The sequence below is a fragment of the Paraburkholderia susongensis genome (genome assembly GCF_900177725.1).
Lineage (GTDB): Bacteria > Pseudomonadota > Gammaproteobacteria > Burkholderiales > Burkholderiaceae > Paraburkholderia > Paraburkholderia susongensis.
The window spans coordinates 1-110,868 of sequence record NZ_FXAT01000010.1 but is presented as its reverse complement, the minus strand read 5'-3'; the positions used below and the strand labels follow the sequence as shown (position 1 = coordinate 110,868).

At 64.1% G+C, this 110,868-nt stretch carries 108 protein-coding genes and 3 pseudogenes (1 of these 111 only partly in view); 61 read left to right on the top strand and 50 right to left on the bottom strand.

The window, feature by feature from the left end; genetic code table 11:
• The 4 genes from B9Z01_RS25425 to B9Z01_RS25410 form a co-directional block, all read left to right on the top strand.
• A protein-coding gene (locus B9Z01_RS25425; RefSeq protein ID WP_085488176.1) for a carbohydrate ABC transporter permease crosses the window boundary here: on the top strand, positions 1 to 411 show its end. It extends 507 nt beyond the left edge of the window; only the last 411 of its 918 coding nucleotides appear in the window; the start codon falls outside the window, past its left edge; it ends in the stop codon at positions 409 to 411.
• 3 nt (positions 412 to 414) lie between these two features.
• Complete coding sequence (locus B9Z01_RS25420; protein WP_085488174.1) at positions 415 to 1,590, top strand: ABC transporter ATP-binding protein; 1,176 nt, start codon at positions 415 to 417, stop codon at positions 1,588 to 1,590.
• A 45-nt stretch (positions 1,591 to 1,635) separates the two neighbouring features.
• Entirely contained in the window at positions 1,636 to 2,676 is a 1,041-nt protein-coding gene (locus B9Z01_RS25415; RefSeq protein WP_085488172.1) for a LacI family DNA-binding transcriptional regulator, read from the top strand.
• Positions 2,677 to 3,173: 497 nt separating this feature from the next.
• Complete coding sequence (locus B9Z01_RS25410; RefSeq protein WP_085488170.1) at positions 3,174 to 4,886, top strand: SulP family inorganic anion transporter; 1,713 nt, start codon at positions 3,174 to 3,176, stop codon at positions 4,884 to 4,886.
• A gap of 70 nt (positions 4,887 to 4,956) precedes the next feature.
• Here the strand turns inward: B9Z01_RS25410 and B9Z01_RS25405 are convergent, their stop codons facing one another.
• Positions 4,957 to 5,928, bottom strand: a complete 972-nt coding sequence (locus B9Z01_RS25405; RefSeq protein WP_085488168.1) for a LysR family transcriptional regulator — start codon at positions 5,926 to 5,928, stop codon at positions 4,957 to 4,959.
• A gap of 84 nt (positions 5,929 to 6,012) precedes the next feature.
• Here B9Z01_RS25405 and B9Z01_RS25400 point away from each other — a divergent pair, with 84 nt between their 5' ends.
• The 3 genes from B9Z01_RS25400 to B9Z01_RS25390 all read left to right on the top strand — a co-directional run bounded on the left by B9Z01_RS25400 (position 6,013) and on the right by B9Z01_RS25390 (position 8,247).
• Positions 6,013 to 6,864, top strand: a complete 852-nt coding sequence (locus B9Z01_RS25400) for a class I SAM-dependent methyltransferase (RefSeq protein ID WP_085488166.1) — start codon at positions 6,013 to 6,015, stop codon at positions 6,862 to 6,864.
• Between the two features lie 95 nt (positions 6,865 to 6,959).
• Positions 6,960 to 7,700, top strand: a complete 741-nt coding sequence (locus tag B9Z01_RS25395; RefSeq protein WP_244196157.1) for an MFS transporter — start codon at positions 6,960 to 6,962, stop codon at positions 7,698 to 7,700.
• 43 nt (positions 7,701 to 7,743) lie between these two features.
• On the top strand, positions 7,744 to 8,247 hold the full coding sequence (locus B9Z01_RS25390; protein ID WP_085488162.1) for a hypothetical protein: 504 nt from the start codon (positions 7,744 to 7,746) through the stop codon (positions 8,245 to 8,247).
• A 21-nt stretch (positions 8,248 to 8,268) separates the two neighbouring features.
• Here the strand turns inward: B9Z01_RS25390 and B9Z01_RS25385 are convergent, their stop codons facing one another.
• From B9Z01_RS25385 to B9Z01_RS25375, 3 genes are all read right to left on the bottom strand, one after another.
• Complete coding sequence (locus B9Z01_RS25385) at positions 8,269 to 8,631, bottom strand: hypothetical protein (RefSeq protein ID WP_085488160.1); 363 nt, start codon at positions 8,629 to 8,631, stop codon at positions 8,269 to 8,271.
• Positions 8,632 to 8,726: 95 nt separating this feature from the next.
• Complete coding sequence (locus B9Z01_RS25380) at positions 8,727 to 9,377, bottom strand: LysE family translocator (protein ID WP_085488158.1); 651 nt, start codon at positions 9,375 to 9,377, stop codon at positions 8,727 to 8,729.
• Positions 9,378 to 9,541: 164 nt separating this feature from the next.
• The gene (locus B9Z01_RS25375; protein ID WP_085488156.1) at positions 9,542 to 10,423 is read right to left on the bottom strand and encodes a LysR family transcriptional regulator; all 882 of its coding nucleotides are present in this window, start codon (positions 10,421 to 10,423) and stop codon (positions 9,542 to 9,544) included.
• Positions 10,424 to 10,615: 192 nt separating this feature from the next.
• Between B9Z01_RS25375 and B9Z01_RS25370 the strand changes: the two genes are divergently transcribed.
• The 11 genes from B9Z01_RS25370 to B9Z01_RS25325 all read left to right on the top strand — a co-directional run bounded on the left by B9Z01_RS25370 (position 10,616) and on the right by B9Z01_RS25325 (position 22,997).
• The gene (locus tag B9Z01_RS25370) at positions 10,616 to 11,050 is read left to right on the top strand and encodes a VOC family protein (RefSeq protein WP_085488154.1); all 435 of its coding nucleotides are present in this window, start codon (positions 10,616 to 10,618) and stop codon (positions 11,048 to 11,050) included.
• Between the two features lie 415 nt (positions 11,051 to 11,465).
• Positions 11,466 to 11,912, top strand: a complete 447-nt coding sequence (locus B9Z01_RS25365) for a hypothetical protein (protein WP_143809059.1) — start codon at positions 11,466 to 11,468, stop codon at positions 11,910 to 11,912.
• Positions 11,909 to 12,295, top strand: a complete 387-nt coding sequence (locus tag B9Z01_RS25360) for a hypothetical protein (RefSeq protein WP_085488150.1) — start codon at positions 11,909 to 11,911, stop codon at positions 12,293 to 12,295. Before B9Z01_RS25365 ends, B9Z01_RS25360 begins: the two co-directional genes overlap by 4 nt.
• A 44-nt stretch (positions 12,296 to 12,339) precedes the next feature.
• Positions 12,340 to 13,086, top strand: a complete 747-nt coding sequence (locus B9Z01_RS25355; protein ID WP_085488148.1) for a M35 family metalloendopeptidase — start codon at positions 12,340 to 12,342, stop codon at positions 13,084 to 13,086.
• Positions 13,083 to 13,523: a hypothetical protein gene (locus B9Z01_RS35105; protein WP_143809058.1), complete on the top strand. Its 441-nt coding sequence runs from the start codon at positions 13,083 to 13,085 to the stop codon at positions 13,521 to 13,523. Before B9Z01_RS25355 ends, B9Z01_RS35105 begins: the two co-directional genes overlap by 4 nt.
• A 44-nt stretch (positions 13,524 to 13,567) precedes the next feature.
• On the top strand, positions 13,568 to 14,029 hold the full coding sequence (locus tag B9Z01_RS25350) for a hypothetical protein (RefSeq protein ID WP_085488146.1): 462 nt from the start codon (positions 13,568 to 13,570) through the stop codon (positions 14,027 to 14,029).
• A 447-nt stretch (positions 14,030 to 14,476) separates the two neighbouring features.
• On the top strand, positions 14,477 to 17,734 hold the full coding sequence (locus tag B9Z01_RS25345) for an efflux RND transporter permease subunit (protein WP_085488144.1): 3,258 nt from the start codon (positions 14,477 to 14,479) through the stop codon (positions 17,732 to 17,734).
• A gap of 23 nt (positions 17,735 to 17,757) precedes the next feature.
• Complete coding sequence (locus tag B9Z01_RS25340) at positions 17,758 to 18,981, top strand: efflux RND transporter periplasmic adaptor subunit (RefSeq protein ID WP_085488142.1); 1,224 nt, start codon at positions 17,758 to 17,760, stop codon at positions 18,979 to 18,981.
• 83 nt (positions 18,982 to 19,064) lie between these two features.
• On the top strand, positions 19,065 to 20,636 hold the full coding sequence (locus B9Z01_RS25335) for an efflux transporter outer membrane subunit (RefSeq protein WP_143809067.1): 1,572 nt from the start codon (positions 19,065 to 19,067) through the stop codon (positions 20,634 to 20,636).
• A gap of 193 nt (positions 20,637 to 20,829) precedes the next feature.
• Positions 20,830 to 21,516 carry a heavy metal response regulator transcription factor gene (locus tag B9Z01_RS25330; RefSeq protein WP_042328199.1) on the top strand — a complete coding sequence of 229 codons (687 nt, stop codon included), beginning with the start codon at positions 20,830 to 20,832 and terminating at the stop codon, positions 21,514 to 21,516.
• Positions 21,513 to 22,997 carry a heavy metal sensor histidine kinase gene (locus tag B9Z01_RS25325; protein WP_085488138.1) on the top strand — a complete coding sequence of 495 codons (1,485 nt, stop codon included), beginning with the start codon at positions 21,513 to 21,515 and terminating at the stop codon, positions 22,995 to 22,997. The genes B9Z01_RS25330 and B9Z01_RS25325 overlap by 4 nt, the downstream gene beginning before the upstream one ends.
• Here B9Z01_RS25325 and dinB read toward each other — a convergent pair.
• The gene (gene dinB, locus B9Z01_RS25320; RefSeq protein ID WP_085488136.1) at positions 22,964 to 24,130 is read right to left on the bottom strand and encodes a DNA polymerase IV; all 1,167 of its coding nucleotides are present in this window, start codon (positions 24,128 to 24,130) and stop codon (positions 22,964 to 22,966) included. The genes B9Z01_RS25325 and dinB overlap by 34 nt on opposite strands.
• A gap of 89 nt (positions 24,131 to 24,219) precedes the next feature.
• Positions 24,220 to 25,089 (bottom strand): LysR substrate-binding domain-containing protein, encoded by an 870-nt coding sequence (locus B9Z01_RS25315; RefSeq protein WP_085488134.1) that lies wholly within the window; start codon positions 25,087 to 25,089, stop codon positions 24,220 to 24,222.
• Positions 25,090 to 25,277: 188 nt separating this feature from the next.
• On the opposite strand from B9Z01_RS25315, the gene B9Z01_RS25310 reads away from it, so the two are divergent.
• The 7 genes from B9Z01_RS25310 to metC all read left to right on the top strand — a co-directional run bounded on the left by B9Z01_RS25310 (position 25,278) and on the right by metC (position 32,090).
• A complete protein-coding gene (locus B9Z01_RS25310; protein WP_085488132.1) occupies positions 25,278 to 26,105 on the top strand; it encodes a transporter substrate-binding domain-containing protein in 828 nt (275 codons plus the stop codon).
• Between the two features lie 99 nt (positions 26,106 to 26,204).
• Positions 26,205 to 26,897, top strand: a complete 693-nt coding sequence (locus B9Z01_RS25305; RefSeq protein WP_085488130.1) for an amino acid ABC transporter permease — start codon at positions 26,205 to 26,207, stop codon at positions 26,895 to 26,897.
• Between the two features lie 3 nt (positions 26,898 to 26,900).
• Positions 26,901 to 27,593 (top strand): amino acid ABC transporter permease, encoded by a 693-nt coding sequence (locus B9Z01_RS25300; RefSeq protein ID WP_085488128.1) that lies wholly within the window; start codon positions 26,901 to 26,903, stop codon positions 27,591 to 27,593.
• A gap of 27 nt (positions 27,594 to 27,620) precedes the next feature.
• Positions 27,621 to 28,382 (top strand): amino acid ABC transporter ATP-binding protein, encoded by a 762-nt coding sequence (locus tag B9Z01_RS25295; RefSeq protein ID WP_143809066.1) that lies wholly within the window; start codon positions 27,621 to 27,623, stop codon positions 28,380 to 28,382.
• Between the two features lie 68 nt (positions 28,383 to 28,450).
• The gene (locus tag B9Z01_RS25290) at positions 28,451 to 29,047 is read left to right on the top strand and encodes a cysteine dioxygenase family protein (RefSeq protein WP_085488124.1); all 597 of its coding nucleotides are present in this window, start codon (positions 28,451 to 28,453) and stop codon (positions 29,045 to 29,047) included.
• A 145-nt stretch (positions 29,048 to 29,192) separates the two neighbouring features.
• Positions 29,193 to 30,809, top strand: a complete 1,617-nt coding sequence (locus B9Z01_RS25285) for a rhodanese-like domain-containing protein (RefSeq protein ID WP_085488122.1) — start codon at positions 29,193 to 29,195, stop codon at positions 30,807 to 30,809.
• A gap of 84 nt (positions 30,810 to 30,893) precedes the next feature.
• Positions 30,894 to 32,090 carry a cystathionine beta-lyase gene (metC, locus tag B9Z01_RS25280; RefSeq protein ID WP_085488120.1) on the top strand — a complete coding sequence of 399 codons (1,197 nt, stop codon included), beginning with the start codon at positions 30,894 to 30,896 and terminating at the stop codon, positions 32,088 to 32,090.
• Between the two features lie 135 nt (positions 32,091 to 32,225).
• Here the strand turns inward: metC and B9Z01_RS25275 are convergent, their stop codons facing one another.
• The 3 genes from B9Z01_RS25275 to B9Z01_RS25265 all read right to left on the bottom strand — a co-directional run bounded on the left by B9Z01_RS25275 (position 32,226) and on the right by B9Z01_RS25265 (position 34,144).
• The gene (locus B9Z01_RS25275; protein WP_085488118.1) at positions 32,226 to 32,804 is read right to left on the bottom strand and encodes a YceI family protein; all 579 of its coding nucleotides are present in this window, start codon (positions 32,802 to 32,804) and stop codon (positions 32,226 to 32,228) included.
• Positions 32,805 to 32,878: 74 nt separating this feature from the next.
• Complete coding sequence (locus tag B9Z01_RS25270) at positions 32,879 to 33,454, bottom strand: YceI family protein (protein ID WP_085488116.1); 576 nt, start codon at positions 33,452 to 33,454, stop codon at positions 32,879 to 32,881.
• 87 nt (positions 33,455 to 33,541) lie between these two features.
• Positions 33,542 to 34,144 carry a cytochrome b gene (locus tag B9Z01_RS25265; RefSeq protein ID WP_085488114.1) on the bottom strand — a complete coding sequence of 201 codons (603 nt, stop codon included), beginning with the start codon at positions 34,142 to 34,144 and terminating at the stop codon, positions 33,542 to 33,544.
• A gap of 297 nt (positions 34,145 to 34,441) precedes the next feature.
• Between B9Z01_RS25265 and B9Z01_RS25260 the strand changes: the two genes are divergently transcribed.
• The gene (locus B9Z01_RS25260; RefSeq protein WP_085488112.1) at positions 34,442 to 35,692 is read left to right on the top strand and encodes an arsenic transporter; all 1,251 of its coding nucleotides are present in this window, start codon (positions 34,442 to 34,444) and stop codon (positions 35,690 to 35,692) included.
• 119 nt (positions 35,693 to 35,811) lie between these two features.
• Here the strand turns inward: B9Z01_RS25260 and B9Z01_RS25255 are convergent, their stop codons facing one another.
• From B9Z01_RS25255 to B9Z01_RS25225, 7 genes are all read right to left on the bottom strand, one after another.
• Positions 35,812 to 36,066, bottom strand: a complete 255-nt coding sequence (locus B9Z01_RS25255; protein WP_085488110.1) for a hypothetical protein — start codon at positions 36,064 to 36,066, stop codon at positions 35,812 to 35,814.
• A 245-nt stretch (positions 36,067 to 36,311) separates the two neighbouring features.
• Positions 36,312 to 36,578: a hypothetical protein gene (locus tag B9Z01_RS25250; RefSeq protein ID WP_085488408.1), complete on the bottom strand. Its 267-nt coding sequence runs from the start codon at positions 36,576 to 36,578 to the stop codon at positions 36,312 to 36,314.
• A 153-nt stretch (positions 36,579 to 36,731) separates the two neighbouring features.
• Positions 36,732 to 37,073, bottom strand: coding sequence for a DUF1634 domain-containing protein (locus B9Z01_RS25245; RefSeq protein ID WP_085488108.1), 342 nt, complete (start codon positions 37,071 to 37,073; stop codon positions 36,732 to 36,734).
• Positions 37,070 to 37,990, bottom strand: coding sequence for a sulfite exporter TauE/SafE family protein (locus B9Z01_RS25240; RefSeq protein ID WP_085488106.1), 921 nt, complete (start codon positions 37,988 to 37,990; stop codon positions 37,070 to 37,072). Before B9Z01_RS25240 ends, B9Z01_RS25245 begins: the two co-directional genes overlap by 4 nt.
• 6 nt (positions 37,991 to 37,996) lie before the next feature.
• A complete protein-coding gene (locus tag B9Z01_RS25235) occupies positions 37,997 to 38,743 on the bottom strand; it encodes a GntR family transcriptional regulator (RefSeq protein ID WP_143809057.1) in 747 nt (248 codons plus the stop codon).
• 143 nt (positions 38,744 to 38,886) lie between these two features.
• Positions 38,887 to 40,209 carry an MFS transporter gene (locus B9Z01_RS25230; RefSeq protein ID WP_085488102.1) on the bottom strand — a complete coding sequence of 441 codons (1,323 nt, stop codon included), beginning with the start codon at positions 40,207 to 40,209 and terminating at the stop codon, positions 38,887 to 38,889.
• Between the two features lie 36 nt (positions 40,210 to 40,245).
• Complete coding sequence (locus tag B9Z01_RS25225) at positions 40,246 to 41,400, bottom strand: M20 aminoacylase family protein (RefSeq protein WP_244196156.1); 1,155 nt, start codon at positions 41,398 to 41,400, stop codon at positions 40,246 to 40,248.
• 309 nt (positions 41,401 to 41,709) lie between these two features.
• Between B9Z01_RS25225 and B9Z01_RS25220 the strand changes: the two genes are divergently transcribed.
• On the top strand, positions 41,710 to 42,324 hold the full coding sequence (locus B9Z01_RS25220) for a MarR family winged helix-turn-helix transcriptional regulator (RefSeq protein WP_244196155.1): 615 nt from the start codon (positions 41,710 to 41,712) through the stop codon (positions 42,322 to 42,324).
• A 56-nt stretch (positions 42,325 to 42,380) separates the two neighbouring features.
• On the opposite strand, the gene B9Z01_RS25215 is transcribed toward B9Z01_RS25220, so the two are convergent.
• Positions 42,381 to 44,321 carry a sigma-54-dependent Fis family transcriptional regulator gene (locus tag B9Z01_RS25215; protein ID WP_420814721.1) on the bottom strand — a complete coding sequence of 647 codons (1,941 nt, stop codon included), beginning with the start codon at positions 44,319 to 44,321 and terminating at the stop codon, positions 42,381 to 42,383.
• A gap of 391 nt (positions 44,322 to 44,712) precedes the next feature.
• Here B9Z01_RS25215 and B9Z01_RS25210 point away from each other — a divergent pair, with 391 nt between their 5' ends.
• The 8 genes from B9Z01_RS25210 to B9Z01_RS25175 all read left to right on the top strand — a co-directional run bounded on the left by B9Z01_RS25210 (position 44,713) and on the right by B9Z01_RS25175 (position 52,589).
• Positions 44,713 to 44,988, top strand: a complete 276-nt coding sequence (locus B9Z01_RS25210; protein ID WP_085488100.1) for a phenol hydroxylase subunit — start codon at positions 44,713 to 44,715, stop codon at positions 44,986 to 44,988.
• 83 nt (positions 44,989 to 45,071) lie between these two features.
• Positions 45,072 to 46,118, top strand: a complete 1,047-nt coding sequence (locus B9Z01_RS25205; protein WP_085488098.1) for an aromatic/alkene monooxygenase hydroxylase subunit beta — start codon at positions 45,072 to 45,074, stop codon at positions 46,116 to 46,118.
• A complete protein-coding gene (locus tag B9Z01_RS25200) occupies positions 46,111 to 46,383 on the top strand; it encodes an MmoB/DmpM family protein (protein ID WP_085488096.1) in 273 nt (90 codons plus the stop codon). Before B9Z01_RS25205 ends, B9Z01_RS25200 begins: the two co-directional genes overlap by 8 nt.
• A gap of 21 nt (positions 46,384 to 46,404) precedes the next feature.
• Entirely contained in the window at positions 46,405 to 48,024 is a 1,620-nt protein-coding gene (locus B9Z01_RS25195) for an aromatic/alkene/methane monooxygenase hydroxylase/oxygenase subunit alpha (RefSeq protein WP_085488094.1), read from the top strand.
• A 79-nt stretch (positions 48,025 to 48,103) separates the two neighbouring features.
• A complete protein-coding gene (locus tag B9Z01_RS25190; RefSeq protein ID WP_085488092.1) occupies positions 48,104 to 48,466 on the top strand; it encodes a phenol hydroxylase subunit P4 in 363 nt (120 codons plus the stop codon).
• 37 nt (positions 48,467 to 48,503) lie between these two features.
• The gene (locus tag B9Z01_RS25185; protein WP_085488090.1) at positions 48,504 to 49,568 is read left to right on the top strand and encodes an NADH:ubiquinone reductase (Na(+)-transporting) subunit F; all 1,065 of its coding nucleotides are present in this window, start codon (positions 48,504 to 48,506) and stop codon (positions 49,566 to 49,568) included.
• 155 nt (positions 49,569 to 49,723) lie between these two features.
• The gene (locus B9Z01_RS25180) at positions 49,724 to 51,490 is read left to right on the top strand and encodes an arylsulfatase (protein WP_244196154.1); all 1,767 of its coding nucleotides are present in this window, start codon (positions 49,724 to 49,726) and stop codon (positions 51,488 to 51,490) included.
• Positions 51,468 to 52,589, top strand: a complete 1,122-nt coding sequence (locus B9Z01_RS25175) for a formylglycine-generating enzyme family protein (RefSeq protein WP_244196153.1) — start codon at positions 51,468 to 51,470, stop codon at positions 52,587 to 52,589. Before B9Z01_RS25180 ends, B9Z01_RS25175 begins: the two co-directional genes overlap by 23 nt.
• Before the next feature lie 97 nt (positions 52,590 to 52,686).
• Here the strand turns inward: B9Z01_RS25175 and B9Z01_RS36945 are convergent.
• The 4 genes and pseudogenes from B9Z01_RS36945 to bcsD form a co-directional block, all read right to left on the bottom strand.
• Positions 52,687 to 52,740 (bottom strand): annotated as a pseudogene (locus tag B9Z01_RS36945) (hypothetical protein); the annotation flags it as partial.
• Positions 52,741 to 52,747: 7 nt separating this feature from the next.
• Positions 52,748 to 53,032, bottom strand: a pseudogene (locus tag B9Z01_RS36390) (hypothetical protein); the annotation flags it as partial.
• Positions 53,033 to 53,071: 39 nt separating this feature from the next.
• Positions 53,072 to 54,262, bottom strand: coding sequence for a cellulose synthase complex periplasmic endoglucanase BcsZ (gene bcsZ / locus B9Z01_RS25165; RefSeq protein WP_085488396.1), 1,191 nt, complete (start codon positions 54,260 to 54,262; stop codon positions 53,072 to 53,074).
• A 222-nt stretch (positions 54,263 to 54,484) separates the two neighbouring features.
• Positions 54,485 to 54,718 (bottom strand): cellulose biosynthesis protein BcsD, encoded by a 234-nt coding sequence (gene bcsD / locus B9Z01_RS25160; RefSeq protein WP_244196152.1) that lies wholly within the window; start codon positions 54,716 to 54,718, stop codon positions 54,485 to 54,487.
• A gap of 738 nt (positions 54,719 to 55,456) precedes the next feature.
• Between bcsD and B9Z01_RS25155 the strand changes: the two genes are divergently transcribed.
• Entirely contained in the window at positions 55,457 to 56,602 is a 1,146-nt protein-coding gene (locus B9Z01_RS25155; protein WP_085488088.1) for a GGDEF domain-containing protein, read from the top strand.
• A 43-nt stretch (positions 56,603 to 56,645) separates the two neighbouring features.
• Here the strand turns inward: B9Z01_RS25155 and hpaI are convergent, their stop codons facing one another.
• The 7 genes from hpaI to B9Z01_RS25120 all read right to left on the bottom strand — a co-directional run bounded on the left by hpaI (position 56,646) and on the right by B9Z01_RS25120 (position 62,719).
• Positions 56,646 to 57,449: a 4-hydroxy-2-oxoheptanedioate aldolase gene (gene hpaI / locus B9Z01_RS25150; RefSeq protein WP_085488086.1), complete on the bottom strand. Its 804-nt coding sequence runs from the start codon at positions 57,447 to 57,449 to the stop codon at positions 56,646 to 56,648.
• 10 nt (positions 57,450 to 57,459) lie between these two features.
• Positions 57,460 to 58,263 carry a 2-oxo-hept-4-ene-1,7-dioate hydratase gene (hpaH, locus tag B9Z01_RS25145; protein WP_085488084.1) on the bottom strand — a complete coding sequence of 268 codons (804 nt, stop codon included), beginning with the start codon at positions 58,261 to 58,263 and terminating at the stop codon, positions 57,460 to 57,462.
• Positions 58,264 to 58,326: 63 nt separating this feature from the next.
• On the bottom strand, positions 58,327 to 58,725 hold the full coding sequence (locus B9Z01_RS25140; RefSeq protein ID WP_085488082.1) for a 5-carboxymethyl-2-hydroxymuconate Delta-isomerase: 399 nt from the start codon (positions 58,723 to 58,725) through the stop codon (positions 58,327 to 58,329).
• Between the two features lie 19 nt (positions 58,726 to 58,744).
• On the bottom strand, positions 58,745 to 59,608 hold the full coding sequence (gene hpaD, locus B9Z01_RS25135) for a 3,4-dihydroxyphenylacetate 2,3-dioxygenase (RefSeq protein WP_085488080.1): 864 nt from the start codon (positions 59,606 to 59,608) through the stop codon (positions 58,745 to 58,747).
• Between the two features lie 48 nt (positions 59,609 to 59,656).
• A complete protein-coding gene (hpaE, locus tag B9Z01_RS25130) occupies positions 59,657 to 61,114 on the bottom strand; it encodes a 5-carboxymethyl-2-hydroxymuconate semialdehyde dehydrogenase (RefSeq protein ID WP_085488078.1) in 1,458 nt (485 codons plus the stop codon).
• A 76-nt stretch (positions 61,115 to 61,190) separates the two neighbouring features.
• Positions 61,191 to 61,949, bottom strand: coding sequence for a fumarylacetoacetate hydrolase family protein (locus B9Z01_RS25125; protein ID WP_085488076.1), 759 nt, complete (start codon positions 61,947 to 61,949; stop codon positions 61,191 to 61,193).
• Entirely contained in the window at positions 61,946 to 62,719 is a 774-nt protein-coding gene (locus B9Z01_RS25120) for a fumarylacetoacetate hydrolase family protein (protein ID WP_085488074.1), read from the bottom strand. Before B9Z01_RS25120 ends, B9Z01_RS25125 begins: the two co-directional genes overlap by 4 nt.
• A 187-nt stretch (positions 62,720 to 62,906) precedes the next feature.
• Between B9Z01_RS25120 and hpaR the strand changes: the two genes are divergently transcribed.
• A complete protein-coding gene (gene hpaR / locus B9Z01_RS25115) occupies positions 62,907 to 63,314 on the top strand; it encodes a homoprotocatechuate degradation operon regulator HpaR (RefSeq protein WP_085488072.1) in 408 nt (135 codons plus the stop codon).
• A gap of 61 nt (positions 63,315 to 63,375) precedes the next feature.
• Here the strand turns inward: hpaR and B9Z01_RS25110 are convergent, their stop codons facing one another.
• The 3 genes from B9Z01_RS25110 to B9Z01_RS25100 form a co-directional block, all read right to left on the bottom strand.
• Complete coding sequence (locus B9Z01_RS25110; RefSeq protein ID WP_085488070.1) at positions 63,376 to 64,536, bottom strand: DSD1 family PLP-dependent enzyme; 1,161 nt, start codon at positions 64,534 to 64,536, stop codon at positions 63,376 to 63,378.
• A gap of 29 nt (positions 64,537 to 64,565) precedes the next feature.
• Positions 64,566 to 65,228 (bottom strand): HAD-IA family hydrolase, encoded by a 663-nt coding sequence (locus B9Z01_RS25105; RefSeq protein ID WP_085488068.1) that lies wholly within the window; start codon positions 65,226 to 65,228, stop codon positions 64,566 to 64,568.
• A 99-nt stretch (positions 65,229 to 65,327) separates the two neighbouring features.
• Positions 65,328 to 66,233, bottom strand: a complete 906-nt coding sequence (locus B9Z01_RS25100) for a LysR substrate-binding domain-containing protein (RefSeq protein ID WP_085488066.1) — start codon at positions 66,231 to 66,233, stop codon at positions 65,328 to 65,330.
• Between the two features lie 147 nt (positions 66,234 to 66,380).
• On the opposite strand from B9Z01_RS25100, the gene B9Z01_RS25095 reads away from it, so the two are divergent.
• A complete protein-coding gene (locus tag B9Z01_RS25095) occupies positions 66,381 to 67,472 on the top strand; it encodes a hypothetical protein (protein WP_085488064.1) in 1,092 nt (363 codons plus the stop codon).
• 19 nt (positions 67,473 to 67,491) lie between these two features.
• Here the strand turns inward: B9Z01_RS25095 and aroQ are convergent, their stop codons facing one another.
• Genes aroQ through B9Z01_RS25080 form a run of 3 tightly spaced genes read right to left on the bottom strand, consistent with a single transcriptional unit; the run spans position 67,492 to position 70,519 of the window.
• Positions 67,492 to 67,947 carry a type II 3-dehydroquinate dehydratase gene (gene aroQ / locus B9Z01_RS25090; RefSeq protein WP_085488062.1) on the bottom strand — a complete coding sequence of 152 codons (456 nt, stop codon included), beginning with the start codon at positions 67,945 to 67,947 and terminating at the stop codon, positions 67,492 to 67,494.
• Positions 67,948 to 67,996: 49 nt separating this feature from the next.
• Complete coding sequence (locus B9Z01_RS25085; protein WP_085488060.1) at positions 67,997 to 69,064, bottom strand: Gfo/Idh/MocA family protein; 1,068 nt, start codon at positions 69,062 to 69,064, stop codon at positions 67,997 to 67,999.
• A 51-nt stretch (positions 69,065 to 69,115) separates the two neighbouring features.
• On the bottom strand, positions 69,116 to 70,519 hold the full coding sequence (locus B9Z01_RS25080) for an MFS transporter (RefSeq protein ID WP_085488058.1): 1,404 nt from the start codon (positions 70,517 to 70,519) through the stop codon (positions 69,116 to 69,118).
• Positions 70,520 to 70,715: 196 nt separating this feature from the next.
• On the opposite strand from B9Z01_RS25080, the gene B9Z01_RS25075 reads away from it, so the two are divergent.
• On the top strand, positions 70,716 to 71,672 hold the full coding sequence (locus B9Z01_RS25075; protein WP_085488056.1) for a LysR family transcriptional regulator: 957 nt from the start codon (positions 70,716 to 70,718) through the stop codon (positions 71,670 to 71,672).
• A gap of 19 nt (positions 71,673 to 71,691) precedes the next feature.
• Here B9Z01_RS25075 and B9Z01_RS25070 read toward each other — a convergent pair whose 3' ends face one another.
• The 4 genes from B9Z01_RS25070 to B9Z01_RS25055 all read right to left on the bottom strand — a co-directional run bounded on the left by B9Z01_RS25070 (position 71,692) and on the right by B9Z01_RS25055 (position 74,998).
• Entirely contained in the window at positions 71,692 to 73,038 is a 1,347-nt protein-coding gene (locus B9Z01_RS25070; RefSeq protein WP_085488054.1) for an MFS transporter, read from the bottom strand.
• Between the two features lie 117 nt (positions 73,039 to 73,155).
• Entirely contained in the window at positions 73,156 to 73,719 is a 564-nt protein-coding gene (locus B9Z01_RS25065) for an isochorismatase family protein (RefSeq protein ID WP_085488052.1), read from the bottom strand.
• A 56-nt stretch (positions 73,720 to 73,775) separates the two neighbouring features.
• Positions 73,776 to 74,228, bottom strand: coding sequence for a MarR family winged helix-turn-helix transcriptional regulator (locus B9Z01_RS25060; protein ID WP_085488050.1), 453 nt, complete (start codon positions 74,226 to 74,228; stop codon positions 73,776 to 73,778).
• A 122-nt stretch (positions 74,229 to 74,350) separates the two neighbouring features.
• Complete coding sequence (locus B9Z01_RS25055) at positions 74,351 to 74,998, bottom strand: VTT domain-containing protein (protein WP_085488049.1); 648 nt, start codon at positions 74,996 to 74,998, stop codon at positions 74,351 to 74,353.
• A gap of 131 nt (positions 74,999 to 75,129) precedes the next feature.
• On the opposite strand from B9Z01_RS25055, the gene B9Z01_RS25050 reads away from it, so the two are divergent.
• On the top strand, positions 75,130 to 75,687 hold the full coding sequence (locus B9Z01_RS25050; protein WP_085488047.1) for a GNAT family N-acetyltransferase: 558 nt from the start codon (positions 75,130 to 75,132) through the stop codon (positions 75,685 to 75,687).
• A gap of 176 nt (positions 75,688 to 75,863) precedes the next feature.
• Here the strand turns inward: B9Z01_RS25050 and B9Z01_RS25045 are convergent, their stop codons facing one another.
• Together B9Z01_RS25045 and B9Z01_RS25040 are read right to left on the bottom strand one after the other, a co-directional pair.
• A complete protein-coding gene (locus B9Z01_RS25045; protein WP_085488045.1) occupies positions 75,864 to 76,925 on the bottom strand; it encodes an alkene reductase in 1,062 nt (353 codons plus the stop codon).
• 84 nt (positions 76,926 to 77,009) lie between these two features.
• Positions 77,010 to 77,312: an ArsR/SmtB family transcription factor gene (locus tag B9Z01_RS25040; protein WP_085488043.1), complete on the bottom strand. Its 303-nt coding sequence runs from the start codon at positions 77,310 to 77,312 to the stop codon at positions 77,010 to 77,012.
• A gap of 274 nt (positions 77,313 to 77,586) precedes the next feature.
• On the opposite strand from B9Z01_RS25040, the gene B9Z01_RS25035 reads away from it, so the two are divergent.
• Positions 77,587 to 78,735, top strand: a complete 1,149-nt coding sequence (locus B9Z01_RS25035) for a hybrid sensor histidine kinase/response regulator (RefSeq protein ID WP_085488041.1) — start codon at positions 77,587 to 77,589, stop codon at positions 78,733 to 78,735.
• A gap of 99 nt (positions 78,736 to 78,834) precedes the next feature.
• Here the strand turns inward: B9Z01_RS25035 and B9Z01_RS25030 are convergent, their stop codons facing one another.
• The 3 genes from B9Z01_RS25030 to B9Z01_RS25020 form a co-directional block, all read right to left on the bottom strand.
• The gene (locus B9Z01_RS25030) at positions 78,835 to 81,444 is read right to left on the bottom strand and encodes an ATP-binding response regulator (protein ID WP_085488039.1); all 2,610 of its coding nucleotides are present in this window, start codon (positions 81,442 to 81,444) and stop codon (positions 78,835 to 78,837) included.
• A gap of 16 nt (positions 81,445 to 81,460) precedes the next feature.
• A complete protein-coding gene (locus tag B9Z01_RS25025; protein WP_208626188.1) occupies positions 81,461 to 82,696 on the bottom strand; it encodes a hypothetical protein in 1,236 nt (411 codons plus the stop codon).
• Positions 82,697 to 83,009: 313 nt separating this feature from the next.
• Complete coding sequence (locus B9Z01_RS25020) at positions 83,010 to 84,251, bottom strand: phospholipase A (RefSeq protein WP_085488035.1); 1,242 nt, start codon at positions 84,249 to 84,251, stop codon at positions 83,010 to 83,012.
• Between the two features lie 105 nt (positions 84,252 to 84,356).
• Here B9Z01_RS25020 and B9Z01_RS35095 point away from each other — a divergent pair, with 105 nt between their 5' ends.
• Positions 84,357 to 84,761: a hypothetical protein gene (locus B9Z01_RS35095; RefSeq protein WP_143809055.1), complete on the top strand. Its 405-nt coding sequence runs from the start codon at positions 84,357 to 84,359 to the stop codon at positions 84,759 to 84,761.
• A 238-nt stretch (positions 84,762 to 84,999) separates the two neighbouring features.
• On the opposite strand, the gene B9Z01_RS25015 is transcribed toward B9Z01_RS35095, so the two are convergent.
• On the bottom strand, positions 85,000 to 87,003 hold the full coding sequence (locus B9Z01_RS25015; RefSeq protein WP_085488033.1) for a bifunctional DedA family/phosphatase PAP2 family protein: 2,004 nt from the start codon (positions 87,001 to 87,003) through the stop codon (positions 85,000 to 85,002).
• Between the two features lie 213 nt (positions 87,004 to 87,216).
• On the opposite strand from B9Z01_RS25015, the gene B9Z01_RS25010 reads away from it, so the two are divergent.
• Positions 87,217 to 87,588: a hypothetical protein gene (locus B9Z01_RS25010; RefSeq protein ID WP_085488031.1), complete on the top strand. Its 372-nt coding sequence runs from the start codon at positions 87,217 to 87,219 to the stop codon at positions 87,586 to 87,588.
• Positions 87,589 to 87,671: 83 nt separating this feature from the next.
• Positions 87,672 to 88,157 carry an OsmC family protein gene (locus tag B9Z01_RS25005; RefSeq protein WP_085488394.1) on the top strand — a complete coding sequence of 162 codons (486 nt, stop codon included), beginning with the start codon at positions 87,672 to 87,674 and terminating at the stop codon, positions 88,155 to 88,157.
• Between the two features lie 141 nt (positions 88,158 to 88,298).
• Here B9Z01_RS25005 and B9Z01_RS25000 read toward each other — a convergent pair whose 3' ends face one another.
• Both B9Z01_RS25000 and B9Z01_RS24995 read right to left on the bottom strand, forming a co-directional pair.
• Positions 88,299 to 88,532: a hypothetical protein gene (locus tag B9Z01_RS25000; protein ID WP_085488029.1), complete on the bottom strand. Its 234-nt coding sequence runs from the start codon at positions 88,530 to 88,532 to the stop codon at positions 88,299 to 88,301.
• 107 nt (positions 88,533 to 88,639) lie between these two features.
• Positions 88,640 to 89,110 carry an Lrp/AsnC family transcriptional regulator gene (locus B9Z01_RS24995; RefSeq protein WP_085488027.1) on the bottom strand — a complete coding sequence of 157 codons (471 nt, stop codon included), beginning with the start codon at positions 89,108 to 89,110 and terminating at the stop codon, positions 88,640 to 88,642.
• A gap of 155 nt (positions 89,111 to 89,265) precedes the next feature.
• On the opposite strand from B9Z01_RS24995, the gene B9Z01_RS24990 reads away from it, so the two are divergent.
• Positions 89,266 to 89,925 carry a LysE family translocator gene (locus B9Z01_RS24990; RefSeq protein ID WP_085488025.1) on the top strand — a complete coding sequence of 220 codons (660 nt, stop codon included), beginning with the start codon at positions 89,266 to 89,268 and terminating at the stop codon, positions 89,923 to 89,925.
• A gap of 145 nt (positions 89,926 to 90,070) precedes the next feature.
• Here B9Z01_RS24990 and B9Z01_RS24985 read toward each other — a convergent pair whose 3' ends face one another.
• Entirely contained in the window at positions 90,071 to 90,580 is a 510-nt protein-coding gene (locus B9Z01_RS24985) for a DUF1993 domain-containing protein (RefSeq protein WP_085488023.1), read from the bottom strand.
• A gap of 327 nt (positions 90,581 to 90,907) precedes the next feature.
• Here B9Z01_RS24985 and B9Z01_RS24980 point away from each other — a divergent pair, with 327 nt between their 5' ends.
• The 6 genes from B9Z01_RS24980 (at position 90,908) to B9Z01_RS24960 (ending at position 96,573) form a co-directional block, all read left to right on the top strand.
• On the top strand, positions 90,908 to 92,467 hold the full coding sequence (locus B9Z01_RS24980; protein ID WP_085488392.1) for a S53 family peptidase: 1,560 nt from the start codon (positions 90,908 to 90,910) through the stop codon (positions 92,465 to 92,467).
• A 142-nt stretch (positions 92,468 to 92,609) separates the two neighbouring features.
• Positions 92,610 to 94,280: a S10 family peptidase gene (locus tag B9Z01_RS24975; RefSeq protein ID WP_085488021.1), complete on the top strand. Its 1,671-nt coding sequence runs from the start codon at positions 92,610 to 92,612 to the stop codon at positions 94,278 to 94,280.
• A gap of 373 nt (positions 94,281 to 94,653) precedes the next feature.
• Positions 94,654 to 95,325 (top strand): hypothetical protein, encoded by a 672-nt coding sequence (locus tag B9Z01_RS24970; RefSeq protein WP_085488019.1) that lies wholly within the window; start codon positions 94,654 to 94,656, stop codon positions 95,323 to 95,325.
• A gap of 156 nt (positions 95,326 to 95,481) precedes the next feature.
• Entirely contained in the window at positions 95,482 to 95,832 is a 351-nt protein-coding gene (locus B9Z01_RS24965) for a hypothetical protein (protein ID WP_085488017.1), read from the top strand.
• 313 nt (positions 95,833 to 96,145) lie between these two features.
• Positions 96,146 to 96,301: a hypothetical protein gene (locus B9Z01_RS35685; RefSeq protein WP_167387568.1), complete on the top strand. Its 156-nt coding sequence runs from the start codon at positions 96,146 to 96,148 to the stop codon at positions 96,299 to 96,301.
• A gap of 5 nt (positions 96,302 to 96,306) precedes the next feature.
• Entirely contained in the window at positions 96,307 to 96,573 is a 267-nt protein-coding gene (locus B9Z01_RS24960; protein ID WP_085488015.1) for a hypothetical protein, read from the top strand.
• Between the two features lie 97 nt (positions 96,574 to 96,670).
• Here B9Z01_RS24960 and nadE read toward each other — a convergent pair whose 3' ends face one another.
• Positions 96,671 to 97,525, bottom strand: coding sequence for an ammonia-dependent NAD(+) synthetase (nadE, locus tag B9Z01_RS24955; protein ID WP_085488013.1), 855 nt, complete (start codon positions 97,523 to 97,525; stop codon positions 96,671 to 96,673).
• 523 nt (positions 97,526 to 98,048) lie between these two features.
• Here nadE and B9Z01_RS24950 point away from each other — a divergent pair.
• On the top strand, positions 98,049 to 98,966 hold the full coding sequence (locus B9Z01_RS24950; RefSeq protein ID WP_085488390.1) for a L,D-transpeptidase: 918 nt from the start codon (positions 98,049 to 98,051) through the stop codon (positions 98,964 to 98,966).
• Between the two features lie 40 nt (positions 98,967 to 99,006).
• Here B9Z01_RS24950 and B9Z01_RS24945 read toward each other — a convergent pair whose 3' ends face one another.
• A complete protein-coding gene (locus B9Z01_RS24945; protein WP_085488388.1) occupies positions 99,007 to 99,876 on the bottom strand; it encodes a DMT family transporter in 870 nt (289 codons plus the stop codon).
• A 110-nt stretch (positions 99,877 to 99,986) separates the two neighbouring features.
• Positions 99,987 to 101,546, bottom strand: a complete 1,560-nt coding sequence (locus tag B9Z01_RS24940; protein WP_085488011.1) for an ABC1 kinase family protein — start codon at positions 101,544 to 101,546, stop codon at positions 99,987 to 99,989.
• Between the two features lie 219 nt (positions 101,547 to 101,765).
• Here B9Z01_RS24940 and B9Z01_RS24935 point away from each other — a divergent pair, with 219 nt between their 5' ends.
• From B9Z01_RS24935 to B9Z01_RS24890, 9 genes and pseudogenes are all read left to right on the top strand, one after another.
• Complete coding sequence (locus B9Z01_RS24935) at positions 101,766 to 102,521, top strand: DeoR/GlpR family DNA-binding transcription regulator (RefSeq protein WP_085488009.1); 756 nt, start codon at positions 101,766 to 101,768, stop codon at positions 102,519 to 102,521.
• A gap of 668 nt (positions 102,522 to 103,189) precedes the next feature.
• Positions 103,190 to 104,278: a 2-aminoethylphosphonate ABC transporter substrate-binding protein gene (phnS, locus tag B9Z01_RS24925; RefSeq protein WP_085488005.1), complete on the top strand. Its 1,089-nt coding sequence runs from the start codon at positions 103,190 to 103,192 to the stop codon at positions 104,276 to 104,278.
• A 214-nt stretch (positions 104,279 to 104,492) separates the two neighbouring features.
• Entirely contained in the window at positions 104,493 to 105,593 is a 1,101-nt protein-coding gene (gene phnT / locus B9Z01_RS24920) for a 2-aminoethylphosphonate ABC transport system ATP-binding subunit PhnT (protein WP_085488386.1), read from the top strand.
• Positions 105,571 to 106,524, top strand: coding sequence for a 2-aminoethylphosphonate ABC transporter permease subunit (locus B9Z01_RS24915; protein WP_085488003.1), 954 nt, complete (start codon positions 105,571 to 105,573; stop codon positions 106,522 to 106,524). The genes phnT and B9Z01_RS24915 overlap by 23 nt, the downstream gene beginning before the upstream one ends.
• A complete protein-coding gene (gene phnV, locus B9Z01_RS24910) occupies positions 106,514 to 107,377 on the top strand; it encodes a 2-aminoethylphosphonate ABC transport system, membrane component PhnV (RefSeq protein WP_085488001.1) in 864 nt (287 codons plus the stop codon). The genes B9Z01_RS24915 and phnV overlap by 11 nt, the downstream gene beginning before the upstream one ends.
• A gap of 98 nt (positions 107,378 to 107,475) precedes the next feature.
• The gene (locus tag B9Z01_RS24905) at positions 107,476 to 108,228 is read left to right on the top strand and encodes a phosphonate utilization associated transcriptional regulator (protein ID WP_085488384.1); all 753 of its coding nucleotides are present in this window, start codon (positions 107,476 to 107,478) and stop codon (positions 108,226 to 108,228) included.
• A gap of 70 nt (positions 108,229 to 108,298) precedes the next feature.
• Positions 108,299 to 109,573, top strand: a complete 1,275-nt coding sequence (phnA, locus tag B9Z01_RS24900; RefSeq protein ID WP_085487999.1) for a phosphonoacetate hydrolase — start codon at positions 108,299 to 108,301, stop codon at positions 109,571 to 109,573.
• 41 nt (positions 109,574 to 109,614) lie between these two features.
• Positions 109,615 to 109,770 (top strand): annotated as a pseudogene (locus B9Z01_RS24895) (phosphonoacetaldehyde dehydrogenase); the annotation flags it as partial.
• A gap of 4 nt (positions 109,771 to 109,774) precedes the next feature.
• Positions 109,775 to 110,335 (top strand): phosphonate degradation HD-domain oxygenase, encoded by a 561-nt coding sequence (locus B9Z01_RS24890; RefSeq protein WP_085487997.1) that lies wholly within the window; start codon positions 109,775 to 109,777, stop codon positions 110,333 to 110,335.
• The last annotated feature ends 533 nt before the right edge of the window (positions 110,336 to 110,868 follow it).

Genomic DNA, 110,868 nt, shown 5'->3' with positions numbered 1-110,868 from the left:
GTCGTGATTCATACGATCTTCGGCATGCCGGTGATGACGCTGCTGTTCCGCAACTACTACGCGTCGATTCCGCAGGAGCTGTTCAAGGCCGCGCGCATCGACGGCGGCAGCTTCTGGCGCATCTTCTTTCAGCTGATGCTGCCGATGTCGACGCCGATCATCGTCGTCGCGCTCATCATGCAGGTCACGAACATCTGGAACGACTTCATTCTGGGCCTCGTGTTCGCCGGCACGAAGAACCTGCCGATGACGGTGCAGCTGAACAACATCATCAACACGACGACCGGCGAGCGGCTTTACAACGTCAACATGGCGGCGACCATTCTGACGTCGATGGTGCCGCTCGCGGTCTACTTCATTTCAGGCCGCTGGTTCGTGCGCGGCATTGCGTCGGGCGCCGTCAAGGGGTAGGGCATGGCAAACGTGGCTAATACGATGAATGTCGCCGATGCGGCCGGCGCGCCCGGTGCAACGGCGGGTGAAAGAGCAGGCGCGGATGCGGCGGCGCTCGCGCAGCCGGCCAACGTCGCGATCCGCAATCTGACGATCCGCCTCGGCTCGAACACGGTGATCGAAAACCTCGATCTCGACGTGCTCGCGGGCGAGTTCGTCGTGCTGCTCGGGCCGTCGGGCTGCGGCAAGTCCACGCTGCTGCACAGCATCGCGGGGCTGATCGACGTGAGCGACGGCAGCATCGAGATCGCCGGCGAGGACATGACGTGGGCCGACCCGAAGGATCGCCGCATCGCGCTCGTGTTCCAGTCATACGCGCTGTATCCGACGATGAGCGTCGAGCGCAACCTGTCGTTCGCGCTGCGCATCAACGGCACGCCGAAGGCGGAAATCGCGCGCCGCGTCGCGCGCGCCTCCGAGATGCTGCAACTCGGGCCGCTGCTCAAACGCAAGCCGGCGCAACTGTCGGGCGGACAGCGGCAACGCGTCGCCATCGGCCGCGCGATCGTGCGTGAAGCCGACGTGTTCCTGTTCGACGAACCGCTGTCGAATCTCGACGCGAAGCTGCGCACCGAATTGCGCCGCGAGCTGAAGCAGCTGCATCAGCGGCTCGGCGCGACGATGATCTACGTGACGCACGACCAGGTCGAAGCGATGACGCTCGCGACCCGCATGGCGGTGATGCGCGGCGGCGTGATCCAGCAGTTCGGCACGCCCGCCGAGGTCTACGCGCGCCCGAACAACCTGTTCGTCGCGACGTTCCTCGGCTCGCCCGCGATGAATCTGCTCAAGGGCACGCTCGAGCTACGCGACGGCGCGGTTCAGTTTTGCACCGCTCACTGGCGGCTCGACGTATCGTCGTACGCATTCAGCGAAGCGCCGGTGCAAGGGCAGACGTGCGTGCTCGGCGTGCGCGCCGAAGACGTGCACGTCGCCGAAGCAGGGAGCGAGCGCGCAAAAGTTTCGCTGGTGGAGCCGATGGGCAACCACCGCGTGATCTGGCTCGACTATCATGGCGAGCAGATCGCGTCGATCGACCAGACCAAAGCGCCGCTCGCGGAAGGCGACACCGTGGCGTTTTCGCTCGACGCCGCGCATGTCTCGCTGTTCGACGAAGCGGGCGGCGCGCGCCTGTAACGCCGCACAGCGAACGCGCAAGGCGGCTCGTCGAAACAAGGCTTGATGGAGAACCGCGTGGCTACACTCAAGGACGTCGCGGAACTGGCCGGCGTGGGCATGTCGACCGCCTCACGAGCCATTTCCGGTAAAGGACCGATTTCAGCCGATGCCGCCGCTCGCGTGAAAGCGGCGATCGAGGCGCTGAACTTCCGCCCGTCGTCGATCGGCCGGGCGATGGCGACGCAGCAGCTCGGCATCATCGGCATCTTCGTGCCGACTTTTTTCGGCTCCTACTACGGCACGATTCTGAAGCAGACCGACACCGAGCTGCGCGCGGTGCACCGCCATGTGGTGGTCGCGACCGGCTGCGGAGAAGTGTCGCCGCGCGAGCAGGCGATCGAGGCGGTGCGCTTTCTGATCGGCCGCGATTGCGACGGCGTGGTCGTCATCAGCCACGATCTGCATGACGAAGACCTGATCATGCTGCATCGGATGCACCCGAAGATGGTGTTTCTCAACCGCGCGTTCGAGCAGTTGCCGGAAGCGTCGTTCTCCGCGGACCATTGGCGCGGCGGCGAACTGGCCGCGCGCACGCTGCTCGATCATGGGCATCGCGAGATCGCGGTGATTTCCGGACCGTCCACCGCGTCGGACAACGTGATACGGATCGACGGCTTTTTCGCCGAACTCGCGCGCGCCGGCATTGCGCGCGACGACGTCACGCTGATCGAATCGGACTTCTCACCCGAAGGCGGCTATGCGGCCGCGCAGAAGCTGCTCGATTCGAAGCGGCGCGTGACGGGCCTCTTTTGCGCGAACGACACGATGGCGGTGAGCGTGCTCGCGCGTTTTCATCAGGCGGGCATTTCGGTGCCGAACGACATTTCGGTGATCGGCTACGACGACGATTACTCGGCAGCGTATGCGGCGCCGGGGCTCACGTCGGTCCATATTCCGATCGCGGAGCTGACGCAGAACGCGGTGCGCTGGCTCGTCAATCAGTGCTACCAGACCACGTGGGAGATTTTCCGCGAGTTTCCGGTGAGCGTGACGATGCGCGAGTCGGTGGGGCCGGCGCCGGAGGCGAAGAAGAAGCCGCGGTGACGGGCGCACGCCGGAAGCGTTGGTTTTTACGCATCGTTTTCCGCGTTTTTCTGTTTTCCCCAAGCGTCGTCACCGCCTTTCGTTAAGATTTATGTAATCTTTTGCAATGGTGCTTTGCGGTTTTCCCTCATTCAATTCGCGTACAAATCCCTTAAACTTTTCCGTAATAATCTGTTACGGGGTGCGTGTCATGTTGGCTGTCTTTCTGATCGCCTGTCCTATCTGCATCGCTGCGCTGTTTGGTTTTGCGAGTCATGTGGATCCGCAGACAGGACACTTCAAACGTTAAATCCTCAAGTCTGTTTTCTTCGCGGCGGCGCCGGGAAGAGTTTCGTTTGTAGTTAGCTTCCAGTTAGCAAGTCGTTTGTTTTCTTTCGATCTGCTTTCCTGTTTTCCGTTTTTCCGGTAGTCCATCTGAACATCAGTCAAGTCTTGCCTTTGCGTGCCGACTCACGGCACGATGCGCGATAACCTTTTGTTAGAGGGCTGCATCGCGTATGCGAGATTTTCTGGTGAAGATGACGGCACGCTTCAGCGTGCTAAAAGGCGTTCTTCCTTTGAGCCCGGCCGCGGCAGCGCGCGATGCGCTGGCCGGCGTGCAGCTTGCGTCGATGGACATTCCGCAGGTGCTCGGCTACGCGCGCATTGCCGGCATGCCCGCCGTCACCGGGCTTTACACCGTTTTCCTGCCGCTCGTCGCGTTTGCGTTTTTCGGCGCATCGCGGCATCTGGTCGTTGCCGCCGACTCCGCCACCGCCACGATTTTCGCGAGCCGGCTCTCGACGATGGCGCCCGCCTCGAGCGCCGAATACGCCGCGCTCGCCGCGATGGTCGCGCTGCTCACCGCCGCGCTGCTGCTCATCGCGCGCATCTTCAAGCTCGGCTTTCTCGCCGATTTCCTGTCGCGCACCGTGCTGGTCGGCTTTCTCGCGGGCGTCGGCGTGCAGGTCGGCATCGCCATGCTCGGCGACATGCTCGGCTTGTCCGGGCACGCCGCGCGCAGCGTCGATCAACTGCTGCTCGTGGTGCGCGACGCCGCACAGATCCATCTGCCGACGCTCGCGATTTCGGCGCTCGTGGTGGTCGCGATTCTCGTCAGCAAGCGCTTCTGGCCGCGCCTGCCGGTGCCGTTGATCGCGGTCGTGGCGGGCATTGCCGCGAGCGACGCATTCGATTTCACCGCGCATGGCATCTCGATCCTCGGGCCGGTGGCGGGCGGACTGCCGCCGCTGCGCATTCCGTCGGTGACGTGGCAGCAGATGCTCGACCTGGTGCCGGTCGCCGCGTCCTGTTTCGTGATGATCGTCGCGCAAAGCGCCGCCGCGAGCCGCGTGTTCGCCGAGCGTTATCACGAAACGGTCGACATCAACGCCGACCTGCTCGGCATCGCGGCCGCCAATGCAGCGGCCGCGTTCTCGGGAGCGTTCGTCGTCAACGGCAGCCCGACGCAGACCGCGATGGCCGATCGCGCCGGCACGCGCAGCCAGCTTGCGCAGCTCGCTTTCGCGGCGGTCGTGGTGGTGGTGCTGCTGTTTTTCAGCCGCTACCTGCAGTACCTGCCGCACTGTATTCTCGCGAGCATCGTGTTTACGATCGCGGTCGGGCTCGTCAATTTGCAGTCGCTGTTTGCGATTCGCCGCGAAAGTCCCGGCGAATTCGCGCTCGCGGTGTTCACGGCGGCGGCGGTCGTGCTGATCGGCGTCGAGCACGGCATTCTGGTGGCGGTCGCGCTGTCGCTGCTGCGGCACGTGAGGCACAGCTATCGTCCGCACACGATGATGCTCGCGCCCAACGGCGACGGGCTATGGGTGCCGGTGCCGGCGGTGCCCGGCATGGAGACCTCGCCGGGCTTGATCGTCTATCGCTTCGGCGCCGATCTGTTCTACGCCAACGATCACTTTTTCTCCGACGACACGCGCAACCTGATTGAGCACGCGCCGAACCCGGTGCACTGGTTCGTCGTCGACGCGAGCGCGATCACTGATCTGGACTATTCGGCGGCGCGCTCGGTGGGCGAGCTGTGCGCGTCGCTCAAGCGCAGCGGCATCGAGGTGATCTTCGCGCGCGTGAACCGCTATCTGCGCTCGGACATGGATCGGCACGGGATTACGCCGATCGTCGAGGAGCGCTGCATTTTCGGCACGCTGCACGAGGCGCTGATTATGGCGGGCGTCGACAAACCGCATGAGCAGGTGAAGGGCGCGCCGTAGGGGGCCGTGAGAGGCGTGTCGTGGCGGGTGGGGGCGAGCATGGTCCCATGCATGGCATTCGCGCAGGCCATCAGCCTTTTTTCCGCGCCCCGGCACGCTTTGCATCAACTTGTATCGGAACCTTGCCATCGCCTGTCGTGCGGCTCTTCACATGATCGATGAACGCGCGCAGCTTCGGCATGATCTGCCGGCGGCCCGGATAGCAGAGAAAGACTCCCGGCATCACCGGCGCGTACGCCTCCAGCACGTGGATCAGTTTTCCCGCTTTCAACCCGTCGGCGGCCAGCGGCTCAGGCAGCTGGGCCAGGCCCAGGCCTTCTATCGCCGCGCCGAGCATGGTGGGAAAGTCACTGGCGATGAGCGGGCCGGATACGGCAATCTCGATCGCCTGGCCGTTGTCGTTGAACGACCATAGCGCGAGCGCGCCGTTGGAGCGCCGCCATCGCAAGCATGCGTGCTGGCGCAGATCGCCAGGGCGCTCAGGCCGGCTGTGCTCCGCGAGGTAGACAGGACTGCCAACGACAGCGAGACGAAACGGTGGCGTCATCGGCACCGCGACCATATCGGCGTCGACGAACTGGCCCAGCCGGATGCCCGCGTCGAATCCTTCCGCGGCAAGATCGACCAGCTCCTTGCTTGCGGCAATCTCCACCTCGACCTCGGGATAAGCCTTGCAGAAGGACGCAATCAGCGGCTCCAGCAGGAGCGGGACGATCGCGCGCGGCACTGCGAGACGCAGCAATCCGGCGGGCCGCTGTCCGAGTCCGCGCGCCACCTCGCCGGCGGCGACGAGCTCCTCGAAGGCAGGCTTTGCGCGCGAAAGAAACCGCTCGCCGGCTTCTGTCAGGCCAACGCTACGCGTGGTGCGCGTGAACAGCGCTGCGCCGATGCGCTCTTCGAGTACGCGCACGGCCTGGCTAATGGCGGACGGCGTCACCCCGAGCTCCGCCGCCGCCCTGCGAAAACTGCGATACCTGGCAACGCTCAGGAACGCTTCCACGCCATCGAGTGCGCCCTGCCTGACTGTGAAGTTCTGCTTCATAGCCCGTCAACATTGTGATGAATAGTCGCTCACGCAAAACGATGGTACACCTGGTACCTGTCACTCAGGAGTAGGAGTTTTGCAATGACTGATGCACTTGATGGCGCGCGCGAACACTATCGTGCGACTGGCCTGACTGAGCGGTTGAAGGTCGCGCTCACGGTCTTTGGGCCGGAGGATCAGCCGCTCACACCGCGGCAACTGGCCGCCCTTGACCACTTTCACACACGCGGGCTTGCCGCCACCGCCGATCTTGCTCACCTGGCCGGAATCACTGCCGACATGTCGGTGCTGGACGTGGGTTCGGGCGTTGGCGGGCCGGCCCGCTTTCTGGCTGCAACCCGGGGCTGCCGGGTGACCGGTATCGACCTCAGCGAGCCATTCGTGGAGGCCGCACGCTATCTCACCCAGCGCACAGGGCAGGGCGAACGGGTGTCGTTCCACTCCGGCAGCGCACTGGATCTTCCCTTCGACAGCAACTGTTTCGACGCCGTATTGCTGCAGCACGTGGCGATGAACATTGCCGAGCGCACACGGCTATACGAGGAGATCCGTCGCGTACTGAAACCAGGCGGCAGGTTCGCGATCTTCGACGTCGTCGCAAACGGCAGCGAACCGTACTACCCCGTTCCATGGTCGCGAACACCGGCAACGAGCTTTCTCCTCACGGCCGATGCAACGCGCACGGCGATCGAACAAGCGGGTTTCCACACGTTGGCATGGCAAAACGACACCGAGGCTGCAAAGGCCTGGTTCACCGAACTGCGTGCGTCAGGGCTGCCGCCGTCACCCAATCTCGGCGTGGTGATGGGGCCGGATTTTGCGGAGCTTGCCGCCAACCTGGGGCGAAATCTCCTTGAAGGCCGGCTCGAGATTCTCACCGCTGTGTTCGAGGCCGCGCCCATGACGACACCCGCTCATGAGGGGAACCGCTGATGAACGCCCCGCCGATTTTCGCTGGGATCGTCGCACCGCGCCCAGCCTGGCGCATCGTGCTATGGCTCGCTCCGCTTACGGCCCTGTGGATTGCGTTGATCTACTGGCAGCCGATTATCCCGGACAGTGGCGCTCAAACCACGGCACACCAGTTGATCGCCCATGCGTTCATCGCGGTCGGCTTGTGGCTCGGCCTCGAAAGCACGGACCTGACGCCGAACCAGCGCCGCACGACCTGGCTTGCGGTCATCATCCCGCACACGCTTTGGTTCGCGATCGTCTGGAGCGCAGCGATCCATGGCGTCTTTCGCCTGGGCGCCTCACCTTCACCGGTGCCCTGGTTGCCCATGGCGATCTTCCTGCCGGTCATCATTGGCGCGCCGCTGCTGCTGTTCTCGAAGCGGGTGGGCAAGGTGCTCGACGCGATTCCGGCGGCCTGGCTCGTCGCGCTTCAGTTTTACCGGGTGTTCGGCGGTTGGGCTCTCGCTGCCTGGCTGCACGGCCTGCTGCCGGGCCTCGCGGCGCTGCCGGCGGGAACTGGCGATGTGCTGACCGGCCTGTTCGCCCTGCCGACGGCAATCGCTCTCGCAAGCGGCGCGGCTCAAGGGCGCAAGGCGGCGATCGCCTGGAACATCCTGGGCCTCGCCGATTTCGCCGTCGCGATTACGTTGGGGCTGATCACCTCGCCCGGCCGGTTCCAGTTGATCGTTCCGAATGTAGCGGGCATTAACGCCGGCGCTTATCCGTATGTGCTGACCCCGGCTTTCGTGGTGCCAGGCTCGATCCTGCTGCACGCGCTGTCGCTGCGCCAGTTGATCCGCCGGCGCGCCGGCTGATTTTTTTCATCTACATGCCCGGCAACACCAGACAGGAGGCGGCATGACAACGCAATTTCTCTTCCAGTTGCATCTCGTCCTGGGCTACGTTGCCTGGCTGCTTTGCTGCGGCGTCTACGTCTGGCCCAAGCTCAAGTCGATGGACCCGTTCGAAGCGCAACGCGCGATCGCCACCTTGCACAGCTTTCGATTCTTCGGGCTGGTCTTTATCCTGCCCGGCGTCGTCAGTCCCCAACTGCCTGCCAGCTTCGCCGTATTCGCCGCCTATGGCGACTTCGCAACGGGAGTGCTGGCGATGCTGGCGCTACTCACTGCACGAGTACGCCCGCTCTTTTGGCTGTTCGTCGTAGCCTTCAATGTGATGGGAGCGACCGACCTCATTCTCGACTACTACCACGCCATCCAGGTCGGTCTTCCTGCACACGCGGGAGAACTGGGCGCCGCGTACGCGATCCCGATCATCTATGTGCCTCTGCTGGCGATTACGCATGTTGCCGCTTTCTATCTGCTACTGCGCCCTCAGCCCAGGAGGGTTCCGAGCTATTGATGCTTGCGCAAACCACGGCGCTCAATCATCCGCGAAAAAATGGCCGATGAAAAAGCACACGCCTGCGAGCACGATGCCGAGCACCGCGACCGTATAAGCGAGCGCAACGCCGTGCCACAAGCTGTCGAACCATTGATGAAGCTGCGCCATCAACACCGCCGCGTTGCCGCCGATTCGTTGCAGCTCGATCTGGTAGCGCGGGTCGACCGCGCTGTACATCGCGACGGCGCTATCGGGCGATGGCGCGCTCGCATAGATGAGCGCCGCTGCAATCAGCCCGGCGAGCAGGATCGCGGCTCCGGTGAAATAGAGCCGCTTTCGCAGTGGCGAGCGTGATGCCGCCTGGCCTGCCTCGTTGCCGTTGTTCGTGTTGTTGCCGTTCATCGTGTCTGTCAGCGCGCCTTGCGATGGGCCATCCGTATTGCCAGGACGCCAGTATCGCAGAGCAGCGGCGCAACAGCGGTGCGCGTCGAAGCGGGCTAGCTTTTCGACGTCAGCAGTTTGAGCCCCGCAATGCCGAACATGATCGCGAGCGAGCCGTCGAGCCAGCGCCGGATCGCCACGTAGATGCGCCGTGCGGACGCCGTGGAAAACAGCACCGCGTAGCTGCTGAACACCGTCGCGCCAATCGCCATGCAGCCGAGCACCACCGGCAGCACGTGCGCCGCGCCGTGCACCGGCGACATCGCGAGCGAGACGATCGACAGCCAGACGAGCACCGCTTTCGGATTCGTGAGATGCAGCAGCAGCCCGCGCAGATAAAGCCGCCCGAGCGGCTCGCCGGTCCGTGCCGCACTCGCGGCCGGCTTGCCGGCGCCGAGCGCCGAGCGCGCGGACTTGAAGCCGAGCCACAGCAGATACAGACCGCCGGCGATCCTGATCGCGACGAGGCATTGCGAGTAGCTCGCGAGCACCGCCGACAAACCGAGCGACGCGAGCAGCGCCCACGAGAACGAACCCGACACGACGCCGAGTGCGAACACGAGCGCGGCGCGGCGGCCTGAGCTCATCGCGAGGGACATGATCGCGAGATTGCTCGGCCCGGGGCTCGCGGTGCCGACGAAATAGGCGCTGTAGGCGATCAGGACATCGGCGGTGAGAAAAGGACTGGTGAAAGGGCTGGCGATCATGGCGGGCAGGGCGTGAAGGCGGCAGGACGCGCTCGATGACGCGTGAGTAGCGATTCTGCTCGCCGCTACGTGAAACGCACAGATACAGTTGCCCGTTTGTGTGGCAGGACAATCCGTGTGCGTTTCATGTCGCCTTGGCGCATCCAGCGCCACTCACGCGCCACTCACGCGCCCACGCCCGCCGCCTCTGCAATGCACTCAGCCAGCGCGTCCGCAACCGCCTGCCTGCTATGCCGCGGCCGCTGCACGAGGCCGATCTCGCGCTGGAACGTCGCGTCGCCGAGTTCGAGCGCGGTCACGCTCGCGGGCCATTTGCCGAGCCCGGCCGTATCGGGAATCAGCGCGACGCCCATGCCGCGCGCGACCAGTTGCACGATCGCCTGCAACTCGTCGAGTTCGATCGCGTCATGCACGGCGAGGCGCGCGCGCCGCAGAAAACGCTCGACGAGCCGGCCGCCGAACGACGTGCGGTCGTAGCGGATGAACGGCTCGCTCCTGAGCAGCTCGCGCCACGAGCGCCCGCTGCGTGCGAGTTTTTTCGGCGCGAGCAGTACGAACGGCTCGGCGGCGAGCGTGCGCCATTCGAGTTCCGACGGCAGTGCGAACGGCGGCTTGATGATGACGGCCAGATCGAGTTCACCGGAATCCACCTGGCCGAGCAGGCCTAGCGACACGCCGGGCACCACGCGAATCCGCCAGCCCGGGCGGTCGTCGCGAAAGCGCGCGAGCGCGTCGGCGAGCAGCGACACCTGCGCGGACGCAATCGCGCCGACCCGCAGCATGCCGCTTTCGGCCGCGCCCGCGCCGCGTTCGGAGAGCCGCGCGTAGAGCGTCATGATTTCCTCGGCGAGCGCGAGTGTGTCGCGGCCGGCCTCGTTGAGCGTCGCGGAACGCCCGGTGCGGTCGAAGAGTTGGAAGCCCAGTTCCTCTTCGAGCCGCTGCATCTGCGCGCTCACGGCCGATTGCGTGAGCCCGATGCGCGCGCCCGCGCCGGAAAACGTGCCGTACTGGTTGACGGCAATGAGGGTCTTCAGTTCGTTCAGCATGATCGATTGATCGATTTTCGTGTTGGTCAGGTCAAATATATATCGTTTTCCAGCATTTTTATTCATGGTTAAACTTGGCTTCACGTGAATGGCCCAGGCAGGTGCTTCGGTTTGGTTTTCAACCGCCATGCCGCGCAGTCCATCACATGAGCTTCACATCAACCCCACTTCAAGCGAGCGAGTCTTTTCACCATGAGCGTTGCCGAAACCGTTTTGCCGCCGTTCCATCTGGCGTTTCCTGTTCATAGCCTTGCCGCCGCGCGCGAGTTTTACGGCGAACTGCTCGGCTGTCCGGAAGGGCGCAGTTCGGAGGAATGGGTCGATTTCAATTTCTACGGTCATCAGATCGTCGCGCATTTGGCGCCGGACGAGATTGGTCACCGTCACACGAGCAAGGTCGACGGCGACGCGGTGCCGGTGCGCCACTTCGGCGCGGTGCTGTCGATGGAGCAATGGCAGGCCGCCGCGGACAAACTGCAGAAGGCCGGCATCGCATTCATCATCGAGCCGCATGTGCGCTTCAAGGGCGAGGTCGGCGAGCAGGCGACGATGTTCTTCCTCGACCCGTCGGGCAATGCGCTCGAGTTCAAGGCGTTCGCCAACATGTCGTCGCTGTTCGCAAAATGAGCGCTAAATAGGCGCTGGATAAGCACCAGATAAGCGTAAGCGGGCATCGGGCGCGTTGATCTCAACGCGCGGATCGCTGCAAATGAGAAGGCTGCTCAATCGTGGAGATTGAGCAGCCTTTTTTCTTGGGCTGTGTCGGATGATTTCTGTTGGAGTCGGCATTCTGATGGAGTTGTCGATTGCTCATCGTTGCTATCAGGAAATGCATCAGGGATAGGAATACTCCGATTTTCTGTCAAGGTTTGTAAAAACTACGTTTTCTCAATTTTATTTGGTTTACCTAATTAAATTTCAATGATCTGCTAGTGAACCTGTCAGTTGGGTCGAGGAAGCCGTTTGTCAGGTCTGAGGCTCCGCAGTCACTTGTCCTGGAGTCGCGAGCCCGGCGTAGTTTCCGTTCTTTCGGGGATTCAGAATGGCGCATCAGAAACATAAAGGCACGCTGCCTGCACTCGCAACGTTTGGCGCATGCAAGGAGAACGATGGTCGCGCCACACGCGCAACATGCGGATTGTCCATCTGCGGTCTGACCGTGGCGCGCGTGGGCGATGTCGTTATCTATAGCGGCGGAAGCGAAGCGGCGATTATCGACGACGCGGGCATGCCAGAGGACCGCGCGGGCAGCACGGTCATTCCACAGGGTCCTGATTCCGTCACCTGGTCCAATCCACCGCCAATCTTCTACGCCGAGCGCGGCATGAAGATGACTTCCATGTCACCACAGACGGCGATTCTGACGGGGCATATGCCTTCTAGTGAATTGATCCGCAGTACAACCAGCAGCCAAGGACACACCGTACGTTACGCAACCGGCGACGCGCAACCGCTTCGTGTGTATGCCGACCGCAGGAGGCGCATATGACGGGCAAGGAAGATTGTCTGCTTTGTCGTGTGACCTATTCGATATTCGAGCGCTTTCCGGACGTGCCCTCCGGAATGGTGATGAACGTCGAAACCGGCAATTTCTTTCCACTTGCTACGCTTCGCTCGTATTCATCGGGACGCGAGATGGTCGAAGCCTTGGGCGTTGCATGGGCGTGTGAGTGTCGCGAACGCTCCCCGAATCGTTTCGATGAACAGTTCACGCTAAACGACCACGCGGGCAAGCGACTGGCGGGGGTGCGCTATCGCGTGCGGGTCGGTTCGAGCGTCCTCGCGAATGGCGTAACTGACTCTCAGGGGCGCACGCAGCGTATTTCGACGGACGATCCAAAGCGGCTTTCTATCGACGCTGCCGCGTCATAGGGGACGTAGAGCAGATAAGACTTTTCACTACATGGAAAAAAGAGATGATAAATGAGTTTTCTAACAAAAATAACTACGGCTTCAAGACTAATGAAAATGAAGAATGGTTCGAGGTTCATTCGGGAGCGGTTACAAACACAAACCCCGGATCAATGGTCCATGTGACAATTGATACCACTCCAATCTGCGAAAATATGACAGATGCAGAATTCAGGACGATGATACGGCGCCTGCTACCGTGGTGCGTGTCATATTTGGATCGCCGTATCGATGAAATAACCAGATTTGATGCTATTGCGAGAAAAAGGATGGAATTCTGGTTTGGCAGAAGCGATGAGGGAACACACCAGCATTTAATGAATGGATTCCAAAAAGTACGTGGTGTTGTAAGTGGATTGGCGGCTGGAAATTTTATAAGATCGATGTCTGGACTGGATAAGTCACTTGGGTGTATGCCTCACCTGAAGAATCTTGACCAGGAGGCGGCACACGTATGTGCGCCGAACACTGCTATGCGATACATCGGCATTGGCAAACTGTTCTGTAACGGGCTTCACGATCAAAATAGATATGGCGATTCCAGGGTATCCGCGATCATTCACGAATGTACACATTTTGCAGATACGTTTGCTAGTAGCGATCCGATGTATTCAATTTCTACGCCGTTAGCCATGTGGGGTAGAAATAATTCGGACCTGGCGTTAAATAACGCAGATAGTCTGGCTGGTTATGTTGTTTATGCAGAGCCGAGATTCGAAACTAACGACAAATCTGATAATACTTATCCATGAAAGTAAGTTACCTAGCCTTGGCAGGTGCGTTGACCCTGCTATCCTGTAATTGTTTCGCAAAATGTGCAGGTTCGGTCAATTTGCCTGGTCAGCAATTATTTCTTGTCTTTGGAAAAAATTCTCACGTGCTTGAAGATGGGCAACTGAAAAAATTGAATGATTGGGCAAAATCTTTGAACATTCAATATCCAGTTCAAACCTGGCTGCAGGTAAGCGCTGAGGCGCAGCCCGACGAAGACAGGCCGGATGATCTGGCAATGGCTCGTGCGGTGGATGTAGTTAAGACCGCTTTGGATGATGGATTGGTGAAGGCCCCAATCGAAATTAAAACGAACGTCGGCAGCTTCGGAAACCCATCCAGCTATGGAGAGACGAGCAGGACGGTGACGCTACAGCTTACGCCGGGTTGCAAGAATAATTGTTGTGAGAGAAATTAATTGGCTTCCTGTTTCGACGGTTTTTTGAAAAATCAGGACGGAACATGACATTGAATCTCTTTACGCGCTCTATCCTCGCACTCGGCACACTCGCGGCCGTTGGCTTGCTGTCTATCGGCGCACAAGCATGCAATACGTCTCAGAACCTTCCTGGTCAAAATATCGACCTGTATTTTGAAAAAAACTCGACTCAGATATCGACGGATCAGGTTTTAAAGTTGGCAAATTGGGCTATAGACATGCGCCTTGAGTATCCTGTTCAAGAGGTGCTGTCCATCGGTGGATTGGCCGAGGCAAGCGAAAAAGAGCCTAAGAAATTGGCGATGCAACGCGCTGATACAGCAAGGGCAATGTTGATGCAGTTTGGTCTTACTCGGGTTCCATACGACGTTCGCGCCGGAATCTACAAGCCCCTTGAGCATTTGGTCGAGCCGCCCGAAAAGGTCAGACGCGTCGAGATTGAACTATCCCCCGGCTGTCCTGACAATTGCTGTGACGGAAAGTAATTCGAAGACTCCCGGCACGAAAATAGAAAAGAGCGGCTTACCAGTAAGGCTGTCCTGATGTCGGTGCAACGTCGACGCGCCAACACTAGCATTGGCCCCTTGAACATGATCGCGTGACACCTGCCAACCTTACAGATCCCCCATTTGCACAAGCAAAACTGAAAGCATATTTCACAATATTTCGAACGACAGCCGCGCCGCGACCCCGCAACCGCTCCCTTAACTGCGCCTAACTCTATTCAACAAACGTTTGCTTACCAGCGAACTCGCGACAAACATACGACAAATGCGCGGCAAACCCACGGCCGCATAAAACCGCCCATTCGCTTACATCTACCTTCCTGACCGCTTCGCCATTTTGGTGCCATGCAGGTGTTGGTCCTATCGATCTAGCATAAGCGGAGATTTCGCCCTCCCTCCCACCCGCATTCTCTTTGGCCCGTTTCAATGTGGATCGTCAACGTAGCGCTTAAGCGGCCATACACGTTCATCGTGATGGCGATTCTGATCGTGCTGGCGACGCCATTCGTGCTGTTCACGACACCCGTCGATGTGCTGCCGGAAATCAACATTCCGGTCGTCAGCATCATCTGGACGTACACGGGTCTGTCGGCCGAGGACATGGCCAACCGGATGGCGTCGACCAACGAACGCAGTCTGACCACGACCGTCAACGACATCGAGCACATCGAATCGCAATCGCTGCAAGGCATCGCGATCCTCAAGGTGTTCCTGCAACCGAACGCGAGCATCCAGACCGCGATCGCGCAGATCGTGGCCGTCGAACAGGCGCAGTTGAAGCAGATGCCGCCCGGTGCGACGCCGCCGCTCGTCATCAGCTATTCGGCGTCGAGCATTCCGGTGATCCAACTCGGCCTGTCGAGCCCGAAGCTCTCCGAGCAGGCGCTCAACGACACCGCGCTGAACTTCCTGCGCCCGCAACTCGTGACGATTCCGGGTGCCGCCGTGCCGTACCCGTACGGCGGCAAGTCGCGCCTGATTTCAGTCGACCTCGACACGCGCGCGCTGCTTGCGAAGGGCCTAACGCCCTCGGACGTGGTGAACGCGTTCAACGCGCAGAACCTGATCCTGCCGACCGGCACGGCGAAGATCGGGCCGAAAGAATACACGATCAACATGAACGGCTCGCCGGCGACCGTGGAGGGGCTCAACGACATTCCGGTGCGCACGCTCAACGGCGCGACGACCTATCTGCGTGAAGTCGCGCACGTGCGCGACGGTTATTCGCCGCAGACCAACATCGTGCGGCAGAACGGCCATCGCGGCGTGCTGATCTCGGTGCTGAAGAACGGCAACGCATCGACGCTGTCGATCGTCGACACGCTCAAGGACATCCTGCCGGCCGCGCGTGCGGCGCTGCCGCCCGACCTGCAGATCACCACGCTATTCGATCAATCGGTGTTCGTGAAGGCGGCCGTGCAGGGCGTGGTGCGCGAGGCGCTCGTTGCCGCCGCGCTGACCGCTGCGATGATCCTGCTGTTTCTCGGCAACTGGCGCAGCACCTGCATCATCGCGATCTCGATTCCGCTGTCGATTCTCTCTTCGCTGATCGTGCTGCACGCGCTCGGGCAGACCATCAACATCATGACGCTCGGCGGGCTCGCGCTCGCGGTCGGGATTCTCGTCGACGATGCGACGGTGACGATCGAGAACATCGAGCGGCATCTGCACATGGGCACCAATCTGCACGATGCGATTCTCGACGGCGCGGGCGAGATCGCGGTTCCGGCGCTCGTCTCGACGCTGTGTATCTGTATCGTGTTCGTGCCGATGTTCTTCCTGACCGGCGTTGCGCGCTATCTGTTCGTGCCGCTCGCGGAAGCGGTGGTGTTCGCGATGCTCGCGTCGTACATCCTCTCGCGCACGCTCGTGCCGACGCTCGCGATGCTGCTGATGGGCCATGCGCACAAACCGAAGACGGGCGCGAAGCCGAATCTGTTCATGCGGCTGTATCACCGCTTCGACGCGGGCTTCGAGCGCATGCGCTCGGCCTATATCGTGATTCTGAGCAGCCTGCTCGTGCGCCGCAAGCTGTTCGGCAGCCTGTTCCTCGGTTTCTGCGTGCTGTCGATGGGGCTTTTCTTCGTGCTTGGCGAAGACTTCTTCCCGAGCGTCGATGCGGGCGACATCCGCCTGCACATGCGTGCGCCGACCGGCACGCGTATCGAGGAAACCGCGCGCCTTGCCGACGAAGTCGAAAAGGTGATTCGCGACGTCGTGCCGCCGAAGGACCTCGGCACGATTCTCGACAACCTCGGCCTGCCGTATAGCGGCATCAACCTCTCGTACAGCAACTCGGGCACGATGGGCACGCTCGACGGCGAGATCCAGATCGCGCTCAACGAAGGCCACAAGCCGTCACAGTTTTATATGGACAAGCTGCGCACGATCCTGCCGCAGCGTTTCCCGGGCGTCGAGTTCTTCTTCCAGCCTGCCGACATCGTCACGCAGATTCTGAACTTCGGTCTGCCCGCCGCCGTGGACGTGCAGATTTCCGGCGCGGACCAGCAAGGCAACTTCGACATCGCGCGCAAGCTGCTCAAACAGGTGCGGATGATTCCGGGCACCGTCGACACACATATCCAGCAGAAGCTCGACGAACCCGCGATCAATCTGCAGATGGACCGCACGCGCCTGCAGCAACTGAATCTGAGCGCGAGCAACGTCGCGCAGAACGTGCTCATTTCCCTGTCGGGCAGTTCGCAGACGTCGCCCGGCTTCTGGTTCAACAACGTCAACGGCGTCGAGTACAACGTCGCGGTGCAGACGCCGCAGTACCAGGTGTCGTCGATCGACGAACTGCTGCGCACGCCAGTGTCGAGCTCGGCCAACGGGCCGACCCAACTGCTCGGCAACCTCGTGCGCGTGTCGCCGCACGAGCAGTTCGCGGAAGTCACGCACTACAACATCCGGCCCGTGATCGATCTGTATGTGAGCGTCGAGAAGCGCGACCTCGGCAGCGTCGCGAATCAGGTCGACAAGCTCGTCGACCAGGTGCGCGCGTCGCTGCCGCGCGGCAGTCAGATCACCGTGCGCGGCCAGGTGCAGACGATGCGCAGCTCGTTCTTCGGGCTGGGGCTCGGCGTGGCGATGGCGATCGTGCTCGTGTATCTGCTGATCGTCGTGAACTTCCAGTCGTGGATCGATCCGCTCATCATCGTGAGCGCGCTGCCGGCGGCGCTCGCCGGCATCGTGTGGATGCTGTTCCTCACGGGCACGCATCTGAGCGTGCCGGCGCTGACCGGTGCGATCATGACGATGGGCGTCGCCACGGCGAACAGTATTCTGATGGTCGCGTTCGCGCGCCAGCGGCTCATGGCCGGCGCGCCGCCGCTCACGGCCGCGCTCGAAGCGGGCGCGAGCCGGATCCGTCCGGTGCTGATGACCGCGTTCGCGATGATCATCGGCATGATTCCGATGGCGCTCGGTCTCGGCGAGGGCGCCGAGCAGAACGCGCCGCTTGGCCGCGCGGTGATCGGCGGCCTCCTGTTCGCGACGATCTCCACGCTGTTTTTCGTGCCGCTCGTGTTCGCGGGCATTCATAACCGTCTCGCGCACCGTCGCAGGAAGGACGATGATTCGGACCAGACGGGCCGTCACGACGGCGATGACGGCGATGACGGCGGCGGCAACAACGGTGGCAGCCCCGCGCCCAGGCACAGCGGCGCTGCCACGCCCGCGTAAAAGTTAAACGATGGTTGACTGAGATGACCGAAAAAACTCATGCATCGCTAGCGATCCCCTCGCGGGAGACTGAAGGGGGGCACATGCTGCCCCCGCGCCGCCGCGAATGGAAGCGCGCGAAGATCGCGGTTTGCATCGTGCTCGTGCTGCTCGCGATCGGCGCGCTGCGCACGGTGATTGCGAACATGCTGCAAAGCCGCGAGGTCGAGGCAATGACGCAGCAGAATGCGACGCAGTACGTGAACGTCGTCACGCCCAGGCAGACCGATAACAGCGGCAGCACGCTGCTGCCGGGCACTTTGCGCGGCTACGTCGAGTCGCCGATCTACGCGCGCTCGACAGGCTATCTGCTGCACTGGTACGCGGATATCGGCGCGCACGTGAAGCAGGGCCAGCTACTCGCCGAACTCGACACGCCGGAAATCGACCAGGAACTCGCGCAGGCTCTGGCGCAGCGTCAGCAGACCAGTTCGAGCCTCGGCCTCGCGAAAAGCTCACTGGAGCGCTGGCAGCAATTGCGGCAACGCGATGCAGTCTCGCAGCAGGAGCTCGACGAACGGCAAAGCGCCTACACGCAGGATGTCGCGAATCTCGCCGCCGCGGACGCCAACGTCAAGCGTCTGCAGCAGCTCGAATCGTTCAAGCGGATCGTCGCGCCGTTCACGGGCGTGGTCACGCAGCGCAACGTCGATGTCGGCGATCTGATCGACGCGGGCAGCGGCACGAGCCGCGCACTGTTCGCGCTCGCGCAGTCGGACCCGCTGCGCGTCTACGTGCAGTTGCCGCAGGCTTACGCGCAGAACGTCGCGCTCGGGCAGAAGGTGGTGGTCACGCAGGCCGAGCTGCCGGGGCAGCAGTTCGACGGCACGATCACGCACATTTCCGGCGCGATCGACGTGCCCACGCGTTCGTTGCAGATCGAAGTGACGCTGCCCAATCCCGACGACAAGCTGCGGCCCGGCGCCTATGTGCAGGTCGCGGTGCCCGCGGCCGCGCATGCGCGGCTCACGGTGCCGGGCAATGCGCTGCTGTTTCGCGCGGAAGGTCCGCGCCTCGCGGTCGTCGATGCGAAGGGCAAGGTGAGTCTGCACAAGGTCGTGATCGCGCAGGACCTCGGGCAGTCGCTCGAAATCGAGAGCGGTATCGGGCCGGCCGACCACATCATCATCAACCCGAGCGATTCGATCGCCGACGGCGATCACGTGCAGGTCCAGCCGTCGCCGAAAAGCGGCAAGGGGGCATCGTGAAGCTCGCGGGTCCATGCCGGGCGCTCCCGACGCTCCCGACGCTTAGGGCACTTACGGCGCTCACGACATTCACGGGCGCGGCGCTGCTCGCCGCCTGCACGGTCGGCCCGGACTATAAGCGTCCGCAGGCCGAGGTCCCGCCCGACTGGCATACCGATTCGTTCTGGCGCGTCGCCGCGCCGTCGCATGCGCCGATCGCGCCTGACTGGTGGACGGGCTTCGCCGATCCGCTGCTCGCAGGGCTCGAAACCCAGGCGCTCGCGCAGAACCAGACGCTCGTCGCGGCGAGCGCGCATTACGAGCAGGCAAGGGCGACGCTCGCGAACGTGAGCGCGCAGCGCGTGCCTGAAGTCGATCTGGGCGTAACGGGCTCGCGCTTCCGGGTGTCGAACGACCGGCCGCTCACGAACTACGCGACGCCGACCATGTCGACGGTGCAGAACAATATTCAGCTTGGACCGACGATCAACTACGACACCGATCTGTTCGGCCGCATCCGCCGCGAGGTCGAAGGCGCGAAGGCCTCGGCGGAACAGTCCGCCGACGATCTCGCGAACGCGCGCCTCGTGCTCACGACCGATCTCGCCACCGACTATTTCTCGCTGCGCGAACTCGACGACGAGATCGACGTGCTGAACCAGTCGGTGAAGCTGCAACAGAAGGCGCTCGACTACGTGAGTTCCGAGCACGATCTCGGCGCGGTGTCGGGGCTCGACGTGCTGCAGCAGAAGTCGCAGCTCGATTCGACGCGCGTGCAGGCGCAACTGCTGCTCAATCAGCGCGCGCAGTTCGAGCACGCGATCGCGGCGCTGGTCGGCGTGCCCGCTCCGCAGTTCGCGATCGAACCGAAGGTGCTCGACATCAAGGCGCCGCCGATCCCGCTCGGCGTGCCGAGCGACGTGCTGCAACGCCGGCCCGACATCGCGTCGGCGGAGCGCGCCATGGCCGCGGCCAACGCGCAGATCGGCGTAGCCAAGGCCGCGTTCTTCCCGAGCTTGACGCTCATGCCCGGCATCGGCTGGGAAAGCACCGAGTTCGCCAATCTGCTGAGCGCGCCGACGCTGATGTGGACGCTCGGCGCGACGGTCGGCCAGGTGCTGTTCGACGGCGGCCGGCGCGCGGCCGACGTCAAGTTCGCGAGCGAGGGCTACAAGGCGACCGAGGCGACCTACCGGCAGACCGTGTTGACCGCATTCCAGCAGGTGCAGGACGGCATCACCGGGCTGTCGGTGCTCGACGGCGCGGCGAAGCAGTCGCAAGAGGCGGTCGAAGATGCGCAGCGGCTGCTGTCGCTTGCGAACGACCGCTATTCGGGCGGCCTCGTCGCGTATCTGAACGTGATTACCGCGCAGCAGTCGCTGCTCACGAGCGAGCGCACGGACGTACAGATTCACGGCCAGCAGTTGACGTTGTCGGTCGCGCTCGTGAAGGCGCTTGGCGGCGGCTGGGACGCGGGTGGGGAAGTAGAGGGGCAAGCAGGCGGCGCTGGTGCTGGAAATGGCGGTGGAAATGGGGGTGGAAAAAGCGGCGGAAATAGCGGTGCGGATGGCAGCGTAGCCGCCAATGCACCAGCCGCGAACGCGACGAACGTCGCCAATGTAGCGAGCGTGCCGGCAGGCGCGCAGCAGAAGGGGGCGCCGGCTCCCGCGCGCTGAACCGCGCCGGCCGCGCCGGCCGGCGTCACGGAAGCGGCAGCGTGGGGAATCGGGGGCGTTTCGTATAATGCAGAGTCAAGCAACTACGTTGCGTGGGACTGGAGTCAGTGCTTTGCATGGGACCGAAGTAGGTGCTAAAGCGCCAACTCTCCTCGACAGCTAAAGCACTGACTCAGGTCGACAGGGGATGGGCATGAAATTGCTGATTGTTGAAGACGAGCACAAGGTCGTGGACTACCTGCGCTCCGGTTTGACAGAGCAGGGTTGGGTCGTGGATGTCGCGCTCGACGGCGAGGAAGGCATGCATCTGGCGACCGAATTCGATTACGACGTGATCGTCCTCGACGTGATGCTGCCCAAGCGCGACGGCTTCAGCGTGCTCAAGGCGCTGCGCATGCGCAAGTCGACGCCGGTCATCATGCTGACCGCGCGCGATCACGTCAACGACCGCGTGCGCGGCCTGCGCGAGGGCGCCGACGACTATCTGACCAAGCCGTTCTCGTTCCTCGAACTCGTCGAGCGCCTGCATGCGCTCGCGCGCCGCACGCGTTCGCAGGAATCCACGCTGATTTCAGTCGGCGACCTGTTCGTCGATCTGATCGGGCGGCGCGCGACGCGCGACGGCGTGCGCCTCGACCTCACCGCGAAAGAATTCCAGTTGCTCAGCGTGCTCGCGCGCCGCCAGGGCGACATTCTCTCCAAGACCGCGATTACCGAACTCGTGTGGGACGTCAATTTCGACAGCCACACCAATGTCGTCGAAACCGCGATCAAACGCCTGCGCGCGAAGCTCGACGGCCCGTTCCCGTCGAAACTGCTGCATACGGTGCGCGGCATGGGCTACGTGCTCGAAGTGCGCGAAGAGGCAGAGTCATCATGAACCGTTCGATTGCCCGGCGACTCGCGTCGATGTTCGCGCTGGTCGCGCTGTTCGTGTTTACGCTCGTGGGCAGCGGGCTCTTTCTCGTGCTGCGCACGCAGCTCGAACATCATCTGCGCGAGTCGCTCGACGATCGCACGCAGATCGCGCGCATCATCGTCTATCACGCGGTGACGCCCGAAAAGTGGCGCATGGCCCGCGAAAAACTCACCGACATGACGCCGCACGACAGCAGCACCGTGTACTCGGTGACGAGCACGGACCCGAACTTCCATTTCGGCACACCGGTGCAGGGCACGGTCGTGAAGAGCTGGCCCGGCGGCTACGCGCGCATCACGCCGGCGGGCGGCGGCCCCGACATGCTGACCTCCACGGTGACCTTGCAGGCCAATGCCGCGCGGCCGCCCGTGCAGTTGCAGGTGGCGTCGAGCTATTCGCCGAACCTGCGCACGATGCGCGTGTTCGGCTCGGCGCTCGCGGCGCTTTCCGCGCTCGGCAGTCTCGCGGTGCTGCTGCTCAGCTATTCGGTCACGCGGCTCGGGCTCGCGCCGCTCACGCGCCTGACGCGCGACGCGTCGGCGGTCAGTCCGAACAATCGCTCGCAGCGCCTGAATACCGCCTCGCTGCCGCTCGAACTCAACGATCTCGCGAACTCGTTCAACGGCGCGCTCGAACGGCTCGACGGCGCGTATGGCCGCCTCGAGTCGTTCAACGCGGACGTCGCGCACGAATTGCGCACGCCGGTGACGATCCTGATCGGCCAGACCGAGGTGGCGCTCACGCGCAACCGTTCGGTCGACGACCTGCGCCACACGCTGCAATCGAATCTCGAAGAATTCGAGCGCATGCGCGCGATCATCAACGACATGCTGTTTCTCGCGCGCGCCGATCAGGGTGAACGCGCAACGGGGCTCGTCGAGGTGTCGCTCGCGGCGGAAGTCGCGCATACGCTGGAGTTTCTCGAGATTCCGCTCGAAGAGGCGCGCGTGCATGCGCGGCTGCACGGCGATGCGCTCGCGCGCGTGAACCGCTCGCTCTTCGGCCGCGCCTGCACGAACCTGCTCATGAACGCGATCCAGCACTGCGAGCCGGGTGCGTCGATTCGCGTGACGATCGAACGCGACGGCGATCAACTGCGCGTCGCGGTGGCGAATCCGGGCGAGCCGATCGCGCCGGACATTCTCAGGCACCTGTTCGACCGCTTCTATCGCGCGGAAGTCTCGCGCACGAACAGCCGCGAAAACCACGGGCTCGGGCTCGCGATCGTCAAGGCGACGGCGGAGATGCATCGCGGCACCGTGTCCGCACACAGCGCGAACGGCATCAATACGTTTGCGTTTTCGGTGGCCGCGACGGCAAGTGCGATGGCGGATGATTCGCCGGCGGCGCGCTCCAATGCGAATGCCGTAACAGGTGCGGCAGGTGCGGAGGCCGAGGCGCCGGCCGGCTATTCGTCGCTTGCAAAGGGCAAGTCGGCCTGAACCGGCAGGCGCGGCTTGAGCGCCGCCTCGCTCGCCGGCGTCAATGCGCTGATACGCACGCCCAGCAACCGCAGCTTGCGATTCAACTCCACACGGCGCAAACACTCGGTTGCCGCGCGCCGGATTTCGGCCGCGTCGGCGGTCGGTTCTTCGAGCGTCAGATCGCGCGTGACGGTGCGGAAATCGTCGTAACGCAGCTTGATGCCGACGGTGCGGCCCACATAACCCTTGCGCACGAGATCTTCGGCGACGCGCACACACAGCCCCGTAAACGCGCTCGATAGCGCTGGTCGGTCATGACGCGGATGCAGATCGCGCTCGAACGTCGTCTCGCGGCTAATCGACTTCGGTTCCGAGTCGACCACCACGGGCCGCTCGTCATGACCCTGCGCGACCCGCATGAGCCACGCCGAATAGCTGCGCCCGAAGTTGTCCTGCAACAGCCCCGCGTCCGCGGCGGCCAGATCGCCGACCGTCGCGATGCCGAGCCCGGTCAGCTTTTGCGCGGCCTTCGGGCCGATGCCGTTGACCTTGCGCACCGGCAGCGGCCACACGCGCAGCGGCACGTCGGCCGGCGTGAGGATCGTGAGGCCGTCGGGCTTGTCGAGTTCGGAGCCGATCTTCGCGAGCAGCTTGTTCGGCGCGACGCAGATCGAGCACGTGAGGCCGGTTGCCTGATTGACGGCCTGCTTGATGCGGCTCGCAATGTCGCGCGGCTCGCCCGGCAGGTCGGTCAGATCGATATAGATTTCGTCGATGCCGCGATCCTCGATACGCTCCGTGAACGTCCTGACCGCCGCCTTGAAGATGCGCGAGTAGTGGCGGTACGAATCGAAATCGGTCGGCAGCAGGATGGCTTCGGGCGCGAGCGCGGCGGCCTTCATCATGCCCATCGCCGAGAACACGCCGAGCGCGCGCGCTTCGTAAGTGGACGTGGTCACGACGCCGCGGCCCACGTAGTCGCCCAGCCTGGCGAAGCGCTTGCTGCCGTCTTCGAGCGTTTGCGGCGCGCCGTTGCGCCCGCCGCCGATCACGACCGCGTGGCCGCGCAGCTCCGGATAGCGCAGCAGTTCGACGGAGGCGTAGAACGCGTCCATGTCGAGGTGCGCGATGTGGCGGAGCGGAGTGTTCATGAGGGGAAAAGGGTGTAACGGGGTGTGGGGGTGTTGGGGGTGTGGCAGCGGTGGTTTGCCATATCATGACGCGCTAGCCCGGGTTCTGGCTACACGAACGCAGGCCCGAACCGCGTCGCAATCCGCTCCGTCGATTCGAACAATTCCCGCAGTACGAGGCTCGTGCAAGTCGGCTGCACGTACAGGTAAAACGCGACCTCCGGCAGGCGCGGTAACCCGTCGCCTTCGGTCAGCACGCGCATGTTCGCATCGAGCAGTTCCGTGGTCCGCGCTGTCACGCCCAGCCCCGCGCTGATGGCGGCCTTGATGCCCGTCAGCGTTCGGGAAATGAAGCTCGTGCACCAGGGAATGCCGTGCGCGTCGAGTTCGGCGATCGAGAGCTTGCGAAAGAGGCTCAGCTCGTCGGCCATGACGAGCGGCACCGGCTCCCCCGGATTGAACGTGAAATCTTCAGCGCAGATCCATACCATCGGCGACGTGCGTAGCTTCACGCCCGGAAAGGCTTCGTTATAACGCGTCGAGATCACGAGATCGAGTTTGCCGTCGCGCAATGCGTCCATCAGGAAAGGGCTGCGTCCAACGTTGATTTCCATCTGCAGCCCGGTCGAGAGCTTCGACAAACGCCGCAGCATGTTCGGCAGGATCGAATCCGCCACGTCGTGCGGCGACCCGATGCGAACTTTCTCGCCCACGCCTCGCGAATGCGCGAGTTGCACCGCCTGGTCGTTGAGCGCGAGGATCTTGTGCGCGTAGGCGAGCAGCCGCGAGCCATCTGTCGTCATCGTCTTCTGCCGGCCGCGCTTTTCGAACAGCACGCAGCCCACTTCCTGTTCGAGCCGCTGCATCTGCTGCGTGATCGCGGACTGGGTACGGCCGACCTGTTCGGCCGCCGAGGCGAACGTTTCGCGCTGGGCAATGGCGACGAACGTGCGCAGCAGATCGATATCGAGGTTTCGCATTCCCGGCGTCCGATAGTTCAGTGGCGCTAATGTTTATCAGCAAAAAATTAAATTGTTACTCAAGATTTTGACCGATAAGCTTGTTATCACTCAAGCAGAATTTATGTAACCGGAAGCATGCGAGCGCGCTGGCGCACGGGCGGCGCCTGTCATCGCAGAGACTTCCCTTCTGGAGGAGACCCCGCTTTATGTGGCAACGAAAACTCGCCGTCCTGGCAATCACTATTCTCGCCGGCGTCGGCAGCGTGCATGCGGATGAGCTTGCCGACATCAAGGCCCGCGGCACGCTCGTGTGCGGCACGCAGAATGCCAGCGAACCGTATGCCTTTCCGGATCCCGCCACGCGTCAGATCGTCGGCTTCGACGTCGACGTCTGCCATGCTCTTGCGCAAGGGCTTGGCGTGAAGCTCGAGCATCGAACACTGTCGACCGATGCGCGTATTCCCGAGCTGAAGACTCATCGCGTCGACGTGCTCGCCGCCGCCATGGCCTGGTTGCCCGCCCGCGCCGCGCAGGTCGACTATAGCGACCAGTACTATGTGGCACCCATCCGCGTACTCGTGCGCGCTGACTCCCCGATCCAGAACCTCGACCAGCTCAGCGGCAAAAAGATCGCCGCGTCGGAAGGTTCGAGTTCTGCGGCCGTGTCCGTCACGCGTCTGCCGAACTCGAACCTGTTGACGTTCCACGATATTCCGTCGGCCTTCCTTGCGCTCCAGCAGGGCAAGGTGGAGGGACTGGTCGCCGGCCAGAACATCCTCGCGCGCTTTGCAAACGAAGCCGCGCAAAAGAAGGGCGGCCCCCAGTACCGGATGCTGGCCGCGCCGGTATACGAAGAGCGCTGGGGCGTGGTGATGAACAAGAACGAGCCGGCGTTGATGAGCGCCGTCAACAAGATCCTGCACGAATATGACAAGTCGAACGGGCTGCAGCAGAGCTTCGACAAATGGCTCGGTGTAAATTCGCCGTACAAGTTCACGCGCGACTACAGGGTCGAGCCCATCAGGACGCAGTAAGCGCACGCGCTTCGCACGGAAATCGCCGGGACGGCGCCGGCATTGTGATGCGTGCCGCCCCGGTGATGCTCTTCACCGCCTCTGACGATCTTTCCCAGCATGTTCGACTTCTCTTTTCTGCTCGATGACGGCTATTTGCCCCTGCTGTACCACGGCGTGCTCACCACGCTGCAGCTTTTCGTCGTATCGGGCCTGTTTGCAATCGTCGTGGCCGTCGCGCTCGCCACGCTGCGAGCGATGCCGGTCAAGGCGTGCAAGGCCTTCGTGATTGCCTTCGTCGAATATCACCGTAACGTGCCGATGCTCGTGCAGCTCCTCGTGTGGTATTTCGGCGTGCCGCAACTGCTGCCCGCGCCGCTCTTTCACTGGGTCAACGCCGGGAACACGGAGTTTTTCTTCGCCACGATAGCGCTGGCGCTCAACTACGGCGCTTTCATGTCGGAAGACCTGCGCTCCGGCCTGCGCACGATTCCATACACCCAGCACGAAGCGGCATGCTCGATCGGTCTCACGTACCTGCAGGCCTTCCGCTACGTGGTCCTGCCGCAAGGCATGCGGGTGGCGCTGCCGGGGCTGCTGAACCAGGCGCTGCGCCTCTTCAAGGACAGCTCGCTCGCCATGGCGATCGGCGTGCACGAACTGCTGTACAACACGCGCCAGATCGACAACCTGACGTTTCGCACCTTCGACATATTTCTCGTCGCGACCGTCCTCTATCTGATCGGCACGCTCACGCTCATGGCGCTGTCGGATCACTTCGCGAAGCGCCGCACGACCGCGCTCGGGGTTTGAGCCATGTTCGACATCCTGCACAACTATCTCGCGCTTTTTCTCGTCGGCAACTGGCCGCACGGGCCGCTCGGCGGCGTGGCGATCACGCTCGTCATCTCGGCGCTGGGACTCGTGGTGTCGTTCCCGATTGCGGTCGCGATCGGTCTCGCCCTCGTCTCGCCGTTGCGCGGGTTGCGGCGCGCCGCGACGGTCTGGACGCGTCTGATCCGCGGCATTCCGCTGCTGATGCTGATTTTCTGGGCCTATTTCGCGATACCGCTGCTGATCGGCGCGGAAGTGTCGGCGCTCACGACGGCCGTGTGCGCGATCATCGTCTATGAAAGCGCGTTCCTCGCGCAGATCGTGCGCGCCGGGCTCGAAGGACTGCCGCGCGGCCAGATGGAAGCCGCGCGCTCGAATGGCCTCTCCTGGCTGCAGAGCATGCGCTACGTGCAACTGCCTCAAGCGCTCGCCAATATGCTGCCGTCGATCGTCAACCAGTTCGTGTCGATCATCAAGGCCACCTCGCTTGCCTACGTGATCGGCGTGCCCGAGCTCACGTATTCGGCGGCGCAGGTCAACACGATCACGCTGACGAGCCCGCTGCAGACCTTCCTCGTACTCGCGGCCTTCTACTTCGTTCTGTGCTTCGCCATCTCGCGCTTCGCGGGGCGGCTGGAGCACCGCATCGCCCGCCAGCGCGCGGGCCTCGCCTAATTTCGCAGGAGCAACGCGACCATGACCATGCTCGCCTTTGAGAATGTGCACAAGCACTACGGTCAGCACCATGTGCTCAAGGGAATCGACGCCGTGATCGAACGTGGCGAAGTCGTCGTCGTATGCGGGCCGTCCGGCTCCGGCAAGTCGACTCTGATACGCACCGTCACGCGGCTCGAAGCCATCGGGCAGGGGCGTATCCTGTTCGAGGGCCGCGACATCCATGCGCACGACATCAAGCTCAACCAGCTGCGCGCGCGCATCGGCTTCGTGTTCCAGAGCTTCAACCTGTTCCAGAACCTGTCGGTCCGGCAAAACCTGATTCTCGGCCCGACGAAGGTGCTCGGCATGTCTCGCGACGAAGCCGTGGCACAGGCCGAAACACTGCTGGCCAAGGTCGGGCTCGCGCACAAGATCGACGCCATGCCCGCGAATCTGTCGGGCGGCCAGCAGCAGCGCGTGGCGATTGCGCGCGCGCTCGCGATGAAGCCGCCATTGATGCTGTTCGACGAGCCCACGAGCGCCCTCGACCCGGAAATGGTGCAGGAGGTACTGCAGGTGATGCGAAGCCTCGCCGGCGAAGGCCTGACGATGATGATCGTCACTCACGAAATGGGCTTCGCGCGCGAGGTGTCGAGCCGCGTCTGGTTCATGGACCAGGGCCAGTTGCTCGAAGACGCGCCGCCCGCCCGGTTCTTCAGTCATCCTGAGCACGAGCGGGCGCAACGCTTTCTGCATGACGTGCATCGCCCGTTGCCGCGCGAGCTCGTCTCGCAAGGCGCTGCCTGATTCGCGCGCGAGGCGCGCATCGCATCTACATCATTCCCCCACGATTTCGAACCGGAGACCCGTTCATCATGTCCACGCCATCCCTGTCCGCACAACGTGAAGCCGCCGTGGCCGAAGCGATTGCCGCAATGAAGACCGAGATCGCGCCCGCGGGCGAGACCCGCCCGGCGCTAGCCGCCGTGCTCGAGCAGGTCAAATCGCTCGCCGCGCGCCGTGAACTTTGGCAGGAAGCCGATTTTCCGCCGCCCGCCGACGGCGAGCTGCAGGCGCGCTACCTGATTCACGAGGATGCCGACCAGACCTACGCGCTGTATCTGAACGTCATGCGCCCCGGCAAAAAGATCACGCCGCACAACCATACGACGTGGGCCTGCATCGCGGCGGTCGACGGCGTCGAACACAACTACCTCTATCGCCGCACCGACGACGGCCGGACGCCCGGTGTGGGCTCGGTCGAGGTTACGCAGACCGTCGTGGTCGAACCCGGTCACGGCATCGCGCTCGCCTCGGACGACATTCACGCCGTCGAGATCAAGGGCGAAACGCCGATCCGCCATCTGCACATGTACGGGCGCGCGCTCGAGACGCTGACCGAGCGCATCACGTTCGACGTGCAAAACGGCACGTATCAGGTGATGGGCATCGGCGTGAAGACGCGCCGCTAACGCTCCACTTCTCCGAACCCTGCACGGCGCCTTCGCGGCGCCATGTCTCGTACAGGTCCGCGCCTGCCGCGCAGGACCGGGGCGCCGCATTGCTCCCGCAAGCGGTGTGGGTCCGTTCAACCCTACGTAACGGCAACGCTACGACATGACCTCATTGCTTCCTTCGCTCATCGACTCCTCCACGCTCAAAGGCTGGCTGCGTGACGGCACCGAGATCGCGCTTCTCGACGTGCGCGAGCACGGCCAGTACGGCGAAGCGCATCTCTTCCACGGTGTGCCGCTTCCTTATAGCCGGCTCGAACTCGAAATCGGCCGGCTCGTGCCGCGCCGCGCCGCGCGCATCGTGCTCTACGACACCGATGCGACCATTGCGCTCGATGCGGCCGCGCGCCTCGCCGAACTCGGCTATACGGACCTGCACGTGTTGAAGGACGGCGCCGAGGGTTGGCGGCGCTCCGGCCATACGCTGTTCGCGGGCGTCAACGTGCCGTCGAAGACGTTCGGCGAACTGGTCGAACATGCGTATCACACGCCGCACATCACCGCGCTCGAACTCGCCGCGAAGCGCGAGCGCGGCGAGCCGGTCGTGATCCTCGACGGCCGCACGCTCGGTGAATACCACAAGATGACGATCCCATCGTCGATCTGCTGCCCCAACGGCGAGCTCGGTTATCGCATTCGCGAGCTCGTGCCCGACGCAAACACACCGATCGTCATCAACTGTGCGGGCCGCACGCGCAGCATCATCGGTGCGCAGACGCTGATCAACCTCGGTATCGCCAACCCGGTGATGGCGCTCGCCAACGGTACGCAAGGCTGGTTTCTCGAAGACCTGCCGCTCGAGCACGACAGCAAGCGCTGCTATCCGGACGCGGTGGCAGAGGACGCGCTCGAGCCCATGGTCGCCGCTAGCCGGAGGTTGGCCGAACGCTTCGCGGTGCCCGAAGTCGAAGCCGCCACGTTCGCGCAGTGGGCCGCCGATACGACGCGCACGCTGTATCTGTGCGATGTGCGCACGCCCGAGGAATTCGCCGCCGGGTCGTTGCCGGGTGCGCAGCACACGCCGGGCGGACAGCTGATACAGGCCACGGATCAGTACATCGGCGTGCGTCATGCGCGCATCGTGCTGTTCGACAGCGAAGGCGTGCGCGCGCCGATCGTCGCGAGCTGGCTGCGGCAGCTAGGGCATGACGCGTACGTGCTGCCCAACGCATTCGCAAGCGGGGTATCGCTGCCAGCGCCGCCTGCGGCGGTGGGGACGACGCTCATGGAAATCGACGCGCCAGCGCTTGCCGACGCACTGGCGCAGGGACATCTGCAAGTGATCGACCTGCGCCCCAGCCAGAGTTACCGCAAGGCGCATGTACCGGGGTCGCAGTGGGCGATCCGCCCGCGTTTGCGTGATCTGCCCGATCCGCCGGCGGGCCGGGACATCGTGCTCGTCGCGGACGAGCGCGGCGTGGCCGAGCTGTTCGTCGCGGACTGGCGGCGACACCGGCCTCACGACGCGCGCCGCTTCATGCTGCTCGCGGGAGGCTTCAGCGCGTGGACGTCGATCGGACAAGCCGTGAGCAGCACGCCCGGCATGCCGCCCGACGAGGCCTGTATCGACTACCTGTTCTTCGTGCATGATCGTCACGACGGCAATAAGGCGGCGGCGCGCCAGTATCTCGCGTGGGAAACCGGCCTGCTCGCCCAGCTCGACGCCGACGAACGCAACACTTTTCGTCTGGGCGCCGCCGCCGCAGCAGCAGCGAAGTGAACCCCTCGTGTGCGGGCGGCGCCCGCACACGAGGCAAACAAGAACCCGCCGACACCCGGCACCCGCTTCCAGGCACACAACCTCATGCCCCGCGATTCGCACTCCCCGCGCCTTGCCACCCGCCTTGTGAAAGGCGGTACGTCCACGGTCGTCAACGGTGGCCGCGCGGTCAACCCGCCAGTCGTACGCGCCTCGACGGCGCTGTTCGAGAGCATGGCCGACCTCAACGACGCGCGCCGCCGACGCAGCAGCGAGCGCTTGTTCACGTATGGCGCGCGCGGCAATCCGACCGGCTTCGCGCTGGAAGATGTCGTGTCGGGGCTCGAAGGCGGCTATCGCACGCGACTTTTCCCCACCGGCCTCGCCGCGATGACGATGGTGTTTCTCGCCTACCTGCGCCCCGGCGACCATGCGCTGATTTCCGACTGCGTTTATCAGCCGCTGCGCCATTTCGTCGATACATTCCTCGAGCCGTGGGGCGTGCACGTCACGTATTTTCGCGCGGATGGTTCGGATGCGGCGAGTTGCATGACGGCGCGCACCCGGCTGGTGTATGTCGAATGCCCTGGGTCGCTGCTCTATGAGCTCTGCGATCTGCCCGCGCTCGCCGAGCTGGCGCACAGCCACGGCGCGCTGCTGGCCGCGGACAATACGTGGGGGTCGGGCGTGCAGTATCAGCCGCTGAAGCTGGGTGCCGACATTTCCATTATGGCCGCGACCAAATACCTGAGCGGTCATTCGGATGTGATGATGGGCACCGTCACGACGACCGAGACCGCCTGGCAGCCTCTCGCGACGATGAGCGACGCGCAGGGTGTCGCGGTCAGCCCCGACGATGCATACCTCGTGCTGCGCGGCACGCGTACGCTGGGCGCGCGGCTCGCGCTGCACGAAAAGCATGCGCTCGAGGTGGCGCACTGGCTCGCGGCGCAACCTGCCGTCGCGCGCGTCTTTTGTCCCGCGCTGCCGGAGCATCCGGGTCACGCCCTATGGCAGCGCGACTGCGCCGGTACGAACGGACTGATCTCGTTCGAACTGGAAGACGTATCGCCCGAGGCGGCCGCACGCTTCGTCGACGGGTTGTCGCTGTTCGGCATCGGGGCGTCATGGGGCGGCTTCGAAAGTCTTGCGACGGTCGTGAACGTGGCAAGCGCCAGGACTCGCGAAGACTGGCGCGGCGCCGGGCCGATCGTGCGTCTGCACGTGGGCCTCGAAGATCCGCGGGACCTTATCGATGATCTCGCGCACGGCCTCGGTGCGATCAATGAGCGTGGCGACTGAACTCTAACGGCTCAAGCAGTCCTGTTCATCGCGGGACGCTTTCTTATCCTCTCATCCTCTCTTTCGTGACGCGACAGAACCGATAGAAGACGGTTGCGGTGCGCACCGGGCGCCGCAACCGTGTCATGCGGCAGCTTACTGCTTGATACCTTCAGCCTGAATATGCAGCGTGGTCTTCATGTTGAAGCCATATGCCTTGCCGTAGTCGATGCCGAAGTCGTCGCGGTTGAACGTCGCGGTCGATTCCGTGCCGCACACTTCGCGCTTGAGCATCGGGTGCTGCATGCACTTGAACGATTCGATCTTCAGATTGACCGGCTTCGTGATGCCGTGCATCGTCAGCGTGCCGATCACCTCGACCGGCTTGTCGCCTTCGAAGCGGATCTGCGTGCCCTTGTAGGTCGCGGTCGGGAATTTCGCGGTGTCGAAGAACTTGTCGGTCACGAGTTCGGCATCGAGCTTGTCGTTGCCGATATCGACGGAGTTCAGGTCGATCGTCACGTCGACCGTACCGGTTTTTGCCGCGCGATCGAGCACCACGGTGCCGCTGCTCTTCTTGAACTTGCCGCGCCAGATCGACAGGCCGCCGAAGTGGTCGGTCTCGAAGCTCGGGGACGTGTGGGTCGGATCGAGCATGTAGGTATCAGCGGCCATCGCGTTGAACGACAGCGCAGCGGCGAGCGCGCCCGCGGCGAGCAGGAAGGATTTCTTCAAGGTGGACTCCAGGTTTCAGAAAGTGTGCGGTACTGCGTGTTGCAGTACGGTGCGGTGCAGAGCTTCGTTCTGCGTTATTTTTTCGCGGCGACCAGATGGAATTTGATGACGACTTCGTCGGCGACCACCGACGTGTCTTTCCATTCGCCGGTGCCGACGTCGAACTGCGTGCGCTTGATCGGCAGCGAGCCGTCGAAGGTTTGCGTTGCGCCCTGGCTCGCGATCACGACCGGCACCACGACAGTTTGCGACTTGCCCTTGATCGTGAGCTTGCCCGTCACCTTGTACTGGTTGCCGCCGGCCGGCGCGATCGCGCTCGACACGAAGGTCGCGGCGGGATACGCGGCGCTGTCGAACCATTCCTTGCCTTGCGCCTGCTTGTTGTAGTCGTCGGCGCCGAGGTCGTAGCTCGCGGTGTCGATCGACACGCTTGCGCTGCCCGCGGCCGGCTTCGCGGGATCGAAGTTCAGTTGCGCCGAGAACTTCCTGAACTTGCCGTCGACGGGCACGTTCATCTGTTTCGTCGTGGCGACGACGCTGCTTCTGGCGAGGTCGACGTCGGCGTGCGCGAGGCTCGCGCCGAACAGGGAAAGGGCGGCGAAACCGGCGAGCGCCGCGCGCTGGGCGGATTGATAAATGGTTGTTTTCATGGTGGTACGCATCCTATCTGAGTCGCGCGCGTTGATTGCACACCGCGAGGAATTAGATTGCCAACAGGTCGTAATCAATCGGCGGTCTTAAAGCGCGTTAAAGCCGTCGCTTCGTGATGTGCGGGTCTTCGCTTGGGTCTTGAGAAACGGAATCATCCGCGCAAGCAGTCCATCGCGATCGACGAACTGATGCTTGAGCGCCGCGAGCACGTGCATGACCACGAGCGCGAGCAGCGTGTAATTGAGCAGCACGTGGACCGTGCGCAGCGTGGCCTTCAGCGCCTGGTCGGGGCCGATGATCGTCGGCAGCGGCACGATGCCGAGATACACGACCTGAATGCCGGAGGCCGAGCTGTAGAAGTAGCCGGAAAGCGGAATCGCGAGCATCAGCAGGTACAGCACGCCGTGCACGAGATGCGCCGCGGCCTTCTGCCATGCGGGCGTCGCGTCGTCGAGCGCGGGCGCGCGATGCGTGGCGCGCCACAGCACGCGGATCACCGCGAGCGCGAAGACGGTCACGCCAATCCATTTGTGCCACGAGAAGTACTTGAGTTTCGTGGGCGTGAAGCCGGGGATATCGGTCATGATCCAGCCGATATAGAAGCCGCAGACGATCAGTGCCGCGATCAGCCAGTGCAGCGTGATGGCCGCGCCGTGGTAGCGCGGGGAAACGGAAGGTTGGGTTGGCATCGTGTTGTATCCGTGGCAGGCGAGGAGCCGAGCATGAATGCGGATAGTAGGGATGGCAACGAAAACTGAATAGGCGGGCGCACGGGAACAGATTGTTGTGGCCGTGACGCTAATGGGATTGAAAGGCTTTCACGCCGCATGAGGCGCTGTGGTAATTTGTGACCCCGAATAGGCGCGTCGCGCCTGCCTGCGCAGAACTCGCGCAACCCGCTTGTGCAAACCGCTTGTACAACCCGCTTGTACAAACCTTATGCAATTCTCACTCGACCCGCATAACCCATTATCCAGGCTTACGCTGTGAATTCCGTCTTCCTTTCCTGGGGTATTGCCGCTGTCGCCACCGCCGGCGTCATCACGCGGCCGTTCAAATGGCCCGAAGCCGTGTGGGCCGTCGCCGGCGCGCTGCTGCTTGTGGCGCTCGGCCTCCTGCCGGTGCATCTCGCGATCGAGGCGATCGGCAAGGGCACCGACGTCTATCTGTTCCTGTTCGGCATGATGCTGCTGTCCGAAGTCGGGCGCCGCGAAGGTCTGTTCGACTGGGTCGCGGTGCTCGCGGTCAATCATGCGCGCAGCTCGCCGCGCAAGCTGTTCGTGCTCGTGTATCTCGTCGGCGTCGTGATTACCGCCTTCCTTTCCAACGACGCGACCGCGGTCGTGCTCACGCCCGCCGTGTTCGCCGCCGCGAAGAAAGCGAAGACGCCGCCGCTGCCGCTGCTGTTCGTCTGCGCGTTCGTCGCCAACGCCGCGAGCTTCGTGCTGCCGATCTCGAATCCGGCCAACATCGTGCTGTACGGCAATCACACGCCGCCGCTCGGGCCGTGGATGCTGCGTTTCACGCTGCCGTCGCTGCTGTCGATCGCCGCGACCTTCGTGATGTTGCGCTGGACCCAGCGCGACGCGCTCGCTGGCGTCTGCGAGGCGAATCTCGAAGCGGTGGAGCTGTCGGCGAGCGGGCGCGTTGCGCTCGCGGGCATCGCCGTGACGGCCGGCGCGCTGCTGACGGTCTCCGCCTACGACATCCAGCTCGGCATGCCTACCGCGATACTCGGCACGCTGACCGCGCTCGTCGTGCTCATCAAGGAGCGCAAATCGCCGCTGCCGATGATCCGCGAAATCTCGTGGAACGTGCTGCCGCTCGTCGCCGCGCTGTTCGTGCTCGTCGAAATGCTCGATCACACGGGCGTCATCACGACGCTCGCCACCGAACTGCGGCGCGCGACCGGGCACAACGAAATGGCGGCGGCGGGCTGGGCCGGCGCGATCATCGCGTTCGGCAGCAACCTGATGAACAACCTGCCGGCCGGGCTCATCGCGAGTTCGACGGTGATGCAGGCGCACAGCCCCGAGCGCGTGATCGACGCGCTGCTGATCGGTGTCGACCTTGGGCCGAACCTGTCGATTACCGGCTCGCTCGCGACGATCCTCTGGCTCAACGCGATTCGCCGCGAGGGCGAAGACGTGAGCTTCATGAAGTTCCTCAAGGTCGGCGTGCTCGTGATGGTGCCGGCGCTCGTGCTGGCGCTCGGCGCGCGGATTCTGACGGGCTGAGCGGCCTTACGGTCTTACGGTCAGCAGGTGAGACGCTGAAGCAAGCGATCGTCGCGCCGCGCGACGTCCTCGCTATCCTGGCCAGTTTTTGAGCGCTTTCGACGCCGTCCACGCCGGCATCATGAACTCGTGCTCTCGATGGAGTGTAACGACGCGGTGTCCTGATCTTGATCCTGATCCTGCGCCGCACCAACCGAGCGCAGCGTCGATTCGAGTTGTGCGACGCGTTCGCGTTGCACGGGCACCATCGATAAACGGTTCAGCGCATGCAGCCGCCGATGCCAGTACGACAGGGGAAAACGGTCGCGCGTAGAGATCAGTCCGAAGACGACTTCGAGGTGGGCGATTTCTTTGTCGATGTCCTGGTAACTCATCTGAAGGTTCCGGGAGAAGTGGGGGTTAGCCCGCGCGAACCTCAATGACGAAGCAAACTTCGTTCCAGATTGCAGATGTGTGGCTCGCGCCAGTTACTACGGTGGAATGGGCCGCCGGGAAGCGGCACGCGTGCGTCGGGAGCGATGGTAAGAAGCGGTAAGCCGTGCAAGCTTTACAGGTGGTGCAGGTGTGGATGGGCGACGATGACGGGCGATTGCTTACACGCGGTTCAGACTCGTGGCACTCATTCGCGATCGAGCCATGCATCGAGCCCGACGCGGAACGCGACACCCGCGATCACCGGCGCGGTCATCATCAGGATGATGCCGAAGTTCGGCACTTCGTCTCCGTACATCACCGCGCCATATAGCACGAAGGTCGACACGATCACGAACACCACGACCCCGATCGCGACCATCAGGAGGTTGCGCATGGTCAGGGACAACGTCTTGCGCTTTTCCTTGCCGTGCGTGTTGCTGGCGCCGGGGGCTTCGTCGTGTTGGGCAGGCATGATGTTTCTCGTGGCAAAAAATTGCGGCATGTAAGGAGCGGCGAGCGCTCCGGTAGAGGCATGCCTGGAATCATACCCGCACACACCAGCCACACGCAGTTTGCGGGGCGGATCATCCGCCCGAATCGAGCTGCACGAATCAAGCCGCACGAGTCAGGCCGCGCCGACTAGCAGCCCGGCGGCCACGATGGCGAGTACGAGCGCCGCAATCGCGCTGAACCGGTAGTCGCGCCGATGCAGGAACACCCCTAACATCAATATAAGCCGCATTACGGGCAACAGTATGAAAAGCGCAATTCCGGCGCTCACGATGGGCATGCCGGCGAGCGTCGCAGGGCCGCCGCTTGCGCCACCGCTTCCGGTTCGCACGGCGGGCAGCACGAGCGCGAGGCCGAGGCCGGCCGCAATCGTGCCCGAGGCGATCCACGTGCCGTAGTGCAGCAGATTCGCGAGCCAGTGCTCGAAGCGCATGCCCACGCGCGCCGCGCGGTTCATGCCGAGGCTCCGAACAGGTGGATGCCGAATGCTTCGAGCAGCATCTGCACGGCGAGCAGTGCGAGCACCGCGACGAACAGCACGCGCAGCCTTTCGTTCGAGACGCGCATGAGCAGGCGCGCGCCGAGCGCCGCGCCCGCCACCGAGCCGAGCGCCACCGGGCCCGCAATCGCGGTGACGATCTCGCCGCGCAGGAAGTAAGCGCCGGCGCTTGCCGTTGCGGTCACGCCGATCATGAAGTTCGATGTCGCCGACGAAACTTTGATCGGCAGGCGCAGCGCGGTATCCATGGCGGGAATCTTGAGCACGCCGCTGCCGATGCCGAGCAGCGCCGAAATCAGGCCGGCACCGTACATGAGCGAGAGACCGAGCGGGATGCGCTGCACGCGGTATGCGATGTCGCGTCCGCTCACGCGGTCGGGATAGCTCGAATCGAGTTGCAGCGAGGCGCCCCATGAACGAGGGCGGCTCGGGCCGGCGCCAGCCGTCGCAAGCGCGCCGGCAGTGGTGGCGGCGTTGACGGTGATGGCCGGATCGGCGCGCCGCGCGAGCATTTGCTGCGCCGACAGGATCAGGATCACGCCGAAGATGAAATAGAGCGCCGTGACGGGTACGAGTCCGCTCAGCAGCACGCCGGACAGCGCGCCGAGCGTCGTCGCGGTTTCGAGCACGACCGCGAGCCGCACGTTGGTGAAGCGCCCGCGCAGGAAGGGCGCGGCGCCGCCGCACGAACACGCGATGACCGATACGATGCTCGCTCCGATCGCCACGTGGATGTCAAGGTGTCCGAACATCGTGAGGATCGGCACGATGAAAATACCGCTCGCCATGCCGAGCATGCCGCCCAGCGCGCTCGCGCCGAGCGAGACCGCGAAGAGCCACAGCGTGTAATGCAGATCGAAGGCCGCGCCGCTCATGGCTGCTCACCGGCGCGGCGCTTTGCGTCGCGCGAGACGTGTGACGAATTGGATCTGGTCGCCACGGTAGTAGAGCTTTTCGTAATCGACGGCACGGTTGCCCTCGGCATATGAAGTGCGCTCGATCAGGAAAATCGGGCTCTGCACCGCGACCTCGAGCGCGCGTGCGACGGCCTTGCTCGCCGCCGCTGCTTCGAGCCGGTATTCCGCCTCGATGAGCGGCAAGCCGTACTTCTCTTCGAGCAGCGCGAAGATCGGCTCCGCTTCCAGATCGTTTTCGATGATCTTTTCGCCGATATCTCTCGGCAGCCAGGTTTCGTCGAACGAAAGCGGCACGCCATTGGCAATGCGCACGCGCTGGATGTGCACGACCTGCGTGCCAGGCTTGAGCGCAAGCCGCGCGGCCACGGTTTCGCTCGCCTTTTCGAGGCGCTTCGCGACGAGCCGCGCGCTCGCTTTGCGGCCGTGGGCACGCATGTCTTCGACGAAGCCGCTCAATTCCGTGAGTGGCTGGCTGAGGCGCGGCTGCGTGACGAACGTGCCTTTGCCGCGGCGAATTTCGATCAACCCGCGTGCAATCAGGTTCTGCACCGTTTTTTGCAGCGTGGTGCGGCTGATGTTGAAGTTCGCGAGCAGGCTCGCCTCGTTGGGCAACTGCGAGCCGGGCGGATACGTGCCGTCGACGATGCGCGCAGCAAGCGCTTCTTCGACTTGCGCGTAAAGGGGGAGCGAGCTGGGGCGGTCGGTAGCCATGATGGACATCATGACGTCATGATGTCGTGATGTCAAGTTCGCCTGAATCTGCTCCTGCTCCTGGGGCTGAGCCTGGCCCTGAACCTGTTCCGCGTTCACGACCTCGCGTGACCTCGCGCGAGGCCGCACCGCCGAGAGCCAGATTACGTCGGCTGATCGAACCGCAATCCGGCCGGCTTCGCTCGCGCGGCCACCGGCAAGGCCAGCACACCCACGAGGCCGATCACCACGCTCGCCTGCACGTAATAGACCGGTGCGAGATTGCTGCCCGTCGCGTGCACGAGCCACGTATTCACGAACGGCGCGAGGCCGCCGAAAATCAGCACCGCGAGGTTGTACGTGACCGCGGCGCCTGTAGAGCGAACACTCACGGGGAAGACCTCGGTCAGCACGATCGGCGTCGGCCCCCAGAAAAAGCTCATGAAGCACGACACGCCGATCTGCACGGCCAGCAGCGAACCGAACGACGGCGCGTTCACGAACTGCCTGAACAGCACGTACGAGGCGATCCCGTACGCGACGATCGCCGGCAGCAGCACGGCCTTGCGGCCATAGCGGTCCGACAGATAGCCCGCGAGCGGACAGCACACGAGGATGATCGCGGTGCTGACGAGGGTGCTGAGGTTCACGTCGGCGGCGGACAGGCCCAATTGCTTCTTCGCGAAGATCGGCAGGAAGAACACGAACACGTAGGCCGATACCGTGCCGACCACCGTGATGCCGATGCTGCCGAGCACCGCGCGCGGATATTCACGGAACACGGTGCGCAGCGGCGTATTGACGGCCTTGACCTTGCCGTGCCGCACTTCGCTCGCATACGCGAGGAATTCCGGCGATTCGTCGACCTGCGAGCGGATCAGCCAGCCGACCGGTCCGATCAGAATGCCGAGCAGAAACGGCAGACGCCAGCCCCACGATTCGAGATCGTGCGGCGCGAGATTGACGGTCAGCAGCCAGGCGACGAGCGCGCCGATCGAAAACGCGAGCGCCTGCGAACACATCTGGAAGCTGCCGAAGAAGCCGCGGCGATTGGCCGGCGCGAATTCCACCAGCATCGTCGTCGCGCCGCTGAATTCGCCGCCGACCGAGAAGCCCTGGATCAGCCGCGCGAGCACCATCAGGATCGGCGCTGCAATGCCGATCGCGGCGTACGTCGGCAACAGGCCGATCATGCCGGTGCCGACCGACATCAGCACGATCGTGAGCGAGAGCGCCTTCTTGCGGCCCACGCGGTCGCCGTACAGGCCGAGCAGCACGCCGCCGAGCGGACGCACCGCGAAGCCGACGCCGAACGTCGCGAGCGTGAGCAGCATCGACGCGAAGTCGTTGCCGCTCGGGAAAAACAGCTTCGCGATCATCACGGCGAACAGGCCATAGATGGCAAAGTCGAACCATTCGAACGCATTGCCCAGCACGGAGGCAATCACTACTTTTCGCATCATCGCCGGCGTCGGCTTACCGTTCATTGCTGCTCCCTTTTGATCGATTGCCCGGATTGCGCGTCAGCCGAGCCGCTGCCGCACGATTTCGATAAACACCGCCGCGCCGGTGGGCGCGGTGTCGTCGTCGAAATCGAACTCGGGGTGATGGCACGTGAGGCCATCGTGGCCGAGGAAAAAGTACGAGCCGGGACGTTGTTGCAGCATGAACGCGAAGTCTTCCGATGCCATCAGCGGCGCGACGTCGACGATCACGTTGCCCGCGCCGAGCACCTGCTCGGCGGCGCGCCGCACGGTCTCGGTTTCGGCGGGCGTATTGAGCGTGGGCGGCGAGGTTTGCAGATGCTCGAAGCTCACTTCGCAGCCGTACATCGTGGCCGCGCCTTCGCAGATCGCGCGCAGACGCGCGAGCGCGGTTTCCTGCGCGGCCACCGACAGCGTGCGCACGGTGCCTTCGAGCACGGCCGTCTCGGCAATCACGTTGATCGCGGTGCCCGCGAGGAACTTGCAGACGCTGACGACGGCGGTGTCGAGCGGATCGATGTTGCGGCTCACGATGCTCTGGATGGACTGCACGAGGCTCGCGCCGATCAGCAACGGATCGATCGACTTGTGCGGCATGGCCGCGTGGCTGCCGACGCCCTTGATGTTGATCCGGAACAGGTCGCAGGCCGACAGGATTGCGCCGGTGCGCACGCCGATCTTGCCGGCGGGCAACTGGTTGTTGTTGTGCAGTGCGTAGATTTCGTCGCAGTGGAAGCGCTCGAAGAGACCGTCGCCGATCATGGCCGAGCCGCCGCGCAGCGTTTCCTCTGCTGGCTGGAAGATCAGATGAACGGTGCCGCGAAAGTCGCGATGCGCGGCCAGGTGCTGCGCGACGCCGAGCAGGATGGCGGTGTGGCCGTCGTGGCCGCAGCCGTGGAAAACGTTCTCATGCGTCGAGCGGTGCTCCGGCGTGCCTTTTTCGTTCATCGGCAGCGCGTCCATGTCGGCGCGCAAACCGATCGACGGACCTTCGCCGCGCGTGCCGCGAATCGTACCGACCACGCCGGTGCCGCCGATGCCGGTTTGCACGTCGATTGCCCAGCCGGCCAGCAGCTTCGCGACCAGCCCGGCGGTGCGATGCTCGTGGAAGCCCAGCTCGGGATGTCGATGGATATCCCTGCGCCATGCCCGCATCTGTTCGCCGAGTGCGTTCAATTCAATGTCAGTCTGCATACCGCCAACCCCCGCGTTGTTTGATGAGTGCGTGGTCCGCCTGCGTCATGACGAGGCAGCCGCTCCGGAGCCAAGAATAATTCATTAGTTGATATTTTCAACTAATGCTTTTCCCTGATAATCGGTGGCGGAGGGTGGTCTGGGCTATTATCGTCGTTGGCCGGCAGGCGGGGCGCCGGCAGCATGAATTTTGGAGCAGGCGCGGGGCGCAGGCATGGGGCGAAAGCACATGGCGAGAAAGCGCACCGGCTCAGCGAGCTTCATATTGAGCAAAGCCTTCAGACAGGACGCGAAAAGATGCGAGCAGGTATGCGGGCAGCGAGACAGCGGGTCGACGCGAAGGACCAGGTGAAAGAACCGGCGAAAGAACCGGTGAAAGACCCGGCGAAGGGCCAGATGAAGGACCGCGCGAAGAATGCCAGCGATACGGCGGACGGCAGGCTGAGCGACGCCGCGCAGGACGCGGCCGCCGCGACGCGTGGCGTATCGTACTTTCTGACCTTCAAGCTCGATCTGATCAAGAGCGAAATGATCAGCCGGGCCAACGCGGCGTACCGGCCCGTGGTCGGGCTCGACGTGCGTTCGTTGCGTGTTCTGCGGATCATCTGCGACACGCCGGGGATCACCGCGACCACGCTGAAGGAGCTGACGCTGATCGAGAAGACACTGCTGTCGAAGCTCGTCGCGGACCTGATCGAGCGCAAGCTCGTGCGGCGCTCGATCCATCCCGACGACGCGCGCCACTTTCAGCTCTGGTCCACGGCGGCCGGCAAGCGCATCCGCACCGCCAGCGATGAACTGGGGCAAGTGCTGGAAACGGAGATGCTGTCGATACTCTCTGCGGACGAGCGCGAGGAGTTGAACCGTATCGTCGACAAGCTCGTCGACGTGTTTCGCCGTTCGGGCAAGAGCAGGGGAGATTGACCGGCGTTCGGGTCAGCGTCAAAGGCGGGTGCTCGAATTCATCCCCGCTTGCCGTTCTACACCCGCAGCCCCCGGCTCTTCAGGCGATAAACGAGCTGCGGACGCGTAATGCCGAGCGTGCGCGCGGCCGCCGACAGATTGCCCTGCGCGCGCTGCACCGCACTCTTTAGCAGCGCGGTTTCGATATCGTCGAGCGAGGTCGGGTCGATCTCGCCGCTCATGCCCATCAGCAGATTGTTCACCTTCCTGACGACGCGCTCGGCCTCGCCGTCGGCGCCTGCTTTCTGATCGAGCAGCGAGCCCGACGGCGTCAACGAGCCGTTGGTGCCGAGGCCGAACATCTGTGCGTCGATCGTTTCGCCGCTCGTGAACAGATGGCCGATGTCGATCGCACCGCCGTCGGGCGCGAGAATCACACCGCGCTCGACGAGGTTCTCCATCTCGCGGATATTACCGGGCCAGCCGTAATTGAGCAGCGCGTCGAGCGCGCGGCCGGTGAAGCCGGTCACGTCGCGCGCATGGCGTTCGCGATACTTGTGCAGCATGTGATTGAGCAGCACCGGCAAGTCCTCGCGCCGCTCGCGCAGCGACGGCACGCGAATCGGAAACACGTTCAGGCGGAAATACAGGTCTTCCCTGAAGCGGCCCGCGCGAATTTCGTCTTTCAGATCGAGATTCGTCGCCGCGATCACGCGCACGTTGACGCGGCGCGTCTGCGTATCGCCAACCCGTTCGATTTCGCCTTCCTGTAGCGCGCGCAGCAGCTTGCCCTGCGCGGTCAGGCTCAGAATGCCGATCTCGTCGAGAAACAGCGTGCCGCCATCGGCGCGCTCGAAGCGGCCTGGCCGGCTCTGCGTCGCATCGGTGAAGCCGCCGCGCTCGACGCCGAAGAGCTCCGACTCGACGAGCGCCTCTGGAATCGCCGCGCAGTTGACCGCGACGAACGGACCGTTGCCGCATGCGCTGATCCGGTGCAGCGTGCGTGCGCACACTTCCTTGCCGACGCCGCTTTCGCCGAGAAAGAGCACGGTCGCGCGCGTGTTCGCGACGCGCCGGATCATGTGGCAGACCGCGTTGAAGCCGGGCGATGCGCCGACCATGTTGTCGTCGCCGAAAGCGGTGGGCGTGGGTGTGGGCGCGTCGCCGAATACGGGCATGCCGGCGCCGTCCTTCATGTTGGGCCTGACGTCACGCTTTGCCGTGCCTGCCGCTTCGTTCATCGCTTCATTTGCTGCTTCATTTGACGCTGCATTCGTCACCTGACGCTCCACGCCACGCTTCACATCACGTTTGGCGACCTCAGCCGACAACCCCTGCGTAAACGACTGAGCCTGCATGAAGCGCAGATCGTCCGCGGCTTCATCGCCCCATTCCTCGACCGGCTTGCCGACGATTCTGCATTGCGATTGTCCCAGCGCGCGGCATTCGACCTCGCGGTAGACGATCGGCCGGCCCATGAATACGCTCGTATAGCCGGACGCATAACCGATCTGCGTCCAGCAGACCGGCTCAGCACCGATCCCATAGATGCGGATGTGTTCTTCATCTTCCGCACAGTTCTTCCAGATGAATTCGCCGTAGTACTGACCTTTTTCGACATCGAGTTCGAGCCGCACCGGCTCGACCACCGTCATGCCTTCTAGCATGTGCAACTGCGGGCCGACCGCGAACATCTCGGTGATCGAACTGTCGGGGCGCACCTTGCGCGCGAGTTCCGCGTCGCGCGCGCCCGAGTTGTAGCCCATGCGCGTGAGCAGGCCGCGCGCGGCGTCGATGCCGAGACTGTCGATCAGCTCGCGCCGCATCGCGCCGACCGAGCCGGTATGCACGAGCAGCATGCGCTGATCGCCGAGCCAGATGCGCCCGTCGCCGGGCGAGAAGTGCAGCCTCGACATGAGGTCCGCGATGTCCGGATAGCGCAGGCTGTCCACGCAGTCGCCCTTCGGCGAAACCATCGACATGCGTGGGTTCTGTGCGGGCTTGATTCGGGTGACCATCGGAATTCGTCTCCAACCACTCTCTGAGTTTGTGCCGGCCGTCAGTATGCAATGCCGCGCGCGCTGCTGCATGACGAATCGCGCGCGGACAAACATCGGGTGTTCCCTGATACCGATTTGATCGGCTGCCTATCGCGTGAAGCACGCCGGTTTCGATCATTTGATCCAGCGCAAAGCCGCGCGCACCTCACGCCGCTCCCGTGCCGCTCTTGTCCCGAGAATTTTTTCTTCACGTTTGTCCGTTGATTAACAAGGGATTGTGCGCTTTTCGCGGCGCACCGCGCGGCCTTTCGATCTTCATTGGCATGGCAGTTGCATAAATAGGCGCGCTGCCACGTATTTCAACGAAAGCATGCAGTGAAGCACAACGCACCAACACCAGGAGACCGTGATGCACCCGCATCCACCCCAAGCCGAACCGGCCTTGCCAGTTTTCGACGTGACGCGGCGCTATGTCCGCCTCAGGGAACGCCGCGACGACGGTTTCGTCGAGTTCGATTTTTCGATCGGCGATCCTGGCCTCGCCGTTGAACTCGTGATGAGCGAGCGGGACTACGAGTCCTTTTGCGCGACCCATCACGTGCTTCATCTGAGCGATGACGAAGGCGAGGCGCTCGACCTCGAACAGCTCAAGTGGCGCTACGGCCAGCCGGGCCTCGCTGAATGATTCGTGCTGGTTCGTACACAGCGCGCGAATGACCATCGAAGGCCCCGCGAGTTGCCCCAGACAGGAAACGAAGGAGAGACTCAATGCAGATCGACATCAAAACATCTTCGGTTCAGCAGATCCGCCAGACCTTCTCGCATGTCGCGAGAAGGCTCGGTGCGGATAAGCCGGCTTCGCGTTATCAGGAAGCGACGCTGGAATTGCAGCCCGAAAACAACTTTCACTACCGGCCGTTGTGGGAACCCGGTTTCGCGCTGTACGACAAGGGCCGCACCGCGATCGTGATGGACGACTGGTACGCGTTCAAGGATCCGCGCCAGTACTACTACGGCACGTACACGATCGCACGTGCAAGGCAGCAGGATGCGATGGAAAAGAACATCGAGTTCATCACCCGGCGGCGTCTCCTCAGCGATCTGCCCGACGACGCGAAAGCGCGCATCGCTGCCTTGATGGTGCCGCTGCGGCACGTCGAATGGGCCGCCAATACGAACAACTGCTACGTGACCGGCTACGGCTGGGGCACCGCGATCACCCAGGCGACGATGTTTCACGCGATGGACCGGCTCGGCATCGCCCAGTACCTGTCGCGTATCGGCCTGCTGCTCGACGGCAACTCGGGCACGTCGCTGCTCGAAGGCAAGGAGCATTGGCTCAACGATCCGAAGTGGCAGGGGCTGCGCCGCGTGGCCGAGGACATGATGGTCGTCAAGGACTGGTTCGAGACCTATGTCGCGCAGAACGTCGTGTTCGACGGTTTGCTGTATCCGCTCGTGTATCGCCATATCGATCAGCGTCTGTCGCGCGAATACGGCGCGGCGCTCGGCATGTTGAACGAATTCGCCAGCACGTGGTTCGACGAAACGAGCCGCTGGGTCGATGCGACGCTGAAGACCGCGGCGTCGGAGTCGGCGGAGAACGCCGTGTTGCTCGGCCAGTGGAGCGCGAAATGGCGCGCGCGCGTGCTCGATGCATTGCAGCCGCTCGCGCTCGAAGCGCTCGGCGCCGACGAAGCCGACGCCGTCTTGCGCGACATCTCGCAGGCGTTCGACGCGCGCATGCAGAAGCAGGGCGTGCCGCTCGCGGCGGAGCAGGGAGAACAGACAACTCAGGAGACCCAACATGGCTGATTCCGTTTTCATCGCGTTTCAGACCAACGACGATTCGCGCCCGATCATCGAGGCGATTGAGGCGGACAACCCGCATGCGGTGGTCAGCGCGTTTCCGGCGATGGTCAAGATCGATGCGGTTGGCCGGCTGGTTATCCGGCGCGAGTCGATCGAGGAGCGCATCGGCCGCGAGTTCGATCTGCGCGAGCTGCAACTCAATCTGATCTCGCTCGGCGGCAACATCGACGAGACCGACGACGAATTCATTCTGGAATGGAAAGCCTGAGCGGCACGGAGGAGACGCACCATGAGCACCACGAACGCAACGCCGAAAAAACTGAGCATCAAGGAAAACTACGCGATGCTCACGCGCGGCCTCGGCTGGGAGACGACCTATCAGCCGATGGACGAAGTCTTTCCGTACGACCGCTTCGAAGGCATCAAGGTTCATGACTGGGACCGATGGGAAGACCCGTTCCGTCTGACGATGGATGCCTACTGGAAATACCAGGGCGAAAAGGAGCGCAAGCTGTACGCGATCATCGACGCGTTCCAGCAGAACAACGGTCAGTTCAACGTGACCGACCCGCGCTACATCAATGCGCTGAAGCTGTTTCTGACCGGCGTGAGTCCGCTCGAATATGCGGCGCATCGCGGCTTCGCGCTTGCCGGGCGCAATTTCCGCGGCGCCGGCGCGCGCATCGCGTGCCAGATGCAGGCGATCGACGAATTGCGCCACGCGCAGACGCAGGTCCACACGATCAGCCACTACAACAAGTTCTTCAACGGTTTCCACGACTTCAAGCACATGCACGACCGGGTCTGGTATCTGTCCGTGCCGAAGTCGTATTTCGAAGACGCGATGAGCGCGGGCCCGTTCGAGTTCGTGACGGCAATCTCGTTCTCGTTCGAATACGTGCTGACCAATCTGCTGTTCATGCCGTTCATGTCGGGCGCCGCGTTCAATGGTGACATGGCGACGGTCACATTCGGTTTTTCCGCGCAGTCGGACGAATCGCGGCATATGACGCTCGGCCTCGAAGTCGTGAAGTTCCTGCTCGAACAGGATCCGGTCAATGTGCCGATCATTCAGAAGTGGATCGACAAATGGTTCTGGCGCGGCTACCGGCTGCTCACGCTCGTCGCGATGATGATGGACTACATGCTGCCCAAGCGCATCATGTCGTGGCAGGAAGCCTGGGAAACCTACTTCGAGAAGAACGGCGGCGCGCTCTTTCACGATCTCGAACGCTACGGCATCCGCATGCCGAAGTATCACGAGGTCGCGGCAAAAGAGAAGGACCGCATTTCGCACGAGGCGTGGGGCATCTTCTACAACTACACGCACGCAGCGGCCATGCACACGTGGATTCCGTCCGACGACGAAATGGCGTGGCTCGCCGAAAAATATCCGGCCACGTTCGACAAGCTCTACCGGCCGCGCTTCGAGTACTGGCGCGAGCAGCAACAGCAGGGCAAGCGCTTCTACAACAACACGCTGCCGATGCTGTGCCAGATCTGCCAGATTCCGATGGCCTTTACCGAACCCGACGATCCGACCAAAACCTGTTACCGCGAAAGCGACTATCTCGGCAACAAGTATCACTTCTGCTCCGACGGCTGCAAGGACATCTTCGACAACGAGCCGGAGAAATACGTGCAGGCGTGGTTGCCCGTGCATCAGATCTATCAGGGCAACTGCTTCGAGCAGGACGCCGACCCGAGTGCCGCGGATTTCAATCCGCTCGCCGAAGTGCTGCGCTATTACCACATCAACGTCGGCGAAGACGGCCACGATTTCGAGGATTCGCCCGACAGAAAGAACTGGCTGCGCTGGACCGGCAAGCCGAGTCATGGCGGCGAGGGAACCACGGAAAGCGCGGCGCAAACCAGCGCGCCGGGCGCACCCGCCGCGCAGGCCGCATGACGTTCGGCGTCAGGCGCTGCATGCCCTAGTTAAGTCGCACTCACCTATAAGCCGGCTGAATCGGAAGGAGACACACACCATGTCAGTTATCGCGCTCAATGAAGGCTACAAGGGCGAAGTGAAAGACCGCGAAGAGAACTTTCACGGCAACCGGCTGCTGTTTATCGGCTGGGAAGATCATTTGATGTTCTGCGCGCCGCATTGCATTGCGGTGCCGCGCTCGATGACGTTTGCAACGCTCGCGAGCGAAGTCATTCCGGGCATTTATTCGGCACACCCGGACTGGGAGAAGGTGAACGTCGGCGAGATCGAATGGTTTCGTTCGAACGAGCGTTTTACGCCCGTATTCGATCGCACGCTGGAAGAAAACGGCCTGCTCCATAAGGCGGTGATCCGTTTTCGCACACCGGGTTTGACCGGCATTCGCGGCTCGTGCAGCTAGGCCGTTTGCTCACGTGATGATGAAAGGAGGGGCTGACATGAGTTATCAGCTAACCATCGAGCCGATCGGCCACACCATCGACATCGGCGAAGATCAGACCATTCTCGACGCGTGCCTGCGCGCCGGTGTGTGGCTGCCGCATGCGTGCTGCCACGGTCTGTGCGCGACGTGCAAGGTGCAGGTTGTCGATGGCGAGATCGAGCACGGTAATGCGTCGCCGTTCGCATTGATGGATTTCGAGCGCGACGAACGCAAGTGCCTCGCGTGCTGCGCAACCGTGCAGTCGGATCTGACGATCGAGGCCGATATCGACGAGGACGCCGATGCGCGGCATTTTCCGGTGCGGGACTTCACGGGTCGCGTGACGGAGAGCGTCGATCTGACGCCGACGATCAAGGGCATCTTTGTCGAACTGGACGGCGAGGGCATCGAGTTTCAGGCGGGGCAATACGTCAACGTCCAGATTCCCGGCGAAGAAGTGCCGCGCGCGTTTTCGCTCGCCGGCAAGCCGCGCTCGTCGACGCTGATCGAGCTCAACGTCAGACGTGTGCCGGGCGGCAAGGGCACCGGTTATCTGCACGAGGCGCTGAAGCCCGGCGACGAGCTGCGTTTCAGCGGGCCGTTCGGCCGCTTCTTCGTGCGCGCGTCGGACCCGCAGCCGGTGATCCTGATTGCGGGCGGCTCGGGACTGTCGAGCCCGCGCTCGATGCTGCTCGATCTGCTCGACGAGGGCGACACGCGGCCGATCACGCTCGTGTACGGCGCGCGCGATCGCGCGGAGCTTTACTACCACGAGGAATTTCTCGATCTCGCGAAGCGGCATGCGAATTTCACCTACGTGCCCGCGCTGTCGAACGAAGCCGCCGATAGCGCGTGGGACGGCTTTCGCGGCTTCGTTCACGATGCCGCGAAAACGCACTTCACGAACGACTTTCGCGGCCACAAGGCGTATCTGTGCGGACCGCCCGTGATGATCGAAGCGTCGATCAGAGCCTTGATGCAGGGGCAACTGTTCGAGCGCGACATCTATACGGAGAAGTTTCTCAGCAATGCGGACGGCGCGGAAGCGCTCGCGAAAAGCCCGCTATTCAGGTCGATCTGACAGAAGATGGCGGCGTGGCCGACGCTCGAACCGAAGCATACCCGTACGGTATGAAAGTAGTCGGAATGAGTGTTGGACCATGCCGCAAATGGGCCTCTAGAATTTGTGCAGCATCGCAGACAGAACAACAAACCAGATTAAAACAGGAGACAAGAATGAAGACGCTACTCGCAGCGTGCACGATGGCCTGCGCGGTCACCATGACGGGGTCCGCTCTGGGCGCGGCCAATAAAACAGATGCGACGACAACAGGCACTGCGCGGAACACAGCCGCCGCAAATCAGAGCAAACGTCCGAACATATTGCTGATCGTCGCCGACGATCTCGGCTATTCCGACATCGGCGCATTCGGTGGCGAAATTCATACGCCGAATCTCGATAAACTCGCGTACGAAGGCGTGCGTATGACCGACTTCTACGCGTCGCCTTTCTGCTCACCGACGCGCGCAATGCTGATGTCGGGCGTCGATAATCACCGCGTCGGGCTCGGCGGCATGGCCGAACTGCTGACGCCGAAGCAACGCAACGCCGCGGGCTACGAAGGCTATCTGACGCATAGCGTCGTGACCTTTCCGCAATTGCTGCACGATGCCGGCTATCACACGTACATGGTCGGCAAATGGCACCTCGGGCTGACCGAGGAATACGGCCCCGCGTCGCGCGGCTTCGAGCAGTCGTTCGCGATGGTGCAGGGCGGCGCGAGCCATTTCGGCCAGGTCGGCATCATCACGAACGATCCGGACAAGACGCCGAAATCGATGTATCGCGAGAACGGCAAGCTCGTCGATCTGCCGCCCGATTTCTACTCGACGATTGCCTATACCGACAAGATGCTGTCGTATATCGACAGCCACAAGGACGACGGCAAACCGTTTTTCGCGTACGTCGCTTACACGGCGCCGCACTGGCCGCTGCAGGCGCCGGACGAGTACATCAGGAAGTACGAAGGCACCTACGACGCCGGCTATGACGCGATTCGCGCGCAGCGTCTCGCGCGCATGAAGGCGATGGGCCTCGTGCCGAAGGACATGGAGCCCTACACCGGCGACGACGTGTGGCCGAAATGGAGCAGTCTCTCGCCAGTGCAGAAACAGATCGAAGCGAAGCGTATGGCCGTCTATGCGGCGATGGTCGACGTGATGGATGCGCAGATCGGCCGCCTCGTCGATCATCTGAAGGAGACCGGGCAATACGACAACACGCTGATCTTCTTCATGTCGGACAACGGCGCGGACGGCAACAGCATTCTCGACGAAGCGGCGAACCGCGAGTGGATCAAGCGTCACGCCGACAACAGCATCGCGAACACAGGCCGCGCGGGCTCGTTCGTCGAATACGGGCCGGGCTGGGCACAGGTCAGCATGACGCCGATGCGGCTTTACAAGGCGTTCGCATATGAAGGCGGGATTGCGGTGCCGAACATCATCGTCTTGCCGCACGGCGCGCACGACGGGCAGATCAGCAAGGTGCCCGCGCATGTGACCGATGTCGCGCCGACGATCCTGCAACTCGCGGGCGTGCCGCAGCCGAGCGGCGAATACGGCGGACGTCCGGTGTTCCGCATGCAGGGCACGTCGATGCTGGATTTCCTGACCGGTCAGCGCAAGACGGTGCATCGGGGCGAGTTTACCGAGGGCTGGGAATTGAACGGCCGCCGCGCGATGCGCAAGGGCGACTGGAAAATCTCCTATGCGAACAAGCCGTGGGGTACCGGCAAGTGGCAGCTCTTTCATGTGAGCGTCGATCGTTCCGAACTGCATGACGTGGCCGCGCGTTATCCGGCGAAGCTCAAGGAGCTGATGGCCGACTACGAGAAGTATCAGAGCGAGAACGGCGTGCAGGATATTCCCGGACTCGCGGAACGCCCCGGCTATAGCAACGCGACACACTACTACGACGATGAACTCGAAACCAACCGTTGAGCGTTGGCGCGGGCGCGCGCTGCTGGCCGTGCTGATGTCGGCGGCGTCGCTGCCGGCGCTGGCGCCGGCAGCAGCGGCGAACAACGCAGCGGCTACGGGAACGCACACCGCAATGAGCACCGCAGCGCCTTCCGGCCAACGCCTATGCGCCGCATACAGCGGCGTCCCGGCTGGCTTCGGTCCTGCGCGAAACGGCGTGCCGAATCGCGCGGGGATGATCCGCATTCCCGCGGGCCGCTTCCAGATGGGCTCGAACGACGGCTATCCGGAAGAGCGCAACGTGCGCACGGTCAGGCTCGACAGCTTCCTGATCGATGAGCACGAAGTGACCAACGAGGAGTTCGCGCGCTTCGTCAAGGCCACCGGCTATGTGACCGACGCCGAACGCGCGCGCGACCCCGCGCAATTTCCGGGCGTGCCGAAGGCGCAACTGGTGCCGGGCTCGGTCGTGTTCGTGTGGCCGAAGGGCACGGAACAGTTCGACGATGCCTATCGCTGGTGGAAGTTTCAGCCGGGTGCGAACTGGCGTCATCCGTTCGGGCCCGGCAGTTCGATCGCCGGCAAGGACAATCATCCGGTCGTGCAGGTCACGTACGACGATGCGAAGGCGTACGCGAAGTGGCTCGGCCGCGATTTGCCGACCGAAGCCGAGTACGAATACGCGGCGCGCGGCGGACTCGACGGCGACACCTATCCGTGGGGCAACACGCCGACCGTGCAGGGCCGCTATATGGCGAACACGTGGCAGGGCGATTTTCCGGCGAAGAATCTCGTGCGCGACGGCTACAAGGGCACCGCGCCAGTCGGGTGCTTTGCGCCGAACGCGTACGGCATGTTCGATCCGGTCGGCAACGTCTGGCAATGGACCAAGGACGCGTACGAGGATCGTCATCCGAAGGACGAAGCGGCCAACCCGCTCGTCGTCACGGTGTCACAGCCGGTCGACACGCTCGGGCGGCCGGCGCGCGTCATCAAGGGCGGGTCGTTCCTGTGCGCGCCGAACTTTTGCGTGCGCTACCGGCCGTCTTCGCGGCAGCCGCAGGACCCGACGCTCGGCACGGTCCACATCGGCTTTCGAACCGTGTTGCGTGCGTCGTGAAACAGCGCACGGCGCGACGGTCGATGCCCGTCTGCTTGTTGAAGCTGTAGCGCACGTAGACGGCCGCGAGCCACTCGCGATATTCATAAGCATTCCCGAGCGAAGCGGCGGCTCCGAAGACGAGTTGCGGCGCAAGCTGATACTCGCCCACCGCACCGATCGTCGCCGGCGGTTTGCAGATACGACTCGTATAGCGCCACGTCGGACGGCCGCGCGTCGAGCCACAGCAGCGCCTGGCGCCAGCTCTCTTTCGCGGTCGCGCCGACCGCGCTATCGCCCGCGAGCTTCTGCAAGCGCGCGATGCCGTCTCGGCGCGTGACGTCGCGATAGGTCAGATGCTGCGCGTAGGCGAGCGCGTAGCGCGGGTCGTTGGGATTGTCGCGCGCGAGCTGTTCGAGGCCGCGGCGCGCTTCGTCCCAGCCTTGCGGCGTCGCCGACAGCGCCGGCGGCGAGCGCGACGCGCAATGACAAGGCGAGCGCGGTCAGTCGCATGCCGTCCTCCAGGCGGGCACGAGACGGCCGGCTTCATCGAAGCGATAGCGGCCGTCGATACCCCCCGTGCCGAACAGACCCAGCACACGATCGTAGTAAACCGGCTCGTGGCCGGGCACGCTCACATCGAGCGCGGCGAGCCGCGTGCGCGCGAGGCCGAGGCCGTGCTCGTCGCCGAGCGCCTCGAAGTACGGCGCGAGCGCGCCCCAGTAGCTGAGCGGGCCTTCGCCGCTCGACGCGCCGGTGGCCGACGACACCTTCTCGGGCGGAACGCCGTTCTGCTCGACCTTCGCGCGCATGCCGCCGAGCACGGCGAGCCACGGCTTCGCAAGCGGATCGGCGGGCGAGGCGAGACCGGCCCACAGATAGACGCGGATCGCGTCGTAGCTGCCGACGTCGCCGTTTTTCGGGTCGACGGCGAACTGGCCGTTCTGCCAGGCCGCCCAGTCGGGCGCGAAGCCCTGCGGCGAGACGGCCTTGATGAACTGATACGCGTTCCCGGCGAGCTTGCTCCACGGGCCGTCCGGCACGTCGTGCGCGAGCGCGCGCAGCACCGGCAGCGGCAGATAGCTCGGGTTCAGGCGTGTGACGTCGCCGTTTTTGAAGCCTTGCGGTCCCGGCAGCAGCATCGGTCCGAGACCGGACAGGTTCACGACCTCGTCGCGCGCGATGCGTGCTGCAAGCGCCTCGCCGAGCCGCGTGTAGTCCGTGTCATGCCACAGGCGGCCGGCTTGCAGCAGATCGTAGGCGATCCACAGGTCGGAGTCCGACGCGGCATTCGGATCGAGCACGCCGTACGAGCCGTCCGGCTTCTTGCCCCATTGCCAGGCCGGCAGCCGCACGTTCTGCGCGTCGAACTGGTTGCCCGCGAGATTGGCGCGGGTCCATGCGAGCAGTTTGTCGAAGCTCGCGCGGTCGTTCGCGACGAGCGCGAAGAACATCGCGTACGACTGTCCTTCCGAGGTGGTCTGCTGGGCTGGCGTCGAGTAGTCGATCACGCGGCCGTCGGCCTGCATGAAACGTTCGATGAAGCTGCGATAGGCGCTCCAGTCGCCGCACGCGCCGGCCGTGCCGCCGGTCTGCTCGGCTTGCGCGCTGCTTGCGAAACCCGCGCAGACGGCCGACGCCACGACGCCGAGCGTCAGCGCGACCCAGGCTTTCCGTTTGATCCGAACCCGCATATGCGTCATATCAGTCACATCAGTCCTTCAGGCGGCGCGCGGCGATCGCGCGCAGCGTCCGGTAGCACAGGCCCGCGATGATGAGCGCGGCGAGCACGCCGCCCAGCATCAGCAGGAACGGATGCGAGGAAAGCGCCCAGCGCGGATACTCCTGCGGCGACAGATGGCCGACGAAGTACGCCGTGCACCCACCGCGCCAGCGATCCGCACGTGCGTTCGCATTCAGGCGGGATGCCGCCCCAGGCGAAACTCGAGCGCGCTGTCCCCGCCGAATGTGTTCGTCTGCGCGACCGACAAGCCCTGCGCGCCCAACGTGCTTAACCACGTCTGATAGACGCCTTCGAGAAACGCCGGCGTCCAGGCGAGCACGGAGTCGCCGAACGCCTGGAGCGGCGCGCAGTAGTGCACAATGCGCAGCGACTCCGCCTCGAACTCGCTCGCGAGCGCGCTCAGCATGCCGCGCCACTACGGCGAGATTTGGCGTTGCAGCAGGTAGCCGAGAATTGGGACCATGGTTTCCGGAAGTGGCGGTTGCTCACTCCGCATAAGCGGGAACAACGGCTGGTCAGATTTGAAAGATATTTCGAAAATATGCGAGTTGCGCGCGTATTACGTCATTTCTACCGTATTGTCTAGTCTATCCGGCACACTTGGTACGAAGTCTACTTAAGACACCCGCTTTTAGCCACTTTCCATTCATCAGCTTATACGTTGATTGACGTACATTGGAGACAGAGTAATCAGGTAATTCCTGACTTCATCGCCGTATTGAAACGTTTTCCGTGAGGGGCTGCACGAGGCTTCATCCGCCATAGGTGCAGGAAGCGGTAATTTCGCCGCGCTTCGAGTTTTCGCGTTTCGTGTTAAATGCAACGCCTGCCTGCAACGTCTGGCGGCGTAGGCAAAGGCCGCGCGACAATCGCGATCTCGGGCGATGCGGAATCCGGCGAAGCGTACGGGTTGTGCATGGGACTGCGCATGGCGGAAATTTTTTCCACAGGGTCGCCATGCGCGAAGGGAGACATGGGGAGCGCAGTCCGGAAGCCGGCATTCGCGGGCAAACGGCCGCGAAGATGTTTCGCGTATTAATCGCTTGTACGAATCGCCAAAAACGATCGGCGTTAGCCGATCCAAAGAGACCAGCGCAAAGCATGTCAATTGCCTTGCGACGCCGTTCGATTCAAACAGATTGCAATGCTCAATCCACTCACTCTTCTGCTGGTCACGGTTCTGTCGGGCGTCATGGCGATGGCCGTGCTCGGCTCGTTATGGCGCGCGGCGATCCCGGGCGTCGGCTACTGGATTGCGGCGAACGCGGTTGCGATCGCCGGGCTGCTCGCGTTCGCGCTGCAGGGGCACGCTCCGCGCTTGCTGACTTTCGTCGCGGCCAACGAGATGCTGGCGATCGCGCTGCTTCTCGTGCTCGAAGGCTCGCTGCGTTTCCTCGGCCGAAACAGGCGGCCGTGGTCCGCCTATGCCGGCCTCGTCGTGGTGCTCGCCGGCATCTGCTACTGGACCTTCGTCGTACCGGACTTCGGCGCGCGCGTGACGCTCGTGTCCGTGTATCACGCGGCTCTCTATGGGGCGCTGTTCGTGCTGATGGTGCGTGGGCGTCCGCCGCACCGGCCGCGCTACAGCTATTACTTCCTCGCGGCCACGGCGCTGCTGTTATGTGCCGGGCACACGTCGCGCGGCATCATGTACGGCTTTGGCCTCATCGCGCAGAAGAATCTGATGGAGGTCTTGCCGCCCAACATCCTTTTTCTCGTGCTCGGTATTCTCGCGCAGCCGTTCCTGTCGATCGGCGTCGTGATGCTCGCCCACGATCGCCTCGCGGAGCGGCTCGAACGGCTTGCCAACGTCGACGACCTGACCGGCGCGCTGTCGCGCCGCGCGTTCCTCGATATCGGCACCGCGCTGCTGAACGCGTCGTTGCGCAACGGCTTGCCGGCGGCGATCGCGATCGTCGACATCGATTCTTTCAAGGCCGTCAACGACACTCACGGCCACGCCGCCGGCGACCAGGTGCTCAGTCATTTCGCGGCGTTCGTCGCGCGCGAGCTGCGGGTCGGCGACGTGTTCGGGCGGCTCGGCGGCGAGGAGTTCGGCGTGCTATGTCCGGCCACCACGGCCGCCGAGGCGGTCGTCCTGCTCGACCGGCTGCGCACGCGGCTCGCGGCGAGCGCGCCGGCCGAACTACCGCGCGGACTGGGCTACACGTTCAGCGTCGGCGTGGATCAGCACCGGCGCGGCGAATCGCTCGAGCAACTGATGGGACGCGCCGACCGCGCGCTGTACGCGGCCAAGGCGGCAGGCCGTAATCGCGTGATGGCTGCGTAGCGGGGTGTTCGCTTACGCATTCGTTTTTCCGTTCTTTTTCCGTTCAATACCCGCCTTTGACCGGCGCCGCCATCGTCGCGGTGTTCTTGTACGACGCGGCGAGGTCCGCCGCCGCGCGGCTCAGCAGCCCCGTATCCGTGCCGACCGCGACGAAGCTCGCGCCGGCCGCGAGATACTCGGCGGCGAGCGCCGGATCGGGCGCGAGCACGCCCGCCGCCTTGCCCGCGCTGCGCACGGTGTCGATGCCGTTGCGAATCGCCTCGCGCACGCTTGCGTCGCCGGGCTTGCCGAGCAGGCCCATCGACGCGCTCAGATCCGACGGCCCGAAAAACACACCGTCGACGCCATCCACGCGCGCGATTTCCGCGAGATTGCCGAGGCTCTGCACGGTTTCAGCCTGCACGATCACGCACAGTTCTTCCGCTGCCGTGTTCAGATAGTCGGGTACGCGATTCCAGCGCGACGCGCGCGCGAGCGCACTGCCCACGCCGCGAATACCCTGCGGCGGATAGCGCGTGGCCGCGACCGCCTCGAGCGCCTGGGCGGCCGTGTCGATCATCGGCAGCAGCAGCGTTTGCGCGCCGATGTCGAGCAGTTGCTTGATGAGCGCGGCATCGCTGCGCACCGGCCGCACGACCGGATGCGACGGATACGCGGCCACCGCCTGCAATTGCGATAACGTGCTGCGCACGTCGTTTGGCGCGTGCTCGTTGTCGATCAGCAGCCAGTCGAAACCGGCCGTGGCGAGCAGTTCGGTCACGTACGCGTCGGCGAGCGCGGCCCACAGGCCGAACTGCGGCTTGCCTTCGGCCAGCGCGCGTTTGAAGGGATTTTTCGGCAGAGACATGTCGATGCACTCAGATGAAATTCAAACCAATGCCGCCGAGCGGACCATAGTCGACGTGGAAGGTGTCGCCGGCGCGAGCCGGAATCGGGCTCGTGAACGAGCCGCTCAGGATCACGTCGTTCGCGTTCAATGATTCGTCATACGGAGCAATCTTGTTCGCGAGCCACGCGACGCCCGTGGCCGGATGGTTGAGCACCGCTGCCGCAAGCCCGCTTTCCTCGACCGCGCCGTTTTTATAAAGCAGCGCGCCGACCCAGCGCAGATCGACGTCGAGCGGACGCACGGGCCGGCCGCCGAGCACGACGCCCGCGTTCGCGGCGAAGTCGGAGATCGTGTCGTAGACCTTGCGCGGTGCGCGCGTCTCACGGTCGAACTGTTCGATGCGCGCATCGATGATTTCGATCGCGGGCGTGACGTAGGCCGTTGCATCGAGCACGTCGAACAGCGTGACGCCCGGGCCTTTCAGCGGCTTGCTGAGCACGAACGCGAGTTCCACTTCGACGCGCGGCGCGATGAAGCGGTCCGCGTGAATGTCCTGACCGTTTTCGATGAACATGCTGTCGAGCAGCGGCGCGTAATCGGGCTCGTCGATCTGCGACGAGCGCTGCATCGCGCGTGAGGTCAGCCCGATCTTTCTGCCCTTGATAACGTGGCCTTCGGCAAGCTTGAGCTTGACCCACTCGCGTTGGATCGCATAACCGTCCTGCACGGTCATCTGCGGATATTGCGCGGAAAAATGGCGCAGTTGCGTGCGGGTTTTCTCCGCGTGATCGAGTTGCGCCGCGAGATCGCGGATGGTCTGTTCGTCTAGCATGGTGAGATGTGAGCCTTTGCGTTTTGGCCCCGGTGTTTTAGCCCCGGGTTCTAGCCCCGAGTCTTAGCCCTTCAGCCGCGCGTGCAGATTGTTGTGCTTCCAGGTGCCGGTTTCGCTGAACTCGTTGATTTCGAGCGACAACGCGAGCCCTTGCCGTTCGAACTCCGCGGCGAAGTACTGCTTGATCTGCGCGAAGAGCGCGTCGCCGCTGGCCCTCCTGGCCGCCTCCGAGCGGCCCGCGGCGATCTTCAGATTCGCGTGAAGGAAGGCGGCGTCGGGCCGTCCATCGGCGATGCAGTACTGCTCGCAGCGCAGCGCGCGCACGCGAATGCCGCCGAGCGGAAAGATTCGCTCGCCGTTCTCGCGCTGCGCGTCGAGGCACTGCGCGAGCTCCTTGCACAACTGGCCGATGCGTTGCCCGTCGGCGAGATTGGCGCTGTATTCGAGTGTCAGGTGGGGCATGGCTGTTCCTTCGCGAATGTCAGACGAGCAGCGGCGTGACCGGGAAGATCGCATTGATCTGCCCCGTGCCCGAGCTGCCGAAATACGGCGTGATGACTTCGACCTTGCCGTCGTAGCGATCCCAGCCGAGCGCGCCGAGCAGCATCGCGGTGTCGTGCATGCCGCCTTCGCCCCAGCATTTTTCATTGTAGAGCGGCAGCATCTCGCAGAACGTTGTCCAGTCGCCGGCTTCCCACAGGCGCACGACGTTGCGGTCCGCCTGTTCGAGGAACGGACTCCACACCTTGTCCATGAACTGGTCGGCGGTACCGTTGTCCGCGAAGTGGTGGCTGAGCGAGCCGCTCGCGAGAATCGCAACCGTGCCGTCGTAACGTTCCTCGATCGCCTTGCGCACCGCGAGGCCGAAACGCGCGCTCGTTTCGAGTTCGTGCCACATGCACCAGCCCGACACCGACACGGTCTTGAAATGCTGGTCGCCGTTCATGTAGCGCATCGGCACGAGCGTGCCGTATTCGAGTTCGAGCGTGGTCTCGCTGTGCGCGCGGCTTTTCACGCCCATCTCGTTCGCGACCTGTGCGATCAGATGACCGAGCCCGACATTGCCCGGGTACTCGTACGGCATGTTCTTGATGAAATGCGGCAACTCGTTGCTCGTGTACACGCCTTCGAAGTGCGGCGCGCAATTGACGTGGTATTCGCTATTCACGAGCCAGTGCACGTCGAACACGACGATCGTATCGACGCCGAGTTCGCGGCAGCGCCGGCCGATTTCATGGTGGCCGTCGATCGCGGCCTGACGGCAGCCCTTGTGAGGCCCGTCGAGTTCGGACAGATACAACGACGGCACGTGAGTCACTTTTGCTGCCAACGCGAGTTTGCCCATCGCGGTCTCCCCATGCAAGAGGGTTTGTTTTGCTGAGTGGCTGCTGCTTCAGACGCCCCAGCGCGGAATGTGATGCGAGCCGAGCGACACGCAGACGTTCTTCGGTTCGAGGAACACTTCGTAGCTCCACGTGCCGCCTTCGCGGCCCACACCCGATGCCTTCGTGCCGCCGAACGGCTGGCGCAGATCGCGCACGTTCTGGCTGTTGACGAAGCACATGCCGGCTTCGACCGCGGCGGCCACGCGCAGCGCGCGGCCCGTGTTCTCGGTCCAGATATAGCTCGACAGGCCGTAGGAAATATCGTTGGCGAGGCGGATCGCTTCGGCTTCGTCGTCGAACGGAATCAGGCACGCAACCGGCCCGAAGATTTCTTCCTGCGCAATGCGCATGCGGTTGTCGACGTCGACGAACACGGTCGGCATCACGAAGTTGCCGTGGCGCAACGCGCCGGGCAGTTCGGGCGTGTCGAGCCCGCCGCAGGCGAGCGTCGCGCCTTCTTTCGGGCCGAGTTCGATATAGCTGCGCACTTTCGCGAGATGCCCCTGGCTGATCATCGGGCCGACGATCGTGTTGTCGGCAAGCGGATCGCCGACCGTCAGACGTTTCGCCCGCTCGATGAAACGCTCAGCAAAACGCGCGTAAATGGAGCGCTGCACGAAAATGCGCGAGCCCGCCGTGCAACGCTCGCCGTTGTTCGAGAAGATCATGAACACGGCGGCGTCAAGCGCGCGTTCGAAGTCGGCGTCGTCGAAGATCACGAATGGCGACTTGCCGCCGAGCTCCATCGAAAACTTCTTCAGGCCCGCGGTTTGCACGATGCGGTTGCCCGTGGCGGTCGAGCCCGTGAACGACACCGCATGCACGTCGCGATGCGCGACGAGCGGCTCGCCCGTTTCCTTGCCGAAGCCGTGCACGACGTTCAGCACGCCCTTCGGAATGCCCGCTTCGAGCGCGAGCCTGCCGAGCATCGAGGCGGTGAGCGGCGACAGTTCGCTCATCTTCAGCACGGCCGTGTTGCCGAACGCGAGGCAGGGCGCGACTTTCCACGTTGCCGTCATGAACGGCACGTTCCACGGCGAGATCAGCGCGCACACGCCGACCGGATGAAACAGCGTGTAGTTCAGATGCGAATCGGTCGGATAGGTGTGGCCGTCGACGCGTGTGCACATCTCGGCGAAATAGCTGAAGTTGTCGGCCGCGCGCGGCACGAGTTGCTTGCGCGTTTGCGAGATCGTCTGGCCGGTGTCCTTCGTTTCGGTTTCCGAAATTTCCGGCACGTGTTTCGTAATCAGCTCGCCGAGCTTGCGGATCAGCTTCGCGCGCTCGGCCGCAGGCTTGGCGGCCCATGCGGGGAAGGCGGCTTTGGCTGCGCTCACGGCGTCGTCGACTTCTTTCGCGCCGCCGCGCGCCACTTCGGCGAGCACATCCTGCGTAGCGGGATTGACGGTTTCGAAATACCCGCTCGAGGCGCATGCCTCGCCGTTGATCAGATGGTCGATCTTCATGGTCTTGTCCTTTCCGTTTGCGCTGTCGCGCTTTTTGCCACTCTGGCTGCCGTTTCCGTTGCCGTTTCGTTGCCGATCACGCGCGGCCGAAGTCCGCGTCGGATGCGATCGTGTTGACGAGACGGCCGAGGCCATCGATTTCGCAGACGACTTCGTCGCCCGCGTTGACGTTGACGATGCCTTCGGGCGTGCCGGTCAGGATCACGTCGCCGGGCGCGAGCGTCATGAAGCCGCTCAGATATTCGATCAGCGCGGGGATGCCGGTGACGAGGTCGCGCGTATTGCCGCACTGCTGCCGCGTGCCGTTGACGAACGTGCGCAATTCGAGTTGCGTGACGTCGGCGATGTCCGCCGCGTCGACGAACCACGGGCCGAGCACCGTGCCGCCGTCGCGATTCTTCACGCGCAGATTCGGGCGATAGTAGTTTTCGAGGTAATCGCGAATCGCGTAGTCGTTCGCGATCATGTAGCCGGCCACGTGCTGCATCGCGTTTTCATGCTTGACGTTCTGCGCGGTTCGTCCGATCACGACCGCGAGTTCGCACTCGTAGTGCATGAACGTGACGTCGGCGGGGCGGCGCGTGACACCGCGATGGCCGAGCACCGTGCCCGGTCCCTTCAGAAACACGAGCGGCTCTTCCTGCTTGTTGAACTGCAATTCCTTCGCGTGTTCGGCGTAGTTGAGACCGAGCGCGAAGATCGTGCCGACTTCGATCGGCGCTAGCCAGACCACTTCGTCCTCGCGGCGCACCCGGCCGTCCGCGAGGCGCACGCCGTCGGTGTGCGGATACGCTTCGTGAATCGCTCCCGCATAGGCAACACGGCCGCGCATCATGACTGTTCTCCATTGTGTTGATTCGCGCCGACGAACGACACGACGAGCGACGGCAGATTGCCGATCGACAGCGTGGCCGTGTCGCCAATATGCGCGACTGGCGAGCCGTGACGCACACCGAGTGTGAGAATGTCGCCCGCGTTGAGCGTCATGAAGTCGGTGATGTCCGCGAGCAATTGCGCGACGTTGCGCACCGACGACGCGGTGTTCGCGGTGAACGGCTTCGCATCGTTCAACGATACGGCAATCTCGAGCGCGTCCGGCGAAGCAACGTGGCGCGCGGCGACGAGCGCCGGTCCGACTACGCAGAAGCCGTCGCGAGCGCGCAGGCGCACGTTGGGGCGGTACACGTTCGTGTGCGGCACGCTCAGATCGCCGACCAGCGTATATCCGGCGATATAGTCAGCCGCGTGCCCGACGCTCACGCGCGTCGCGGTGCGGCCGATCACGATGCCGAGCGACGCGCCCACTTCGACGCCGAGCGCATCGTCCGGCACGACGATCCGGGCGCGATGCCCGGCGAACGTATTGCGCGGCTTCAGATACAGCACCGGCGCTTGCGGTGGCGCCTTGTACGGCGCGGCATGCACCGCGTCGCCCAGCGAGTCCAGCGCGGCGCGGTCGTTCAGCAGCGTGCCGTAGACAGCGCCATTGACCGGCGCGCGGCACGCGACACCGCGCGCAAGCAGCGTGGCCACGGCGCGCGCGTCCATCTCGCGAGGCAGCGCGTCGCCTTCGGGATGCAGCAGGTGATCGGAAAGGGCAAACATGAATGAGCAGCCTCGTGGAGGGAATCCAGCGAAAACACTAATATGTTAGTAGTATCGCGCTTGATATTATTGAGAGTCAATGGGCTGTTGGTTGATCCCGGGTTTTCCCTTAAGCTTCGACAGCCGCTATTAATTACTTGCCAACATGTCCGCTGCGTCCATCCGAGTTTTACACCGCAATCTGCCCATGCTGTTGTTGCGCGCCCGCGAGAAAATGATGGAGCGCTTTCGTCCGCTGATTACGGCGCATGGACTGACCGAACAGCAATGGCGGGTGATCCGCGCGCTCAATGAGCACGGTCCGATGGAGCCGCGCCACATTTCCGATATCTGCACGATCTCGAGCCCGAGCATGGCCGGCGTGCTCGCGCGCATGGAGAGCATGGAGCTCGTGACCAAGGAGCGTTTCGCGGAAGATCAGCGCCGTGTGCTCGTGTCGCTGACGGACACGAGCGTCGAACTGGTGCGCGTGATTTCGAAGGACCTCGAGGCGCACTATCGCGAACTCGAGCGCAAGGTGGGGCCGGAGATCGTCGAGCGTGTGTATCACGCGGTCGACGATCTATTGGCTGGACTGTCGGAAGAGGATGAGTGAACGGGGTTGGGAGGGATAGGGGCCTGCCGGGTCGTAGGCCCGCGCGTCATGAGCCGTCAATTCACCAGCCGTAAAAACGTTTCCACTCCGCGCTGCTGCCGTCCGGCGCCACCGCGTGATACTCGGGAAACTGCGCGCCGGTCGCGCACGCGTGATTCGGCAGGATGCGCAGCTTCATGCCGATCGGAAAGCGCTGCGTGATGTCGTCGGCGGATGTGCCGGCAGTGGTGTTGGCCTTGACGTTGGCCTGCGCTGCCGAAAGAATGCCGTGCTCCTGATTCGCGCCGCTCACGACATAGTCGGCAAGCAAGGTGCCGTTCAGCAGACACGGCTGACCATAGCCGAAATCGTGCGATTGCCGCGACGTGCCGCGATCGCGGCTCAACGCCATCCAGCCCGCGTCGAGAATCGCCCAGCCTTTGTCTTCCTGATGGCCGATCACGGTCGCGAGCACGCTGAGCGCGATGTCGTCGAGCGTGCACACGCCGACGTTGTGCATGACCAGATCGAACAGCACGTAGACGCCGGCTCGCACTTCCGTCACGCCTTCGAGTTGCTGCGCGGCGAGAGCGGTCGGCGTGGAGCCGACGCTCACCACGGGGCACGCAATGCCCGCTTCGCGCAGCCGCTGCGCCGCGCGCACGCAGCCCGCGCGTTCCTGTTCCGCGAGTGCGGCGAGCGCCTCCGCTGTGTTCAGCTCGTAGCTCGAACCCGCGTGCGTCATCACGCCGCCGACCTTGACGCCGTTTTCATGCAGAATCCGCCCGACTTCGAGCAGCGTGTCCTGCTCGGGCTGGATGCCCGAGCGGTGCCCGTCCGTATCGACCTCGATCCAGACTTCGAAGGTTTCGCCGTGCTGGTCGCCGAATGCGGCGATCGCCGCCGCGGCGTTCGGGTTGTCCACCACGAGCTTCAGATCGCAGCCCTGGCGGCGCAGCGCGAGCGCGCGCGGCAGCTTCGACGGGACCATGCTGACCGCGTAGAGAATATCGCCGATGCCGGCCGCGAAGAACGCCTCGGCTTCCTTGAGCGTCGACACCGTGATGCCGCGCGCACCCGCGGCGAGTTGCGCGCGCACGACGTCGATGCATTTGGTGGTCTTCACATGCGGGCGAAACGCGACGCCGAGCGTATTCATATGCGCCTGCATTCGCGCGATGTTTTTCTGCATCCGCGCGACGTCGATCAACGCGGCCGGGGTTTCGATCTGTTCGAGTTTCATGCTTGCACCGATGACGATAGGGTTGAGGCTCAGCGTTGACGATGGCCGAAGCGCTGGAGCCACGGAACCAGTTGATCGAGCGCGCGCGCCTCGATCTCGGGCGCCTGCGCGCCCGCCACGAGCGGCAGGCCAACGTGGTTATGCCAGTAGGTCCGCAAACCGAGCGCGGCCGTGCCGAACATGTCGTAGCTCGAGCCCGCCACGAATGCGGCCCGATGCGCTTCGACTCCGAGCTTCGCGAGCGCGAGCCGGTACGGCTCAGGGTTCGGCTTGTAGACGCCGGCTTCTTCGGCGGTCACGATTGCGTCCCAGCGTACCGGCAATAGCGCGGCCGCCTGGGTGCCGAGCCGCGTCGAGCAGTTCGTGACGACCGCGAGCTTGCAATGCGGTGCGAGCGCGCGCAATGCGTCGAGAGCGCCGGGCCACGGCGTCAGATTCAGCCAGTCCGCTTCGAGCGCGCGCGCGGCGGATTCGGGCAGGCCGACTTCCGCGGCCGCATCGCGCACCAGTTGTTCGTAGGCGACGTAGCGGCCGCAGCCGTAGGTGAGACGCAGATACGCCGCGCGCCACGCGCGGCCGGCCTGAGCGGAGCCCGCCGCGCGGTTCCATGAGCTCCACGAGTCGAGCAGCGCGGTCAGCAGGTCGAACAGAACCGCGTCGGGATAAGCGGGTGCAAGGGCAGTGGCGGTCATGATGTCACGCTAACCGGCTGTTGATCTTGAGTCGATTATAGGATTGCGTTGGGATGTACGCGTTCAGGCAGACTGATTCATAGATTCAGTTGCCTTAAATCATTGCCGCCACGGCGGCGACGGTCTGAACCAGCTCTGCAGATACTGCATGAAATGGCGCGTGCGTGCGGGCAGCCCGGTGCGCCGATGCGTGAGCGCGATCACGTTCGCGTCCGGTGCTTTCCAGCCCGGCAACAGGCGCACGAGCCTGCCTTTCGCGAGGTCGTCGGCGACGTCCCATTCCGAGCGCAGAATCACGCCGCGCCCTTCGCAGGCCCATTGGCGGATCACGTCGCCGTCGTTGCAACTGAGATGCGCCGCTACGCGCACACTGCGGCGCGTGCGGCCCTTGCTGAACTGCCAGAGCGACACGTCCTCGTTGTTTTCGCGCAGCACGATGCAGGGCAGCCTGCTCAACGCATCAGGCGAATCGGGTTCGCCGATGCGCTTGACGAGCGCAGGCGCCGCACAGACGAAACGCGCGTTCGGCGCGATCGTATAGCCGACCAGGTTCGACAGCGGCAACTCGCCGATATGCACGACGATATCGAAGCGATCCGTCGCGTCGGTCAAGGGTCGATCGGACAATGTGAGCGCGACGTCGATATCGGGATTTTGCTGCTGGAACGCGCCGATCACCGGCGCGAGATGACGTCGTCCGAAGCCGAGCGGCGCGTTGATTTTCAGCGTGCCGACGAGCCCGCCGCGACGTGTCTGCAAATCGTCGAACAAGGCGTCGAATTGCTCGATCAGTTCGGCGCCGCGCTCGCATAGCAGCATGCCTTCGTCGGTGAATTGCAGACGGCGCGCGCTGCGGTTCACGAGCTGTGCGCCGAGTTTCTTTTCGAGTTGCTGCAGGCGCTGTGTGACCGCCGAGGGCGACAGCGCCAGCTTGCGCGCGGCGGCGACGAGGCTGCCGCTGGCGCGCAGCGTGAGCAGGAAGCGGATATCGGCCGAATCGTTCATGTCTGCGACGTTGGAGTGCCAAGCCTCGCAGCATAATGCGTCCGGACCGATCACAGGGTAAAGTGGCGCTTCTGCTTTTGTTTTTGCCGCTGCTTTCGCTTCACCCATTCATCGCCGCTTTCATTCGCTCCTTGGAAGAGAAGTCCCATGTCGTCGCCCCATGAGTCGCCAGCCACGTCGTCCCCCAACGGCACCACGCCGACAGGTCCGCTGAAACAGGCGGTATTTCTGCACACAGGCTGGCGCAGCGCGGGAACGTGGGTCTGGTCGCGTCTGCGCGAACTCGATCGCGCGAGCGGATTTTACGAGCCGTTCAGCAACGTGCTCGCCGAGCTGAGCCTCGCCGACGTGGCCGCCTCGCGTCCCACGCTGACCTCGGGGCATCCGCCGCTCGCTGCACCGTATTTCGACGAATACCGGCCGTTTCTGCGGGAAGGCACGCGGGGCGTGGCGGGTTATGACAGGCGCTTTAGCACGGATCGCTTCGCGCGCGATCCGGATGCGCAATTTCCCGCATTACAGGCTTATCTGCGCAATCTGTGCGAGCGTAGCGTCGAACAGGGGCGCGTGCCGGTCTTCAAGTTTTGCCGCTCGGGCGGCCGGCTGCCGTGGCTCAGGCAGGCGTTTGCGCAGGCGATGCATGTGGGCGTGCTGCGCAATCCCGCGTCGCAGTTCGCCTCGGGGTGGCTCCTCAGGCAGCAATGGAGCAACCCGTTCTTCGTTGCCGCGCCGTTTCGCGTGCTCGGTCTGAATCAGCAGGACCCGCTGGTCAGAGAGGCGATTCGCATGTGCGCCGTGAGTCTGCCGCCGCTCGCGTCGCTGCCCGACGATGCGTATGCAATGGCTTGCGAGCAATACGCGCGCACGGTGGAAGGCGAGAACGCGTATCGCGCGTTCGTCGCGTTGTGGATTCTCTGCGCGCTGCGCATGGGCGAGGGTGTCGATCTGCTAGTCGACATGGACCGGCTCGGCCAGTCGCGCGAATACGCGGCCGGTCTGAGCGCGAGCTTCACCGCGCAGTGCGGTTTGGCGCCGGATTTCACGAGCGCGCGCGATCTGGTCGATGAAACACGACGCAGCGCGGCGCGCATGAAGGGCATCGACGGCGGGGCGATGCGCGTCGTGCATTCCGCCGCGCTGAAATTCCTCAAGGCGCAAGGCGGCATCGACGCGAGCTTCGTGGAAGCGGTGCGCGAAAAAATGGTGCTCGCGAACGAGCTGACCGAAGCGTGGCGCTAAAAGCCGTCAGCACGCAGGGCTACTTCGAGCCCGCCGCCGATGTTGCCGCCGATACCGCCGCGCGCAGCCCGAGCAGATAGCTGTCCACGCCAAAGCCGCAAATCTGTCCGTTGACGATCTCCGCGAACACCGACTGATGCCGGAACGCCTCGCGCGCGTGAATGTTCGACATGTGAATCTCAACCACCGGTACCGTCAGGATCGCGAGCGCATCGCGAATGCCGTAGCTGTAATGCGTCCATGCGCCGGCATTGATGAGCACGCCGGCCGCGTTGTCCGTGAAAGCCTGATGAATGCGCTCGCACATCGCAGCTTCGCTATTGGTCTGAAAGCTCTCGACGCGCACGCCGAGTTCGTCGCCGAGGGCCCGCAGGCGCTCGTCGATTTCAGCGAGCGTGATCGTGCCGTATTGCGCGGGGTCGCGCTTGCCGAACATGTTGTGGTTGATACCGTGCAGCATCACGAACGTTTTCATTTAGGGTGCCTGAGTGATGAATTGAGAGGTTGATGCAGGCCGAGCGTTTTTAGTGCGCCACCGCCACGGCAGGCGTCGTTTCGACGACCGAACCCGAACGGGCCGCCTCGACGATCGCCTCGGTAATTCGCAGATTCTGCAAGCCGTCTTGCGCGCTGACGAGAGGCGGCTCCTCGCCGTGAATCACGCGAACGAAATGCTCGAGCTGGAGCTTGAGCGGATCGTCGCGCGTCATCTCCGCGACGCTGACGTCGAACGGCTTCCACCACGAACGGTCCTCGGCTTTGCCGTAGGTCTTCAGGCGCATCGTCGGCACCGAGAGCGAGCCGAATGTGCCTGCAATCACGTAGCAATCTTCGTCCGGATACGACGGATAGGCCTTGTTTTCCTGCGACGTCTGCTCCCAGCTGCGCGCGCTTGCGGCGGTGTCGGACAACATGAAGCTGCCGAGCGCGCCGTTCGCGAAGCGCAGGTTGATCGCCACCGTGTCCTCGACCGGAAAGCCGCGCGTCGCACGGGACGCAAAAGCCTGCACCGCGACGATATCGCCGCACAGCATGCGCAGGTTGTGCACCTCGTGAATCATGTTCAGCAGGATCGGACCGCCGCCTGGCTTGCGCCGCCATTCGGCGTCGGCGAAGTACTCGTCGGGCTTGAAGAACACCGCGCTGCCCATGACCGCGACGAGCTTGCCGAGCCGGCCTTCGTCGATCAGTTGCCGAGCGCGCGCCATGATCGGGCTGTGCGCGCGATGATGGCCGATGAGCAACGGCACGCCGCTGCGGTCCGCTTCGGCTACGAGCGTTTCGGCTTCGTCGACGCTCGGCGCAATCGGCTTTTCGAGCAGCGTCGGCACGCGAGCCGCGAGACAGCGCGCTGCATGCTCGACGTGCAACTGGTTCGGCGTCGCGAGAATCACGCCGTCCGGGCGGTCCCGTTCGAGCAGTTCGTCGAGCGTGCGGTAGAGCGGCACGCGAGCCTCGGCCGCGAGCGCCACGGCAGCGGGCGAGGGGTCGACGATCGCCGACAGCGTGCACGTCGGGCTGCATTGCGCGACAGCCATATGCGCTCGGCCGATATAGCCCGCGCCGGCCACGGCGATCCGGGTGCTGGTCATGAAGCGGTTCCTGTGAAATTCCGATGGTGAAGTGTGTTTGGGAAAAGCGGCTTACGCGATGGCCTTTTTCGCTTCGGCCATGCTCTGCGCGCGCATCGTCTCGTAGCTATGCTTGTCGATCGGCACCGCATCCTTCTCGCCGAGATCGGAGAGCTTCACGCGGAAGTTTTCGCGCGTGTTCCATGCGGTGACCGCGCAGATGATCGTGATGCCGAACGTGATCGCGCCGATCGTGATTGGAACGTTGTTCGATCCCGGCGGCGCGACGTACGCGAACAGTGCCGGCAGCAGCGCGGTGATCGTGGTGCCGATGTTCTGGCCGATCGCCATCGCGGATACCCGCGAGCGGGTCGGGAACAGTTCCGGATAGAAACTCGGGAAGATCGCGTTGTAGCCCTGGTAGATCACGCCCCACATGAGGATCGACATCACGATCGCGACCGGCACGTTACGGATGCTGATCGCGTACAGATACCCGAATGCGAGCAACCCGGAGCCGAGCGCGCCGACGACGATCGGCAGACGCCGCCCGATCCGGTCGGACAGATTGCCCACGTACGGAATCACCAGCACCGCGACGATGTTGCCGATCACCGGTATCCACAGATACACGCTCTTCGAGAAGCCGATGCCGTACGACGCCTGCACCGCATACGCCGCGCCGAAAATCGTCGCGACGACGGGAATCACGTTCATCAGCGAGCAGAGCACGACGCGCAGCATGTCGGCCGAGTTGTAGCGGAACGCTTCGACGATCGGCGAGCGCGGCACGCCGCCGCTCGAGTCTTCCTTCTCGAATGCGGGGGTTTCCTCGACTTCGCGCCGGATGATGTAGCCGGCGATCAGCACGACCGAGCTGAGCAGGAACGGAATGCGCCAGCCCCATGAATTGAAGGAGGCGTCGTCCATGTAATAGGCGAGCGGCAGGAACACCGCGGCGGCGAGAATCTGGCCGGCCTGCACGCCTTGCAGCGTGAAGCTCGCGTAATAACCGCGCCGCCCGAATGGCGCATGTTCGAGAATCATCGAACTGGCGCCCGAGATTTCACCGGCAACCGCAAAGCCCTGAATCAGGCGCAGCACGACGAGCAGCACCGGCGCGAGGAAGCCGATCTGGTGATACGTCGGCAGCAGACCGACCGCCATCGTCGACAGGCCCATCAGGAACATGCAGACGAGCAGCACGTTCTTGCGGCCGTGGGTGTCGCCCCAGTGCCCGAGCACGAACGCGCCGATCGGCCGCGCGACGTAACCGACACCGTAGGTCGCGAGCGACGCGACGATCGCGATCTTCGGATTGCCGGACGGGAAGAACAACTGAGGAAAGATCAGGGCCGCGGCCTGCGCGTAGATGAAGAAGTCGTAGTACTCGAGCGCCGAGCCGATCCAGCCACTGGCGGTTGCCTTGCGAGCCTGCGAGCTGTGCCCGCCGCTTGCCGATGCGTTTGCTTCCATATCGTCTCCTGATCGGAATGTGTTTTTGTCAGCTTCTATGGCTGAATCATTGGCGCCCTTAAATCGGAACTCCGCAAGCCAGGATTTTCCTGGAACGCGTTGCTGCGGTGCGGGATGACTCGTGTGGGGCGGCGCTTGCCCAACCCAGCCGTTACGACTAGGGTAATAGAGTTCTGCGCCGACACAATGCAACCAGATGCCAAATCAGAATGCGCTCACAGCCACGAATGAGTCTTTTCTACGCGATCTTCAACTGTTCTGCCATATCGCGCGGCGGGGCAGTTTCGTCGCGGCGTCGACGGAGATGGGGCTGTCGCCGTCGCATGTGAGCAAGCGCATTGCCATGCTCGAAGCCGGTCTCGGCGTGAAGCTGTTTCAGCGCACCACGCGCAGCGTGAGCGTGACGAGCGACGGCGAAGCCGCGTTGCAGTGGGCGCAGAAAATTCTCGACGACGTGCAGGGCATGACCGACGCCTTCGCGGATCGCCGCACGGAATTGCGCGGCCTGCTGCGTATCAGCACGAGTCTGCGGCTTGGCCGCAAGCACGTCTCGCCGATTCTCGCGATGCTGCGCGAGCGCCACCCGAACCTCGAAGTCTGGCTGGAACTGCTCGACCGGCGCGCGGATGTCGTCGGCGAGAACTTCGACATCGACGTGCGCGTGGGTGAAGTGCAGGAGCCGCATCTGATTGCGCACAAGATGGTGGAGAGCGCGCGCATTCTGTGCGCGTCGCCGGCCTATCTCGAAGGGCGCGGCGTGCCGCTCGAACCCGCCGATCTGACGCGGCACGACTGCCTGCTGTTTCGCGGGCGCGACGATCGTTTCGGCGTCTGGCGTCTCGCCGGGCCGAACGGCGAAAAGAGCGTGAAGGTGACGGGCACGGTCGCGTCGAATCTGAGCGACATCGTCGTGCAATGGGCGAGGGACGGTTACGGCATCGTGATGGTGTCGATCTGGGACGTGGCGGAAAGCCTGCGCGCGGGCGAACTCGTGCGTGTGCTGCCGGACTATCAGCAGTCGGCCGATGTGTGGGCGGTGACGGCCGAGCGGTTGTCGTCGTCGGCGCGGATCCAGGTGTGCATCGAGTTTCTCCGGGAGCAACTGACGCACGGGCCGTATGCGCTCGTGACGCGCGGCGTGGGCGGGTTCTGAAGCGCCGGGCTACTAGCCGTTACACGCTCGAGGCCGTATCCTCTTCGGCCTCGTCGAGCGTGCTGCGCTGCACCGTTGCTACGGAATCCAGAATGACCGTCACGGTGGCGGGGCGCGGATCGTCGATGCTGTAACGCACGCGCCAGCCGTCCATGTAGAAGCGCAGCCCGCGGTGCCGCATCAGATAGGCGGGGCCGACGAGCGCCGCGCCGAAGCCCGATGCGGCGCCGACGCCGAGCGCCCAGCGCGGCCCGAAATGATCCGCGACCCAGCCGACCACCGGCGCGCCGAGCGGCGTACCGCCGAGGGCGATTGCCAGCAGAATCGCGATCACGCGGCCGCGCATCGCGGGCTCGGTGGTCAGTTGCACGAGGCTGTTGGTCGACGTGGTGAAGGTTTGCGTCGACACGCCGATCACGACGAGCACGAGGCCGAACAGCACGTAGTTCGGCATCAGCGCGGCCACCGTGCAGCCCACGCCGAACACCGCGCCGGCAACGAGCAGCAGGGCCATGCGCGGGCGCGCCCGGCGCGCGGCGAGCAGCGCGCCCGTCACCGAGCCGATCGCCATCGTCGAGCTGAGTACGCCGTACTCGCTCGCGCCCGCATGGAATGCGGTGACCGACATCGTCGAGATGAAGATCGGGAAGTTCAGGCCGAACGTGCCGATCAGGAACAGCATCAGGAGCGCCGCTTTCAGATCAGGGCGCTTCCATACGTATTTGAAGCCTTCGACGAAGCTGCCGCGCGTGCGCACAGCGCGCGGCTTGCTGTGCAGTTCGTTCAGGCGCAGCATGCGCAGCGCGCCGAGCACCGCGACGAACGACAGCGCGTTGATGAGGAACACCCAGCCGGTGCCGACCGAGGCGATCAGGAGACCCGCCACGGCCGGCCCGATCATGCGTGCGGCGTTGAACGACGTGGAGTTGAGCCCGACCGCGTTCGCGAGATCGGCTTCGCCGACGAGATCGGACACGAAGGTCTGGCGCGCGGGGGAATCGAAGGCGGTCACGCAGCCGAGCAGTCCCGCGAACATGTAGACCTGCCACAGCTGCACGAGCCCGGTAATGGTGAGAAGGCCGAGCGCGAGCGCGAGCGACCCCATCGCCGCTTGTGTCGCGAACAGCAGCTTGCGGCGGTCGAAGTGATCGGCCGCATAGCCGGTGAGCGGCAGCAACAGCATCTGCGGGCCGAACTGCAAGGACATGACGATGCCCACCGCCGTCGCGTTGTGATGCGTGAGCCCCGTGAGCACGAGCCAGTCCTGCGCCGTTCGCTGCATCCACGTACCGATGTTCGAGACGATCGCGCCGCTCGCCCAGACACGGTAGTTGAAATTGCGCAGCGAACGGAACGTGGAACTCACGGCAGGGTTTTCCTCGGCCCGGGGCGGGCCATATGTGTGCGGCGGCGGGTGTTTTCGACGCTCGCTTGTGACGTCGGCTTATGGTGTCCGCTTATGACGTCTGCTCATTGCACCCGCTCAGGCGCGCGAGCGCTCGAGCAGGTCGAGCACTTCCTGCGTCGTGCCGGTTTCGCCGAGACGCGGGAAGATGCGCGTGACACTGTTGGTGTGCGCGTCCGCGTTCAGGTCGGTCATGGCGTCGACGGCGAGCGTCACGTTCAGGCCGAGTTCGTTCGCAAAGCGCGCGGTCGATTCGACGCCGATGCTGGTCGCGATGCCGGCGAGCACGACTTGCGTCACGCCTTGCTCGCGCAGATACGCGGCGAGGTCCGTGTTCGTGAACGCGCCCCAGGTGCGCTTGGTCACGAGATGATCCGACGGCTGCTGTTTCAGTTCCGGCAGCAGGTCGGCGAAGCCGGCCGGGAAGTCGCCCGTGTGGCGGCCCTGGTCGGTGCGGCCCGGCGCGCCGCCGGTGACGTTCACGAGCACGACCGGCAGGCCGTGACGGCGGAACGCATCGAGCAGCGCGACCGAGCGCTCGACGATTTCGCTGCCCGGATGAGCGGTGGGCAGGGCGACGATGCCGCGCTGCAGATCGATGACGACCAGTGCGATTTGGGTGTCGAGAGTGGTGAGTGCCATGGTGTGTGTACTCCTGCGAGTGGCGGGTGGCGAATCGCGTGGGGGCGGATCGCGAGTTACGAATCGACGAGGCGTTTGAGTAAATCGACGCCCGTCGCGAGTTGTTGCTGCTCGGCCGGCGAGAAATGCGTTTGTATCGTGCGGTACAGCCAGTCTTCGCGCGCCGCGCGGCTTGCCTTGATTTTCTTGCGAAAGGCGGGGGTCAGGGAGAGAACCGTCTGCCGCCCGTCATTGGGGTCGGGCGCGCCGCTCACGAGCCCGGCGGCTTTCAGCGCCGCGAGCGTTTCTCCCATCGATTGCGGACGCATGCCATGCGCGCGCGCGAGCGCGCTGACCGTGGCAGGGCCTTCGCGCTCGAGCAGGCCCAGCACCTGCACTTGCGACGGCGTGAAGTCTCCCACATGGGCTTCCTCGCGCAGACGGCGGCGCAGCCTGCCGGTCAGCACGCGCAGATCTTCGGCGAGCGCGTGCAGCGCTTCCGGCGTAACCAGAGGGGGAGTCTTGCTCATGCGACGACACGATATGAAGGTTAACTACGAAGGTTACCTTCATATATCGTTCGGGTCAAGCCGGGGGCGCCGAGCGCGGACCTGCTGACTTTGGGGACCTGCCGGCGGGCTCGCAGTCCGCGTCAGCGCGCTCGCGCGCGCCGGTTGAGAAAACGCCATAGCGCGCCGCCGACCAGCATCGCGCCGCCGAGCACGATGCCCAGCAAAACGAGCGCGCTCAGATGCTCGTGCACCACCGGCACGTTGCCGAACAGATAGCCGGCCGTCATCAGCGAGACGACCCACAGTGCCGCGCCCGCCGTGACGAACGAGACGAAGCGCGAGGCGGTCATTCGCGAGACGCCCGCGGCGAACGGCGCGAACGTGCGCACCACGGCGATGAACGGCGACAGCAGGAAGGTCAGGCGGCCGCGCGCCTCGCTGAACGCGTGCGCGCGTTGCAGCGCGCTGCGGTTCAGCCAGTAGTAGTTGGCGGTGTAGACCTTCTGCCCGACCGCGCGGCCCAGCCCGTATCCGACGATGCTGCCGCCTATCGTCGCGACGAACAGCACGGGCGCGACGATCCACGCGTTGAGCGCGCCCGTGGCCGCGAGCGCGCCGCAGATGAAAATCAGCGGATCGCCGGGCAGGAAGAACAGCGGCAGAAAGCCGTACTCGACGAACACGACGAGAAACAGCAGTGCATAGATCGCGGTGCCGAATTGCTGGATCAACGCGCTTAGATGCTGGTCGAGGTGCAGTGCAATCTGCAGCACATTCATCAGGTTCATCGTCGATAGGGGCGGGGTGGGGATGGCACGAGTGTAGTCCCGCGCGCGTTCGTGTTGGGCGGCGCTTGTGTATTTCGCGGCTCGAATGTCAATATGAGGTGATTTCTTCAGAGCAGACCCGAACCCACGCCATGCCGCACGAACCCGCCGCCACCTCCCGCACGGTTACTTTCCGCGCAGTGACTTTCCGGTTCGCCGCGCCGCGCGACGCGCAGGCGATCCGCGAGATCGAGTTCGAGGCGGGGCAGCGCTTTGCCAGCGTCGGCATGGCCGGCATTGCCGACGCGCCGCCGATGGCGCTCGAAATCGTCAACCGCAAGATTGCCGCGCGCGAGATCATCGTCGCGATCGATGCGCAGGCGTCCTGTGCCGGCTTCGTGATGTTCGAGCCGCAGCCCGCGCGGATTTACGTGCAGGAACTCGACGTGTTCACGTCCCACGCGGGCAGGCGCATCGGCGCGGCGTTGATCGAGCAGGTCGCGCAGATCGCGCGCTCGCGGCAGCTGACGCAACTCGTGCTGTCGACGTATCGCGACGTGCCGTGGAATGCGCCGTACTACCGGCGGCTCGGGTTTCACGACATCGAGACGGCGGAACTCGACGCCGCGTTGATCGCGCGGCGCGACGCGCATATCGCGCGCGGACTCGACGAATCGAAACGCGTGTTCATGCGGCGCGATCTCGTGTGACGCGCGAATCGCAGCGCATTGCGGCGCAAACGCAGTGCGTAAAAAAGCGGCGGGCGTGACTGCAACGATTTCCAGTCACGCCCGCCGCGTGGTTTCACGGCAGCGGGTACTACGCTCGCGCCGCCGTCTGCTTCAGTGCTTGTCCAGCCTGCTTATTCCACCGCTTATTCCACCGCTTATTCAACGGTTTCCAGCGCCGGATAGTCGGTGTAGCCGACTTCGCCGCGTGCGTAGTACGTCGCCGGATTCGGCTTGTTCAGCGGCGCATCGGTCTCGAAGCGGCGCACCAGATCCGGATTCGCGATGAACAACTGACCCCACGCCACCGCGTCCGCTTCACCAGCGTCGAGCACCTGCTGGGCGGTTTCCCTGGTGAACTTTTCGTTTGCGATGTACGGGCCGCCGAATGCTTTCTTCAGTTGCGGGCCGAGGCGGTCGTCACCGAGCGATTCGCGTGCCGCGATGAACGCGATCTTGCGCTTGCCGAGTTCGCGGGCCACATAGCCGAACGTTGCGGCCGGGTCTGAATCGCCCATCGTATGCGAATCACGGCGCGGCGCGAGATGCACGCCGACGCGGTTCGCGCCCCACACGCCGATGCACGCGTCGGTCACTTCGAGCAGCAGGCGCGCGCGGTTTTCGATCGGGCCGCCGTAGGTGTCGGTGCGTTTGTTGGTGCTGTCCTGCAGGAACTGGTCGAGCAGATAGCCGTTTGCGCCATGCACTTCGACACCGTCGAAGCCTGCGGCCTTCGCGTTTTCGGCACCCTTGCGGAACGCTTCGACCACACCGGCGATTTCGTCGAGTTCGAGCGCGCGCGGCGTCACGTACGGACGCTCGGGGCGCACGAGGCTCACATGACCGCCCGCCGCGATCGCGCTCGGCGCGACTGGCAGCTCGCCGTTCAGGAACAGCGGGTCGGAAATGCGGCCGACGTGCCACAGTTGCAGGAAGATCTTGCCGCCCGCATCGTGCACGGCCTTCGTGACGAGCTTCCAGCCTTCCACCTGTTCCTGCGACCAGATGCCCGGCGTATCGGCGTAACCGACGCCCTGCGGCGTCACCGAGGTGGCTTCGCTGAGGATCAGGCCGGCGCTCGCGCGCTCGGCGTAGTAGCGTGCCATCAGCGCGTTCGGCACGCGGATTTCCTCGGCGCGCTGACGCGTGAGCGGCGCCATGATGATGCGGTTCGACAGCGTGATATCGCCAATTTGCAGTGGATCGAAAAGAGTCGGCATAAGAGTTCACCTTTGGCGGCGGGCGTGACCCGGCACCTCAAAAGACTGCGTGAAAAAGGAAGCGCGGCGATGCGAATGCGCTGCTCAGAGCTTCGCGTTCATATGTTCGAGAAATGCCTGAATGACGGGCTCGTTGCGCTTGAAAAACACCCATTGGCCGACCCGTTTCGACGTGACGAGCCCCGCGCGTTGCAAGGCCGCGAGATGCGCCGACACGGTGGACTGCGACAGGCCGCAGCGCTCGTCGATCTTGCCCGCGCACACGCCGTGCTCGAGCGGAAATTCCTGGTCGGCGAAATGCGCGCACGGCTCCCGCAGCCAGCCGAGAATCTCCCGGCGTACCGGGTTGGCTAGCGCTTTGTGGATCGCGTCGAAATCGGGCGTCATCTGGACAGGTTTCAAGGTGATTCGGCAACCGGCATGCGCAACGCCGGATGGCGGGCGCGCGATTGCATCGCTACGGAACGAATCATATATCGTATTTTCACGATACGTATGAAGCCACTACTGCCAATGGGGGCGATAGGGCGAGCTGATGATGCACCGCGCATAGCCGTGATACGCGCCTGAAACGCCGATTCACACCGTGCCACCGCTTTGTATATGATCTTCGCGAACGCCCTTTTTATCGCCAGAAAAACCGCTATTCGTTGGGAAAGCAATGAGTGACACGACGCAGCCACCGTTTTCCGTTCTGTTCGTCGACGACGAAGAGATGTCGCGCAACCATTTCGCCCGCGCGATTCGCGCCGATTACTGCGTGCACGTCGCGCAGAGCGCGGACGAGGCGATCGAGGTGCTCGGCAGGCACGGCGCCGAGATCGCCGTGCTCGTGACCGATTACCGCATGCCCGGCCGCGACGGCGACGACCTGCTGCGCCAGGTCGCGCAGGAATATCCGCAGATCGTGCGCATCCTCGTGACCGCGTACGCCGACAAGGACATGCTGCTGCAAACGGTCAATACCGGCGACGTGTTCCGCATCCTCGAAAAACCGCTGCGCACGGAGAAGGTGCGCGAGGTGCTGCAACTGGCGATCGCGCGCTACGCCGAGCGCGAAACGCGGCAGCAGCGCCTGCTCGCGATGGATGAAACGCTGGCCTTCCTCGCCCATGAGCTCAATACGCCGCTCGCGGCGATCTCGCTGTTCGCGCGCTCGGTCGAGAACGACGTCGCCGAGCAGTACGATCCCGGACGGCAAAAGGAGATCGGCGACGCGGCGCGCTCGATGCTCAACAACGCTCAGTATTGCCTCACGCTGATCTCGTCGTTCTGGGCGACCGTGCACAAGAGCGGCGGGCAGCAGTCGGTGTCGGAGGCGGGTGGCCGCGAGGTCCGGGCGACGCGGCTGATCGCGTCGCTGCTCGACACCTATCCGTTCGTCGGCGCGCAGCGCGACTGGATCAAGGTCGATGTGCAGGGCGATTTCGTCGTGCGCGCGATGCCCAATTGCGTTGCGCTGGTGCTTTCGTCGTTGATGTCGAATGCGCTGCGCGCGCTTGGCGAGACGGCCGCGCCGGCGCTGTGCCTCGAAGTGGTCGAGAGTCCCGAGCCCGAGATCCGGATTCGCGACAATGGTCCGGGGATCGAGCCGCAGGTCAAGGCGCGGCTGCTGCAGGACCCGGTGACGACCCATGCCGGCGCCGGCGGGCACGGCATGGGGATGATCTTCTGCAACCGCATCATGCAGTCGTTCGGTGGAAGTCTCGGCGTCGAATCGACGGTGGGCGAGGGCACCACGGTCACGATGGGCTTTCCCAATCTGGGCTTTGCCACGCTGAGAGGCCACGCGCAGGACCGCAAGGCGTGATCCGCACCGAGCTGCACTGAACTGCACCGAGGAGCTGGCTGGCCCGGGGCGCCCGGAGAACACCGGGCGCGGCCGGGCGTTCTCCGGGCGCGCGAACCGTCAGTCGCTCAGTGCGTCGCGATGATCGCGCCGCGCTTTCGCCGACGCATAGTAGCGGTGCAGCGCAGCGGCCGAACGCGCACTCAGCGTGCGGATCTGCGCGAGCCAGTCGGTCTCCACCGGCCATTCTCTCGCGATTACGCGCGGATAGATCTGCCGCGCATAGTGGTGCAACGCCTTCGCGCCGATGTTGCCACTGACGCCAAGCAGCGCGTGCAAGGCCACATGTGCCGCCTCGATATCGACGGCCGCCGTGCTCGCCACGAGCCGCGTCACGAGCGTGCGGATCTGCTCGATGCCGCCGAGAAACGATTCGTCGAGCAGATCGAGCGCGACCAGTTCTTCGAGGTGTTCCTCGTCGAGCAGGCATTCTTCGGCGACAACCGCAAGCTGGCCCGCAGCGGCGAGCGATGCAATTTGCATAAATGGTGCAGTCGGAGCAAAGGCCGCAACCGCCGGACCCGCGAGCTCCGTTTGAGCGGCGCTGCCCGCCGCCCCTTGGGCAACGGCGTCGCCGCGCGTGCCGAACTGTCTCGCGAGACACGCGTAGAGCGCGCCGGCCTGCACCGGTTTTATCATCACTTCGTCCATGCCGGCGGCGAGGCAGGCCTGCACCGATTCGGCGTCGGAATGGCTAGTGAGCGCGATGACCGGCACGGTGGCGTACGCATCGGTGCGCGCGCGGATCGACTTCGTGGTGTCGATCCCGCTCATGCCCGGCATGTTCATGTCCATCAGGATCGCGTCGATAAAGCCGTCTTCCTGCAGCGCGGCCAGCACGGCCTGGCCGTGGTCGGCTTCGACGACGCTCGCGCCGCAGCGCTCGAGATACGCCTTCGCGACGAGACGGCTGTAGGTGTCGTCGTCGGCGACAAGGATCGAGCGGCCGATGAAGCCGTCGGGCTGCTGCCCCGAATGGTGCCGCGTGCCGTTCTCGAACAGCGCCTGCAGCGCGGTGATCAGTTCCTGCACGCTCGAGGTCTTGCCAATGATCTCGTCCATGCCCGCCCGGCGCGAGCGCAGGCGCACCGCGTTGCCGGGCTCGGCGGTATACGCGGCGATCAGCACGTTGTGGTTCGGACATTCGCGCTCGGCGCGGATCCGCTCGGTGGTCGCGTAGCCGTCCATCACCGGCATGCTGATGTCCATCAGCACGAGGTCGTAAGGAGAGGCGCGCCGCAGCGTGGCGAGCGCGATTTCGCCGCTGGCCGCCTCGCTCACGTAGGCGCCCGCCTTGGTCAGCACGCGGCGGGTGCGCGCGCGCAGGGTGTCGTCGTCGTCGACCACGAGCACGCGCTTGCCCTTGAAGACGGGTGTCGCGCGCTCGAAGAGCTTGCGCTCGTGCTCCACGACTTCCTCGGCCGACACGGCGGGAAAGCTCAGCGTGAACTCCGTGAACTTGCCGACTTCCGACTGGCAGTCGATGCTGCCGCCGAACGCGCGCATCGCGCGCTGGCAGTACGCGAGCCCGAGCCCCGTGCCGCCCGAATTGCTGGCCGTGCGAAACGGCTCGAACAGATGCTGGACGATCTCCGGCGCGATGCCCGCGCCGGTGTCGCGCACGATCACCGCGTTGCGCGCGATGATGAGCGTGAGCGTTGCCTGCGGATAGGCGGCAATGTGATAGAGCGAGTTCTTGATGAGATTGAACAGCGTGAACAGATAGACCGTTTCGTCGACCTTGAAGACGAAATCTTCCTTGACGAGGAGGCTCACCTTCGCGCGTTCCTTGTCGCTGTCGAAGCCGTATTCTTCGAGCGCCTTGCGCGTGGTGGCTGCCGCGTGCAGGTAGCTGAGGCTGTCCGAGCGGACCGATTTCGCGCTGACTTCGTCGAGCGTCATCGCGATGATGCGCAAGCCGCGCTCGATCGACAGTTGCCCCTGGGCGAGATGGTTGTACAGCACGGACGCTCTGCCGTGCGTCAGCGTGGTCGCTTCGCCCGGCTCGCTCACGGCGGGCAGCGCCTCTTCGACGCGGTCGAGCACATGCCGCAACTGGCTCAGCGGATTGCGCATTTCATGTGCAATGGATCCCGCGAGCGCCTGCAACGCGCGGTTCTTTTCGACGAAGATGCGTCCTTTGCTGATCGCATGGCTGAACGCCATGCTGCACAACACGACCACCGGCAGCAGTGCGATATTCGATCTGTCTTCGATGCTGAGAACGACCGGCGTGGGCGAGCTGATCGCGGCGGCGAATCCGCCGGAGAAAACGCCGATGCCGATGCACGTCATCAGCAGAAGCGGGTTGTCGATACACAAGGCCAGAATGAAGATCATCATGACCTCGGTCATCATCCACATCGTGGAGAAATCGTTTCTGACGGTGAGAAACGTGCAGACGAAGGGCAGCACGTAGATCAGGCAGCAATGCCAGTAGATCAGCAGGTAGTGGTTGTAGCGCTTCGGCCAGCGTGCCTGGAACAGCAGCGGAATGCACACGGCCGCCGCGCTTAGCCGAAGTAGCAGGTTGTCGTAGGGCTGCGGAAGGACGTAGGTCCACACGACGTAGTAGATGGGATGACACAGGAGGCCAAGTGCGCCGCCCCACCGAATGGCAAACCTGCTTCTTTCCAGCATATCCCGCATGGTTTCGCGCGATATAGCCATCAGGCCTCCGTACAAGTTACGACCCCATCAATTCATGCGTATTGAATTGCTGCGCTTCCAGTCCCTCGAGGCTGACCGGCTTGCCGTTCTTGCCATGGAACGGACCGACCGAAAAGCCGTTTTTCTTCAGGAGACTGTGAGTATAAGAGACGGACCACACCGGCGGGCTGCCAATGATGAAATCGGACGCTATACCTTCCTGCCAGGCCGAATAGCCTTCGGCGAAGCAGGTGTAGCAGTCGCGGGTGGACGGCAGCCTGAACGGGAACGCGGTGTCGAGTCCGGCGGGGCCACGGGCGAAGCATTCAATATATAGCGTATGGCCGCGCGAGGCGAGTTCGGCTTCGACGCTCGCCGCGCGGGGATGGGAGTCGTCGATCCAGAACTGCGCGCGTTTGAGATCGGCGGCGGTGAGGTAGGGGACGCTCGTGCTGCTCGCGAGAATCGCGCCGTCGAAGTCGGGCAACCGGGTGTCCGCGCTGAACGTATGCACCGATACCTTCGAATTGCCGAGCAGGTCCGACGCCAGCAGTTCCTTCGCCTGGTCGATGAGCAGGTTCATCTTGTCCGGCAGGTCGATCAGAATCAGTTCCTGCGGGGCGTCCTTGTACAGCAGGTACTTGGCGACCGTCGTGCCGAGGCGGCCGGCCGCGCCGAACAGCGCGAGCTTCGTCCGGCCGAACTCGAGATCGAGCTGGTCGCAGCAGTGCATCGCCCAGTCCTTGAGCATCGCCGCGGTGGCCGCGTGGCCGGTCGTGATGTGAGGCGGCTTGATCGGACGCGGCAGCGCGCCGTAGTTGCACGCATACGGCGTCGATGCGCCCATCGCGACCATGTTCAGTCCCGCCTTTCTGGCGAGTTCCAGCGCCGGGAAGAACTGCGTCTCCCGAAACCGCTTGATGCCGCGCGGGCTGCCGAGCCACATTTCGAGCGGCACCGGGCAGGCGATATTGGCGCCGATCACCTGCGAGCCCGAATAGATCGGCGAAGCGATGAAAGGCTTGGTGTTCCAGAGTTCCTCTTCAAACGACTCGCTCCGGTGGCGAACGTTGTGAAAAGAAAATGAAAGGGTTTCCCAGTCGGTAGCGTGAAACAGAAAACCAACACCGCCCTGACGGGCGGGCAGGTTGTCCCGGATTTGTTCCGGGTGAATTTCGTTTTTGAGGGTCAGTGGTGCACTATTGCGGCGCAAAAGAAGCCCAGCTTGCCCGTTAGAAATGGTCGACACGTCTTTAAGGAGAGCGTTTTTCATTGGTTTTTCCCGTAAATTTGAATTTACGCCGGTAAATCAGCGTGGCGTGGCCAGCCCGGATTGACCGGCGACCCTTCAACTTTAGAGAAATCTGCGGCAGTGTGCCCGTCTGTTCGTGCACATTGCATTAATTGGTGGTTTAACAATTGAGACGCCCGGGAGCCGGACATTAACTTTGGGCGAACTTCGGCGGGGGTTTGGGGAAGAGCCTGGGAGTACTTTCGATGAACTTCGGCGGACGGTTGCGCTTTCATCGATACGGAAAAGGGCCGCACTGGGCGACCCTTCGTTTGCGTACCTGGAGAACTTCGCGTTATCGCGTAATGCTGTAACCGATTCGCGCAATCCAGCGGTGCTGGTTGTAGTCGAGAATGTCTTCGCCATATCCGGTGAAGAAGCCGAGCCACAGGAAACCGCCCCAACGGTTATTGATGAGCTTCGCCAATGGATAGGTGAACTGTGTATCGATACTGCCCTTGCCGGCCTTCATCCCTTTGCGCAGCGTCGTGGCGAGTTGCCAGCTGTCGGTGCTGCCGTATTTGAGCCGCAGATCCATATAGCCGCGATAGTCGGTGATGTCGTGGTTCTCTCCGGCAATGTGCGCGTAGTAGTAGACCTTCGGCTCGACGGTCAGATGGTTGCCGTTGAGATCGCCGAAATCCCATATGGGCTTCACAAAGAGAATGTCGATGCCGCGCGACTCGGGACCGTCGCGTCCATTCGATTCGTGTTCGTAGCCGGCCATCAGGCCCATCTTGCTCCACCACTTGCTCTTCCAGCCCGTGTCTTCGAGGTAGTAGAACATGGACGGCATATAACTCGTGTCGCGGAACGGCGCGGAGTACGAGCCGAGATCCCACAACGAGGTTTGCGTATAGGCGAAATAAAGATTGTCGGCGAAGCCTCGCGAGCGGGGATCGTCCGGTATGACGAGACGGAACTTGAAGCTCAACTGGAATTTCGCGAGATTCTCTCCATTCGAGCCGTCGGCGAAATACATCGGCTCGTAGGCGGAGAAGCGGCTCAGGAAGGTGTTGATTTCAGGCACCGGTGCATCCGGCCGCGATGGCGGCGGTGACGACGCGATCAGGCTGGTCGAAGACGGTTCGCCCGAGGCGGCGCCCGGCGTTCCCGCCTGTGTGCCGGCAGCGGATGCGAGCGCCGTGTCCTTGCCGGAGTGCGGCGGATGCGTGAGCAGTACGAAAGAGGGCGACACGTCGAGTTCGGGCACGTCGATCTTCATGGCGCCGCGCGCCCACTCAGGCCACGTGCCGAAATAGCGGACCGCCTTCAGTTCTCCCGCGGCGAGCTTCAGATGATCGGGCGCGCCGCTCTCGCGCGTGAGCGCCAATGGTTTCGGTATCACGTCCGGATTGCTGATCGAAATGTTCAACTGCGCCGGGACGTTCACTTCGGTGCCGTTGGGTTCATCGCCGGAATAGACGATGGTCACTTCGAGCGGACTGGTCGAGAGCGCTTCGCGCGGCGGCCGCAATACGGAAACGCCGGCAACGCTATAAGCGGAGTAACTGGCGCCGAACACCAGCAGGCTCATGCAGAGAGAGAGTCTGGAAACACGCGAGCGGTGATTACTGTGTACTGCGGATTTACGGTTTTTCTTCACGCTAGACATCCATCGGTTCCGCACACGGGACTCCTATTGATCTACGAATTCAGGTTGCAACGAGAAGATAACGTCAAAGTGTGTCATTGGCAAAAAAAAGGGCCTGCGTGTTTTCTTGCCGGGTATCGATATGTGCCGGCTTTGCGCTATTCGGCGTGGCCCATTCTGCCTGCCATGCTGCGAATTGCACGAGTGGAAAAGAATGGGCTGCGCTATGGCGGGAGCAGCGTTGGAAAGAAGCGCAGGAAAGAAACGCCGGAAAAGACGCTGGAAAAAACGCGGGAAAGAAGTGGGAAAGAAGTGGGAAAGAAGCGGTATGGTTTCTTGCGGCTTTTCATGGCTTCTTGCCGTTGCATTTGTGCAACGGGGGGGTGGATGTCACAAGTGTCAAAAATCGGAGTTCGCATGCAAATCGTTGTATGCGGGCAATGGCATGGGTAATTCCCCGTATGGCAATTGCGCGGCAATTCGCGATTCGTTTTTTGCGGAAATTCATCGTGCGGCCGATTACAGCCGATTTCAGTCGATTACCGCGGATTGCGGCAAATCGTGGACGGGGTGTGGCTGAGGAGTGCTCAATACGCGGAGCCAGTGCGTTCAATACGCAAGTTTCCAATATTGCTCGGGCACTGGCGCGCTTTCCGGTTCGCTGACGCGCACCCTATAACGCAGCCGCCGCTTATTCCATCGGCGAGACGAGCAGCGACACCGGCACGCCGTGACAATCCACTTCCGCGAGAATCGTCGCGCCGAGGCCGGCGCCCGATTTCGTGCGCGCGGCGAACGGATTCGCTTGCCTGTCGACACGCAGAATGTTGAGCGGCCACGATGGCCGGGATAGCCGCTCGTACGCGAAAGAGCCGACCCAGAGCGGCGTGGTGGAGATGCCGTTGTCGACCGCATAGCCGCTCGGCCAGAAACGCAGCACATAGCGTTCGTCGCGCGATTCGCCCGGCCGCATGAACACCAGTGACGACGGCACGCCGTTATTGAGCTTCGGCAAAACCGGCAGCGACACTGCCGCGACATCGGGGGAAGCCAGCGAGAGCAGGCTGTGCGCGGACACGTCGGTGCCCTCGATCCAGCCCTGCGCGCGCAACTGGTCGCGAATCGACGCGGGCTGCGAGACCCACTGCAGCGTAAGCGGCTCCTTGTGATCGCCGCCCATGTCGGAGCGATAGCAGGGCAGGCGCTTCCACTCCGACAGCTTCCACGCGGCCTGCGTGAGCAGCACCGGCGGCGGTTGCGGCGCGCTGCCTGGCGGCGTGGGCAGTGCGACGCCGAGCTGCACGCCCACGCTCACCAGCACGACCGTCAGCACCACCAGCGGCATGAACCAGCGTTGCGGCGGCGGCTGCGGATGCCGCCAGATCGCCGTCAGCGCGACGATCGCCACCCAGCCGAACGCGAGCGCCGCGCCGCCGATCGCGTCGGACACCCAGTAGCGGCCGAAGTAGACCCCTGCGAACGCCACGACGATCACGATGATCGTGCTCGCGCCCCCGACCAGCACGCCCTCGAGCTTGCCGACCCGGCGCGCGAGCAGAAAGGCGAGAAAGCCGTAGACGATGACCGTCGCCGCGACGTGGTTGCTCGGAAACACGTAGTGACTCGTCATCAGTTCGTTGGGCGGCGCGCGGCGCATCGCCAGTTGCAGGCCGAGAATCAGCAGTTGCGAAAACGCGACCGCCGCGAGCCAGTAGCTGATCGTGCGCCAGCGCCGCTCCCACAGCATCCAGAGCGTGACCGTGACGATCAGCGTGGTGAGCGTGATGCCGCTGCCGAGTGTCCCGAGCTTGGCGAGCACCGTGTCGCCCCACGGCGTGCGCACCGATTGCAGGAAGTGATAGACCGAAAGATCGACGGCGGTCAACGGATCGCCGCTGACGACATCGCCAAGGATCCCGAAGAAAAGCGCGCCGGTCACCAGCACGACCAGCGACGTCACGAGGAGGTTGGTCGCGTCCGGTTCGTCGGGGTCGAGCAGCCGGCGCGCCATGCGGCCGAGCGGACCGGGGTGACGGCACGCCCAGTCGCCGAGATGGCGGCCCGCCGCGCTCGACCACGCGTTCGCGTGCGCCACCAGAAAACCCGCGCCGCGAAAACTGAGCCAGACGATGCACACGAGGATCGCGATGATGACCACGAGCCGGAACGACACCGCGCCCGCGAGCAGCACCGACGCACCGAACACGACGCCCGGCAGGATGTGCGCGGGCGCCCAGAGCAGCGCGGAGAGCAGGTTGATCGCGTAGAAGCGCAGCGGGCTCATGCCCATCATGCCCGCGACGACCGGCACGATCGCGCGCAATGGGCCGATGAAGCGCGCGAGCACGACGCTCTTCGAGCCGTGTTTGAGAAAGAAGCGCTGGCCCGCGTCGAGCACCTCGGGGTGCCTGCTCAACGGCCACAGCTGGACGATCCGCTCCTTGTAGCGGCCGCCGAGCCAGAAGCTCATGCCGTCGCCGGCGATCGCGCCGAGGATCGCCCACGCGAAGACCCAGGCGAGGCTGAGCGAGCCCGTGCCGGTCAGCGCGCCGGCGAGAAACATCGCCGTGCTGCCGGGGATGAAAGTGCCGATGACCGCGATGGCTTCGAGAAACGCCGCAAGGAACACGACCGCGAGCATCCACGCCGAGTGGCCGGCGAGCAGGTGTAAAAGGTGGATGTAGGCGTGCTCCATCGTGCTTCGTTGTGCTCCCTCGTGCTCCCCGCACTCCCTCATGCGCGACCGGCTGTTCCGGTTTAACGACCGATCATAACGCGCACGGACGCGCTCCGTGCGGTGCGGCGCCGCTGCACGCGGCCGGCGACAGGCTCACAATGGAGGGTGAGCCGGTAACGGTATCGGCGTCGTGTTTTGGGCTGCTCGAGCAGGTTGCAGCCAGGGAGAGTCATGATGAGCGGAATGGGCGGGATCGCGCGGTCGGTGCTGATCGCGGCGGGGTTGACGATGGGTGCCGCCGGGCTGGCTGGTGCGCAGCAGTCGGGCAACCCCGGTGGTGGAACGGGAGGCGCCGGCGGCGTGCAGTCGGGCGGTGTCAACGGGGTGGGCAGCGCGGGTATGGGCGCGGCGGCGGGAGCGGGTCTCGGCGTGGGCGGCGGCGCGAGCCCGGGCGGTGCTCCGCCGGCGGGCACGGCGTATGGCGCTGGCGCGGCCGGAACGGGCCCGGTGCTCAACAACATGCGCGCCAACGGCACGGCCCTTTACATGAGCCCCAATCCGCGCGCGCCGAACGTCTCCGGCAGGGCGGCGCCGACCCCCTAGCGCGCCGCTCGGGACGCCATGCGTATGAAGCGCCGCGCGCCGCGGATAAAATGCAGGTCCAGTCCGGCAACAGGGAGCAGCAGATGGCGCACGGCGAGCACAAGTACCACGTATCGGTGCAATGGACGGGCAATCGCGGCAGCGGCACGTCCGGCTATCGCGACTACAGCCGCGATCACGTGATTTCGTCGGGCGAGAAGCCGGACATTCCGGGTTCGTCCGATCCGGCCTTTCTCGGCGACGCAAAGCGCTGGAACCCCGAGGATCTGCTCGTCGCATCGGCGAGCGCGTGTCACAAGCTGTGGTATCTGCATTTGTGTTCCGACGCGGGCATCGTCGTGCTCGACTACCGCGACGACGCCGAAGGCACGATGCTCGACAGCGCGCAGCAAGGCCGTTTTTCGCAGATCGTGCTGCGGCCGTGCGTCGTGATTCGCGCGGGCGGCGACCTCGAAGCCGCCACGCGTCTGCATCATGTGGCACACGAGAAGTGCTACATCGCCAACTCGGTCAACTTCCCGATTCTCTGTGAGCCGCAGGTCGAAGCGGATGCGCGGGACGCGCGCTGAAGCACGTCCGCGAGGTCATGCGTTGTCCTGGAGTTGGGCATCGCAGCGACGGCGGGTTGGTGGCGAAGGGATCGGGTCGCTGGACGGGCGCCGGATTTTTGCCGGTCCTCGCTCAACCGCGTCTAACACAAACCTTTTGACTCAACGATTGCCGTCGAGCAGATCGCCGAGCAGTTCGTCGAATGCGGCCTGGGCGTCTTCGAGTTCCTGCAACGCGGCGTCGAAAGTTTGCAGCGCAAACTGCGAAGGTTTGCCGCTGCCGGCAGGCGGAAATTGCGATTGCAGCGACGCAAACGCCGTCTGCACCCGCTTCGTCGCGGTCAATACGCGTTCCATTGCGGCGGTTTCTTCGGCTCGCGCCTTTTCGTGGTCCATGAAAACTCCGGTTCGTCTGGTTTCGTTCGATTTTGTCGGCTCGGCTCGGCTCGGCTCGGCTCGGCTCGGCTCGCGCCGCGTCAGGAGGGACTATGCCACGTTCGCGCTCATGAGAGCGGCAGGCCGCCATACGGCTTCACTTCGCGCAACGATAACGCCGATTCCACCGAGGTAACGCCGGGCAGGCAGCGCAGTTCGTCGCGCATGAACGCGCCGTAGTCGTCGAGATCGCGCGCGACGATCTGCAGGACGTAATCGGCGCTGCCCGACACGTTATGGCACGACAGGATGCGCGGGATCGCCTGCACTTCGCGCTCGAAGCGGGTCGCCGTCGCGCGGTCGTGCACCGCAAAGCGCACGTGGACGAACGCGACCACGCCAAGGCCGAGCGCCGTGCGCGACAGCATCGCGCGGTACTGGTCGATATAGCCGTCGTTTTCAAGGCGTTTCAGACGCCGTGCGCACGGCGTCTCGCTGAGGCCGACCGTTTCGGCGAGCCGCGCATTCGACATGCGGCCGTCGTTTTGCAGCGCGGCGAGGATCGCGCGGTCCGTCTTGTCGAGGTCGTCGGCGGGCATGGTTCGGGGTGCTCGTTACGGGTTGGGGGAAAGCGCTGTCTTATGGGGAGATCTTAGCGTATTCCTCTGCGAATGATGTCTGCCGCCCAGTAATTCGCCAGCAAACCCTCTGTCGCCGATAGCAAGATAGAGCCTCGAAAAACAAGGGGGCTACCATGATTTCCACTCACCTGCTGGCCGTTTATATCGCAGCGTTGTTCGTCGTTTATGCGGTGCCCGGACCGGACATGGCGCTGATTCTGCAAACCAGCATTGCGCGCGGCGTGCGCAGCGGCTTCGCGGCCGCGGCCGGCCTTGGGCTTTCGCGTGCCACGCACGTGACGCTGTCCGCATGCGGCATGGCCGCGCTGTTGCGCAACGCGCCGTGGTTGTATGACGCGGTACGGTACGTCGGCGCGGTTTATCTCGCCTGGGTCGGAATCCAGATTTTTCGCTCGCCGGGGTTTGCGTTGCCTGCGGAGGAACGCGGGGCCGCGGGTGGTGCGAAGGGTAGTGCTGTAGGTAGCGCGGCGCGTCCGTTGCGCACCGCGTTTGTCAAAGGCTTGCTGACGAATCTGCTGAACCCGAAGGCGCTACTGTTCTGCTCGGTATTGCTGCCGCAATTCGTGCGGCCGGAAGCGGGGCCGGTCGCTTTGCAGATGGTCGAGCTGGGGCTCGTGCTGCTCGTGATCGGCGCATGCTTCGACGCGCTGTATGCGCTCGGCGCCGCGCGCATCGCCGACTGGATGCGCGCTCATCCGCTCGCGCAGACCTTGCAGCGCTGGACGTTCTCGGCGGCACTGATCGGCTTTGCGCTGCGGCTCTCGCTGGATTGACGGGAGGCGAGGCCAGCACCCGGGCGCGAGCTGCGAGAAAGATCAACGAGCGAGGATCAACGAGCGAAGCCCGACGACGCGCGCCGCGAATCGCCGGCGCAAACCCGCCCCCGAAGACCCCGGCAGCCCGAACCGCCTGCGCCCTTTACTGCATACCGCCCAGATAGTCGAGCTTGCCGAGTTCGACACCGTTGTGACGCAGAATGTCGTAGGCGGTCGTGACGTGGAAATAGAAATTCGGCAGCACGAAACCGAACAGATACGACAGGCCCGTGAACTCGACCGGACCCGGCCGCAGTTTCAGCGTGATGGTGCGGCTTTCCGAACCGTCGATCTGCGCCGCGTTGAATTCCTTCAGATAATCGATCGTCTTTTGAAGGCGGGCCTGCAATTCGTCGAAAGTCTGTTCGACGTCTTCGAATTTCGGCGCTTCTACACCGGCGAGGCGCGCCGCGCAACCCTTCGCGGTGTCGCTTGCGATATAGACCTGACGTACGAGCGGCAGCATGTCCGGCGCGAGCCGGGCATTCGTGAATACGGTGGGCTCGATCTGCTTCGCGGCGGCGTGCGCTTCGGCTTTGCCCAGAATGGCCTGCAGGTTCGTCAGGCCGCGAATCAGCACGGGCAGTGATGCTTGATACATCGAAATTGACATGGGTCCCTCTGATTTTCTCGATCGCGCGCAGGCGGCACGCGAGTCAATGGAACGGCTGAAATGCCGCTCCAGCATCATAGCGCGACGCGTCCGTGATGCGCATCAGCCATTCGGCTAACTGCCGCGCACCCCGGAACTGTGTTCGAATGCTTTGGTCGGACGGTTTGACAAAGCCCTTGATGAACAACCTGCCGCCGTTGTGTGAAGTCGCTGCGTGAAGTCAAACGCGGCAATGCGCGCGTGCAGGCGCGTGGCGTGCTTGCGAGCCGCCAGGCCGCGGTCGTGCATGATCGCGTGTGCCGCCACGCTAACAGGAGAGTCGACACCATGATCAATAAGCACCCATTGCCAGGCAGCGAGCGAACGATCGAGCAAGGCACGAAGGTTATCGGCCAATGTGATCCGGCTGAACGGATCGAGGTTTTCGTCATGCTGCGCCGCCGGCAGCAGGCGAAGTTCGATGCATTGATGAGCCGGATCGAAGCCGGCGATCCGAGCGTCAAGCCGCTCACGCGCGAGGCGCTCGCAAAAGACTACGGCGCCGCGCCGGACGACATCGCGAAGGTCAGGGCGTTCGCCGCCGCGCACGGGCTCACGGTCGCGCGCGAAGATCCGGCGGCGCGCTCGGTCTTGCTGAGCGGCACGATTGCGCAGTTCCAGAGCGCGTTCGAGGTCAAGCTCGAGAACTATCAGCACCATACGGCCGGGCAGTTTCGCGGCCGCACCGGCACGGTGAGCGTGCCGGACGACCTGCACGGCGTCGTCGAGGCGGTGCTCGGGCTCGACAACCGGCCGCAGGCGCGGCCGCACTTTCGCATCCGGCCGCCATTCGCGCCGGCGCGCGGTCATCAGGCGTCGTTCACGCCGCTGCAACTTGCAGCGCTCTACCAATTTCCGCAGGGCGACGGCGACGGCCAGTGCGTCGGCATCGTCGAACTCGGCGGCGGCTATAACACGTCCGATCTCAAGGCTTATTTCGCGAGCCTCGGCGTGGCCTCACCGACGGTGAAATCGGTTGGCGTCGATCAAGGCGGCAATCAACCGAGCGGCGACCCGAATGGGCCGGACGGCGAAGTCACGCTCGACATTGAGATCGTCGGCGCGATCGTGCCGCGCTCGACCATCGCCGTCTACTTCACGCAGAACAGCGACGCGGGCTTTATCGACGCGGTGAGCCGCGCGGTGCATGACACGGTCAACAAGCCCTCGGTGATTTCGATCAGTTGGGGCGCGCCGGAGTCGGTCTGGACCAGCCAGTCGATGCAGGCGTTCAACAGTATCCTGCAATCGGCGGCGGCGCTCGGCGTGACGATCTGCGCGGCGTCGGGCGACAGCGGTTCGAGCGACGGCTCGGGTGGCGGCGATCAGGTCGACTTCCCGGCATCGAGCCCGTACGTGCTCGCATGCGGCGGCACGAGCCTCACGGCGTCGGGCTCGTCGATTACGCGCGAGGTGGTATGGAACGACGGCCAGCAGGGCGGCGCGAGCGGCGGCGGGGTGAGCCGGGCGTTTCCGGTGCCTGCGTGGCAGCAGGGCTTGTCGGCGACGTTGTCGGGCGGCGGCAGCGAGCCGCTGAGCGGGCGCGGCGTGCCGGACGTGGCGGGCGATGCGTCGCCGGTCACCGGCTACAGCGTGCTGATCGACGGCACGCAGACCGTGGTCGGCGGCACGAGCGCGGTCGCGCCGCTGTGGGCGGGGCTGATCGCGCGCATCAACGCGGCGAAGGGGCAGCCGGTCGGCTTCGTCAATGCGAAGCTCTACAAGGCGCAGGGCGTGTGCAACGACATCACCCAGGGCAACAACGGCAGCTTCGCCGCATCGGCGGGCTGGGACGCTTGCACGGGACTGGGCAGTCCGATTGGTCAGAAGGTGGCGGGCGCACTATAGTCAGCAACAGTCTGGTCAACAGCAGTCTGCGACATACGGCATACCGCAGGTAGCGGATGCAGAGCCAGGATGTAAAGAGAGGACGTAAAGCGAAGACTTCAAGCAGGGCCGCACAGCATTAAAACGAACCCATGGAGCGATCATGACGAACACAGAGTCAGCTTCCGGTAGTCAGCATCCGTCTCACAACGCGCCTGCCGCGGCCACGGCAGGCGCGGCGGGCGCCACCAGCACGCCGCACAAGATCCAGGGCGGCGACCAGCCGCTCTTCGATCCGGTCGCCTACGGTAACGGGCCGGACGATTCGGTTACCGAAACAGCCGAGACTGCCGCGATCACACATCATTCGATGACGATCGGCGGCCACAAGATCAATTACACGGCAACGGCGGGGCATCTCGTGATCGTCGATCCGAGCAGCTCGCAGCCCGAAGCGCGAATGTTCTACGTCGCGTTCACGCAGGACAACCAGAAGGAAGAAACGCGGCCGGTCACGTTCTTCTATAACGGTGGCCCGGGGTCGTCGTCGGTGTTCGTGCTGCTCGGCTCGTTCGCGCCGCGCCGCATCAAGACGTCCATGCCGGGCTTCACGCCGCCTGCGCCGTACTCGATGGAAGACAATCCGGACAGTCTGCTCGACAGGAGCGACCTCGTCTTCATCAATCCGGTCGGCACCGGCTATTCGGCGGCCATTGCGCCGAAGAAGAATCGCGACTTCTGGGGCGTCGATCAGGACGCGGATTCGCTCAAGCAGTTCATCAAGCGCTTTCTGACGAAAAACAACCGCTGGAATTCGCCGAAGTATCTGTACGGCGAATCCTACGGCACGGCGCGCAGTTGCGTGCTCGCCTATCGCCTGCACGAGGACGGTGTCGACCTGAACGGCATTACGCTGCAATCGTCGATTCTCGACTACACGCAGGCCGGCAATCCGGTCGGCGCGCTGCCCACGGCGGCCTCGGACGCCTGGTATCACAAGAAACTCGGCGTCGCGCCGCGGCCGGCCGACCTTGGCGCGTTCGCCGAAGAAGTCGCGCAGTTCGCGCGCACCGACTATCTGGCCGCGCTGCGCAAGTTTCCGGCCACCGACTCGGCGACCGTCGAAAAACTCAGCGAATACACGGGCATCGACAAAACGACACTGCTCGCGTGGAGCCTCGATATCGCGGGCTACGACAGCCGCGGCAATTCGCTGTTCCTGACCACGCTGCTCAAGGCGCAAGGTCTCGCGCTCGGCGAGTATGACGGCCGCGTGACCGCGATCGACACCGGCATCGCCGGCAAGATCGACCCGAACTCGGGCGGCAACGATCCGACGATGACCGCCGTCACCGGCGTCTATACGACGATGTGGAACGTGTATCTGAACGAGCAGTTGAAGTACACGTCGAATTCGTCGTTCACCGATCTCAACGATCAGGCGTTCAAGTATTGGGATTTCAGCCATATCGATCCGACCGGCGCGCAGAAAGGGGTCGACTCGAAGGGCAATATCATCCTGTACACGGCCGGCGACCTCGCGGCCGTGATGGCGCTCAATCCCGACCTGAAGGTGCTGTCGGCGAACGGCTTTTTCGACTTCGTGACGCCGTTCTACCAAACCGTGCTCGATCTCCAGCAGATGCCGCTGCTCAGTCAGCAGGTGCGGCAGAATCTGTCCGCGCGGTTCTATCCGTCGGGGCACATGGTCTATCTCGACGGCGGATCTCGCACTGCGCTCAAGGCCGATCTCGCGCATATGTACGAGGACACGGTGTCCAATGTGCAGGCGCTCGGCCGGATTCGCGCGTTGCAGGCGCGGGTGGCGAAGTAGTGGCGAGCTCAGGCGCTGTGCGTCGACGCGGGAGAAAAGGCGCAGGGGTGAAACACTCGTCGTGAAGATCGAGAGGCGCAGACGGGCGGCGCGTTTGGGTAGTGGCGCCGCCGTCGCCATCATGCTGGCTCGCACCTCGCACCTCGCACCTCGCGCTTGCGCACAAGCTTCTACCTTCGTCCGCCTGCCGCGCGGGTCTGCAATGGAAGGCACTTTCCAGCCGGCGCGGCAGTCCGCTAATGCGTATTTCATGAGCCTGTTATCCCACCCCGCGCATCACGCCCGAGCCCGGCTTTTGTACGTAAGCATATTGAATGTGTTTTAATTGCCCCGCGAATTGAACTACCGCGCGCCTCAGCCGGCGCGCCGACGAATGAATGCAGGCATGGCAGACACGCGTCGCACCCGCCTTTTTCGCGACGTAACCCGCAGCAACGGCAAGGCCAACGCGCCGGCGCCCGCGCGCGCGAACGATTTCACCCGCCCCGCCCGGAGGGCGCGGCGTGCGCTGCTGCTCGGCGTGACCGCGCTCCTTGCGTTGCGCGTCGGCGCCGCCGCCGCGCAGAACAGCACGATGCTCGACGAACGCGTCACGCAGCAATCGGTCGGCGAAACGATTTGCCGTCCCGGTTACGCGGACACGGTCGCGCCGCCCTTCGACGAACTGATGGCGCACAGGGATCGCATGCTGGCCGCGCGCGGCATCGATGCGGACGACAGCGCCGCGTTCGCGCTCGACCGGCGCGTGCCGATCCTGCTTGGCGGCTCGCCGGACTCGCCCGCCAATCTCGATCTTCTACCGTGGGCTGGCCCGCAGGGCGAGCGCCGCAAGGCGCGCGCGGTGGTCATGCTCAAGCACTGCGTCTGCGAAGGCAAGCTGAGTCTCGCGCAGGCGCAAGCGGCGATCGTCGGCAACTGGTCCGCGGTTTATTCGGGTTTCGGCCGGACGACCTGTGACGTGAGCCGGCTCGATCTCGCAACCGGAGACGATAACACCGGCGCAAGCGACGGCCGGCGAGGCGAGGAGCGCGAGCGCGCGCGTTGAGCGCGTCGTTCGAAGCCGCGCGCGCGTCCCGCCGCCCGGATCGATTCGTTCCCTTGCGCGCGCGCTCGCGAGAATCGGCCTTGCATGTGTGCGTGCGCGTCGTCGCCGCTGTCGAAAGTTCGCAATTCGCTATTCCCATTTTTTCGGAGAAACACCATGACCCATTCCCGTCTAGCCGCCGTGGCACTGACCATCGGCTGCCTGTGCGGCAGCAGCGCCGCCTTGGCTGCCCCGCCCGCGCATTGCGCGAGCGCCGATTCGCTCGTGATTCGCGGCGACGTGCCGGCGGCGATCAGCTTCGACGTGTACCGGCAACTGCGTCCGCTGAGCGCGCAGCGCGTCGCGTTGTTCCAGGCGGCGGGCGAAGTGAAGCACTTGCCCGATGGCCTGCCCGTGTGCCAGATCACCGATGACGGCGTCGACGATCCGTCCGCGGTGCTGATCCGGCTGCCGCAGGGCAAGAATGCGTGGTGGGTGAGCGCGTCGAACGTGCAAGCGGCGGACTGATCCGCTCGATCAGCCCGCCTTTTGCGCCAGTCCCCGCAGGACGCCAGCGGCGACGCGCTCCGCGCCGGGCCATGGAACTTGGCGCTTGACGCCGCGATGAGCGGCGGCCGCGCTGGCCAGGCAAGCGCTGTACTGAATGAGCCGTTGTTTTTCTATTGTTGACGCGGCTTATTCAGGTACAGTGCATTGACGAAGACGTTTCGCCGTTTCCTGCGACTCCGGTGTGACATTGCCGTGACCCCGTCTCACAGCGCTTTCCGTGTCGCAGATGGCTCCACACAACAGAACGAGATTCGCCGAGGAGATTTGAATAATGGCCCTCTATCTGTCATTGCTCGCTTTGGGCGTTGCCGGCGCGGCCGTGATCCGTGAACTCGCCGCCACTCAGGCGAAACAGCGCGCTGCGCTGCGGCCGGTGCGCAGCGAAAGCGCGGATCGTCAGGCAGGCCGCGACGCGCGTCGAGGGTAGGCCGCATGAACCTGACCGTGCGCAATATCGCCGAATCATGCAGCGAGCAGGAAGTGCGGGAATTCCTCAAACACGAATTGGGGCATTACGCGAAAAACGTCGAGGTGGTGGGCGCCGGCACACCGGGCGCCTATGCGACGGTCGAACTGGACGCCGACGTGCCGTATGTCGGCGACGTGATCGCGCGGCAGATCCATGGCCGGCATCTGGGCGGCCAGCCGCTCGAAGCGAGCGCCGATTTGTTCAGCGACGAACCGCCCGCCGCGCAATGAGCGGCAGCGGGCATGCGCGAAGCACCGCGCGCGCATTGCGTTTCTACCGCGGTATTTCAGCCGCCCGCTCGTCGTCTCTCCTCACGCTTTTCAGGTTTTAATCAGCCCGCGCCGGCCAGTCGAATGGCGTGTACGGCAGCGCCCGCTTGTGACGCGTTGCCTCGTAGAATCGCAGGATCACGGCGCGTGCGGCATCGCTGACCGGTTTGCCTTCGAGGAAGTCGTCGATCGTGTCGTACGGTATGCCGTACGCGTCTTCGTCGGGGCGAAGCGGGCGCAGCATTTCGAGGTCGGCGGTCGGCACCTTGTGCGCGAGCGCCTCGGGCGCGCCCAGCGCCTTCGCGACCGCGCGCACGCGGCGTTTGTTCAGCCCGGCGAGCGGCAGCACGTCGGCGCCGCCGTCGCCGAACTTCGTGAAAAACCCCATCAGCGATTCGGCGGCGTGGTCCGTGCCGATTACGACGCCGCTCCGCGCGCCGGCCACCGCGTATTGCGCGATCATGCGCTGCCGCGCTTTGATATTGCCGTGCACGAAATCCCGATGCGATTCGTCGTTGAATGACACGCGGCTTTTATCGAGCGATGCGAGCATTGCGTCCGCGGCGGGTTTGATATCGATTGCGAGATTTTCGTCGGCGCGAATGAAGCGTAATGCCTGCTGCGCATCCGCCTCGTCACGTTGTTCGCCGTAAGGCAGACGTATTGCGACAAATTGCGCATTGTAATTATTCGTGCGCAACCGTTCGACGGCGAGTTGCGCGAGACGTCCGGCCGTTGTCGAGTCGACGCCCCCGCTAATGCCGAGCACGTAAGTTTTCAGGCCGCTGCTGCGCAGGTAGTTCGCCAGAAAATCGACCCGGCGCTCGATTTCACCGCTGGCGTCGAATTCCACGGCGACGTGCATTTCGGCCGCGATGCTTGCCTGGTGGGTGGCTGGATCGTGTTGGACCATGATTGTTACGACTCCTCGTGCAAAACAGTTAAACATCGAGCCGCGCCGCGGCGGCCGTGGAAGGTTTTTTACCGGATGAACCGATCGATCGTTTCAGGATTTTATTGCGGCTATTTGATTTAAATCACGTATTAGCGGAATTCTGCTTGACACGTGAATTACCGAAAATCATCAATGATTACGGCGGGATTCGGAAATTGACAGTATTTTCATCGACAGGCCGTAATGTGCTGAGTAATATCGTCGTTCCGCGCGCTGCAGTAAACCGGCGGGCAATCAATAATAATCATGTTTGCTCTGATACGCGATGAACTACCCGGATCGGCCAGGCCAGCCTGGATTGGAGCGTCTGACATCGGCCCCGGTGGTTCGTCGGTGCGAAATGATGGGGCGGCCGTTTCAACACATGGCGCTGCGCGCGCTTCGCGGCGCGCGCAGCGTTCGTAACCTGAGGCGCGCCATCGGCGCGGCTGAGTGGGCGTTGCTGTGCGTATTGTGGTGCGCGTTGTCGGGCACGGCAGCGATGGCGGCGCCGGGTCACGCAGCGGCCTCCGCGCCGGGGGCGGCGAAGACCGTGGCGCTGCCCGCCGTGGCGGCGCATTCCGCAAACCGGCCGTTGGGCCCGATCAACGCGTCCGCGGTTGCCGCGCCCGACGCGGCCGGCGTCGTCGATCCGCAGCGTGCGTTCCTGCTGCGCGACGTGTTCGCGCACGACGTGACACGCCGGCTCAAGGTGCCGGCCGCGGAGCAACGCGCATACGCCGACCGGCTCGAGGCGGCGCTCGACGAACAGACGCTCGGCAATCTGTCGGGCGAGTACGTCGTGCTGGTCGATCGCAACGTGAACGTGCAGGCGCTCTTCGTCTATTTCCGCGCGGTGCCGGCCGATCCCTGGCAGATGATCGGCGCCTCGCCGGTGTCGACCGGACGGCCCGGCGAGTACGACCACTTCATCACGCCGCTCGGCGTGTTCGAACATACGCCCGACAACATGGATTTCCGCTCCGAGGGCACGCAGAACGAAAACCATATTCGCGGCTACGGCAGGCGCGACATGCGCATCTTCGACCTCGGCTGGGCGCAGGGCGAACGCGGCTGGGGGAAGGGCGGCATCTCGCAGATGCGCTTCCAGATGCATGCAACCGACCCCGACCGGCTCGAGTCGTTGCTCGGCATTCGCCATTCGAAGGGCTGCGTGCGGATTCCCGCGTCGCTCAATACGTTTCTCGACCACTACGGCATTCTCGACGCCGAATACGCAGCGCTCGTCGATTCGGGCAAATCGCTGTGGGTGCTGAAAAGCGATCGGCAGATCATGCCGTGGGCGGGGCGTTATATCGTCGTCGTCGATTCGCAGCGCAAGGGGCGCCCGGCGTGGTCGCCCGCGCCGGGCGCGGGTGCGCGCGCGCGGATGCCGGCTCATGCGGATACGGCGGATTGAGGTGCGGGCACGCCGTCTCAGTTGCCCACCGCACCGTATCTCACGACCGAGCCAGCAGCACTCCCACCAGCGCAACGACAAACCCGGCGATCTGCACCGGCAACAGCGTTTCGCCGAACCCCAGATAACCTTCGAGCGCGGCGAGCGGCGGCGCGAGAAACACCAGCGCGGTCGCGCGTGCCGCGTCGCCGCGTCTGACCATCCACACGAGCAGCGTGACGCTGATGCCGGAGAGCATCACGATGCCCCACGCGAGCGATGCCCACAGCGTCGGCGACGCGGTCCAGCGATGCTCGCCGAGCGCAAGCGCCAGCACCCCCGCGACGATGGCCGCGCCGGCGTTCTGCACGGCGCTCGCGCTGCGAATATCGGTTTTCGCGAGCGCGGTCTTCTGGAACAGCGTCCCCGCCGTGATCGAGGCGACCGCGGCGATCGACACGAGCACGACGAGCCACGCGGGCGCGTTGCCATGCGTTGGCGGGGTCGTCGCGGCGAGCTTCGGCGCAAGCACCAGCACGACGCCGGCGAGGCCTAGCGCCATGCCGGCCCAGCCACGTCGCGACAGCCGCTCGCCGAAGAGCGGTGCGGCGACGGCGGCGGTCGCGAGCGGTTGCAGTGCGCCGAGCAAGGCCATGACGCCCGCGCTCAGGCCTTGGGCGACGGCCCAGTAGCCAGCGCCGAGATAGACACCCTGCAGCAGTGCCCCCGCGGCCAGGTGTTTGCCGAAATCGCTGCGGCGTGGCCACGTCGCGCGGGAGAGGAGCGCGGCGAGCGTGAAGACGAGCGCCGTGCCGCCGAAGCGGGCGAGCAGAAAGAGATTCGGGTCGGCGTAGGGCGTGATCGCGCGAGCGACCACGAAGCCGGTCGACCACAGTACGACAAAGACGGCAGCGATGAAGGAAGCGAGCATTGAGGCGGCCATTGACGCGGACGGCGTGAAAAAGCCGCCATCTTGTCGTCAGACGTGACGCGCGTCTTGTTCGAAGCTGCAATTGATTGACGTGCGGCGCGGAGTGGACTTCACCACATCAGCAACATCGCCCCCGCACCGAGCGCACCGCCGCATAGCACGCATCCCCACAGCAGCTGGCGCGTGCGCCGGTATTCACGGGCGAGATCCGCGAGCAGCTGCGCGTTCTGCTGCGGCGTGCGGGCGCGATCGTGCTGCTGCTGGAGATAGCGCACCGCCAGTTGCGGCACGCGCGGCAGCATATGCGCGAGATGCGGCAATTCATGCGAGATGTGTCTGAGCCAGCCGCGATGGTCGATATCGCGCCGTGCGAGATCGGCGAGCACGCCGCGCGCGATGTTCCATGTATCGACACCCGGATGCAGCGCGCGCGCCAGCATCTCCGCCTGCTGGAACGAGCGCTGTGCGGTGGCGAGCCGGCCGGGCACGTGACCATCGAACGGCAGCACGCCGTGCAGCAGATGATGAAACAGCGAGCCCGCCGAGCGGTCTTCCGGCGCGGCCGCGAAGTGCGCTTCGGCGCGGGTGCGCAACTCGGCTTCGAGCACTTCCGCGCGCGTGTCATGCGGCACGTGCCCGGCGTTGCGATGCATGTCGGCAAGCCGCCCGTAGTCCTGGTCGAAGAGCGCGGTCGCGCCATGCACGAAGAACTCGCGCTCGTCGCTCGAGAGCGTCGACATGATCGAAAATTCCGCGAGCACGAGGCGCCCGAGCGTGTCGGGCTCGATGCTCACGCGTACGCGCCGCGCGTCGAGCGTCGCGTGAAAGAAGCCGTGCTCGAACGCCTGCTCGGTGACCACTTCGACGATCTGCGCGGCGAGCCGCGCGAGCTTGATGTGATGCGCATGCAAGCCGGGCAGGTCGCTCGCCGGCAGCGTGTTGATGCGCTGCATCGTCAGCGTGTGGTCGGTGCACAGATCCCAGATCACGTCGGGCACGGCGATGCGCTTGTCGCCGTCGAAATGGTGGCCGGTCTGGCTCAGGTTTGCGGCTTCTGCGCGCAGATCGAAGCGGCGCAGGATGTCGTCGGTGAAGGTCTGCGCGAGCGCGCGCAGTTGCAGGCGGCTTGCGGTGCGGGACAGTTTTTCGAGCCAGCGCGCGACCCAGCGCAGCAGCGCGAGTTCGTCGCCGATCTGCTGCAACTGCTGCACGCGCACCAGTTTGATCGCCACCTCGCGATGACCTTTGAGCGGCGTTGCGAGCCGCGCGAAATGGGTCTGCTCGGCAAAGCCGCTCTTCACCGGCACGAGGTCGACCGCGCTGAACAGCCCGGCGAGCGGCTGGCCGAAGGCACGCGACAATGCCGCTTCCGACTCGGCCGGCGATAGCGGCTCTTCCATGTGATCGATCGCGTCGATTGCGTCGTGCAGCGTGCCGGTGGCGAGTTCGGGCCGCTCGGCGAGCGTCTGTGCGAAGCGGCTCGCGAGCGGCCCGAGCGCCGGCAGTACGCTGTGCAACTGCGCGCCGCTGCGCTCCGACGCATGCACGCGGCTGACCAGCTCGATCATCCAGTGCAGCTTGTGGTCGGACGGGGCGGCAAGCCAGATCAGGCGCGCGCCGTAACGCAGCGCATGGAACAGCAGCAGTAGACGGCGGAACAGTGGCGGCATTGGCGGTTCGGTCGACGGGCGAGGCGGTGTTCGTGAGGCATCGGCCGGGCAACGGCGGCGGGTGACGCCGCAGGTTCGATGAGCCCAGCGCGTCAAGGTTAGCAGGTCGTGGTGTCCGCTGGCGTGTTACAGCAACGACAGCAACGACGCGTAATACAATACCCCCGCCTTTCCCGATCCACGACGCAACTCAGGCGCGCCGCGTGCGGCCCTTCACCGATGCTCGCAGAACAACGACACCAATACATCCTCGCGCAAGTCGCAAAAAACGGCGCGCTTTCGGTCGCCGAGCTGGTGCGCGAACTGAACGTATCGCGCGAGACGATCCGGCGCGACCTCAACGCGCTGGCCGGCCGCGGTCTGCTCGCGACGACGCACGGCGGCGCGCTGTCGAATGAGCGGCGCGAGCCCGACCTCGATACACGCGAAACCGAGAATGCCGGCGCGAAGCGCGCGATCGGCGAGCGCGCGGCCGAGTTCGTGCCGGACGGCGCATCGCTGATCGTCGACTCGGGCAGCACCACGCAGGCGGTGGCGCGCGCGCTGCTCGACCGGCACCGGCTGACCGTCTACACGAACGACTGGCGCATCGCGCTGCTGCTCGGCCGGCGCAACGACAACCGCGTCACGTTGCTCGGCGGCGAGCTATCCGATATCGAGGACGCGACCTTCGGCCTCGACACGGTCCAGCAGCTTACGCAGTACCACGCGGACTTCGCGTTCATCGGCGCGGGCGGGATTTCGCCCGACGGCTATCTGACCGACTACAGCCGCCTGGCCGCCGAGGTGCGCAGCCGCATGATCGCGGCAGCCGACATGGTGGTGATCGTCGCCGACCATTCGAAGTTCGGGCGCGTGACGCCGGTGCGCATCAACGGCATCGAGTCGGCGCGTTATCTGGTGACCGAACTGGCGCCGGAGCACACGCTCGGCAAGGCGATCGCGGCGCACGGGCCGGAGATTCTGATCGCTTGAGCGCGCGTGCGGGGCTGGTTGCTTCGCGCTCGGCAGAGCTGTCAGCTCAATCCCGGCAGCTCATTTCCAACCCATTCCCCGCCCGCCAAAATCTCGATAAAAAGCCTCCCGTTTCGCTGCAAGATCTCGAGCGGCCGTGCACAATACGCGGCTTTGTCCGGCCCCCGCACGCCGCAAGCGACGCGAGCGCCGCGAGTACGGCAAGCGCGCCGCGCGAACCGCGTACCAGCGAGCACCGCGGCCAACGGCCCGCCCAACGGAATTTCCTCGATCCGCGCTGCATACATCGTCATTTTCGCCATGTACGATCCAGACGGGATCGATGCCCGGAACCTTGCGTTCCAGCCGCGCGGTGGCTTTTGTCATTTGGTTTAATTTGGCGAATTGTGTCGTTTTTTGGAATTCGACAGAATAGTCACGGCGCTGTCATCGAAACCTGTGATTCTTGCCATGCCCGTTCAGGCATGGCGACAGCGCGAGTGTCGTAGGTAAGCTGTCAGTCAGGCTGGACGAGAAGCAGCAAAGTTGTCGGCAATCTGCAATCCACGGAGACCGGCGCGGCAACGGCTGCGGGCAACACACAAGCGGCGCGGCGCGAGCCGCCGTTCAAACACTACAGGTATGGGTTATCCCGACCGTCTGGTTTTTTGCCTTTCGGAGAAAGCGACATGAAAAAGACGAATTCCCTTCACGCCGCGGCCGGCCTCGCGCGCAAACTGCTGCCGGCGCTCGTCGCCGCCGCAGCGTTCGGCACGGCGATGGAGGCCCATGCGGCTGACGCCGTGGTGCTGTACACCGCCGACGGCCTCGAAAATCTCTACAAGGACGTGCTGCCGGCCTTCGAAAAGAAGGAAGGCGTGAAGGTCAATATCGTCACGGCGGGCAGCGGCGAAGTCGTGAACCGCGCGACCATCGAGAAGGATCAGCCGAAGGCCGACGTGCTCGTCACGCTGCCGCCGTTCATCCAGCAGGCCGACCAGAGCGGTTTGCTGCAGGCGTACCAGAGCGCCAACTACAAGAACGTGCCGACCATCGCGAAGGCACCGGATGGCGCGTGGGCGACCTTCGTGAACAACTACTTCTCGTTCGCGATCAACCCCGACGTCACGAAGAACCAGCCGAAGACTTTCGCGGACCTGCTGCACCCCGACTTCAGCGGCAAGATCGCCTACTCGAATCCGGCAACGGCGGGCGACGGTATGGCGGTGATCATCCTGACCTCGTCGCTGATGGGCGAAGACAAGGCATTCGACTATCTGAAGAAGCTCGAGCAGAGCGCCAAGTTCCACACCAAGGGCACGGGCTATCTCGACGTGCTGCTCTCGCGTAACGAAATCGCGGTCGCCAACGGCGATCTGCAGATGGACCTCGACGACGCGGCCAACGGCGGCCTGTCGCTCAAGCCGGTGTTCCTCGCCGCAGCGCCCGGCGGCCAGCCGACCACGTTCCAGCTGCCGTACGCGATCGCGCTGATCAAGAATGGCCCGAACCAGGCGGAAGGCAAGAAGCTGATCGATTACCTGATGTCGACGGAAGTGCAGTCGAAGGTGCCGGACATCTTCGGCATTCCGGGCCGCAGCGACGTGCCGCTCGCGGGCAAGAACGGCGAGGTGGTCAAGCAGGCGATCACGGGCGTGAAGCTGATTCCGGTCGACTGGAACCAGGTGATGGCGAAGAAGGCCGACTGGACCGCGCGCTGGAAGAACGACGTGATCGGCTCGTCGGGCAAGCAGATCGAAGTGGTCAAGCCGAAGTAAGTCGCGGCTGGACTTGCATGGATTCAGGCGGCGTTCTATCGCGGGAGCCGGGGCAAGCCCGACGGCTCGGGCCAGCTACTTGAGCCGGTCGTTCGGGCCGGCTACCCAGGCCGATCCCTCGGGCCGGCCATTCAAGCCGGTTCCTCAGGCGGCTCTTTCGAGCCGATCCCGCGCAGTGCCGCATCAGCTTTAATTTTGTTGGAGGATGACCCCGGTGAATACGGCCAGTCTCGCTCACCCAAACGCGCCTGGCGCTTCACTGGATGCGCTCGACGCCGCGCGTTCGGACGCACCCGGCGGCGTGCAGATCGATCACCTGACGGTGCGCTTCGGCGCGCGCACGGTGCTCGACGATCTGTCCTTGACCATCCAGCGCGGCGAGTTGCTCACCGTGCTCGGCCGCAGCGGTTGCGGCAAGACGACCTTGCTGCGTTTTATCGCGGGCTTCATCGAAGCGGACGGCCTCGCCGGCACGCTGACCGTGGCCGGCCACGATCTCACGCACGTGCCGCCGCACAAGCGCAATCTCGGCCTGCTGTTCCAGAGCTATGCGCTGTTTCCGCATCTGTCGGTATTCGAGAACGTCGCGTTCGGTCTGCGCGCGCGCCGTATTCCCGCGCGCGACGTGGCGCGCCGCGTCGCCGATGCGCTCAAGCTCGTGCAACTCGGCGACGCCGGTCACGTGATGCCCGCGCAACTGTCGGGCGGCATGCAGCAGCGCGTGGCGCTGGCCCGCGCGCTCGTGATCGAGCCCGATGTGCTGCTGCTCGACGAACCGCTCTCCGCGCTCGACGCCAATCTGCGCGCGTCGGTGCGCTCCGAACTGAAGGCGCTACATGAGCGCCTGCCGAATCTGACGATCGTCTGCGTGACGCACGATCAGGACGACGCGCTCGTGCTGTCCGACCGCACACTGCTGATGCGCGAAGGCCGCATCGCGCAACTCGGCACGCCGCAGCAGTTGTATGACACACCGGCCGATGGTTTCGTCGCGCGTTATCTCGGCGCGGCCAATCTGCTGCCGCCGCAGGTCGCGTTCGGCATGGACGACGCGCGCCACAACGAGCGCGAGCGGGTTGCCTGTCTGCGGCCGGAGACGCTGCGCATCGTGCCGCTCGGCGAAGGGCAGTTGCACGGCGTGATCGCATCGGTCGAATGGTATGGCGCGGCCTTGTCGGTGTCGGTCGTGCTCGATGCGCTGCCGAACGACCCCGTGCTCGTCACGATGCAGCGCGGCCACGGCATGACGCCGGAGAAGGGCGCGCGTGTTTCCCTGCGTTACGAGGCTGACGATGTCGTCCTTATCAAGCCCTGATACGTCCAATCCGCTCGGCGCCCCGAGCGACGCCGCTGCCGCCGCGCGCCGTCTCGCGAGCGCCGCCGCGCACACGGCCGCGGTGAAGCGGCGCGAGCGCGTCGCGCAATGGCATCTGCTGTTCATCGCGGTGGTGGTGCTCGGCCCGCTCGTGATCTATCCGCTCGTGCGGCTCGTGATGCTGAGCCTGACCGGCGCGCACGGCCCTTCTATCCACGCGTATTCGACCTTTTTCGGCAATCCCGAAACGCGCGGCGTGATCGGCACGACGCTCGGCATCCTGTTCGCGAGCGCGGGCCTGGCTTCGCTGCTCGGCGTGGCGCTCGCGTCGCTGCTGTTCTTCAAGCCGTTTCCCGGCGCGCGCATGGTCACGCGCTTTCTCGAACTGTTCGTCGCGTTTCCGTCGTTTCTCGTCGCGTTCACGCTGATCTTTCTGTACGGCTCGCAGGGCTCGGTCAGCATCGGGTTGCAGCGGCTCTTCAATCTGCAGGCGCCGCCGCTCGATTTCCTGTTCGGCATCGGCGGCGTGATTCTCGCGGAAGTGGTGTTCTATACGCCGTTCGTCGTGCGTCCGACGCTGGCTTCGTTCGCGCTGCTCGACCGGCGGCTCATCGAAGCCGCGCGCAGCCTCGGCGCGAACGGCCTGATGGTCGCATTCAGGGTGATCCTGCCGCTCGCGTGGCCCGGTATCGCAGCGGGCACGATCCTGTGCTTTCTGCTGACGTTGAACGAATTCGGCATTCTGCTCGTGCTCGGCAGCGCGCATCTGATTACGCTGCCGGTGGCGATCTACAGCGCCGCCACCGTCGATCTCGATCTGCCGACCGCCGCCGCCGGCGCGGTCGTGATGCTGCTGATGTCGTTGTCGCTGTACGCGTTGTACCGCCAGGTCAACCGTCGCAAGGTGAAAGGAGCGGGACATGGCCGTTGAACTCGACCCGACCGTGCTGCCGGTCATGCACAAGAAGGCGCGGCCGGTGCGCCACAGTCTGCTCACGCGCCTGCTGGGCAGCCTCTTTCTCGGCTTCGCCGCGCTGCTGTGCTTCTGGCTGTTCGTGCTGCCGGTGCTGGTGGTGGCTTTGTCGAGCGTCGCCTCGCACTGGTCGGGCACGATCCTGCCCGACGGCTTCAGCATGCGCTGGTTCGAGCGCCTCGGTTCGAGCGACTTCGATGCGCTCACCACGAGCCTCGAAGTCGGCATGGGCGTCGCGGTGCTCGGCACGATGCTCGGGCTGTGGCTGGCGCTCGCGCTCGAAGGACGCGACCGGCGCGGCCTCGGCGCGGTCGTCGATACGATCGCGATGATGCCCAACGGCGTGCCGAGCGTGGTGCTCGGGCTCGCAGTGCTGATCGCGTATCACAAGCGGCCGATCGATCTGTCCAGCTCGGCGGCGATCGTCGTGTTCGTGCAGCTCGCGCTGGTGCTGCCGTTCTGCTACCGGTGCGCCGCCGCCGCGTTGCGCCCGGAGCTGACCGTGCTGCGCGAGGCCGCCGCGAGCCTTGGTGCGCCACCGTCGATGGTGCTGCGCCGCGTCGTGCTGCCGCAACTCGTGCCGGCGATCCGCGCGAGCCTCGCGCTCGGCTTCGCGCTCTCGCTCGGCGAACTCGGTGCGACGCTGACGGTGTATCCACCGGGCTTCGCGACGGTGCCGATCGTCGTGGTCGGGCAGGTGGAACGCGGCTATTACCTGCCGGCTTCCGCGCTGTCGCTGATCCTGCTGCTGGTCTCGCTGGTCGCGCTGCTGCTGATCGCGGCGCGTGCTCCCCGCCGCCGGATCGACTGACTCGACTGACCGGGCCGGCACATCCGCGATCTGACGGACGCGCGCACGCGGCGCACCAACCGGTGCGCATCGATGTCGATGTGGCAAAATTTGTCAAAATGACCGAATATATGCACTCTGCTTCCGTCGATCAGATCGAGGTCGTGCGCCGGCATTCGCTGACGACGCTGGTTCGCGACGAGATCGAGCGGCATATCGTCGATGGCACGCTTGCCCCGGGCGACAAGCTCAACGAAGCCGACTGGGCGGCGCGGCTGCAGGTGTCGCGCGGACCGGTTCGCGAGGCGTTTCGCGCGCTCGAACAGGCCGGGCTCGTGCGCACCGAGAAAAACCGCGGCGTGTTCGTGCGGACGGTGTCGCTCGCGGAGGCGGACGAGATTTACGCGGTGCGCGCGGTGCTCGAAGAGGCGGCGTGCCGGATGCTCGCCGCGCGCATCGATGCGGGCAAGCTCGCGGTGCTGCGCGACTGGCTCGACGCGATGCGTGCCGCGCTTGCGCTGCAGGATCACGATGCGTATGCGCGTGCGAACGTCGCGTTTCACGATGCAATCGTGGCGGCGGCGGGCAACACGAAGCTGTACGAGACGTATCGACGGCTGGTCAGCGAGTTGAGCCTCTTTCGCCGTGCCGCGCTCGTGGTGCGAGCCGACGCGATGGAGCGCTCGCTTGCCGAGCATCGCGCGATTCTGACCGCGCTCGCGTCGCGCGACGCCGAGCAAGCCGCTGCGCTGATGCATGCGCATGTGAATGGCGGACAGCAGCGCGCGCATGTGGCGTGTGAGTCTGGCGAGGCGGCGGGAGCGGAGCGGGTCGCGGCGGCCGCGTGCGTGCGCGGCACGCGCGGAAGGTGACGACGAAGCGGAAACGACGAAGTAGCAACGACAACCGGCAATGACAACCCCAGTGATGGGAAACCCAGTAATGACACACCCCGACCAACGTACGATCGAAGTCAACGGCCGCCACTACCGGCTACCCTCGCAACCGACCGTCGTCGTGTGCGTCGACGGCTGCGAGTTCGCGTATCTGGAGGCCGCGGTCGCGGCCGGCGCCGCGCCGTTCATCGGCTCGATGCTCGAAGGCGGCGCGGCCTTCCGCGGCGACTGCGTGATTCCATCGTTCACGAACCCGAATAACCTGTCGATCGTATGCGGCGTGCCGCCGTCCGTGCACGGCATCTGCGGCAACTACTTCTGGGACCCGGCCGCGAACGGCGGCGCGGGCGCGGCAGTGATGATGAACGACCCCGTCTACCTGCGCACCGGCACGCTGCTCGCGGCTGCCGCCGATGCGGGCGCCGCGGTGGCCGTCGTCACCGCGAAGGACAAGCTGCGCGGCCTGCTCGGCTGGCAGTTGAAGGGCATCTGCTTCTCGGCGGAAAAAGCCGACAAGGTGACGCGCGAGGAAAACGGCATCGACGGCGTGCTCGATCTGGTCGGCCTGCCATTGCCCGACGTGTACAGCGCCGCGCTTTCCGAATTCGTGTTCGCGGCCGGCCTGCGGCTCGCGCAGACGCGCAAGCTCGACCTCATGTATCTGTCGACCACCGACTACATCCAGCACAAATGGGCGCCCGGCACCGAAGGCGCGAACGCGTTCTACGCGATGATGGACGGCTATCTCGCGCAGCTCGACGCGCTCGGCTGGGTGATCGGCCTCACCGCCGACCACGGCATGAACGCGAAGCACGATCCGCAAACCGGCGAGCCGAACGTGATCTATCTGCAGGACGTGCTCGACGACTGGCTCGACGTGAGCACGGCGCGCGTGATTCTGCCGATCACTGATCCGTACGTGGTTCATCACGGCGCGCTCGGTTCGTTCGCGACGGTTTATCTGCCGCGGGATGTCGACGCCGCGTGGGTCATCGACCGCATTGGCCGTCTGCCGGGAGTCGAGGTCGTACTCGAGCGGCGTGCTGCGTGCGCGCGCTTCGAACTGCCTGAAGACCGCATCGGCGACATCGTCGTGATCGGCGCGAAGCATGTCGTGCTCGGCACGCGGCGCGACGAGCACGACCTGTCCGGCCTGACCGTGCCGTTGCGCTCGCACGGCGGGATTTCGGAACAGGAGGTGCCGCTGCTGTTCAACCGGCGCGTTCAGCTTTTGGGTGCAGGGAGTGGCGGCAATGAAGGCAAACGGCTGCGCAACTTCGATATCTTCGACGTCGCGCTGAACCGCGTGTCGCCATCGTGAACATGGCGCTGCGGGACCATTGGGCGTTCCGTGCGGAAAGCGTGGGGACGGTCAGCGTGTGAGAAATGCCGGGTTATCGGATCGAGCCGGCGCCGTTCGGCGGCCTCGAGGATTCGGGGCACGGCGACAAGGAAGGCATTCAGGAAGCGATGAAGAGCGTTATCAATCTGAAGACGTTTTCATTACCGTGGGGGTAACAAGGTGGCATTGAGTCTGGACGATATCCGTTCGCTGTTCGAGCGACATGGCCACCTCGCGTATAGCGGTGAGCCGGTGACGCAACTCGAGCATGCGTTACAGAGCGGCGCGCTGGCCGAGGAGGAGAGTGCGAGCGATGAACTGGTCGCCGCGGCGTTTTTGCACGACCTCGGGCATCTGCTCAATCTGCGAGGCGAAACGCCGACACAGCGAGGCATCGACGATCTGCATCAGTATTTCGCGCTGCCGTTCTTGCGACCGGTGTTATCGGATGCGGTGCTGGAGCCGATTCGCCTGCACGTCGACGCGAAGCGCTGCCTCTGCGCAATCGACGCGACTTACTTCGGGCAACTTTCCGCCGATTCGGTGCGCAGTCTGGAGTTGCAGGGCGGCATCTTCAGTAAGGAGGAAGCGGAGGCGTTCCTGCAAAAGCCGTACGCGGAGGATGCGTTGCGTCTGCGTAGATGGGATGACCGCGCAAAATTAAAGGATCGTGCGACACCTGATCTTGAGCACTATCTGAAGCTGGTTGAACGCGTGATGTGCAGACATGTGGCTGTTTGAGTTGGGGTGTGTGGGATAAATGCGGAGCGCGATGCGCGACTCAGGCTCACTGCGCCAGCATGGCCGGCGTCGATCTTCTTGCGCCGATTCTGATGCGCTCAATCCAGGCCCGAATAACGCTTGCAAGCCCTCTTCGAGGCCGCTAGAATTCCGCTCTTTCGTGCTCCGCACAGCGGGGCATGGGGAAGCGGGAGAGCCAGTCATGGCAGGGCTCTGGCGGCGTGAACGGGGTGACGGATTGTCAGAAACCTGTTGACGGCGCCACGAAGAGACTGCATAATTCCGCTTCTCCGCTGCAGACGCAGCGACGCAAACGAAGCGGTACCGGATAGTGGGTACCGCAGGTGTTGTGACCGATCTTTAAAAACCTACAGCCGATAAGTGTGGGCACTTGATGCGGAATGCGGGCCGGTTCTTTCGGGAGCTGGCTGAAGCGAAAGTATCAAGAGTCTCACACCAAGTATTAGAGGAAGGTTTTCGCCTGTCGCGAGACAGGCAGAAATCCATCGTCAGTACGTTGAGTGAGCGACCGG

What these genes read in the sequence shown, in the direction of transcription:
- B9Z01_RS25250 (WP_085488408.1), bottom strand. Translation starts at nt 36,578, where the DNA reads ATGCCTGCCCAACACGACGAAGCCCCCGGCGCCAGCAACACGCACGGC.
- B9Z01_RS25365 (WP_143809059.1), top strand. Translation starts at nt 11,466, where the DNA reads ATGGCGCATCAGAAACATAAAGGCACGCTGCCTGCACTCGCAACGTTT.
- B9Z01_RS25240 (WP_085488106.1), bottom strand. Translation starts at nt 37,990, where the DNA reads ATGAGCGGCGCGGCCTTCGATCTGCATTACACGCTGTGGCTCTTCGCG.
- B9Z01_RS25415 (WP_085488172.1), top strand. Translation starts at nt 1,636, where the DNA reads ATGGAGAACCGCGTGGCTACACTCAAGGACGTCGCGGAACTGGCCGGC.
- B9Z01_RS25225 (WP_244196156.1), bottom strand. Translation starts at nt 41,400, where the DNA reads ATGCAGACTGACATTGAATTGAACGCACTCGGCGAACAGATGCGGGCA.
- B9Z01_RS25215 (WP_420814721.1), bottom strand. Translation starts at nt 44,321, where the DNA reads ATGGTCACCCGAATCAAGCCCGCACAGAACCCACGCATGTCGATGGTT.
- B9Z01_RS25035 (WP_085488041.1), top strand. Translation starts at nt 77,587, where the DNA reads ATGAGTGACACGACGCAGCCACCGTTTTCCGTTCTGTTCGTCGACGAC.
- B9Z01_RS25085 (WP_085488060.1), bottom strand. Translation starts at nt 69,064, where the DNA reads ATGACCAGCACCCGGATCGCCGTGGCCGGCGCGGGCTATATCGGCCGA.
- B9Z01_RS25410 (WP_085488170.1), top strand. Translation starts at nt 3,174, where the DNA reads ATGCGAGATTTTCTGGTGAAGATGACGGCACGCTTCAGCGTGCTAAAA.
- B9Z01_RS25010 (WP_085488031.1), top strand. Translation starts at nt 87,217, where the DNA reads ATGATGAGCGGAATGGGCGGGATCGCGCGGTCGGTGCTGATCGCGGCG.
- B9Z01_RS25110 (WP_085488070.1), bottom strand. Translation starts at nt 64,536, where the DNA reads ATGAAACTCGAACAGATCGAAACCCCGGCCGCGTTGATCGACGTCGCG.
- B9Z01_RS25190 (WP_085488092.1), top strand. Translation starts at nt 48,104, where the DNA reads ATGTCAGTTATCGCGCTCAATGAAGGCTACAAGGGCGAAGTGAAAGAC.
- B9Z01_RS24950 (WP_085488390.1), top strand. Translation starts at nt 98,049, where the DNA reads ATGGCGGCGCCGGGTCACGCAGCGGCCTCCGCGCCGGGGGCGGCGAAG.
- bcsD (WP_244196152.1), bottom strand. Translation starts at nt 54,718, where the DNA reads ATGCTGAGCGCGCTCGCGAGCGAGTTCGAGGCGGAGTCGCTGCGCATT.
- B9Z01_RS25120 (WP_085488074.1), bottom strand. Translation starts at nt 62,719, where the DNA reads ATGTTTGCCCTTTCCGATCACCTGCTGCATCCCGAAGGCGACGCGCTG.
- hpaD (WP_085488080.1), bottom strand. Translation starts at nt 59,608, where the DNA reads ATGGGCAAACTCGCGTTGGCAGCAAAAGTGACTCACGTGCCGTCGTTG.
- phnS (WP_085488005.1), top strand. Translation starts at nt 103,190, where the DNA reads ATGAAAAAGACGAATTCCCTTCACGCCGCGGCCGGCCTCGCGCGCAAA.
- B9Z01_RS25390 (WP_085488162.1), top strand. Translation starts at nt 7,744, where the DNA reads ATGACAACGCAATTTCTCTTCCAGTTGCATCTCGTCCTGGGCTACGTT.
- B9Z01_RS25210 (WP_085488100.1), top strand. Translation starts at nt 44,713, where the DNA reads ATGCACCCGCATCCACCCCAAGCCGAACCGGCCTTGCCAGTTTTCGAC.
- B9Z01_RS25020 (WP_085488035.1), bottom strand. Translation starts at nt 84,251, where the DNA reads ATGAGCCTGCTGGTGTTCGGCGCCAGTTACTCCGCTTATAGCGTTGCC.
- B9Z01_RS25400 (WP_085488166.1), top strand. Translation starts at nt 6,013, where the DNA reads ATGACTGATGCACTTGATGGCGCGCGCGAACACTATCGTGCGACTGGC.
- B9Z01_RS24970 (WP_085488019.1), top strand. Translation starts at nt 94,654, where the DNA reads ATGAATGCAGGCATGGCAGACACGCGTCGCACCCGCCTTTTTCGCGAC.
- B9Z01_RS25295 (WP_143809066.1), top strand. Translation starts at nt 27,621, where the DNA reads ATGCTCGCCTTTGAGAATGTGCACAAGCACTACGGTCAGCACCATGTG.
- B9Z01_RS25285 (WP_085488122.1), top strand. Translation starts at nt 29,193, where the DNA reads ATGACCTCATTGCTTCCTTCGCTCATCGACTCCTCCACGCTCAAAGGC.
- B9Z01_RS25345 (WP_085488144.1), top strand. Translation starts at nt 14,477, where the DNA reads ATGTGGATCGTCAACGTAGCGCTTAAGCGGCCATACACGTTCATCGTG.
- B9Z01_RS25025 (WP_208626188.1), bottom strand. Translation starts at nt 82,696, where the DNA reads ATGAAAAACGCTCTCCTTAAAGACGTGTCGACCATTTCTAACGGGCAA.
- hpaR (WP_085488072.1), top strand. Translation starts at nt 62,907, where the DNA reads ATGCTGTTGTTGCGCGCCCGCGAGAAAATGATGGAGCGCTTTCGTCCG.
- B9Z01_RS25095 (WP_085488064.1), top strand. Translation starts at nt 66,381, where the DNA reads ATGTCGTCGCCCCATGAGTCGCCAGCCACGTCGTCCCCCAACGGCACC.
- B9Z01_RS25000 (WP_085488029.1), bottom strand. Translation starts at nt 88,532, where the DNA reads ATGGACCACGAAAAGGCGCGAGCCGAAGAAACCGCCGCAATGGAACGC.
- B9Z01_RS24985 (WP_085488023.1), bottom strand. Translation starts at nt 90,580, where the DNA reads ATGTCAATTTCGATGTATCAAGCATCACTGCCCGTGCTGATTCGCGGC.
- bcsZ (WP_085488396.1), bottom strand. Translation starts at nt 54,262, where the DNA reads ATGCGGGTTCGGATCAAACGGAAAGCCTGGGTCGCGCTGACGCTCGGC.
- B9Z01_RS25175 (WP_244196153.1), top strand. Translation starts at nt 51,468, where the DNA reads ATGAACTCGAAACCAACCGTTGAGCGTTGGCGCGGGCGCGCGCTGCTG.
- B9Z01_RS25195 (WP_085488094.1), top strand. Translation starts at nt 46,405, where the DNA reads ATGAGCACCACGAACGCAACGCCGAAAAAACTGAGCATCAAGGAAAAC.
- B9Z01_RS24975 (WP_085488021.1), top strand. Translation starts at nt 92,610, where the DNA reads ATGACGAACACAGAGTCAGCTTCCGGTAGTCAGCATCCGTCTCACAAC.
- phnA (WP_085487999.1), top strand. Translation starts at nt 108,299, where the DNA reads ATGACACACCCCGACCAACGTACGATCGAAGTCAACGGCCGCCACTAC.
- B9Z01_RS25205 (WP_085488098.1), top strand. Translation starts at nt 45,072, where the DNA reads ATGCAGATCGACATCAAAACATCTTCGGTTCAGCAGATCCGCCAGACC.
- B9Z01_RS25255 (WP_085488110.1), bottom strand. Translation starts at nt 36,066, where the DNA reads ATGAGTTACCAGGACATCGACAAAGAAATCGCCCACCTCGAAGTCGTC.
- B9Z01_RS24990 (WP_085488025.1), top strand. Translation starts at nt 89,266, where the DNA reads ATGATTTCCACTCACCTGCTGGCCGTTTATATCGCAGCGTTGTTCGTC.
- B9Z01_RS25065 (WP_085488052.1), bottom strand. Translation starts at nt 73,719, where the DNA reads ATGGCACTCACCACTCTCGACACCCAAATCGCACTGGTCGTCATCGAT.
- B9Z01_RS25310 (WP_085488132.1), top strand. Translation starts at nt 25,278, where the DNA reads ATGTGGCAACGAAAACTCGCCGTCCTGGCAATCACTATTCTCGCCGGC.
- B9Z01_RS24995 (WP_085488027.1), bottom strand. Translation starts at nt 89,110, where the DNA reads ATGCCCGCCGACGACCTCGACAAGACGGACCGCGCGATCCTCGCCGCG.
- B9Z01_RS24980 (WP_085488392.1), top strand. Translation starts at nt 90,908, where the DNA reads ATGATCAATAAGCACCCATTGCCAGGCAGCGAGCGAACGATCGAGCAA.
- B9Z01_RS25155 (WP_085488088.1), top strand. Translation starts at nt 55,457, where the DNA reads ATGCTCAATCCACTCACTCTTCTGCTGGTCACGGTTCTGTCGGGCGTC.
- B9Z01_RS25375 (WP_085488156.1), bottom strand. Translation starts at nt 10,423, where the DNA reads ATGCTGAACGAACTGAAGACCCTCATTGCCGTCAACCAGTACGGCACG.
- B9Z01_RS25360 (WP_085488150.1), top strand. Translation starts at nt 11,909, where the DNA reads ATGACGGGCAAGGAAGATTGTCTGCTTTGTCGTGTGACCTATTCGATA.
- B9Z01_RS25315 (WP_085488134.1), bottom strand. Translation starts at nt 25,089, where the DNA reads ATGCGAAACCTCGATATCGATCTGCTGCGCACGTTCGTCGCCATTGCC.
- B9Z01_RS25420 (WP_085488174.1), top strand. Translation starts at nt 415, where the DNA reads ATGGCAAACGTGGCTAATACGATGAATGTCGCCGATGCGGCCGGCGCG.
- B9Z01_RS25100 (WP_085488066.1), bottom strand. Translation starts at nt 66,233, where the DNA reads ATGAACGATTCGGCCGATATCCGCTTCCTGCTCACGCTGCGCGCCAGC.
- B9Z01_RS25050 (WP_085488047.1), top strand. Translation starts at nt 75,130, where the DNA reads ATGCCGCACGAACCCGCCGCCACCTCCCGCACGGTTACTTTCCGCGCA.
- nadE (WP_085488013.1), bottom strand. Translation starts at nt 97,525, where the DNA reads ATGGTCCAACACGATCCAGCCACCCACCAGGCAAGCATCGCGGCCGAA.
- hpaH (WP_085488084.1), bottom strand. Translation starts at nt 58,263, where the DNA reads ATGCTAGACGAACAGACCATCCGCGATCTCGCGGCGCAACTCGATCAC.
- B9Z01_RS24935 (WP_085488009.1), top strand. Translation starts at nt 101,766, where the DNA reads ATGCTCGCAGAACAACGACACCAATACATCCTCGCGCAAGTCGCAAAA.
- B9Z01_RS24905 (WP_085488384.1), top strand. Translation starts at nt 107,476, where the DNA reads ATGACCGAATATATGCACTCTGCTTCCGTCGATCAGATCGAGGTCGTG.
- B9Z01_RS24915 (WP_085488003.1), top strand. Translation starts at nt 105,571, where the DNA reads ATGTCGTCCTTATCAAGCCCTGATACGTCCAATCCGCTCGGCGCCCCG.
- B9Z01_RS25340 (WP_085488142.1), top strand. Translation starts at nt 17,758, where the DNA reads ATGACCGAAAAAACTCATGCATCGCTAGCGATCCCCTCGCGGGAGACT.
- B9Z01_RS25030 (WP_085488039.1), bottom strand. Translation starts at nt 81,444, where the DNA reads ATGGCTATATCGCGCGAAACCATGCGGGATATGCTGGAAAGAAGCAGG.
- B9Z01_RS24965 (WP_085488017.1), top strand. Translation starts at nt 95,482, where the DNA reads ATGACCCATTCCCGTCTAGCCGCCGTGGCACTGACCATCGGCTGCCTG.
- B9Z01_RS25380 (WP_085488158.1), bottom strand. Translation starts at nt 9,377, where the DNA reads ATGATCGCCAGCCCTTTCACCAGTCCTTTTCTCACCGCCGATGTCCTG.
- B9Z01_RS25370 (WP_085488154.1), top strand. Translation starts at nt 10,616, where the DNA reads ATGAGCGTTGCCGAAACCGTTTTGCCGCCGTTCCATCTGGCGTTTCCT.
- B9Z01_RS25140 (WP_085488082.1), bottom strand. Translation starts at nt 58,725, where the DNA reads ATGCCCCACCTGACACTCGAATACAGCGCCAATCTCGCCGACGGGCAA.
- B9Z01_RS24940 (WP_085488011.1), bottom strand. Translation starts at nt 101,546, where the DNA reads ATGCCGCCACTGTTCCGCCGTCTACTGCTGCTGTTCCATGCGCTGCGT.
- B9Z01_RS25220 (WP_244196155.1), top strand. Translation starts at nt 41,710, where the DNA reads ATGCGGGCAGCGAGACAGCGGGTCGACGCGAAGGACCAGGTGAAAGAA.
- B9Z01_RS25305 (WP_085488130.1), top strand. Translation starts at nt 26,205, where the DNA reads ATGTTCGACTTCTCTTTTCTGCTCGATGACGGCTATTTGCCCCTGCTG.
- B9Z01_RS35105 (WP_143809058.1), top strand. Translation starts at nt 13,083, where the DNA reads ATGAAAGTAAGTTACCTAGCCTTGGCAGGTGCGTTGACCCTGCTATCC.
- B9Z01_RS25300 (WP_085488128.1), top strand. Translation starts at nt 26,901, where the DNA reads ATGTTCGACATCCTGCACAACTATCTCGCGCTTTTTCTCGTCGGCAAC.
- hpaE (WP_085488078.1), bottom strand. Translation starts at nt 61,114, where the DNA reads ATGAAGATCGACCATCTGATCAACGGCGAGGCATGCGCCTCGAGCGGG.
- B9Z01_RS35685 (WP_167387568.1), top strand. Translation starts at nt 96,146, where the DNA reads ATGGCCCTCTATCTGTCATTGCTCGCTTTGGGCGTTGCCGGCGCGGCC.
- phnV (WP_085488001.1), top strand. Translation starts at nt 106,514, where the DNA reads ATGGCCGTTGAACTCGACCCGACCGTGCTGCCGGTCATGCACAAGAAG.
- metC (WP_085488120.1), top strand. Translation starts at nt 30,894, where the DNA reads ATGCCCCGCGATTCGCACTCCCCGCGCCTTGCCACCCGCCTTGTGAAA.
- B9Z01_RS25060 (WP_085488050.1), bottom strand. Translation starts at nt 74,228, where the DNA reads ATGAGCAAGACTCCCCCTCTGGTTACGCCGGAAGCGCTGCACGCGCTC.
- B9Z01_RS25265 (WP_085488114.1), bottom strand. Translation starts at nt 34,144, where the DNA reads ATGCCAACCCAACCTTCCGTTTCCCCGCGCTACCACGGCGCGGCCATC.
- B9Z01_RS25355 (WP_085488148.1), top strand. Translation starts at nt 12,340, where the DNA reads ATGATAAATGAGTTTTCTAACAAAAATAACTACGGCTTCAAGACTAAT.
- aroQ (WP_085488062.1), bottom strand. Translation starts at nt 67,947, where the DNA reads ATGAAAACGTTCGTGATGCTGCACGGTATCAACCACAACATGTTCGGC.
- hpaI (WP_085488086.1), bottom strand. Translation starts at nt 57,449, where the DNA reads ATGTCTCTGCCGAAAAATCCCTTCAAACGCGCGCTGGCCGAAGGCAAG.
- B9Z01_RS25325 (WP_085488138.1), top strand. Translation starts at nt 21,513, where the DNA reads ATGAACCGTTCGATTGCCCGGCGACTCGCGTCGATGTTCGCGCTGGTC.
- B9Z01_RS25270 (WP_085488116.1), bottom strand. Translation starts at nt 33,454, where the DNA reads ATGAAAACAACCATTTATCAATCCGCCCAGCGCGCGGCGCTCGCCGGT.
- B9Z01_RS25080 (WP_085488058.1), bottom strand. Translation starts at nt 70,519, where the DNA reads ATGGAAGCAAACGCATCGGCAAGCGGCGGGCACAGCTCGCAGGCTCGC.
- B9Z01_RS25405 (WP_085488168.1), bottom strand. Translation starts at nt 5,928, where the DNA reads ATGAAGCAGAACTTCACAGTCAGGCAGGGCGCACTCGATGGCGTGGAA.
- B9Z01_RS25235 (WP_143809057.1), bottom strand. Translation starts at nt 38,743, where the DNA reads ATGGCTACCGACCGCCCCAGCTCGCTCCCCCTTTACGCGCAAGTCGAA.
- B9Z01_RS25125 (WP_085488076.1), bottom strand. Translation starts at nt 61,949, where the DNA reads ATGATGCGCGGCCGTGTTGCCTATGCGGGAGCGATTCACGAAGCGTAT.
- B9Z01_RS24960 (WP_085488015.1), top strand. Translation starts at nt 96,307, where the DNA reads ATGAACCTGACCGTGCGCAATATCGCCGAATCATGCAGCGAGCAGGAA.
- B9Z01_RS25005 (WP_085488394.1), top strand. Translation starts at nt 87,672, where the DNA reads ATGGCGCACGGCGAGCACAAGTACCACGTATCGGTGCAATGGACGGGC.
- B9Z01_RS25040 (WP_085488043.1), bottom strand. Translation starts at nt 77,312, where the DNA reads ATGACGCCCGATTTCGACGCGATCCACAAAGCGCTAGCCAACCCGGTA.
- B9Z01_RS25055 (WP_085488049.1), bottom strand. Translation starts at nt 74,998, where the DNA reads ATGAACCTGATGAATGTGCTGCAGATTGCACTGCACCTCGACCAGCAT.
- B9Z01_RS25290 (WP_085488124.1), top strand. Translation starts at nt 28,451, where the DNA reads ATGTCCACGCCATCCCTGTCCGCACAACGTGAAGCCGCCGTGGCCGAA.
- dinB (WP_085488136.1), bottom strand. Translation starts at nt 24,130, where the DNA reads ATGAACACTCCGCTCCGCCACATCGCGCACCTCGACATGGACGCGTTC.
- B9Z01_RS25045 (WP_085488045.1), bottom strand. Translation starts at nt 76,925, where the DNA reads ATGCCGACTCTTTTCGATCCACTGCAAATTGGCGATATCACGCTGTCG.
- B9Z01_RS25075 (WP_085488056.1), top strand. Translation starts at nt 70,716, where the DNA reads ATGCCAAATCAGAATGCGCTCACAGCCACGAATGAGTCTTTTCTACGC.
- B9Z01_RS25330 (WP_042328199.1), top strand. Translation starts at nt 20,830, where the DNA reads ATGAAATTGCTGATTGTTGAAGACGAGCACAAGGTCGTGGACTACCTG.
- B9Z01_RS25245 (WP_085488108.1), bottom strand. Translation starts at nt 37,073, where the DNA reads ATGAACCGCGCGGCGCGCGTGGGCATGCGCTTCGAGCACTGGCTCGCG.
- B9Z01_RS25185 (WP_085488090.1), top strand. Translation starts at nt 48,504, where the DNA reads ATGAGTTATCAGCTAACCATCGAGCCGATCGGCCACACCATCGACATC.
- B9Z01_RS25385 (WP_085488160.1), bottom strand. Translation starts at nt 8,631, where the DNA reads ATGAACGGCAACAACACGAACAACGGCAACGAGGCAGGCCAGGCGGCA.
- B9Z01_RS25230 (WP_085488102.1), bottom strand. Translation starts at nt 40,209, where the DNA reads ATGAACGGTAAGCCGACGCCGGCGATGATGCGAAAAGTAGTGATTGCC.
- B9Z01_RS25350 (WP_085488146.1), top strand. Translation starts at nt 13,568, where the DNA reads ATGACATTGAATCTCTTTACGCGCTCTATCCTCGCACTCGGCACACTC.
- B9Z01_RS25015 (WP_085488033.1), bottom strand. Translation starts at nt 87,003, where the DNA reads ATGGAGCACGCCTACATCCACCTTTTACACCTGCTCGCCGGCCACTCG.
- B9Z01_RS25105 (WP_085488068.1), bottom strand. Translation starts at nt 65,228, where the DNA reads ATGACCGCCACTGCCCTTGCACCCGCTTATCCCGACGCGGTTCTGTTC.
- B9Z01_RS24945 (WP_085488388.1), bottom strand. Translation starts at nt 99,876, where the DNA reads ATGCTCGCTTCCTTCATCGCTGCCGTCTTTGTCGTACTGTGGTCGACC.
- B9Z01_RS25200 (WP_085488096.1), top strand. Translation starts at nt 46,111, where the DNA reads ATGGCTGATTCCGTTTTCATCGCGTTTCAGACCAACGACGATTCGCGC.
- B9Z01_RS25180 (WP_244196154.1), top strand. Translation starts at nt 49,724, where the DNA reads ATGAAGACGCTACTCGCAGCGTGCACGATGGCCTGCGCGGTCACCATG.